This window comes from Streptomyces sp. B93 (genome assembly GCF_018070565.1).
Classification (GTDB): Bacteria; Actinomycetota; Actinomycetes; order Streptomycetales; family Streptomycetaceae; genus Streptomyces.
Genome location: NZ_JAGPXL010000005.1, coordinates 1 through 115,343 on the forward strand (window position 1 = coordinate 1; position 115,343 = coordinate 115,343).

The window sequence follows — 115,343 nt, forward strand, 5'->3', positions numbered from 1 at the left end:
ACGGGCTGCGCCCCCGAGGGGCCGGGGAAGGTCTTGGAGACGTGGGTGATGCGCGCGGCGTGTTCCACGGACGTGTCCGTGTCGGCGGCCTTGGCGAGGGCGGTTGCCATGGTCGTCACCTCCTGGGATCTGAGTGGCGGTAAGGGCTACTTGGCGCCGAGCCCGGCGTCGTCGGCCTCGCCCTTGCCCTCGGCCTTGAGGACCTTGTTGAGCGGGGCGAGGTCGTAGATGCCGGTCAGGTCGGGCTGCTCCAGCAGTCCGGCCTTGACGGCGTGGTCGGCCTGGGCGTCGAGGGTGGCGGCCAGCGGGTCGTCGAGGAAGGTGATCGACTCCCACGCCGGATCGATGACCTCGGCGGGCAACGCCTTGCCCGACAGCTTCTCCAGCGCCGCGTTGGCGGAGGCCTTCGCCTCCTCGGGGTTGGCGTTGATCCACTCGTTGGTCTCAACGGAGCCGCGCAGCACGGCCTCGACGACGTCCGGGTGTTCCTTCAGGAAGCTCTGCGACACGATGATGTTGGTGATCACGAACTTCTTGTCGGGCCACAGGTCGGCCTCGTCGAGGAGTACCTTCGCACCTTCGGAGACCAGCTTGGAGGCCGTCGGCTCGGGCACCCAGGCGCCGTCCAGCGATCCCGCCCTGTAGGCGTCGGGGGTGACCTTGTTGTCGGAGCGGACCACCGACACATCGCCCTTGCCGCTCTCCGCGTCGACCTTCCAGCCCTGCTCGGCGATCCAGTTGAGGAACGCCACGTCCTGCGTGTTGCCGTGCTGCGGGGTGGCGATCTTCTTGCCCTTGAGGTCGTCCACGGTCTTGATCCTGTCCGGGTTCACGACGAGCTTGACCCCGCCCGAGGCCGAGCCGGAGACGATGCGCAGGTTCGTGCCGCCGGACTTGGTGTAGCCGTTGATCGCGGGGGAGGGGCCGATCCAGCCGATGTCGATGGACCCGGCGTTGAGCGCCTCGATCTCGGAGGGACCGGCGTTGAACGTCGAGGTCTTGATCTCGGTGCCGCCGAGTTCCTTCTGGAGCAGGCCCTCCTGGACGCCGACCAGCGCGGTGGCGTGGGTGAGGTTGGGGAAGTAGCCGATCTTCACCTCGTCGGCGGAGAGCTTCTCGGCGTTCACCGCGACCTCGGCCCGCTGGTCGTCGTCGGTGGACTCGGCACCGTAGCCGCAGGCGGTCAGCAGGAGGGGGAGGGCGGCTATGGCGGCGAGGGTGCGCAGGGTGGCGCGCGGTCGTGCGGCAGACACGTGGGTGTCCTCTCAGGGAACTTCAGGGAAGGAGTGGTCAGGGAGGCGCCGGAGCGGCGCGGTGGGCGCGAGAGGCTCAGGCCGCGCGACAGAGGGCGGTGGCGGTACGGCCGTAGTCGATGTGGCGACGCGAGGTCAGCAGGGGCAGCGACCGGTCGACGCGGTTGAACGTGCCCATGGCCACCCCCCCCGTATCCCTAGTTTTCCTACCTGGTTGCTAGGGATCGTGGCAGAAGGTGGCCCGCACCCCAAGAGGGTGTTCACATGGTGGACGTGAGTGTTCCGGTCAGTGGGACGAGGTGGGTGCCGAGGTGGGTACGTACTTGTAGCCCACGCGCCGCACCGTGATGATCCGGTGCCGGTGCTCCCTGCCCAGCTTCTGGCGGAGCCGGGCGATGTGCACATCCACGGTGCGGCCGTCGCCGATGTGGTCGTAGCCCCAGACGGCGGCCATCAGCCGGTCGCGCGAGTGCACCTGGTGGGGGTGGCGTACGAGGTGCGTCAGAAGCTCGAACTCCAGGTAGGTCAGGCCGAGTTGGTGACCGTTCACTTCGGCGACATGGCATGCGGGGTCGACGCGTACGGCGTCGTCCCCCAGGGGGCCTGGGGAGTCCGCGAAGAGTGGGTGCGGTGGTGTGTGGTGCGGATGTGCGGTGGTCATGGCGGTTGTCGTCCCTCGGAGGTGGTGTCGGGCCTTCGGGTGTGGCGCGTCAGGCGCGACAGCAGGCGGCGCTGACGACGTGACAGAAGTCGACATGCCGACGACGAACGAGTCGCTGCTGGTTGGGGGACATGTCCATCATCGTGCGCGGCGCCATGAGGCACCGTCAAGGGCTTTCCTAGTAACTCGGTAGGAAAAATGGGAAAAGGGGCGTGTGAGGAGTCGGCCGCCGTGTCAGAGCCGGTCGTCGCCGTCCACGTACGTGCGCAGCACCTCGATGTCGCCGATCTTCGACGGGTCCACCCGGCGCGGATCGTCGGCCAGGACCACCAGGTCGGCCCGCTTGCCGGGGGTCAGGCTGCCGGTCTCCGTCTCCCAGTGGCAGGCGCGGGCGGCGTCGAGGGTGTAGGCGCGCAGGGCCTGTTCGACGGTGAGGGCCTCGGCGGGGCCGATGGACCGGCCCGACAGGGACGTGCGCTCCACCATGAACTGGACGGCGCGCAGCGGGGCGCCGTCGGCGACCGGGCGGTCGGAGCTGCCGGCCAGGGGGATGCCGTGGTCGAGGAAGGACCGGCCGCCGTAGAGCCAGTCGGCGCGGTCGGCGCCCAGTACCGTGGCGTAGTCGTCGCCGTAGTGGCGCAGGAAGCTCGGCTGGACGACGACGGTGACACCGAGGGCGGCCAGCCGGGGGAGCTGGTCGGGGCGGACCAGGCCCGCGTGTTCGACGCGGTGCCGGGCGGTGGGGCGGGGTGCCAGCCGCTGGGCCGCCTCCAGGGCGTCGAGGGCGACGTCCACGGCCCGGTCGCCGATGGCGTGCACCGCCAGCTGCCAGCCCGCGAGGTGCCCGGCGACGATGGTCTCCGCCAACGCCTCGGGGCTGTCCTGGAGCTCGCCGGAGGTGCCCGAGCCGTCCCGGTAGGGGGCCGTCAGGGCCGCCGTACGCGCCATCATCCCGCCGTCGGTGAAGACCTTCAGGGCGCCGAGGGAGAGCCTGCCGCCGCCGAAGCCCGTACGCAGGCCCAGGTCGAGGGCGCGGCCGGTGGTGTCCTCGGGGGCGGCGGTCACGGGGTGCAGGGCGTCGGCGGCCACCATCAGGCGGACGCGGAGCGGGAGCCGTCCGCTCTCGTGGGCGAGCTGGTAGGCGGCGGCCTCCACCGGGGTGCGCCCGAACAGCCTGCCGCCGACACCCGCCTCCGCGCAGGCCGTGACGCCCTCCGCCCGGCAGGTCAGGGCGGCCCGCCCGATCGCGCCGGCGAGTTCGGCGAGGGAGTGCGGCGGCCGGGTGCGCAGCGCCGCGCCCATGGCGCCCTCGGCGAGGAAGCCGTCGGGGCGGATGCCCTCCTGGGGCGGAAGGCCGCGCAGGACGGCCGAGTTGACCAGGCAGGCGTGGCCGGAGAGGTGGCCCAGGTACACCCTGCGCCCGGCGCTCACCGTGTCGAGGTCGGCCGCCGTCAGGGGGCGGTCGAGGGTGCGCTGGTCGTAGCCGCCGAAGTCGAGCCAGGCGCCCTCGGGGCTGTCGGCGACCGCCTGTGCCACCACGCGCAGGACGTCGTCGGCCCGGCGGCAGGGTGCCACGCTCGGCGCGGCGGCCTTGAGTCCCGTCCAGGTCAGGTGCACATGGGGGTCGACGAAGCCGGGCAGCACCACGGCGCCGTCGAGGTCGACGGTGTGCCGGGCGGACAGTCCCGCGATCTCCTCGTCCAGGCCGACGATCCGGCCCTGCCAGATGCCCAGTTCCCGGGCGGTCGGGCGGGCCGGGTCCATGGTGAGGATCCGGGCGTTGGTGATCCTGGTACCGAGCACGGCCAGATCCTTCCGGTCCTGCGGGCGGGTGGCGGCCCCCGTCCTGAGCTGACGAGGATTCAGAAGCCTTGTGCCGTACGGGGTCTGGCCCGCGTCGGCGAATGTAGTTAGCCTAACCTAAGTCTGTGGGTGCGGTGTTGGTGCGCTGTGACTCCCCGTCCGGAGGGATGCGTGAGAAGAGCGGACCCGTCGGGACGGCACGTCCTGCGGCGGACGATCGGCGGACAACGCCGTGACATCACGGTCGGCGCCGTCACCGGCATGGCCCACCAGACGGGCGAGGCCCTCGTGCCCGTGGTCATCGGCGTCGCCGTCGACCGCGGTGTGGCGGGCGGCGACCTCCCCGCCCTGCTGTTCTGGCTCGGCGCCCTCGCCGTTGTCTACGTCGGCCTCTCCTACGGCTTCCGCATCGGCGCCCGCGCCGGTGAACGCGCCTCCCTCAGCGCCGCCCACCAGCTGCGCACGCGGCTCACCGGCCGCGTCCTCGCCCCCGAGGGCGGCGCGCGGGACGGCCACCTGCCCGGCGAACTCGCCACCATCGCCACCGAGGACGCCCGCCGCGTCGGCGCCGTCGCCATGGCCGTCGTCGTCGCCGTCTCCGCCACCGCGGGCCTGCTCGTCGGCGCCGTCGTCCTGTTACGCGTCTCCCTGCCGCTCGGCCTGCTCGTCCTGCTCGGCACCCCGCTGCTGCTGTGGCTCGGCCACCTCCTCGGCAAACCCCTGGAACGGCGCAGCGCCACCGAACAGGAACGCGCCGGACACGCCTCCGGCATCGCCGCCGACCTCGTCTCCGGACTGCGCGTCCTCAAAGGCATCGGCGCCGAGACCGCCGCCGTCGCCCGCTACCGGCACATCAGCCAGGACTCCCTCACCGCCACCCTGCGCGCCGCCCGCGCCGAAGCCTGGCAGAAGGGCGTCGTCACCCTCCTCACCGGTGCCTTCCTCGCCCTGGTCGCCCTCGTCGGCGGACGGCTCGCCACCCGCGGCGACATCAGCCTCGGCGAACTCGTCTCCTCCGTCGGCCTCGCCCTCTTCCTCATCGGCCCGCTCTCCGAGTTCTCCTGGGTCAACGCCGAACTCGCCCAGGGCCGCGCCTCCGCCGCCCGGATCGCCGCCGTCCTCGACGCCGAGGTCGCCGTACCTGCCGGACCGCCCCAAGGCCCTCGCTCGCGCGGCGAGTTCACGGGGCGGCTGCGACTGCGCGCCCTGTCCTACGGCACCCTGAGCGGCGTCGACCTCGACATCGCGCCCGGCGAACTGCTCGGCGTCGTCACCACCGACCCCGCCGACGCCACCGCCCTGCTGCACTGCCTCGCCCGCCGCGCCGACCCCGACCACGGCGCCGTGGAACTCGACGGGACCGCCCTGCCCGCGCTGCCCCTGACGGACGTACGCGCCACGATCCTCGTCGCCGACCACGACGCCGAGCTGTTCGAGGGCACCCTGCTGGAGAACGTCACCGCCGCGGCCCCCGCCACCGCGGACGTGCCCGCCGCCCTCGCCGCCGCCCACGCCGACGAGGTCGCCCGCACCCTGCCCGACGGCACCGCCACCCCCGTCGGCTCCGCGGGCCGCGCCCTCTCCGGCGGGCAGCGGCAACGCGTCGCCCTCGCCCGCGCCCTGGCCGCCGACCCGCCCGTCCTCGTCGTCCACGAACCGGCCACCGCCGTGGACGCCGTGACCGAGGCCCGTATCGCCGCCGGGATCAGGACCGTCCGCGCCGGACGCACCACCGTCCTGGTCACCAACAGCCCCGCCCTGCTCGCCCACACCGACCGCGTCGTCCTCCTCACCGGCGGCACCGTCGCCGCCACCGGCGACCACCACCGCCTGGTCCACGACCACGCCGGCTACCGGACGGCGGTGCTCACATGACCACCTCCTCGGCCACCCCTACGGCCACCGGGCCCACCCTGCTGCCCGTCGCCACCCCCGCCCGCACCCGCGCCGCCGTCGCCGAACTCCTGCGCCCGCAGCGGCGCCTCGGGCTCAGCGCCGTCACCGTCATGGTCGCCGCCACCGCCGTGGGCCTGCTGACCCAGCCACTGCTCGGCCGGATCGTCGACGAGGTCGCGGACGGCGGCACCGCCGACGTCGTCACCACGGTCGCGGCCCTGCTGCTCGCCGTCGCCGTGGCCCAGGGCCTCACCACCGGATGGGGACTGTCCCTCGTCTCCCAGCTCGGCGAGACCACCCTGGCCCGGTTGCGGGAGCGGTTCGTCGACCGGGCCCTGCGCCTGCCCCTCGACCAGGTCGAGAAGGCGGGAGCAGGGGACCTGACCGCCCGCGTCACCGCCGACGTCTCCCTGATCGCCGAGGCCGTCCGCAACGCCCTGCCCGAGCTGGTCCGTTCGGTCCTCACCATCGTCCTCACCCTCGGCGCGATGGCCCTGCTCGACTGGCGGTTCCTGCTCGCCGCGCTGCTCGCGGTGCCCGTCCAGGCCGCCACCGCCCGCTGGTACACCGCACGCGCCGTGCCCCTCTACGCCGCCCAGCGCGTCGCGGGCAGCGCGCAGCAGCAGCAACTCCTCGACACCGTAGCGGGCGGCGCCACCGTACGGGCGTTCCGCCTGGAGGAGGAGCACACCGAGCGGGTCACCGAACGGTCCCGGTCGCTGGTGGAGCTGACCATGCGCGGCGTCCGGCTCGTCCTCGGCTTCTACGCCCGGCTGCACATCGCCGAGTACCTCGGCCTCGCCGCCGTCCTCGTCACCGGATACTGGCTGGTCCGCCAGGGCGCCGCGTCCATCGGCACGGCCACCGCCGCCGCCCTGTACTTCCACAGTCTGTTCACCCCGGTCAACGCCGCCCTCGCGCTCCTCGACGACGCCCAGTCCGCGACCGCGAGCCTGGCCCGCCTCGTCGGCGTCGCCGACACACCCCCGTCCCCGGCAGGCCGGGCCGCCCCCGACGGCACCGGCGTCACCGTCCGCGGCGTCGGCCACGCCTACCGGCCCGGCCACCCGGTGCTGCACGACATCGACCTGACCGTCCGCCCCGGCGAACGCGTCGCCCTCGTCGGCGCCAGCGGCGCGGGCAAGACCACCCTCGCCCGCCTCGTCGCGGGCATCCACGCCCCGGCCACCGGCACCGTCCTGATCGGCGGCTCCGCCCCGGCGGAACTCGCCCCCCGCACCGTCGCCCTCCTCACCCAGGAGACCCATGTCTTCGCGGGCCCCCTCGCCGACGACCTCCGCCTCGCGCGACCCGACGCCACCGACGACGAACTGCGCGCCGCCCTCGACCGCGTCGACGCCCTCGCCTGGGCCGAGGCGCTGCCCGACGGCCTCGCCACGGTCGTCGGCGACGGCGGCCACCGCGTCGACGGGCAACGCACCCAGGCCCTCGCCCTCGCCCGGCTGATCCTCGCCGACCCGCCCGTGGTGATCCTGGACGAGGCCACCGCCGAGGCGGGCAGCGCCGGAGCCCGTGCCCTGGAGAAGGCCGTCGCCCGCGCCGTCGACGGCCGTACCGCCCTGATCGTCGCCCACCGGCTCAGCCAGGCCGCCACGGCCGACCGCGTCGTCGTCATGGACGCGGGCCGTGTCGTCGAGACCGGCACCCACGACGAACTGCGCGCCGCCGACGGGCCCTACGCCGCCCTGTGGCGCGCCTGGTCGGACACCCGCACCCCCTGACCCCCCACGGCCACCCCCCGCACCACCCGGCACCACAGGAACCCGAAACGAAGGACCACCGATGTTCCGCTCCCGCAGCGCACCACGGCTCGCCGCCGCGCTCTCCTCCGCACTCCTGCTCCTCGCCGCGGCCACGGCCTGCGGTGGCGAAGACGACTCCGACTCCGCCACCACGGGCGCCGGTTCCCGGGCGAGCGCCTCCGGTGAGTCGGCGTTCCCCGTGACGATCGACCACAAGTACGGCAGTACGACGGTCGAGTCCGAGCCCGAGCGGATCGTCACCGTCGGCCTCACCGACCAGGACGCCGTCCTCGCCCTCGGCAAGGTCCCGGTCGGCACCACCGAGTGGCTCGGCGGCTACCCGGGCGCCATCGGCCCCTGGGCGGAGGACAAGCTGGGCGGCGCGGACGTCCCGACCGTCCTCAAGGACACCGGCACCGGCCCGCAGGTGGAGAAGATCGCCGCACTCAAGCCGGACCTGATCCTGGCGCTGTACGGCGGGCTCACCAAGGAGCAGTACGACTCCCTGTCGAAGTTCGCGCCCGTCGTCGCCCAGCCCGAGGAGTACAACGACTACGGCATCCCCTGGCAGGAGCTGACCGAGAAGGTCGGCCAGGCCCTCGGCAAGCCGGACGAGGCGGCCCGGGCGGTCAAGGAGACCGAGGACAAGATCGCCGCCGCGGCGGCCGAGCACCCCGAGTTCGAGGGCGCCACCGCCCTGATGGCCACGCCGTACGAGGGCATGTTCGTCTTCGGCAGCCAGGACCCGCGCTCGCGGCTGCTCGCCGACCTCGGGTTCGCGCTGCCGGAGGACCTCGACAAGGCGATCGGCGACCAGTGGGGCGCCAACATCAGCAAGGAACGCACCGACCTGCTCGACCAGGACGCCCTGGTGTGGTTCGTCGGCGATGTCACCAAGGACGCCGACAAGCTGCACAAGGACGCCTCCTACCAGGACCTGGGCGTGGTGAGGGAGGGCCGTGAGGTGTTCGTCGCCGAGAGCACCGACTACGGCCACGCCAGCTCCTTCATCACCGTGCTCAGCCTGCCATACGTGGTCGACCGGCTGGCCCCGCAGCTGAGCGCTGCCGTCGACGGAAAGACGGACACGAAGGTGGAACAGCCCGCGTCCTGAGCACGGCCCGCGTCCTGAGCACGGCCCGCGCCCTGAGCACGGACAGGGGGCCCGGCGGCTACTGCCGCCGGGCCCCCTTCCCCTGTGCTCAGCCGTCCATCGCCTCCGCGAGGCTGCGCGGCCGCATATCGGTCCAGTGGGTCTCGACGTACTCCAGACAGGACTGCCGGGACGCGGGCCCGTGGACGGTGCGCCAGCCCGCGGGCACCTCCACGAAGTCCGGCCACAGGCTGTGCTGGTCCTCGTCGTTCACCAGCACCAGGAACACGCCGTCGGGGTCCTCGAACGGATTGGTCATGGCCTTCCTCTCCTCGCTCTCGCTCCGGCTCTCGCTTTGGTCGTCACTTCTCTCGCGCCCGTACGATCAGCGCCTGAAGCGCCCGGAACCAGGTCCCGGCGAGATCCTGGACGGCCTCGCCCGGCAGCAGCTCCGCCAGATGGGCCCAGTGGGCGGCGAGCACCGGCCCGTCGGCCCGGTCCTCGGTCACCACGTTGATCTCCAGCGCGTGCCCCTGCCGCATCGCGGGCTCGGGACCCACGTCGGCCACGTCGTCCTCCGGCGCGTACGACCAGTCCGTCTCCTCCGGCACCCCGAACCGGCCCAGGTAGTTGAACTCGACCCGGGCGGGCTCCAGGGCGGACAGGACCTCACGGGTGCGGGGGTTGAGGTAGCGGAGCATGCCGTGGCCGACGCCGTTCGCGGGCAGCGCCCGCCGCAGCTCCCGCACCCGCCGCACGGCCTCGTCCGCCTCCGCACCGCCCGCGAGCGCGGCGTCCACGTCGATCCCACCGGCGTCCAGCCGCACCGGATGGATGCCGGTGAACCAGCCCACCGTCCGCGACAGGTCGACGTCGTCGCCCGCCAGCTCCTCCACGCGGCCATGACCTTCGAGGTCGACCAGCAGCGAGGTCTCCGTACCGCCGTGTCGGCGCCGCCAGTCGGCGAAGGCGAGCGCGAGCGCCGCCAGCAGCACGTCGTCGACCCCTGCGCCGAAGGCGGCGGGCACCGTGGACAGCAGCGGGCCGGTGCGGTCGGCGGGCAGCCGCAGGACGACCTCCCGGCGGGTCGCGGCGGTGTCCCGGTCGGGCTCCGGCCGCCTCGGCAGCGGGAACGGCTCCCCGCCCAGGACGGCCGTCCAGGTCTCCAGCTCGGCCTCCCTGGCGGGCTCCCGCGCCAGCTCCGTCAGCAGCCGTGACCAGCGGGCGAACGACGTCTCGACCGGGTCGAGCCGCACCGCACGCCCGGCGCGCACGTCCCGCCACGCCGCCGCCAGATCGGGCAGCAGCACCCGCCAGGACACCCCGTCCACCACCAGGTGATGGGCCATCAGCAGCAGCCGCCCGGGGGCACCGCCCGCGTCGAACCACACCGCCCGCACCACGACGCCCGCATCCGGGTCGAGCCGTGCCCGCGCCGCGAGGGCGTGCTCCCGCACGGTCGCGGCGAGCGCCCCGGCGCCGAGCCCGGCGACGTCCACCCGCTCCACCCAACCGGCGGCGTCCACCGCGCCGACCGGCGGCACGACCAGCGACCAGTCCTCCTCGGACGCCCGCACCAGCCGTGCCCGCAGCATGTCGTGCCGGTCGGCCAGCGCCTGGAGGACGGCGGTCAGACCCGGCCCGTCCAGTTCGGCGGGCGTGCGCACGACCGCCGCCTGGTGGTACGACGCGAAGGGGCCGCCCAGTTCCCGCAGCCAGTGCATGACCGGCGTCAGCGACACCGTGCCCGTGCCGTCGTCCCCGTGGCGCGGCCCGGCTGCCGCGAGTGACCCGGCGACGGCGCCCAGCGCGGCGGCCGTACGGTGCCGGAAGACCAGCCGGGGAGTGATCCGCACCCCGCGCGCACGGGCCCGCCCGACGAGTTGCATCGCGACGATGCTGTCCCCGCCGAGGACGAAGAAGTCGTCGTCGGCGCCGACCCGTTCGAGTCCCAGCACCTCCGCGAAGACCGCGCACAGCGCCTCCTCCACGGGCGTGGCGGGCGCCCGCCCTCCGGACAGCGCGGAGAAGTCCGGCGCGGGCAGCGCGGCCCGGTCCAGCTTGCCGTTGGCCAGCTCCGGGAAGCGGTCCAGGACGACGACGGCCGCCGGGACCATGTGGTCGGGCAGCCGGGCCGCGACCCACCCGCGCAGCTCGCCCGCGCCGGGTGCCTCCGGGGCGTCGGGGGCGGGGACGACGTACGCGACGAGCTGCCTGCGCGGCCCGTCCTGACGTACCGTCACCAGCGCCTGTGCGATGCCCTGATGGCCGGTAAGCACCGACTCGGTCTCCGCCGGTTCGATGCGGAAGCCGCGGATCTTGACCTGGTCGTCGGCCCGCCCGAGGTAGTCCAGGCGGCCGTCGGCCGTCCAGCGGGCCAGGTCGCCGGTGCGGTACAGCCGACCACCCGGCGCCCCGAACGGATCGGCCACGAAACGCTCCGCCGTGAGCCCCGGCGCCCCCAGATAGCCGCGGGCGAGCCCGCCGCCCGCCAGATACAGCTCCCCGGTCACCCCGGGCGGCACCGGCCGCAACCCGCCGTCCAGCACAAAGGCGCGGGAGCCCGCCACCGGCCGCCCCACCAGCGGGCGTTCACTGTCGCCGACCCGGGCCACGAGCGCGTCCACGGTCGACTCCGTCGGCCCGTACAGATTGAACGCCGCCGTGCCGCGCAGCCCCGCGAGCCGCCGCCACAGGGCGACCGGCACCGCCTCGCCGCCCACCCCGACCACCGTCAGCGGACAGTCGTCGCCGTCGAGCAGCCCGGCCTCCGCCATCTGCGCGAAGAACGACGGCGTGACCTCCAGGAAGTCGAAGCCGTGTGCCCGCACGGCCGCCGCCAGCAGCTCGGGGTCGCGCCGCACCTCCTCCGACACGATGTGCACACAGTGCCCGTCCAGCAGCCACAGCTGCGGCTGCCAGGACGCGTCGAAGAAGAACGACCAGGCGTGCCCGACCCGCAGATGCTCCCGCCCGGCCGCCTCGACCGCGGGCCGGTGCAGTGTCTCCCGGTGGCTGTGGAAGAGGTTCCCCAGCGACTCATGGGTGACCACCACACCCTTCGGGCGGCCGGTGGAGCCGGAGGTGTAGATGACATACGCCGGATGGCGGGGCGTCAGCGGTGCGATCCGGTCCGCGTCCGTGAGGCCGGAGGCGTCCCGCGCCGCGATCAGCTCCACCGTGCCCGGCACGTCGAGCAACAGCGCCTCGGCCGCGTTGGGAAGCCCCCGCCGTAGCTCGCGCGTGGTCAGCGTGAGCACCGGGCGGGCGTCCGCCAGGACCGACGCCGTACGCTCCACCGGCGCCTCCGGATCGAGCGGCAGATACGCCGCACCCGCCTTGAGCACCGCGAGTACGGCGACCAGGAACCCGGCGGTGCGCGGCAGCGCAAGCGCCACGTACCGCTCGGGCCCCGCGCCCCGCTCGATCAGCAGCCGGGCCAAGCGGTTGGACTCCTCGTCCAGCCGCGCGAAGCTCAGCCGCATGCCCTCCGAGGCCACCGCGGGCCGCCCCGGGCAGCGCCGCACCTGCGCCTCGAACAGCGCGGGCACGGTGGTGGGCGCGCCGAGCGGCGGCCGGGCGTGCCAGCCGCCGGTCAGCCGCCGCCGTTCCTCCGGGTCCAGGATGTCGATGGCGCCGAGCCTCACCCCCGGGTCGGCGGTCACCGCGCGCAGTACACGGCGCAGCCGGTCCGCGAAGGACCGCGCGGTCGCGTGGTCGAACAGCTCGGCGCTGTACTCCAGCACCCCGTCGACGCCGTCACCGTCCCCGCGCTCCACGAAGTCGAACGACAGGTCGAACTTGGCGGTCGTCACCGCCACCTCGTCCCTGCGCGCCCGCAGCCCCGGCAGCAGCTCCGGCTCGTCCGGGCCGGACGCCAGGTACACCACCATCACCTGGAACAGCGGGTGCCGGGCCAGCGACCGGGCCGGGTTGAGCGCCTCCACCAGCCGCTCGAAGGGCACGTCCTGGTGGTCGAAGGCGGCGAGATCGGCCTCCCGCACCCGCGCCAGCAGTTCCCGGAACGTCGGATCGCCCGAGGTGTCGGTGCGCAGCACCAGCGTGTTGAGGAAGAACCCGGTCAGCTCCTCCAGGGCGGCGTCCGTCCGCCCGGAGATCGGGCTGCCGAGGGGGATGTCGTCGCCCGCGCCCAGCCGTGACAGCAGCGTCGCCACGGCGGCCTGCACCACCATGAACACGCTCACCCCGTGCTCCCGCGCCAGCGCCCGCAGCCCCGTGGCCAGTCCGGCGTCGAGGGAGAGATCGGCGGCACCGCCCCGGTAGCCGGACTCCAGCGGCCGGGGACGGTCCACCGGAAGCGGCAACTCCTCCGGCAGCCCCGCCAACGCCCGCCTCCAGTAGGCCAGCTGACGCGCCGCCAGACTGCTCGCGTCCTTCTCGTCACCGAGTACGTCCCGCTGCCACAGCGTGTAGTCGGCGTACTGGACGGGCAACGGCTCCCACTGCGGAGCCCTGTCGGCGGCCCGCGCCGCGTACGCCACCGCCAGATCGCCGGTCAGCGGGCGCTCCGACCACTCGTCACCGGCGATGTGGTGCAGCAGGAGCAACAGCGTCCACTCCTCGGCGCCCGAGCGCAGCACATGCACCCGCAGCGGCGGCTCACGGTCCAGGGCGAAGCCGTACGCCCCCGCCTCCCGCAGCCGCTCCGCGAGCAGCGCCGGTTCGATGTCCTCCACGACGACCGGGATCCGCACCTCGTCCGGCGCGAGAACCCGCTGGCGGGCCCGGCCGTCCTCGTCCGGGAACACCGTGCGCAGCGTCTCGTGCCGCACGGCGACGTCGTGCACCGCCGCCCGCAGCGCCTCGACGTCCAGGGAACCGGTCAGCCGCCACGCCCAGGGGATGTTGTACGTCGCACTGGGACCCTCCACCTGGTACAGCACCCACAGCCGCCGCTGGGCGGAGGACAGCGGCAGCCGGTCGGGACGCGGCCGCACGGTCAGCGCGGGACGGGCCGGGGCGCCGCCGGTGGCGAGGCGCTCGGCGAGCCGGGAGACCGTCGGCGCGTCGAACACCGTACGCAGCGACACCTCGGCGCCCAGCGCCGCCCGGATCCGCGCCGCCAGCCGCATCGCCAGCAGCGAGTGCCCGCCCAGCGCGAAGAAGTCGTCGTCGACCCCGACCCGGGGCACGCCCAGCACATCCGCGACCAGACCGCACAGGATCTCCTCGCGCGGGCCGCGCGGACGGGCGCCCGTGACGGCGGCGCCCGCCGCGAAGTCCGGCGCGGGCAGCGCCCCCCGGTCGAGCTTGCCGTTGCGGGTGAGCGGCAGTGCCTGAAGCGTCACGAAGGCGGCCGGGACCATGTGCTCCGGCAGCGCGGCGGCGGTGTGCGCGCGCAAGCCCGCCGGGTCGGGCCGCCCCGCACCGGCCACCGGGACGACGTACGCCACCAGCCGCTGCTCGTGCGCGACGACCACGGCGTGTGCCACCGAGGCGTGCCGGGCGAGCACGGCCTCGATCTCGCCGGGCTCGATCCGCACCCCCCGGATCTTGACCTGGTCGTCGGTGCGGCCGAGGAAGTCGAGCGTGCCGTCCGCCGTCCAGCGGGCCAGGTCCCCCGTGCGGTACATGCGGGCGCCGGGCGGGCCGTACGGGTCGGCGACGAACCGTTCCGCGGTCAGCGCCGCCCGGCCCACATAGCCGCGGGCCAGCTGCACGCCCGCCAGGTACAGCTCACCGGCGACACCCGGCGGCACCGGCCGCAGCGCGGTGTCCAGCACATAGGCGCGGGTGTTCCACACCGGACGGCCGATCACCACGCGCTCGGCACCGGGCGGCACCTCGGTCGCCGTGACGTCGACCGACGCCTCCGTGGGCCCGTACAGGTTGTGCAGCGCGGCCGACGGCAGGACCTCGTGGCAGGCCCGTGCCACCGGCAGGGGCAGCGCCTCACCGCTGCACAGCACCCGGCGCAGGCCCACGCACCGCGCGGCGGCGGGTTCCTCGAGGAACATCTGGAGCATCGACGGCACGAAGTGGACGGTCGTCACGCCCGACTCGCGGACCAGCTCCGCCAGCCGCGGTGGATCGCGGTGCGCCCCCGGCTCCGCCACCACCAGCGCCGCGCCCGTGACCAGCGGCCAGAAGAACTCCCACACCGACACGTCGAAACCGGCCGGGGTCTTCTGGAGGACGCGGTCGTCCGCCGTCAGCCCGTAGGTGTCCTGCATCCACAGCAGCCGGTTGACGATGCCCTCGTGCGGGACGGCCACGCCCTTGGGACGGCCGGTCGACCCCGAGGTGTAGATCACGTACGCGGGGGTCGAGGGCCGGTACCGGGACGGCGGTTCACCCTCCGGACCGTCCGGGAGCCCGTCCTCGATCACGCACACCGGCCGCGCCTCCGCCAGCATCAGCGCCCGCCGCTCCGGAGGCTGGTCCGGATCGAGCGGCAGATAGGCGCCGCCCGCGCGGTGCACCGCCAGCAGGGCGACGACGAGGTCCACCGAACGCGGCAGCGCCACCGCCACCGTGTGCTCCGGACCCACCCCGGCACCGGCCAGCACCCGTGCCGTCCGCTCGACCCGGGCGTCCAACTCCGCGTACGTCAGCCGCTGGTCGCCGTGGACGAGGGCGAGTGCGTCCGGCGTCCGGGCGGCCTGGGCACGGAACAGCTCCGGCAGGGTCGTGGCCGGGGTGTCCCGGCGGGTGTCGTTCCAGCCGGTGAGCACCGACCGCCGCTCGTCCTCCGCCAGCACCTCGAACTCGGCCAGCGGTCGGTCGGGTTCGGCGGCCACCCGCTCCAGCAGCCGCAGCAGCCGCCGGGCCAGCAGCTCGGCCGTCGCCGGGTCGCACAGGTCGAGCGCGTGCTCCAGCAGCAGCACCAGCCGGTCGCGGCCCACCTCGTCCACGAAGGTGAAGTGCAGGTCGAACTTGGCCGTACCGGTGTCCATGTCGAACCACTCGGTGGGCAGCCCCAGCACGTCCGGGTCGCCGTCGGGCCGGTAGTGGTAGCCCAGCATCACCTGGAACAGCGGGTTGCGGCCCGCCACGCGCGGCGGGTTGACGGCCTCCACCACCTGGTCGAAGGGCACGTCCTGGTGCTCGAACGCGGCCAGCGCCGACTCCCGCACCCGCGCCAGGAGTTCACGGAACGTCGGCGTCCCGGACAGGTCGGTGCGCAGGACCAGCGTGTTGACGAAGAAGCCGACCAGATCGCTCAGCGCGTCATCGGTACGGCCCGCGATGGGCGCGCCCAGCGGAATGTCGTCCCCGGCGCCCAGCCGGTGCAGCAGCGCCGCCGTGGCCGCCTGGAACAGCATGAACATGCTGGTGCCGGTGGCGGCGGACAGGTCCCGCAGGGCACGGGCGGTGCCGGCGCCGACCTCCGTACGGACCCTGCCGCCGCGCCCGGTGGGCTCCGCCGGGCGCGGCCGGTCCAGCGGCAGCGCCAGCTCCTCCGGCAGGTCGCGCAACACCTCGGCCCAGTGGGCGAGCTGGGCCTCCCCGACCTGGCCGAGCAGGGTGTCCTGCCACAGCGTGTAGTCCGCGTACTGCACCGGCAGCGGCGCCCAGCCGGGGGCCCGGCCCGCACGGCGGGCGTGGTAGGCGGTGGCCAGATCGGTGAGGAAGGGCCGGTCCGACCACTCGTCGGTGGTGATGTGGTGCAGCACCAGCGCCACCACATGGTCGTCCGGCGCCCGGCGGAACACCTCGGCCCGCACCGGGAGTCCGGCGCCCAGGTCGAACGGGCGCCGCTGGGCCGCCGCGATCAGCGCGGGCAGCTCCTCCTCCGCGCAGTCCACCACCGACCACTCCGGCACGGCCGCCACGACCTCCTGGTACGGCTCCCCGTCCGCCACCACGACCCGCGTCCGCAACGCCTCATGACGTTCCGTCACATCACCCAGGGCGGCCCGCAGCGCGGCCACGTCCAGCGCCCCGCGCAGCCGGAACACCAGCGGGAAGTTGTAGGCTACGCCACCGCCGGTGATCCGTTCCACCAGCCACAGCCGCCGCTGTGCCGCCGACAGCGGCACCCGCTCGGGCCGCCGCGCCACCGGGGCGAGCACCGGACGCACCGGGCGGCCGACCACCGCGCGCGCCGCCAGCGCCTCCGGTGTGGGTGCCTCGAACAGGTCCCGGATCGCCAGCTCCGCGCCCAGCTCGGTGCGGGCCCGGCTGATCAGCCGGGTGGCGAGCAGCGAGTGCCCGCCCAGGTCGAAGAAGTCGTCCTCCGCGCCGGTCGAGGGGAGCCCCAGCACCTCGGCGAAGAGACGGCACAGCGTCTCCTCCACCGGAGTGCGCGGCCCCCGCCCCGCCGACAGCGCCACCGCGGGTTCGGCGTCGGGCAGGGCCCGCACGTCGAGCTTGCCGTTGTCGTTCATCGGGAGCCGCGGCAGCACCACGAACGCGGCCGGGACCATGTAGCCGGGCAGCCGCTGCCCGAGGTCGTCGCGCAGCCGCCGGACCAGGGCGCCGTGCCCGCGCGTCGCCGTCGGGGTGTTGGCGTAGGGGGCGCCGCCCCGGTCGGGGCGGGGACGATGGAGGCCGAGGGTGCGCGCGGGCGCCCCGGCGGGGACGAACACGGCGTCGAAGAAGCCGGGCTCGTCGGACCAGGTGGTCAGCGTCCGGTACCCGTGGGCGGCGCCCAGCTCCCGCAGCGCCTCGGGCTCCTCGCCGGGAAGCGGGGCCGTCGCCGTCGGTGTCCCGGGCTCCGCACCCGCACGCGGGTCCGTCGCCCGCATCGCCGCGAGGTCGTCCGCCGTACGCGCGTCCGGGACGCGCCGCACCCGCAGCGGCTCGGGGCCCGTTCCTAGACGGGCGCTCACCTCGTCCGGCCCGGACCACTCCAGGACCGGCGCGCCGTCCAGCCGCAGGGCGCCCGCCGTGTCCTCGTACAGGACGACGTCGTACCGGTACCGGGTCAGCTCGTTGTGGTGCCGTCCGGCCTTGGTGCGCACCTCGGCGCCGACGCCCAGGGTGGCGAACCAGTCGGGGTCGACGAGGAGTTCCTTCTCCAGTGCCAGACCCCGGTCCACGGCCCGGCGCAGGGTCTCCGGGTCGGCGTCCGCGCCCGCGCGGGCCCGCTGCACGCCGGTCTGGAAGACCCTGGCCTGCCGCAGATCGCGTACGTCACCGAGGAACAGGGCGCCGCCGGGCGCGAGCAGGCCCAGCGCGCCCCGGATCACCTCGCGCAGGTGGTCGAGGCTGGGGAAGTACTGGACGACGGAGTTGATGACGACCGTGTCGAAGAAGCCGGCCGGCAGCCCGTCGGTCACCTCGGCCGCCTGGCAGCGCAGTTCGACCTTGCGGGCCAGCTCCGGGTCGGCCTCCAGCTCCTCGCCCAGCTTGCGGATCACCGGCGCGGCGAAGTCGGTCGCCCAGTACGCCTCCGCGTCCGGGGCCAGCCGGGACAGCAGCAGACCGGAGCCGACGCCGATCTCCAGCACCCGCCGCGGGTTCAGCTCCCTGATCCGCTCGACGGTGGCCGCACGCCACTCGCGCATGTGGTCCAGGGGGATGGGGGAGCCGTCGTAGGAGCTGTCCCAGCCCGCGAAGTCCTCGGTGAACAGGGCGGTGCCGATCTCGGTGTACTCGGCCGAGTAGATGTCCCGCCACTCGCCGATCTGCTCCCGCTCCGCCGACCGACGGGCCACGGCGTCCGGTTCGGCCGGGACGACATAGCCCACCAGCCGCTGGGTGCCCGGCGCGGCGGTGTCGTCGCGGGCCAGCACGGCGGCCTGGGAGACCTCCGGGTGCTGTGCGAGCACGGTCTCGATCTCGCCCAGTTCCACCCGGTGGCCGCGGACCTTGACCTGGTCGTCGGTGCGGCCGAGGAAGTCCAGGTTGCCGTCCGGGCGCCGCCGCACCAGGTCACCGGTGCGGTACATCCGCTCACCCGGCCGTCCGAACGGGTCGGCCACGAAACGCTCGGCGGTCAGCCCCGCCCGGTCCAGATAGCCACGGGCCAGACCCACCCCGGCGATGTACAGCTCACCGGCCACCCCGTCCGGCACCGGCCGCAGCCAGCCGTCGAGGACGCGCGCCCGGGTGGCGCGGATCGGCCGTCCCACGGTCGGGGTCGCGCTGTCGCCGGTGCCGCCGCCGAGGGTGTTGATGGTGTACTCGGTCGGCCCGTACAGGTTGTAGCCGTAGGTGCCCTCGGTGTCCCGCAGGGTGTTCCACACCGTCTCCGTGACCGCCTCGCCGCCGAGCAGCACCAACGGCGGCCGGTGCCCCTCCAGCAGGCCCTCCTCGATGAGGAGATGGGCGTACGTCGGGGTCACGTTGACCACGTCGACACGGTGCCGCTCGCAGTAGGCGACCAGCGCGGTGGCGTCCCGGCGCAGCTCCTCGTCGCAGATGTGCACCTCGTGGCCCTCCACCAGCCACAGCAGCTCCTCCCACGACATGTCGAACGCGAACGACACGGTGTGCGCGATCCGCAGCCGCCGCCCGCCCGCCGCCGCGATCGCCGGGGCGAAGATCTCCTTCTGGTGGTTGAGCTGCATGTTCGTCAGACCCACGTACGGCGTGACCACACCCTTGGGGCGGCCCGTCGAGCCGGAGGTGTAGATGACGTACGCGGGGTGGTCCAGGCTGAAGGAGCGCCGTACGGGATCGTCGGGCAGGCCGGTGAGAGCCTCCGGGTCGTCGAGCAGCACGCGCGGGGTGGGGCCCGCCAGGGTCCGGGACACCGCCCGCGTCGTCAGCAGCAGCAGCGGACGCGCGTCGGCCAGCGTCGCCGACAGCCGCTCCGCCGGGTGGTCCAGCTCCAGCGGCAGATAGGCGGCACCCGTGCGCAGCACCGCGAACAGCGCCACCACCATGTCGATCGACCGCGGCAGCCCCAGCGCGACCACCCGCTCCGGCCCGGCACCGTGCGCCAGCAGCAGTTGGGCCACCTTGTCGCAGCGGGCGTCGAGTTCGGCGTACGTCACCCTACGGTCGCCGAAGACCAGCGCCGTGGCCTCGGGGGTGCGGGCGGCCTGCGCGGCGAGCATGTCCGCGACCGTCTCGTGCGGCACCGGCTGCCGCTGGGCGGCCTCCTCCCGGGCCAGCGCGGCGCGCTCGGCGGGCAGCAGCGCGGTCAACGAGCCGACGGCGGCGGACGGGTCGGCGGCCAGCCGGTCCACCAGCAGGACGAACCGGTCGAGGAGCACGCGCGCGTGGCGCTCGTCCAGCAGGTCCGGCCGGTGGGCGAGGGTGACCCGCACCCGCTCGCCCGGCGTGACGACCAGGTTGGCCGGATAGTGGGTGGCGTCCACATTGGCCACGGCACTCGCCCCGTGCCGCTCCCGCAGCCGGGCCAGCCGCTCGTCGGTGTCGGCGTTGCGCAGCACGAACAGCGTGTCGAACAACCGCCGGTGCCCGGTCTCCGCCTGGAGCACACCGAGCCCCAGGTACTCGTACGGCATCAGCGCCAGCCGCTCGCCCTGGACGCGGCGCAGCAGGTCGAGCACCGGCTCGCGCGGGTCGAAGGCGATCCGCGCGGGCACCGTGTTGAGGAACATGCCGATGACGTTCTCCACGTCCGGCACCTCGCTCGGGCGGCCCGCGACGGTCGTGCCGAACACGATGTCGGCGCGCCCGGTCGCGCTCGCCAGGGTCAGTCCCCAGGCCGCGTTGAGCACGGTGTTGAGGGTGAGGCCGTGGGAGCGCGCGGTCTCCCGCAGCCGGGCCGCCGACTCCGGGGCGAGCACCGCGTCCAGCTGGCGGGGGATCACCGGCTCAGCGCCCCGGTCCGGCACCCCGGGCACCAGCAGCGTCGGCTCGTCGAGACCGGCGAGCGCGGACCGCCAGGCCCGGGTCGCCTCCGCCTCGTCCTGCCGCTCCAGCCAGCCCAGGTAGTCCCGGTAGGAGCCGGGGCGGCCGAGGCCCGCCGGGTCGCCGCCGCTGTCGTAGAGCGCGAAGAGCTGGTCCAGGAACAGCCAGGCCGACCAGCCGTCCCACAGGATCAGATGCCGCCCGACGACCAGCCGGTCGCCGCGTGCGGCGCCGAGCCGCACCAGCAGCATCCGGAACAGCGGCGGCCGGGCGAGGTCGAAGCGGCGGGAGCGCTCCTTGTCCAGCAACTCCGCCATCCGCCGGTCCTGTCCGGCCGCGTCCAGACCCGACAGGTCCACCTCGCGCAGCGGCACCTCGGCGTCCCGCACGATGAACTGCACCGGCCTGCGCTGCCCCTCGCTGGTGAACCCGGCCCGCAGGCCCGGGTTGCGGACCAGCAGCGTCCGGGTCGCGGCGCGCAGCCGCCCGGCGTCCACCCGCTCGGCGAGGTCGAACGACTCGTGGACGGTGTAGACGTCCAGCGCGCTGTCGTCGTACGCCGCGTGGAAGAACAGGCCCTCCTGGAGCGGGGCCAGCGGCCAGACGTCCTCGACCCCGCCCGGCGCCAGCCGCTCCACCCGGGCGCGCTCCTCGCCGGTGAGCGTGAACTCGGCGGGGGCCGCCGTCCCGGCCGTGTCCGCGTCCCCCGCGGCGGCGGCCAGCGCGGCCGGGGTGCGGTACTCGAAGACGTCCTTGGGGCCGAGGGCGAGCCCGGCGCGGCGGGCCCGGCTGGCGACCGCGATGGAGCTGATGCTGTCGCCGCCGAGCAGGAAGAAGTCGTCGTCGACGCCGATGTCCGGGAGTTTCAGTACGGCGGCGAAGACCTCGGTGAGCAGCCGCTCGCGCGGGTTGCCCGGAGCGCGGGAGACGGCGGCCCGGACCGCCCTCGGCGCGGGCAGCGCGGCCCGGTCCAGCTTGCCGCTGGGCGTGAGCGGCAGCGCGTCCAGCACCACCCAGGCGCCCGGCACCATGGCCGAGGGCAGCCGCTCCGCCACGGCCGCGCGCAGCACGCCGACGTCCGGGTCACCGGGCGCCACGACATACGCCACCAGCGTGTCGTCCCGTACCGTCACCGCGGCCCGCGCCACCTCGGGCAGCGCCACCAGCGCCGCCTCCACCTCGCCCGGCTCGATCCGGTTGCCGCGCAGTTTGACCTGCCGGTCGGTGCGGCCCAGGTACTCCACCACCCCGTCCGCGCGGCGCCGCACCAGGTCGCCGGTGCGGTACATCCGGCTGCCGGGCGGCCCGTAGGGGTCGGCGGGGAAGCGCTCGGCGGTCAGCGCGGGGCGGGCGTGATACCCGCGAGCCAGCTGGACACCCGTCAGATACAGCTCGCCCGGCACCCCGTCCGGCACCGGGCGCAGACAGGCGTCCAGCACCCGCAGACCGGTGTTCCACACCGGACGGCCGATCGGCACGGTGGTGCCCCGCTCGGCCGTCCCGTACGGGTGGTGGGTGACGTCGACCGCGGCCTCCGTCGGCCCGTACAGGTTGTGCAGCTCCACGCCCGTCAGCTCCCGCCAGCGGCGCGCGGCGGCCACCGGCAGCGCCTCTCCGCTGCTGAACACCCGGCGCAGCGAGGCCGCCCAGCCGGGGTCGGCGGTGACCTCCTCCGCCGAGAGGAACGCCTCCAGCATCGACGGTACGAAGTGCAGGGTCGTGATCCGGCGCTTCCGCACCAGCCCCGCCAGATACGCCGGGTCGCGGTGCCCGTCCGGCCGGGCGAGCACCACCGCGGCCCCTTCGAGCAGCGGCCAGAGGAACTCCCACACCGAGACGTCGAAACTGGACGGCGTCTTCTGGAGCACCCGGTCGTCCGCGCCCAGCCCGTACGCGCCCTGCATCCACGCCAGCCGGTTGCCGATCGCCCGGTGGGTGACGACGACGCCCTTGGGCAGGCCGGTGGAGCCGGAGGTGTAGATGAGGTAGGCGGGGTCGTCGGGGCGGGCCGGGGGGCCGTCGGGGAGGAGGGGCGCCGACTCCTCGACGTCCAGCAGCAGTACGGACGCGTCCGTGCCCTCCGGCAGCCGGCCGGCCGTCACCGACAGGGTCACCACCGTCGTCGCTCCGGAGTCGGTGAGCATGTGGGCTACCCGGTCCGCCGGGTAGTCCAGGTCGACCGGCAGATAGGCGGCGCCCGACTTCAGCACCCCGAGCAGTGCCACCATCAGCTCCGCCGACCTCGGTACGGCGACGGCGACGAACGTGCCCGGACCGGCGCCCCGGCCGCGCAGCCGGGCGGCCAGCGCCTCGGCGCGGGCGTCGAGTTCGGTGTAACCGAGCCGCTCCTCCTCGTGGAGGACGGCGGTCGCTTCCGGGGTGCGGGCGACCTGCGCGGCGAACGCCTCGGCCAGGGTGGTCACCGGCACCGGGCGGTCCTCGCCGGACGGGTGGGCGGTGAGCGCCTCGTCCGGGGAGAGCAGTTCCACGGAGGCCGCCGGGCGGGCCGGGTCGTCGGCGATCGCCTCCAGGACCCGGGCGAGCCGGTCCCCGAGCGCCCGTACCGCCTCGCCGTCCAGCCGGTCCGCGTGGTGCTTGAGCCGCAGGTCCAGGCGCCTGCCCGGCTTGACGATCAGGGCGAGCGGATAGTGCACGGCATCGTGGAAGGCGGTACCGGTGATCCGCACCCGGCCGGAGGCGTCCCGGAGGTCCGTTTCGGCGGGGTAGTTCTCGAACACCACCAGTGTGTCGAAGAGTTCCCCGCCGCCCGCGTGCCCGGACCCGGCCAGCCGCTGGATCTCCGCCAGGCCCAGGTGCTGGTGGTCGAGCAGCGCCGCCTGCTCCTCCTGGAGCCGGACCAGCAGCTCCGTGAGGGGCGCGCCGGGCCGCCAACGGAAGCGGGTGGGGAGGGTGTTGATGAACAGGCCCACCATCGCGGCGATGCCGTCGACCGCGCCGTCCCGGCCCGAGACGGTGGTGCCGAACACCACGTCGTCCCGGCCCGTCAGCCTGCCCAGCAGCAGGCCCCACGCCGTCTGCACGACCGTGCCCAGGGTGACGCCCAGCTCCCGGGCACGCTCGCCGAGCCGCGCGGTGACCGACTCGGGCAGCTCCACGCGGACGTGCGCGGGCCGCAGGGGGCCGGTACCGGCCTCGGAGTCCACCAGCCGGGTCGGCTCGTCCAGCCCGGCCAGCGCGGCACGCCACGCCTCCCGGGCCGCGTCCCGGTCCTGCGCGGCGAGGCGGCGCAGGAAGGCGCGGTAGGGCGTGACGGGGGGCAGGTCCGGGGCGTCGGTGCCGTAGCAGGCGAGGAGTTCGCGGTGCAGGACGGGCAGCGACCAGCCGTCCGCGACGATGTGATGGAACGTCAGCAGCAGTTGACTGCGTTCCTCGGACAGTCGTACCAGGGCGCAGCGCAGCAAGGGTGGCGCCGCCAGGTCGAAGCCCGCCGCGCGTTCCTCCGCGGCCACCTCCTCCAGCGCCGGCGCCTCCCGCCACGGCAGCTCCACACCCTCCGCGATGATCTGTACGGGTGTGCCGTCGGGGCGCTGCCGGAAGGCCGCCCGCAGTGGCGCGTGCCGGTCCAGGAGCCGCTGCGCCGCCCGGCGCAGTTCGGTGCCGTCGACCGGTCCGGACAGGTCCAGGACCTGCTGGACGACATAGGCGTCACCGCCGCTGCCGCCGGTCGGGGCGCTGGTCAGGGCGTGGAAGAAGAAGCCCTGCTGGAGCGGGGAGAGCGGCAGCAGCTCGGCGACGGTCAGCGGCCTCTCGCCCTGGATCTCCGCGAGTTCCGCCGCGTCGACCTGGAGCAGCGGCGTGCTCTCGGCCGTCTCCTCGACGCGCTCGACGGCGGCCCGTGCCAGCGCCTCGACCGTGCGGTGCCGGAACACGTCCCGGGTGGTGAGCGCGAGTCCCGCCTGCCTGGCGCGGATCAGCAGCCGGATCGCGCTGATGCTGTCGCCGCCGAGGGCGAGGAAGTCGTCCTGCGCGGTCACCGGGCCCAGGCCCAGCACATCGGCGTACAGGGCGCACAGCAGCCGCTCGCGGGCGGTGCGCGGGGGACGTCCGGAGCTGAGGGCGGCGTAGTCCGGCGCGGGCAGCGCACGGGCGTCGATCTTGCCGCTCGGGGTGACCGGCAGGGTGTGCAGGGGCACGAACGCCGAGGGGACCATGTAGTCCGGCAGCCACTCGGCGGCGTACACGCGCAGGGCACGCATCAGCGCGGCCACGTCACGGAAGGGGGCGGGGCGGTTGGCGAGCGGGCGGGTGCCGGAGGGGCGGTAGAGCGCGGCGGGGGAGTCGCCTCCGGGGGCGGGGTGCGGCGCGTCGAGGGACCTGTCGTCGGACCTGCCGCCGTACTCGTCGGCGGTCGTTTCGCCGGATCTGTCGTCGGCCGCGTCGGCGTACTTGTCGGCGGTCGTTTCGCCGGACCTGCCGCCGGTGACGAGCACCGCGTCGAACGCGCCGTCGTCCGCGTCGCCGTGCCAGGTCAGCGCCGCCCGGTAGCCGTGTTGCTCGGCCAGGGCGTGCAGGTCCTCCGGGTCGGCGCCGGGTGCCGCCTGGTGGCCGCTGCCCTCCAGCCGCCACAGGTCGGCCAGATCGTCGGCGAGGCGTGCGTTGGGCACCCCGGTGATCCGCAGCCGCTGCGGGCGGTCCGCCAGCAGCCGGGCCAGCCCGGCGAGGCCGCCGACGGCCGTCCAGCGCAGTTCCCGTTCCGGCGGCGCCGGGCGCCGGGGGCCGGGGCGCAGGACGACGTCGTACCGGTACCGGCTCAGCTCGTTGTGGTGGGCCGCGCGCTTGAGCCGGATGTCGGCGTCGAAGCCGTCGAGGGTGGCGAAGAAGTCGGGGTCGAGGAGGAGTTCGCCCTCCCAGCGCACCGACTGCTCGACCGCCCCCCGCAGCGCGGCCTTGTCGTCGGTGCCCGCGCGGCGGGTCTCGACGGCGGCCCGCAGGGTGCGCAGCAGCCGCAGGTTGCGCACGTCACCGACGAAGATCCGCCCGCCCGGCGCGAGCAGCCCGGCCGCCCGGCGCAGGACGTCGCGCAGGTAGTCGGCGTTGGGGAAGTACTGGGCGACGGAGTTGATGACGACGGTGTCGAAGTGCCCGGCGGGCAGCCCGTCGGTGTCGTGCGCGGGCCGGGCGCTCAGCCGCACCCTGGCCGCCAGGTCCGGGTCGGCCTCGACCTGGCGGCGCAGCGCGGCGACGGCCTGTTCGGAGAGGTCGGTGCCCCAGTACTCGTCGCAGTGGGGCGCGATCCGCGACAGGATCAGACCGCTGCCGACGCCGATCTCCAGTACCCGGCGCGCCGGGCCGAGGGCGCGGAGGCGGTCCACGGTCGCCGCCCGCCACTCGCGCATCTCGGCGAGGGGGAGGGGGCGGCCGTCGTAGGTGCTGTTCCAGCCCGCGAAGTTCTCCCGGAGCCCCTCGCCCTCCGTGTCGGCGGCGCCGTAGAGGAGTTCGTGGAGGTCCTTCCACTCCTCGACCCGGGCGGCCGGGCCGTCCAGCGCGGGGACGACGTACGCGGCCAGCCGCCGGTCGCCGGGGCGGTCCTCGCGCGCCACGACGGTGACCTGGTCGACGGCCGGGTGGCCGCGCAGCACGGACTCGATCTCGCCCGGCTCGATCCGGAAGCCGCGGATCTTCAGCTGGGCGTCCGCCCGCCCGAGGAACTCAAGGCGCCCGTCGGACCGTCGGCGCACCAGGTCGCCGGTGCGGTAGAGCCGTTCGCCGGGCGCGCCGAACGGGTCGGCGACGAACCGCTCGGCGGTCAGGTCGGGGCGCCCCAGATAGCCGCGCGCCAGCCCCGCGCCGCCGAGGTACAGCTCGCCCGTCACCCCGGCGGGCACCGGCCGCAGCCAGGCGTCGAGGACGTACGCGCGCGTGCCGGGGTCCGGGACGCCGATGGGCACGATCGCTCCGGCCGGGATGTCCGGGTCGCACAGGCCGAGCGTGGAGTTGGTGGTGGCCTCGGTGGGGCCGTAGGCGTTGAACATCATCCGCCCGCGCGCGAAGCGGCCCACCAGTTCCGGCGAGACGCGTTCGGTGCCCGCGAGCAGCGTCGCGGCCGGTGGCAGCGTCAGGTCGTCGGGCAGCGCGGACAGCAGCGCGGGCGGCAGGATCATGAAGGTGACGCCGTGCGCGTTCGCGTAGTCGGCGAGCGGAGCGCCGGGCACCCGGCGCTCGGCCGGTACGACCACGAGCCGTCCGCCGGACAGCAGCCCGAGGCACAGGTCCCAGAAGGCCACGTCGAAGCTGGGCGAGGCGAACTGGAGCACCCGGCTGTGCGGGCCGACGCCGAACCGTTCGCTCTGGGTGGCGACCAGCTTCGCCACTCCGCTGTGTGCGAGGACGACGCCCTTGGGGCGGCCGGTGGAGCCGGAGGTGTAGATGACGTAGGCGGCGTTCAGGGCGGTGAGCGGGGCGCCGCGGTCGGTGTCGGTGGGGTCGTGGGCGGGCCGGGACGCCAACTCCTCGGCGACGGCGGGGGAGTCGAGCGGGAGCAGCGGGGTGGTGCCGTACTCGGGGAGGTCCCGCGCGCACTCCTCGGTGGTGACCAGGCAGACGGGCGAGGCGTCGCCGAGCATGTAGGCGATGCGGTCGGCCGGGTAGTCGTGGTCGATGGGCAGGTAGGCGGCGCCCGACTTGAGCACGGCGACCTCGGCGACGATCAGCTCGGCCGAGCGCGGCAGCGACAGCGCGACGATCCGCTCGGGACCGGCGCCGCGCGCGATCAGGGCGTGGGCCAGCCGGTTGGCCCGCTCGTCCAGTTCGGCGTAGCTGAGACGCTCGTCCTCGAAGACCAGCGCCACGGCGTCGGGGCGCTCGCGGACCCGCGCGGCGAACATCGCGGGCCAGGTGTCCAGGGGGACGGTGTGCCCGGTGGCGTTCCCGTCGTGGACGACCTGCCGGTACTCCTCGGGGCCCATCAGGGTGAGCCGGGCGACCGGTGTGCCGGGCCGGGCGAGCCCGTCGGTGAGCAGGGTCCGGTAGTGGCCGAGCAGCCTGTCCACGGTCGTGGCGTCGAACAGGCGCGGGTCGTAGGCGGCGCGGGCGGTGCCGTCCGCCACCTCCAGGAGGAGGTCGACGGGGCCGGGCAGCTCCCCGGGGGGACGGGCGGCGGTGGCGAACGCCGTATTGAAGAACAGTCCGCCGCCGCGCGTCGGCGCCGGGGACAGTTCCTCGGTGAGCATGGACACGGGGAGCCGGTGGAGCTGGGCGTCCTGCCAGGCCTCCGTCACCCGCCGGGTCAGTTCCCGGAAGTCGGGTTCGTGGTCGACGGACGCCCGGACCGGCAGCTCGTCATGACCGACCGTCAGATCGGTGGCACCGCTGTAGTGGTGCAGCAGGGCCACGAACGCCGCGAGCAGCACGGGGTCGGGGGCGTCGGGCAGGCCGGTGAGGGCGCGGGTCGCCCGTTCGGCGGAGGGTTCCGGTGGGTGGGGTCGGTCGGTCGGGAGCGATGTCTCCGGCGGAAGCGGAGTGAGCAACCGCCGCCAGTAGGCCAGGACTTCCTCGGAACCGCACACGGCAGCGCGCCTCCCCAGGGGGTCGGTCCCGGCGCTGGGCCGGGGATCGGCGTCATACTAAGGTAAGGGTTACCTAAATCACAGGGTGCTCATGGAGTTCCCCGCAAGGGGTGGGACGGGAACGTGACGCGCCCTACAGTTAAGGCAAGCCTCATCTAAGAAGCGCCACATCAAAGGAAGTTGGACGTGGGGACCTCGGCGGTCCGGGCGGCGAAAGGCCCCCGCGCAGCACTTTTGGCCGTGCTCAGCGGCGCGGCCCTGCTCGCCCTGAGCGCGCTGTCCATGGCGTACGGCGCCCTCGGCGTCCCCCTCGACCAGGTCTGGCACACCCTCCTCGGCGACGCCCCCAACCCCCGCGTCCACGACGTGATCTGGTCGGTACGGCTGCCCCGCACCGCCCTCGGCCTCGCCACCGGCGCCGCCCTCGGCCTCTCCGGCGCGCTGATGCAGGCCCTCACCCGCAACCCGCTCGCCGACCCGGGCATCCTCGGCGTCAGCGCGGGCGCCGCCTTCGCCGTCGTCCTGTCGGTCGGCGTGCTCGGCATCGGCTCCGTGCACGGCTACATCTGGTTCGCCTTCGCCGGGGCCCTCGCCGCCAGCGTCCTCGTCTACCTCCTCGGCGGCCTCGGCCGGTCCGGCTCCACCCCGGTCAAACTCGCCCTCGCCGGGGTCGCGGTGACCTCCCTGCTGTTCTCCCTGACCAGCGCCGTCGCGCTGACCGACCCGGACGCCCTGAACCGCTACCGGTTCTGGTCGGCGGGCTCCCTCGCCCACCAGGACGACCGCGTCCTGCTGCGCGTCCTGCCGTTCCTCGCCGTCGGCGCGGCCCTCGCGCTCGCCCTCGCGCCCGCCCTGAACAGCCTCGCCCTCGGCGACGACGTCGCCAAGTCGCTCGGCCTGAAACTGGGGCTGATCCGCGTCCAGGGCGTCATCGCCGTCACCCTGCTCACCGGCGGGGCCGTCGCCGTCATTGGGCCCGTCGTCTTCGTCGGCCTGGTCGTGCCGCACATCGTCCGCGTCCTCGCCCAGTACGCCGGGCTCGGCCCCGACCACCGCTGGCTGCTGCCCCTGTCGGCCGTCCTCGCGCCCTGTCTGCTGCTCGCCGCCGACATCGCCGGACGGCTGATCGCCAGGCCCGTGGAGATCCAGGCCGGGATCCTCGTCGCCTTCGTCGGCGGCCCGTTCTTCATCGCGCTGGTCCGCCGCCGCCGACTCGCGGAGCTGTGAGCCCATGACCACCGACCTCACGGGACCCCCGCCCCCGGCGCCGCCCCGCACCGCCCGCCGCCTCACCTTCCGGCTGTCCGCGCCGCCCGTCTCCGGCGTGCTGCGCCCCCGGATGCTGACCGTCACCCTCGCCCTCACGGCCGTCGCCTTCCTGGCGTTCTGCGTGGAGACCGCGACCGGCGACATCTCTCTGCCCCTCACCGACGTGCTGCGCGCCCTCGTCGGCGCCGCCGACCCCGGCACCGAACTCATCGTCCACGAACTGCGCCTCCCGCGCGCCCTCGCGGGCCTCCTCGTCGGCATCGCCTTCGGCATCGCGGGCGCCCTGCTGCAGACGATGACCCTCAACCCGCTCGTCAGCCCCGACATGATGGGCCTCACCCAGGGCGCCGGGACGGCCGTCGTCGCCGGGATCGTCCTCGGCTGGGACAGCGGCCCGTCCACCCAGACCCTCGGCCTGCTCGGCGCGCTCACCGCCGCCCTCGTCGTCTACCTCCTCGCCTGGAAACGCGGCGCCACCGGCTACCGCATCGTCCTCGTCGGCGTCGGCGTCGCCTGGATCTGCACCAGCGCCACCGACTTCCTCATCGCCCACGGACGGCAGTTCCAGGCGCAGGCCGCGCTCGGCTGGCTGGTCGGCAACCTCAACGGCCGCACCTGGGACCAGATCCGCCCGCTGCTGTGGGCCCTGGTGGTGCTGGTGCCGGTCGCGGTGGTGCTGGGGCGGCAGCTGCGCACCCTCCAGCTCGGCGACGACGTCGCCCGGGGCCTGGGCACCCGCGTCCAGCTGGTGCGGGTGTCGGTGCTGCTCGTCGCCGTCGGCCTGGTCGCCTTCGGCACCGCGGCGGCCGGACCGGTCGCGTTCGTCGCGCTCGCCGCCCCCCAGGTCGCCCAGCGGCTCGCCGGTACGGCCGTACCACCGCCGCTGGCCTCCGGACTGACCGGCGCCGCGCTGGTCCTGACCGCCGACCTCATCGCCCGCCGGCTCGTCCCGGACACCGAACTCCCCGTCGGCATCGTCACCGGTGTGCTCGGCGCCCCGGTACTGCTGTGGCTGCTCGTCCGCGCCAACCGCGCGGGTTCAGGAGGCTGATGACGTGAAGGACCACCACGAGATCCCCTCGGACCGCCCCGAGCTGCGCGCGACGGCCCTGCGCCTGGCCTACGACGACCGGATCGTCGTCGACGGCCTTGACCTGGCGATACCCACCGGCAAGGTCACCGCGATCGTCGGCGCCAACGCCTGCGGCAAGTCCACCCTGCTGCGCGCCCTCGCCCGGCTGCTCACCCCGAAGGGCGGCGCCGTCCAACTCGACGGCCGCGACGTGCACGCCATCCCCACCCGGGTGCTCGCCCAGCGGCTCGGCATTCTCCCGCAGTCACCCGTCGCGCCCGAGGGGCTCACCGTCATCGACCTGGTGGGACGCGGCCGTTCCCCGCACCAGACCTGGTGGCGGCAGTGGTCGGCCGCCGACGAGGAGGCCGTGCACGAGGCGCTGCGGGCCACCGCGCTGACCGGTCTCGCGCACCGCGCCGTTGACGAACTCTCCGGCGGGCAGCGGCAGCGCGCGTGGATCGCCATGGCGGTGGCGCAGGGCACGCCCGTGATGCTGCTCGACGAGCCGACGACGTATCTCGACCTCGCCCACCAGATCGACGTCCTCGACCTGGTCGCTGACCTCAACCGGCAGCAGGGCCGCACCGTCGTCATGGTGCTGCACGACCTCAACCAGGCCGCCCGCTACGCCGATCACCTCGTCGCCATGAAGGCGGGCCGGATCGCCGCCGAGGGCGACCCGGCCGACGTCGTCACCGCCGAACTGGTCGAGGACGTCTTCGGGCTGCGCTGTGTGATCGGGCAGTGCCCGGTCAGCGGCATGCCCCTGGTGGTGCCGATCAGCCGCCACCATGCCGAGGCGGACGCGGTCCCGGTCTCCGGCACCACCACCGGCTGACGTTACGGACGGTCCGTCAGATAGCCGCCCATCGTGCGGAAGTAGTCCGTCGCCGCGTACTCCGTGCCGTCCTGAGTCCGCACCCGCCGCACCACCAGACCCGGCAGCCGCCCGGACCGCGCCCCGGCCCCGGCGACGATGACGACACCGTCGCCCTCGCGGATGAAGATGCGCCCCGGGGTGCCGCCGTAACGGCCCTCGGACACGGCGGCCGACAGGATCCGCAGCCGCTCACCGCGGTGGTACGTGAAGGCGTTCGGATACGGGTCCGACTGGGCCCGCACGAACCGCTCCAGATCCTCGGCGGGCCAGGTCCAGTCGATTCGGCTGTCCGTCAGGGACCGTTTGTGGAAGAAACTGGCCCGGGAGCGGTCCTGCGGTGTCCACACCGCCCGGCCGGAGGCGATCAGGTCGAGGGAGTCGGTGACGAGCGGGCCGATCAGGTCGACCGTGCGGTGGAAGAGGTCGGTCGCGGTGTCCGCCGGGCCCACCGGCACGGCCCGCTGCAACAGGATGTCGCCGGTGTCCAGGCCGGTGTCCATGCGGTGCGCGGTGACCCCGACCTGCTTCTCGCCGTTGATGAGCGCCCAGATCAGCGGGGAGAAACCGGCGTAGGACGGCAGCAGCGAGTCATGGATGTTCAGCGTGCCGTGCGGCGGCAGGCCGAAGATCTCCGGGGGCAGCCAGGTGCGCCAGTTGTTGGCCACGATGATGTCCGGCGCGGCCTCCTTGAGCACCCGCAGCAGTTCGTCGTCGTCGGGCCGGCTGCGCAGCAGCACCGGCACACCGTGCTTCTCGGCGAGATCGGAGACCGAGTCGCTCCAGATCCTCTCGTACGCGTGGTCGCTCTTCGGGTGGGTGACGGTCAGGACCACTTCGTGCTCGGAGTCCAGCAGTGCTTGAAGCGTTCGGTGTCCCCACGTCTGGTAGCCGAACATGACGACCCGCATATGAGCCCTCCTCAGCCATTGCTAGGTAAGGCTTACCTTATCTAACATGTGCCTGCTTGGGGGAGGCCGTGTTCCCGCTTGGGGGGGCGCTGTGCTCCCCTTCATCACGGGAGGCGATGACGCGGTGACTTCGCTGCACAGCGGGCCGGACTCCATCTACGACCTCTTGGGCATCGGTTTCGGCCCATCGAACCTCGCACTCGCGATCGCGCTGAGGGAACACGGCGCGACGCCGCACGAAGGGACCGGCCCGCGCGTCGGATTCCTGGAGAAACAGCCTGCCTTCGGCTGGCACCGGGGCATGCTCATCGACGACGCCACCATGCAGGTGTCCTTCCTGAAGGACCTGGTGACGATGCGTGACCCGACCAGTGACTTCAGCTTCCTCTGCTATCTGCGCGACCGCGGCCGACTGGTCGACTTCCTCAACCTCAAGACGCTCTTCCCCCTGCGCGTGGAGTTCCACGACTACTTCGAGTGGGCCGCCGCCCGCGTCGGCGAACTCGTCGAGTACGGCGCCGAAGTGGTCTCCGTGAAGCCCGTCACGGAGGACGGCGAGATCCGCTACTACGACGTCACCAGCCGCGACGCCACCGACCCAGGACGGCTCACCGTCCGCCGCGCCCGCGCCCTCTGCGTGGCCACCGGCCTGGAACCCCACCTGCCACCCGACGCCGTCAGGTCCGAACGCGTCTGGCACACCAGCGAGTTACTCCCACGCGTCGCCGAACTCACCCGCTCCGGCGCCTCGGTGCGCCGCGCCGTCGTCCTCGGCGCCGGACAGAGCGCCGCCGAGGCCGTCGACTACCTGCACCGCCGCTTCCCCGACGCCGAGATCTGCTCGGTCTTCGCCAAGTACGGCTACACACCCGCCGACGACAGCCCCTTCGCCAACAAGATCTTCGACCCCGAGGCCGTCGACCTCTACTACGGCGCCCCCGCCGAGGTGAAGCAGTCCCTGCTCGACTACCACCGCGGCACCAACTACTCCGTCGTCGACATGGACCTGATCGAGTCGCTGTCCCGCACCATGTACCAGGAGCGGATCCAGGGGCGGCGACGGCTGCGGATGATGAACGTCTCCCGCATCCGCGAGGTGGAACCCCGCGACGACGGCGTCCGGGTCACCGTCGAGTTCCTGCCGACGGCCGAACGCGAGGACCTCTCCGCCGACCTCCTCGTCTACGCCACCGGGTACCGGCCGCAGGGCATCGGCGACAACCTCGGTGAGGTCGGCAAGCTCTGTCTGCGCGACGAGGAGGACGCGGTGCGGGTGGGGCGCGATCACCGGGTGGTGACCGCGCCGAACGTCACCGCGGACATCTATCTCCAGGGAGGTACCGAGCACACGCACGGGCTGACGTCGACGTTGCTGTCGACGACTGCCGTGCGGGCCGGGGAGATCTGTGCGTCATTCCTGGCTGGACGGGGGCTTGGCGCCCGGTAGTCGCTGCGGGTCCGTCGTGGCCGGTCGCGCGGTTCCCCGCGCCCCTTTCAGGGCGTTGCCCCGCCGTCTCCTGAGCGGCGCAGCGGCGACTGCCGTCAGCAGCAGTACGGCGCACAGCACCGCCAGCGTGCCCGGGCCCGCGGCGTCCACCGCGTCGGCCAGGGTCCGCTGGACCGTGCCCGCCCCGTCGACCACCGGGTCCGTCGTCAGGGGATCGCGCTGGACCCGGATCTCGTACCAGCCGTAGTACGCGACGTACGCGCCCACCAGCACCAGCAGGCCGCCGCCCAGGCGGGGCGCCACCGCACCCGCGCGGCGCAGCCGGGTCACGGCGGTGGTGCGGGTGAGGGCCACCGTCAGTGAGGCCGCACCGACGATCAGGCCCATCCCGGCGGCGTAGGCCACGAACAGGGCCACGCCCTCGCCGGTGGACCCGCCGCGGAAGGCCGAGACGACGATCGCGAGGAACGGCGCGATCGTGCAGCCCAGCGACGCGGCGGCGTACGCCATGCCGAACAGTGCCATCGCCGGGACCGAGCGGCTCAGCTTCGGCGCCCGGCGCATCTTCGGGGCCAGCGCGGGCAGCTGCCGCCCGGCGAGCAGCCATGCCCCGGCCACCGCCATCAGCAGCCCGAACCCGACCGTGAACCACGGCAGCCGCTCCTGCACCTGCCCGGCGACCGGCTGGACGGCCAGCCCGAAGATCCCGAAGAGCGCGGCGAACCCGAGCGTCATCGACGCCGTCGCCAGCAGCGCCCGTCCGACCGCGACCGTCCGGCCGGGACCGTCGTCGCCGAGGACGAGCAGCGACAGATAGGCGGGCAGCAGCGCGAACCCGCACGGGTTGACGGCGGCCAGCATGCCCGCGCCGAGGGCCAGCGCCAGCGGCAGATCACTCACCGCCGGTCAGCCGGTGAGCCCGGCGACCTTGCCGGACAGGCCCTCGCCGCCCGGCAGCACCCCCTCGTAGACGGTTTCGCCGTCCTTGTCGAGGATCACGTACCGGCTCTGCTCGGTCACCTCGAACCGCTTCCACACCTCACCGGCCTCGTCGGACAGGTGCGGGAAGGAGCCGGTGCCGGTCTGGTCGACGAAGTCGCGCATGGCGTCATTGGAGTCGAGGCCCGCCACGCCGACGACGTTCGCCTTGCCCTCGTACTCCTCGGCGACCTTGGCGGTCTCGGCGGCCTGGGCGCGGCACTTGGGGCACCAGGGTGCCCAGAACCACAGCACGGTCGGGCGCCCCGCGAGCGTGGCGGCGTCGAACGGCTCGCCGTCCACGGTCGTCCCGGTGAACCTCAGCACCTCCGGCACCTCGGACGACCCCGCCACCCCCGTACCGGCGTCGCTCGCCGTCGTCTCCGGCGCGGCGGGCGAGGAGGCCCGCCCCGCCACGTCCCCGGAGTCCGGCCCGTCCTCGCTCCCGCACCCCACGACCGTGAGCGACACGACGGTCAGGACGGCTGGCAGCAGGGTGCGGGTACGCATCGACGGCTCCTCGGGCTCGCTCGGTGAACGAGGCGACTGTAGGTCGCACGGCCCCGCCACGCCCCCGGTCGCCTCCTTACGGTTCGATGACGTCGGACGCGGCATCCGGCATGCATGGGCCGCCGCACCGTCGGGTACCCGGTGGCGCATGCAGTTCCGTGACCGCAGGCAGGCCGGGCAGGAACTGGCCGGACGGCTGCGCATCCTCCAGGAGAAGGGCGCGCTCGCGCACCCCGTCGTCCTCGCGCTGCCCAGGGGCGGCGTCCCGGTGGCCCGCGAGGTCGCCGAGGCCCTGGAGGCGCCGCTGGACGTGGTGGTGGCCCGCAAGATCGGCGCACCCTTCCAGGAGGAGCTGGGCGTCGGCGCGATCGTCGGCGACGAACCACCGGTCTTCGACGCCCGCACCCTGGACCAGCTGGGCCTCAGCGAGAGCGAACTGGCCGGGACCGTGACCCGGGAACGCGAGGAGCTGCACCGCAGGGAGCGGCTCTACCGGCACGGACGCCCCGGGCCCGAGCTGCGCGGACACACCGCCATCGTGGTCGACGACGGGCTGGCCACCGGAGCCACCGCCCGCGCCGCCGTGCGCTGGGTGCGCACCCAGGAACCCGAACAGATCGTGCTGGCCGTGCCCGTCGCCTCCCCGGAGGCGGCCGAGTCGCTGCGCGCGGAGGCCGACGACGTGGTCTGCGTCCAGCGCCCGCACGGCTTCATGGCCGTCGGCGCCTGGTACGAGAACTTCGACCAGCTCACCGACGACGACGTGCTGGCCGCCCTGGAGGACGGCTGAGGGGAAACACCGATGACCTCGCCCACCCGGGTCGGCACCGTGATCGTCGGCGTCGACGACACCGCGTACTCCTGGCTCGCGGCGGACTGGGCGGCCGCCGAGGCCGAGCTGCGCGGCGACGTGCTGCGCGTCGTGCACGCCGTGGGCGGCGACGGGGACGCCGCGTCCGAGGCGCGCGTCCTCGACGCGGCGGCGAGCGTGCTGGACGACGCCGAGGTCAGGATCGTCACCGACCGCCCCGCCCTGCGCATCGACACCGTCCTCGCCCGCGACGACCCCGCGGACGCCCTCCTCACCGCCGCGCGGGACGCCGACCTCGTGGTCGTCGGCACCCGGGGGCGCGGCGGCTTCGCCGGGCTGCTGCTGGGCTCGGTGAGCCTGAAGGTCGCCGCCCACGCCGACCGTCCCGTGGTGGTCGCCCGAGGAGCGCCCAGGAAGGCCACGGGCAGCATCGTCGTCGGGGTACGGGACGCGGGCGACGAGGACGCCGTACGGTTCGCGCTCGCCGAGGCGCAGACACGCGGCGCCGGGGTGCGGCTGGTGCACGCCTGGACGCCGTTCGTCCGCTCCGGGCTGACCGTGCCGCAGCCGAGCCAGCTCGACGACGAACAGCGCCTGCACGCCCGTCTCCTCAACGGCGCCGCCCGCCCGGTCGCCGACCACCCAGGGGTGCACGTCGACACCGAACTGATCATCGGCTCGCCCGCCGCCGCCCTCGTCGACGCCTCCGCGCGGGCGGCCCTGCTGGTGCTGCCCCGGCACCCGCCCCGAGGGCTCGGGCTGCGGCTGGGCTCCGTGGTGCACGCCATACTGCACCACGCGGACTGCCCCGTCGCCGTCGTGCCCACCGCCCCCGACTGACCGCCGAACACGGCGAGGCCCCGATGAACGCCACCCGCACCGCACCCCCGCACCTCGTCGAGGTGCGGCCCTACCGCTACCGCATCGAACCGCGCGGCGCCATGCGGGTGCCCGGCGTCGTCTTCGCCTCCCGCGAACTGCTCGCCGACGCCGAGCAGTCCCTCGCCCAGGTCGCCAACGTCGCCACCCTCCCCGGCATCGTCACCGCCTCGTACGCCATGCCCGACATCCACTGGGGCTACGGCTTCCCCATCGGCGGCGTCGCCGCGACCGACGTCGAGGACGGCGGCGTGGTCTCGCCCGGCGGCGTCGGCTTCGACATCTCCTGCGGGGTACGGCTGCTCGCCGCCGACTGCGACCGGCGCACCCTCGGCCCCGCCCTGCGGCAGGTGATGGACGGCCTGGACCGCGCCATCCCGCGCGGCGCGGGCCCCGGCGGCGTCTGGCGGCCCAGCGGCACCGGCGAACTGGAGCGGATCCTGCGCGGCGGCTCCCGGTACGCCGTCCAGCAGGGCTTCGGCGAGGAACGCGACCTGGTCCGCTGCGAGGACGGCGGCGCGGTCGCCGACGCCGAGGTGACCGAGGTCGGCGAACGCGCCCGCGAACGCGGCCTCGGCCAGGTCGGCAGCCTCGGCTCCGCCAACCACTTCCTGGAGGTCCAGCAGGTCGACGAGGTCCACGACACCGCCGCCGCGACCGCCTTCGGGATCGCCCCCGGCCAGATCTGCGTGATGATCCACTGCGGCTCCCGAGGACTCGGCCACCAGATCTGCACCGACCACGTCCGCCTGATGGACCGGGCCATGAACCGCTACGGCATCACCGTCCCCGACCGGCAGCTCGCCTGCACCCCTGTGGAGTCGCCCGAGGGGGAGGCCTACCTGGGCGCGATGGCGGCCGCCGCCAACTACGGCCGCGCCAACCGCCAGCTGCTGTCGGACGCCACCCGACGTGTCTTCCGGCAGGCGGCCGGGGTGCGGCTGTCCCTCGTCTACGACGTCTCGCACAACCTGGCCAAGCTGGAGACCCACGAGGTGGACGGCGCCCGGCGCCGCCTATGCGTGCACCGCAAGGGCGCCACCCGCGCCTTCCCGCCCGGCCACCCCGACCTTCCCGACGACCTGCGGTCCACCGGGCAGCCGGTGCTGATCCCCGGCACCATGGGCACCGCCTCCTACGTGCTCGCCGGAGTGCCGGGCGGGGACGCCTTCCACTCCACCTGCCACGGCGCGGGCCGCCGGATGAGCCGCCACGAGGCCGCCCGCACCGTCACCGGCCGCGAACTGCGTGCCCGGCTGGAACAGCACGGCATCGCGGTCCGCCCGCGCTCCTGGCGCGGCCTCTCCGAGGAGACCCCCGAGGCCTACAAGGACGTCGCCGCCGTCGTCGCGGCGAGCGAGGGCGCGGGCCTGTGCCGCACCGTGGCCCGCCTCGTGCCGCTCGGGGTGGTGAAGGGCTGAACGGGTGGCTCGGCGGTGCCCATGGCCGCAGGGGGCGCTCAAGGGCCTGGCCGTTGCCGTCAGCGGGGTGCGGGCCCGTGGGTGGTGCCGGTTGGGGTGTGAGGGGCTGAGCGCAGGCGTGCCCGCCGGCGGCCGGGCGCGTCACGCGTCGATCGTCACCGCGCACGACCAGCCGTAGGGGTCCGGGCCCATCCGCAGCTCGTGCCAGGAGACCGCCTTCGGCACCGCCCCGGTGATCTCGACGTCGGAGAGCCCCGCGACGGCCAGCCGCACCTCGAGGCCGCCGCCGGGGCCACGGACATGCCCGGCCGCCACGTCGACGGGGACCTGGCCGTAGACCTCCATGCGGTAGATGACCTCGTCCAGCAGTCCGGCCAGCAGCTCCGCGTCGCCCGGCCCGGTCGGCCGCAGCCGCTCCACCGAGGAGGGACGGACGTCCGCCACGTCGGCGAAGCACTCCACCATCCCGACCACCGCCTCCGCCAGACAGCGCTCCCGGCTCGCGCCCCACGCCTCGATGCGCACGTCCGCTGTGTGCGGCAGCGCCCGGTGCCCGCTCGCACCCCGCCGCCGGGCCTCCACCACGTCGTCCGGGTCCCCGACCATGCCCCCCGACTTCCCACCCGCGCCCGTTCCACACGCGGCGGATGTCAGCCCAGCGCCCGGTCCAGGTTGAAGGCCGCGCTGATCAGCGACAGATGGGTGAAGGCCTGCGGGAAGTTGCCCTGCTGCTGCCCCGTGTGGCTGATCTCCTCGGCGTACAGGCCCAGATGGTTGGCGTAGGTCAGCATCTTCTCGAACGCCAGCTGCGCCTCCTCCACCCGACCGGCGCGGACCATGGCCTCCACGTACCAGAACGAGCAGATCGAGAACGTGCCCTCGTCGCCGCGCAGCCCGTCCGGGCTGGCCTGCGGGTCGTAGCGGTAGACCAGCGAGTCGGAGACCAGTTCCCGGGTGAGTGCGTCCAGCGTCGACAGCCACTTGGGATCGGTGGGCGCGATGAACTTGGCCAGCGGCATCATCAGCACGGCCGCGTCCAGCACCTCGCTGTCCTCGTGCTGCACGAAGGCACCCCGGCTCTCGCACCAGCCCCGGCTCATGATCCGCCGGTAGATGGTGTCCCGGCAGGTCTGCCAGCGCGGCAGGTCGGCGGGGAGCCCGCGCCGGTGCGCCATCCGCACGGCCCGCTCGATCGCCACCCAGCACATCAGCCGTGAGTACAGGAACTTCCGGCGCCCGCCACGGGTCTCCCAGATGCCCTCGTCGGGCTGGTCCCAGTGGTCGCACACCCAGTCCACCAGCGCGCACACGTTGTCCCACTGGTCGCTGGAGATGGGCTCCGCCCACTTGTCGTAGAGGTAGATCGAGTCGATGAGGGCGCCGTAGATGTCGAGCTGGAGCTGCTGGGCGGCGCCGTTGCCGACGCGTACCGGCGCGGAGCCCTCATGGCCCTCCAGATGGGCGAGTTCGCGTTCGGTCAGGTCGGTGCGGCCGTCGATGCCGTACATGATCTGGAGCGGGCCCGACGGGGCGCCGTCGCCGGAACTGATGTGCCGGGTCACGAACTGCATGAACTGAGCGGCCTCGCCGGTGAAGCCGAGCCTGAGCATGGCGTACACACAGAAGGCGGCGTCGCGCACCCACACGTACCGGTAGTCCCAGTTGCGCTCGCCGCCCAGCCGCTCGGGCAGGCTGGTCGTCGGCGCGGCCACGATGGCGCCGGTCGGCGCGTAGGTGAGCAGCTTCAGGGTGAGCGCGGAGCGGTGCACCATCTCCCGCCAGCGGCCCCGGTACTTCGACGCGGACAGCCAGCGCCGCCAGTACGCCACCGTCTGCCCGAACTGGTGGTCGGCCTCCGCGATCGGGCACCCGCGCGGCTCGGTCGCGCCGCCGACCTGGTCGAGGGCGAACACCGCCGTCTCACCCTCGGCGAGCTTGAACTCGGCCGTCACGTCGGAGCCGTCGGTCTCCAGCGGCACCGTCGCGGTGAGCGCGAGACCGAGGCCGGTGGACTCGAACACCGCCACGTCGTCCTCGAGGCGCAGGGTGTGCGGCCGTGCGCCGTAGTCGAAGCGGGGCGCCACCCGGGCCCGGAACGGCAGCGCGCCGCGCACGCACACCACCCGCCTGATCAGCCGGTGCCGTTCCGCCTCCGCGGGGTCCTCGGTGACGGGCATGAAGTCCTGCACCTCACCGACGCCGTCCTCGGTGTAGAACCGGGTGATCAGGACGTTGGTGTCGGGGAAGTAGAACTGCTTGGTCCGGGCCGGGACACCGGCCGCCAGCTCGAAGCAGCCGCCCTTCTCCGCGTCCAGGACCGCGGCGAAGACGCTGGGCGCGTCGAAGCACGGACAGCAGTACCAGTCGATCGTCCCGTCGGTGCCGACCAGCGCCACGCTGCGCAGGTCCCCGATCAGCCCGTGCTCGGCGATCGGCAGATACCGCCGCCGGTCCGCGCCGACCCCGCCGTCCCTCGCTGTTGTGACCATCGCCGCCTCCCGGCCCCGAGCGACCGCACCGTTCCAGCTTAGGCCCGCTCACGCCGGTGCGGTCAGACGGCGACGACCCGCAGCCCCGCCTCCTCGAACCGGCGGACCGTGACGTCGTCCGCTGCCACGTCCGTGACCAGTGTGTCCACCGCCTCGGTGGCGCAGATCCGGGCGAAGGCGCGGCGGCCGAGTTTGCTGGAGTCGGCGGCGACCACCACCCGCCCGGCACGCTCGCACAGCAGCCGGTTGACCGCGGCCTCCGCCTCGTCGTGCGCGGCGGCGCCCTGGTCGGCGTCGAAGGCGACCACGCCGAGCACCGCCACATCGAGGGTGATCTGCCCCAGTACCCCGTCCGCGAGCGGCCCGACCAGCTCGTACGACTGCGCCCGCGCCACCCCGCCGGTCACCACGATCTTGAACTGGGGGCGCACGGCCAGCTCGCCCGCGATGTTGAGGGCGTTGGTGACCACGGTCAGCGCGGGCGAGCCGGACGTGAGGTCCGCGCGCTCGGCGAGGGCGCGCGCCACCTCGGTCGTGGTCGTGCCGCCGGTCAGCCCGACCGCCTCACCGGGCGCGACCATCCCGGCCACCGCCCGGGCGATGCGCTGCTTCTCGGAGGCGCGCCGCGCGCTCTTGTACCGCAGCGGCAGCTCGTACGACACCCCGTGCACGACCGCGCCGCCCCGGGTGCGGACCAGCATCTGCTGCTCGGCGAGCTGGTCGAAGTCGCGGCGGATCGTCGCGGCCGACACCGACAGCTCGGCGGCCGCCTCCTCGACGTCCAGCCGCCCCCGCTCGACGAGCAGCTCCAGCAGTGTCTTCCAGCGGGCGTCCCGCGACATGGGCAGTGTCCTCCCGGTTCCGGTCCCCGGTGACCCTAGCGCACCCGAAGTGCCCGCAAGATGCTTGATTATGCTCGAAAGTCGGCGCTATCTTGCAGAAAAGAGCATCCAGGGACTTCAGGCTCCAGGATTCAGGGGAGGGCACGGCATGCCCCATGCCGAGGAAGAGCTGAACAGCCAGCCCGACTGCTGGAGGCGCGCCGCCGACACGGCCGAGGCGCGGCGCGCCGTGCTCCCGGATGCGGGGGAGCGGGTGGCGATCGTCGGCTGCGGCACCTCGTACTTCATGGCACAGTCGGCCGCCGCCCTGCGCGAGGCGGCGGGGCAGGGCGAGACGGACGCGTTCGCCGCCTCCGAGTTCCCCCGCCGCCGCTCCTACGACCGGGTCGTCGCCCTCACCCGCTCCGGCACCACCACCGAAGTGCTCGACCTGCTCGCAGGCCTGCGCGGCACGACCCGCACCACCGCCATCACCGCCGACCCGCGCACCCCCGTCACAGCCGTCGCCGACGACCTCGTGGTCCTCGACTTCGCGGACGAACGCTCCGTCGTGCAGACCCGGTTCGCCACCAGCGCCCTCACCGTGCTCCGCGCCCACCTGGGCCTGCACACCGACGCGGCCGTCGCCGACGCCCGCACCGCGCTCACCGCCGAACCGCCCGCCGTGGACCGGACGCAGTACGCCTTCCTCGGCCGGGGCTGGACCGTGGGCCTGGCCAGCGAGGCCGCCCTGAAGATGCGGGAGGCCGCCCTCGCCTGGGCCGAGGCCTACCCGGCGATGGAGTACCGGCACGGCCCCATCAGCATCGCCGCGGACACCACCGCCACCTGGATGCTCGGGCCCGCCCCCGAAGGCCTCGCCGCCCAGGTACGGGCCACCGGCGCCCACTGGATCCACGACGGCCTCGACCCGCTCGCCGGCCTGGTCCGCGCCCAGCGCCTCGCGCTCGCCGTCGCCGCCGCCCGCGGCCTCGACCCGGACCGGCCCCGCCACCTCACCCGCTCGGTGGTGCTGCGCGACCCGGACGGGGGCCGACCGTGCCCCTCGTGACCACCGGCTCCCTCGTCACCGCCGCCGCGGCGGACCACCGCGCGGTCGCCGCCTTCAACATCATCACCCTGGAGCACGTCGAAGCCGTCATCGCCGGTGCCGAGACCGCCGCCGCACCCGTCGTCCTCCAAGTGAGCGAGAACGCCGTGAAGTTCCGCTACGGACGCCTCCTGCCACTGGCCCGCGCCGCCGTCGCCGCCGCCGAACGGGCCGCCGTACCCGTCGCCCTGCACCTCGACCACGTGCACAGCGACGCCCTGCTGCGGCAGGCCGCGGACGCCGGGTTCAGCTCCGTGATGTACGACGCGGCCCGGCTGCCGTACGCCGAGAACCTCGCCGCGACCCGGGCCGCCGCCGACTGGGCGCACGCCCAGGGGCTGTGGATCGAGGCCGAGTTGGGGGAGGTGCGGGGCAAGCACGGCCAGCCCCCGCCGGACCCGCACGCCTCCGGGACCCGCACCGACCCGGCCCAGGCCCGCGCCTTCGTCGCCGACGCGGGAGTGGACGCCCTCGCCGTCGCCGTCGGCAGCACCCACGCCATGACCACCCGCACCGCCACCCTCGACCACGGCCTGCTCAAGAGGCTCTCCGCCACCCTCGACGTCCCCCTCGTCCTGCACGGCTCCTCCGGCCTCCCCGACGGCGAACTGCGGGCGGCCGTTGCGGGCGGCATCACCAAGGTGAACATCGGCACCGCCCTCAACCTCGCCATGACCGGCGCGATCCGGCGCTTCCTCGACGAGCACCCCGAGGCCGCCGACTCCCGGGCCTACCTCGGCGTCGGCCGGGAGGCGATGGCCCGCACGGTGACGGACGTCGTCCGCACGCTCGCTACCTCTTCACCGCCCTGAGCACCACGAACTTCGGGTCGCTCGCCACCAGTTCACTGTCGCCGAACAGCCGCCGCAGCTTCACGTGGTACCCCAGGTGCCGGTTGCCGATCACCCACAGCTCACCGCCCGGCCGCAGCGCCCGCCGCGCGCCGGTGAACATCCGCCACGCGGTCGCGTCGGTCGTCGCCTGGTGCGAGTGGAACGGCGGATTGTTCAGCACGACGTCCACACTGCCCGACGCCACCCCGGCCAGCCCGTCCCCGACCCGGAACTCGGCGTGCCCCGGCACCCCGTTCGCCTTGTACGTCGCCTCCGCCGACGCCACCGCCTGGAACGACTCGTCCACGAACAGCACCTCGGCCGCCGGGTCGGCCAGCGCCACCGCCATCCCCACGACCCCGTTGCCGCAGCCCAGGTCCACCACCCGGCGGGCACCACGGGTGTCCGGCAGGTGCTGGAGGAAGAACCGGGTGCCGACGTCCAGCCGGTCGGCGCAGAACACCCCCGCGTGGTTGACGACCGTGCTCCCCGACACCGCCCCGAGCCCTTCCGGGACCGGATAGCTGTACGGCCACGGGTTGCCGGGGCGCGCGAGCGCGGGGTCGGGCGCGCAGAAGATCAGCCGCGCCTTCCGCTCCGCCAGGGAGGTCCGGGTCGGCCCGAGGACCCGCTCGAACAGCCGCAGCGTGGAGGTGTGGATCTCCTTCACCATGCCGGTGCCCACCACGACCGTGCCCGCGTGCACGGCGGGAGCCAGCCGCAGCAGCTGGTCCTCCAGCAGCGCCAGGCTCTTCGGCACCCGCACCAGCAGCACGTCGATCCGCTCCGGCGGCTGATCCTGCGTCGTCAGCAGCCGCACCGCACCCGGCTCGGCACCGGCCCGGGCGAGGTTCGCACGGGTCGCCTCCTGCGTCAGGAAGGAGTCGGTGATCTGCGTCGGCGCGTGCTCCGCGAGCGCCGTGACCAGCGCGCCCCAGCGGTCGCCGACGACCACGACCGTGCCGGACAGCGGCACGCCCTCGGCCGCGAGGTGTCTCAGCAGATACTCGTCGGAGGCGTCCCAGGCACGCAGGCGGTCCCGCGGGTCCTCGGGGAAACGGGTCAGCGCGAGGTCGCCGCCCCAGGGCGTCGTCATACGGTCGTTCATCGTGCGTCCAGGCTAGCCGAGCGCCGGCTCAGCACCGGTGGTGTGCGGGTGGGACCTAAGAGGATTGCGGATCATGGGAGACTCGCCCTCATGAGCGGCAAGGCGGACCCCCGGCAGGCGGGGGAAGGGACCACCTCGAGAACGCGGCTTGACCGGGGGCGCGGAGCGCTCGGCCCCGCGCTGGAGCTGGTGCACACCGGACGGGCACCCACACGGGCCGTCCTCACCGCCGAACTGGGCGTCACCCGCGCCACGGCGGGCGCCGTCGCCGCCGAACTGGAAGCCCTCGGCCTCATCCGCGTCGACGCCCGGCCCGGCGCCGCCGCCGGTTCCCAGGGCCGCCCCTCGCACCGCCTCGAGGTCGCCGAGGACGGCCCCGTCGCCCTCGCCGCCCAGGTGCACGCCGACGGCTTCCGCGCCGCCCTGGTCGGCCTCGGCGGCCGGATCGTCGCGACCGCGCCCGGCTGCGAGACCGTCGACGCCGACCCGGCGAAGGTCCTCGGCTCGGTCGTCGAGGCGGGCGCCGACCTCCTGCGCCGGACCGGCCGCCGCTGTGTCGGCGCCGGACTCGCCGTGCCCTCCGCGGTCGCCGAACCCGAGGGCCTCGCCCTCAACCCCCTGCACCTCGCCTGGCCCGCGGGCGCCCCGGTACGGGAGATCTTCGCCGACTGCGTCCGTACGGCGGGCATCACCGGCCCCGCCTTCGCCGCCAACGACGTCAACCTCGCCGCCCTCGCCGAACACCGGCACGGCGCCGGACGCGGCGCCCGCGACCTGCTGTGCGTGGCCACCGGGCACCGCGGCGTCGGCGGCGCGCTGGTGCTCGACGGCCGCCTGCACACCGGCAGTTCGGGCCTCGCCCTCGAAGTCGGCCACCTCACCGTCAACCCCGAGGGCCGCCCCTGCCACTGCGGCAGCCGCGGCTGCCTGGACGTCGAGGCCGACCCGCTCGCCCTGCTCACCACGGCGGGCCGCGACCCCGGGCCCGAGGTCTCCCTCCTCCAGCAGGCCATCGACCTGCTCCGCCACGAGTACGCCGACCCCGCCGTCCGCACCGCCGCCGAGGCCCTCATCGACCGCCTCGGCCTGGGCCTCGCCGGGCTGGTCAACATCCTCAACCCGGACCGCATCATCCTCGGCGGCCTGCACCGCACCCTCCTCGACACCGACCCCGACCGACTGCGCGCCGTCGTCGCCGACCGCAGCCTGTGGGGCCGCAGCGGCGGCGTCCCCATCCTGGCCTGCACGCTCGACCACAACAGCCTGGTCGGCGCCGCGGAACTGGCCTGGCAGCCGGTCCTCGACGACCCGCTGACCGCCCTCACCTGACCGTTTAGTCGACCAGCGCCTGGGTGCCGAGGACACCGAGCAGCGCGAGCCGTTCGGCGTCCCCGGTGCCCGGCTCGGCGGTGTAGACCATGATCCGCAGATCGCTGCCGGACACCGTCAGCACATCGCAGTCCAGCGTGAGCGGGCCCACCTGCGGATGGTCGACCGTTTTCCGGGAGGCGTCGTGCCGCCCCACGGCACCGGCGTCCCACAGCTCGGCGAACCGGGCGCTGCGGTCCCGCAACTCGGTGATCAGCCGCCGTAGACCGGGATCGTCCGGATACCGTCCGGCGGTCTGCCGCAGATCGGCCACCAGCGCCGTGTGGAAGGCGTCCCGCTGCTCGGCGGTCTGCCGCACCCGGCCGCCCGCGCCGACGAAGTTGCGCCACACACCGTTGCGCTCGTGGCCGCGCCAACCGGACGGGTCACCCATCAGCGCCGCGTACAGCGGATTGGCGAGCAGCAGGGTCCACGCCGCGTCGAAGACGGCGACCGGCGTCCCGGTCAGCCGGTCCAACAGGCGCCGCACGCTCGGCGTGAGGTACGCGGGCACCCGCTCCGGCCCCGGCGGCACCAGCCCGGCCGCCCGGAACAGGAACGCCCGCTCGTCCACGGCCAGTCTGAGCGCCCGCGCCAGCGCCTCCACGACCTGCGCCGACGGACTGACCGCCCGCCCCTGTTCGAGCCGGGTCACATAGTCGGCGGAGATCCCGGCCAGCAGCGCCAGTTCCTCGCGCCGCAGCCCGGCCGCCCGCCGCTGCCCGCCCGCGGGAAGCCCGGCCGCCTCCGGCGCCACCCGGTCCCGCCAGCGCCGTACGGCCCGCCCGAACTCCGAACCAGTCATGCCCCCAGTCAACACCGGCGCCCGCGAACGTTCCTGGTACCGCGAGTCCCAGGAAGACCGGACTCCTGGCCGACCGCCCGGAGCCGCCGCACCGTGGACACATGACGACCACACTGATCACCGGAGCCAACAAGGGCCTCGGCCACGAGACCGCCCGCCGACTGATCGCCGAGGGACACACCGTCTACATCGGCAGCCGCGACGCGGAACGGGGCCGCAGGGCCTCCGAACGGCTGGGCGCCCGGCCCCTCCTCCTGGACGTCACCGACGACGCCTCCGTGGCCGCCGCCGTCAAGACCGTGGAGGCCGAGGCCGGAGCCCTGGACGTCCTGGTCAACAACGCGGGCACCGAGGGCCGAGGCCCGGGCAACACCGTCATCGGCGCCGCCGACGTCACCGCCGACATGATGCGCACCGTCTTCGACACCAACGTCCTCGGCGTCGTCCGCGTCACCCACGCCTTCCTGCCCCTGCTGCGGCGCTCCACCGCCCCCGTGGTGGTCAACGTCAGCAGCGGCCTGGCCTCGCTGACCGGCGCCACCACACCGGACACACCCGGGTACGGCTACCCCGGAGTCGCCTACCCGGCGTCCAAGGCCGCCGTCAACATGATCACCGTGCAGTACGCGAAGGCCTTCCCGACGATGCGGATCAACGCCGTGGAACCCGGCTACACCGCCACCGACCTCAACGGCCGCACCGGCACCCAGACCGTCGAGGAGGGCGCCGGGATCATCGTCCGCATGGCGCTCACCGCCCCCGACGGCCCCACCGGCGGCTACTTCTCCGCCGACGGCCCCCTGCCCTGGTAGCCGCCCTCCAGACCGGCCGGGGAGTACCGGGACGCGCCCCGCGTACTCCCCGGGAGGTACCCGCACTGCCGCTGGCCGTACGACGACCCGGCCCCGTCCCGCGAGCCACTGTCGAGACATCACCGAAACACCGTCCGAACCCCCTCGGGAGATGAGTCGACATGCAGACCCTGGCACACCTCGGCGACGGCGGGCCGGGCCCGTGGATCCTGCTCTTCCCGCTCCTCTGGGCGGCCGTCATCGTCGGCGGCATCACCCTGCTGCGCCGCACCGTGTGGCGCGGCCGGAGCGGCCCGTGGCGCCCCGCCGCCGACGACAACTCCCCGCTCACCGTCCTCGGCAACCGCTTCGCCTCCGGCGAGATCGACGAGGACGAGTACTGGCGGCGACTGTCCGTCCTCGACGAGCAGTTCGGCCGCAAGGGCAAGGGCGGTGCGGCATGACCGCCACCGCCCCCGCACAGATCGCCGCCCGGGTCGTCGACGCCGTCAAGGTCTACGGCACCGGCGACACCGCCGTACGGGCCCTGGACGGGGTGAGCGTCGACTTCCCGGCCGGACGCTTCACCGCCATCATGGGCCCGTCGGGCTCCGGCAAGTCCACCCTGCTGCACTGCGCCGCCGGTCTCGACACCCTCACCTCCGGCACCGCCCACATCGGCGGCACCGAACTGGGCGCCCTCGACGACCGCCGGCTGACCCTGCTGCGCCGTGACCGCGTCGGCTTCGTCTTCCAGGCCTTCAACCTGGTGCCCACCCTGACCGTCGCCGAGAACATCCGCCTCCCCCTCGACCTCGCGGGCCGAGGCGGCGACACCGAGTGGATCGACGGGCTGATCGACGTGGTCGGCCTGCGCGACCGCCTCCACCACCGCCCCGCCGAACTCTCCGGCGGCCAGCAGCAACGCGTCGCCGTGGCCCGCGCCTTCGCGGGCCGCCCGGACGTCGTCTTCGCCGACGAACCCACCGGCAACCTCGACTCCCGCTCCGGCGAGGAGGTCCTCGGCCTGCTCGGCCGCGCGGTGCGCCGGACCGCCCGCACGGTCGTCATGGTCACCCACGACCCGGTGGCCGCCGCCCACGCCGACGAGGTCGTCTTCCTCGCCGACGGGCGCCTGGTGGACCGTATGGCGGCCCCGACCGCCGACAAGGTCCTGGACCGCATGAAGGCCTTCGACGCCCGGGAGGTGCGCTCATGAACGCCTCCCTGCGCCTGAGCGTCTCCGCCCTGCGCGCCCACCGCCGCCGCTTCGCCGGAACCTTCCTCGCCGTGTTCCTCGGTGTCTCCTTCCTTGCCGGAACCCTGGTGATGGGAGACACCCTGCGCTCCGGCTTCGACAGCATGTTCGGCAACGCCACCAGCGGCACCGACGCCGTCGTCCGCAGCGCCGACGCCATCACCACACCGGGGGAGAGCCAGGGGGTCCGCGCCCCCGTCGACACCACCCTCGTACGCACGATCGAAGACGTCCCCGGAGTGGCGTCCGCCGTCCCCAGCATCGAGGGCGCGGGCCAGCTCGTCGGCGCCGACGGCGAACCGATAGGCGGCCAGGGCCCACCCACCCTCGCGGGCAACTGGATCACCGACCCCGAGCTGAACCCGTACGAACTCGCCGAAGGACGCGCACCCGAACGGTCCGGCGAGGTCGTCGTCAACCGCGGCGCCGCCGAGCGCGGCGACCTCCACCTCGGCGACACCACCACCCTCCGCACCCCCGACCCCGTCCAGGTCACCGTCGTCGGACTGGCGACCTTCGGCGGCGAGGACGGCATGGCGCAGGTCACCTACACCGGCATGACCCGCGCGGACGCCGAGAAGTACCTCACCGCCCGCCCCGGCCAGGCCGCGAGCATCCAGGTGCGTGCCGCCCCCGGCACCGACGGGCGAGAACTGGCCGACGCCCTGACGGCCGTACTGCCCCCGGACGTCGAGGCCATCACCGGTGAGGAAGCCGCACAGGAGAACACCGACATGATCTCCAGTCAGTTCCTCGGCGTCTTCACCACCTTCCTCCTGGTCTTCTCCGGTGTGGCCCTCCTGGTGGCCACCTTCTCCATCCACAACACCTTCGCCATCGTCGTCGCCCAGCGCACCCGCGAGAACGCCCTGCTGCGCGCCCTCGGCGCCTCCCGCCGCCAGATCACCGCGGCCACCCTCACCGAGGCCGGCACGGTCGCCCTCCTCGCCTCGACCGCCGGCCTCGCGGGCGGCATCGGCATCGCGGCCGGCCTGCAAGCCCTCTTCCCGGCCATCGGCTTCCCGTTCCCCGAGAGCGAGCTGGTGATCAGTACCCTCTCCCTGTTCCTCCCGCTGGCCGTGGGAGTGCTGGTCTGCCTGGGCTCCGCCCTCCTCCCCGCCCTGCGCGCCGGACGCACCGCCCCCTTGGCGGCACTGCGCGAGACCGCGGTCGACACCTCCGCCGCCTCCCGCATCCGCGCCGCCACCGGCACCACCCTGCTCGCGCTCGCACTGACCCTGTCCCTCACGGGCACCCTCCTCTCCCCGTCGGTGTGGCTCGCGGGCACCGGCGCGGCCCTGGCCCTGGCCGCCTTCGTGGTCCTGGGCCCCGTGGCGGCAACGACAGCCGTACGCCTGCTCGGCGCCCCCCTGGCCCGACTGCGCGGCGTCACGGGCGGCCTGGCCCGCCGCAACGCCCTGCGCAGCCCCAAACGCACCGCGGCCACGGCCGGGGCGCTCATGATCGGCGTGGCGGTGGTCTCCCTCTTCACCGTCTTCGGCGCCTCCCTCAAGGCGACCATGGACCAGACGGTGTCCCGCTCCTTCGCGGGCGACGTGGCCGTCAGCACCCCCTCCTTCGGAGCGGGCGGCAGCGGCCTGAGCCCCCGCCTCGCCGGTGCCATCGCCGAACTGCCCGAGGTGGACACGGCCGTAGGGCTCGGCCGGGGCGTCGCCGAGGTGAACGGCGCGGGCCGCGCCCTGACCGTCACCGACCCGACCGCTCTGCAACGCACCTTCGACCTGGGCGAGGTCGACGGCTCCCTGCGCACCCTGGGCCCCGATGGCATCGCCATCACCGCCAAGGAGGCCGCCCGCCAAGGTCTGACCCTCGGCGACACCACCCGCCTCACCTTCACCGACGGTGACACCCGCACCTTCACCGTCCGCGCGGTCTACGGCCAGTCCGAACTGGCGGGCGACTACGTCATCACCCGCGAGGCCTGGGCCCCGCACCGCACCCAGGACGCCGACACCCTCGTCGCCGTCACCTTCGCCGACGGCGTCACCGCTGCCGACGGCAGGACGGCCGTGGAACAGGTGACCGCCCACTACGGCAACCCCGACGTCCAGACCCGCGACGAGTACGCCCAGTCCTCGGCGGGCGGCATCGACATGATGCTCACCCTCGTCTACGCCCTGCTCGCCCTCGCGGTCCTCATCGCCCTCCTGGGCATCGCCAACACCCTGACCCTGGCGGTCCACGAGCGCACCCGAGAACTGGGCCTGCTGCGGGCCGTCGGCCAGACCCGCGCCCAACTGCGCGCCATGGTCCGCTGGGAGTCCGTCCTGGTGGCCGCCTTCGGCACCACCGGAGGCCTCGCCCTGGGCGCCTTCCTCGGCTGGGTCCTGGTGAGGGCGTCGGACGGCACCAGCGACACCGACTTCGCGTTCGCCCTCCCACCCCTCCAACTCACCATCGTCATCCTGGTAGGCCTCACGGCCGGGGCCCTGGCGGGCCTACGCCCAGCGAGCCGGGCAGCCCGCCTGGACGTATTGAGGGCAATAGCAACCGAGTAACCCCACCAGACAGCGCGGGCGAGCAGCCCTCAACCCCCGGCGCGAGCCCACCAACCCCCACTCTCCCCACGCGCCGGCCGCGAGGGAGCCGAAGGGGCGCGCCGGTGTCGAGAGCGATGGGGGTACCTCCCTGCTCGAGCGAAGCCGAGAGCTTGGGAGAGCGCGGAGGCCCGAAGGGCTGAGCACGATCACGCTCTCGACACCGGCGCGGGCGCCCCGCAGGCGACCGAGCCAGACATTCGGCACGGCACTGGTCGTGGCGCCTGACGCGGCCCCGGCACAGCAGCCGTCGCCTCACCCGGCCACCCCCGCGGCCTCCACCTCCCCCACCTCAGCGAGCCCCAGCTCAACCCCCGGCGCCCCCGAAACCCCGGTCGGCAACGTGAACCACACCACCTTCCCCGAGGCGTCCCGCCGAGCCCCCCAGCTCTCGCTCATCGCCGCCACCATCGCCAGCCCCCGCCCGCAGGTGGACAGGTCCGGGGCGTCCTCCACCACGGGAAGGCGGGGGTCGTGGTCGCGTACCGAGACGGTGAGGCGGTCGAGCAGCAGCTCGATCTCCACGGTGCATATTTTGTCGGGCTGGGCATGCCGGTGGACGTTGGTCAACAGCTCTGTCACACCGAGCGCCGCCCGGTCTATCAGTTGGTCCAGGTGCCAGTAGCGCAACTGCGCAGAAAGGATTCTGCGGACCTGGCCGATCCGCGACGGCAGAGCCTGGAGCTCCACCGTGCACTGCCTGCTCGGGTGACTGATCACGGCTGCGACTCCCCGACGTGAGGCCCGGAAGAACACTGAGGACGGATCCAGCAGGGTGCTTGATGCCAAACGGCCGCCTGCTGTCGTGGCCGGCGGGCTGGTTCGCAGCGTTATCGCCGGTAAACCCAGAGTGACGTGGAACCAGCGTGACGCAAGGGGTCCGGCACCGCAACTCGCGCATGACCGCAGGCGTCCCGCGTGCGCGGCTATCCGCGTCCCGCCGCCCGCCGTACGGCTTCGATGAACCGGCGCGCCGCGGGTGGCCCCGGCTCGCCCGGCGCGGGGTCGCGGTCGCCCAGGGTGAGCAGGTACCGCGTGCCGTTGAGGTCGGCGAGTGCCCGGTCGTCCGAGGCGAACCACGGCTTCGACGCGCGCACCGCCTGCACCGGCGCGCTGTCGATCTCACTGCCGTAGCTGGTCAGCAACTCCACCCTGCCGTCGCTGATCCGCACCTGTCCGGCCCGGGTGAGCGAGCGCAGGCCCTTGCCGATCCGCACGCCCATGGCCGTGAACTCCGGCTCCGCCATGCTCTCCCGCCCCCTCGTCACGCCTTCCGCTCAGCCGCTCCCGCACGGGTAGCGCTCCGCGCCGTCCTGACTCGGTGCAGTCTGCACGCCACCGAAGGTGAATGCCAGTGCGCAGGACGGCCGACTCCCGTACCACCCGAAGCACTCACGCGAATGCGCCCCCCGTCCGCCCCCTTGAGCTGTCTTGAGTCTTCTGGAGTCTTCTGGAGTCGTCGCGATTCCGCTTGAGTCGGCGCTGAGTCATCGTCCACGGGGGTGACCCAGGGTGTCCTTTGAGGCGCCCAAAGATGCGTTTATGCAGGTGAGAAGCGTGCGCCGGATGCATATCATCGGGGTACCGGCCGCGCGACGCGCCGTCGGCGCGCAGCCCCGAGGAGCCTTGCCGTGACCAGTCCCCAGCACGCCCGAACCCTCGACGTCGACCGCAGCGACGCCGCGTACCGCAGCTGGCTGAAAGAGGCCGTCCGCAAGGTGCAGGCCGACGCCAACCGGTCCGCCGACACGCATCTGCTGCACTTCCCGCTCCCCGAGCACTGGGGCATCGATCTGTACCTCAAGGACGAGTCCACCCACCCCACCGGCAGCCTCAAGCACCGCCTCGCCCGCTCCCTGTTCCTCTACGGCCTGTGCAACGGCTGGATCCGCCCCGACCGCCCGGTGATCGAGGCGTCCAGCGGTTCGACGGCCGTCTCGGAGGCGTACTTCGCCAAGCTGACCGGTGTTCCCTTCATCGCGGTGATGCCGCGCACGACCAGCGCCGAGAAGATCCGTCTGATCGAGTTCCACGGCGGCCGCTGCCATTTCGTCGACGACCCGCGGACGATGTACGAGGAGTCCGCCCGTCTCGCGGCGGAGACCGGCGGCCACTACATGGACCAGTTCACCTACGCGGAGCGTGCCACGGACTGGCGCGGCAACAACAACATCGCCGAGTCGGTCTTCCGCCAACTGCGCCTGGAGCGCTACCCCGAACCCGCCTGGATCGTCGCCACGGCGGGCACCGGCGGCACCTCCGCGACCATCGCCCGCTACGTCCACTACATGCAGTACGACACCCGGATCTGTGTCGCCGACCCGGAGAACTCCTGCTTCTTCGAGGGCTGGACCAGCGGCAGCACGACCGTCACCTGTGACAGCGGCTCCAGGATCGAGGGCATCGGCCGCCCCCGGATGGAGCCCAGCTTCGTGCCGGGCGCCGTGGACCGGATGATGAAGGTGCCGGACGCGGCGAGCGTGGCCGCCGTGCGGGCGCTGGAGCGGGCCATCGGCCGCAAGGCGGGCGGCTCCACGGGCACGGGCCTGTGGAGCGCCCTGAAGCTCGTCGCCGAGATGGTCGCCGAGGGCCGCACGGGCAGTGTGGTGACCCTGCTGTGCGATCCGGGCGACCGCTACCTCGACAAGTACTACTCGGACGCCTGGCTGGCCGCACAGGGCCTGGACATCGCCCCGTACACGGCGGCCGTCGACTCCCTGCTGGCGACGGGAGTGTGGCCGGACTGAGGCGCCGGACGGCTCCCGGCCGGGCCCGCGCCCCTCAACGCCCCGCCAACCGCCGGTCCAGCGCGGTGACCGCCTCCCGGAAGGCCTGCCCCAGGCCCGCGCGGGCGAGCCGCAGCACGACGCGGAAGGGTGCGGGACCGTCCGCGGCGAACGTCCACTGCACGCGCGTGCCGGTGCCCACGGGCGTCAGCCGCCACTCCTCGACCAGCGCGCGCACGCCGGGCGCGTTGGTGACGTCCACGCGGTAGGCGTACACCTGGGGTGCCTCGGCGGCGACGACCGTCTCCCGGAACCGGGTCCCGCCCCGCAGCCGTACCTCCCGGCCGCCGCCGCCCTCGTCGGCCCGCGCGGACGTCACCGCCGTGAACCACTCGGGCCAGCCGGCCGTGTCCTCGGCGAGCGCGCGGTACACCGCCTCCGGGGCGGCCGCGATCTCCCGGGCGAAGACCAGCCGTACGGGGGCCTCCCGGACGAAGTCGAGCCCCACCGGACGCAGACGGCGAGCCATGGGCGTAACCCCCTTGTACGGTGCCGGAGTTCCGGCGGCAACGGGCGGCGGACCGGGTGCGCCACCCTAGCTGGCGCACCGTCAGCTGTCAGCGCCCTACCGCCGCGCGGCGGATCACTCGTCGGTGTCCGCGGCGGACTCGCCCGCCACCACCAGTTGCCGCACCCGCTCGGAGATCTCCGACCGCGCGTCGTCCGGGAGCCCGGCGTCGGTGACCCAGGTGTCGACCTGTTCGAGCGTCGCGAAGGAGCTGAGGCCCACCGTGCCCCACTTGGTGTGGTCGGCGACCACCACCACCCGGCGCGCGGAGTGCACGAGGCGCCGGTTGGTCTCCGCCTCCGCGAGGTTCGGCGTGGACAGTCCGGCCTCCACCGATATCCCGTGCACGCCGAGGAGGAGCACGTCGAAGTGGAGGGTCGCGATGGCCTGGTCGGCGACCGGGCCCACCAGCGAGTCGGAGGGGGTGCGTACCCCGCCGGTGAGCACCACCGTGGCCGCGCCCTGCCGGGGGCCGGAGGTGCGCTGCGCCGCGTGGAAGACGTCGGCGACCCGCACCGAGTTGGTGACGACGGTGAGGTCGGGTACGTCGACCAGCCGGTGGGCCAGCGCGTACGTCGTCGTACCGCCCGACAGGGCGATCGCGGCGCCCGGCGCGACCAGCTCCGCCGCGGCCCGCGCGATGTCCTCCTTGGCGGTCAGCTCAAGGCCGGACTTGGCCTCGAAGCCCGGTTCGTGGGTGCTGGCCTCCGCGACCGGCACCGCGCCGCCGTGCACCTTCTCCAGGACGCCCTGCCGGGCGAGCGCGTCGAGGTCGCGGCGGACGGTCATGTCCGACACCCCGAGCTTGCGGGTCAGCTCGTTGACCCGGACGCCGCCCCGGCGTCGTACCTCGTCCAGGATCAGGGCGCGCCGCTGCTCCGCGAGGAGGTTCTGATTCTCGCTCACGTACGCTCCGGTCCTCTCGACTCAAGCCGTCCCAGCTGTTCGACATGGCGTGCGCACCCGCTCCGACTAGGGCGGATCGCATGTTCCGGGCGGGCGGCGGTCCCATCCTCGCACGGCCCGCGACGGGCCGCGCCACCGGCCGTACCGTCGCGCACATGTCATTTACGTCTCATCCTCGGCACGGCTGTCACACGGATCGGGGAGATTCGGTGACGACGGGTGTGCGCGGGACCGCGCAGCGTGGATGCTGAACCCCGCACCTGCTCAAGCCGACGGCACGTCACGGGGGAAGCGGAACAGTGGAACGTGCGCAGGAACGCGCCTTCGCCGACGGGGCGACCCGTCCGGCCGGGCGGCCCGAGGAAGCCCTGGAACTGCTGGTCCACGGGGTGGGCGGCACCACCCCGGAAGAGATGCTGGACGACCCGCGCACGGTACGGGTCGCCGGGGACGACACCGCGGCACTCTTCCGCCGCGCGGCCGACACCGCCGACCCGGGGGCCGCCGCCGACCCGACGGCCACCGAGGGACGGCCCGTCCCGGAGGCGTACGTCTGGTGCAACCTCACCTCGGGCAACGGCACCCGCGCCTTATGGCTGTTGCTGCTCCCGTTCATGGTGGTCAACCTCGCCCACTGGATGCGGCCCAGCGTCCGCGACCGCCGCACCCGCACGGTGCGGCTGTACGGCGCGCTGGTACGGCTCGTCGGGCTGACGCTGACCGTCCTGCTGGTCGCGGCGGCCTGCGAGGTCGCCCTCGATCTGGCGGCCTGGCAGTGCGCGGGCACGCGCGCGTGCGCCGAGAACCACTCCTGGCTGGGCTTCCTGTCACCGGCCGGGTCGGGCGGCGGCTGGTGGAGCGCCCCGGGCCGCCGGCTGGCGCTGGCCTCCCTGGTGCCGCTCGCCCTGACCGGCCTGCTCTGGTACCTGTCCCGGCGCACCTGGAACGCGTACGAGTCCCAGCCGCCGCTGGCCCGCACGGCCGAGGAGGAGACGGGCGGCAGCGCGCTGGCGCAGCCGGGGTTCTGGTACGGGCGGCGCCTGGTGGCCCGGCTGCGGGCCGCGCACACCGCGGCGGGCCTGCTGACGGTGGCCGCCGGGGTCGGTCTCGCCGCCGCCCGCCACGACCGCGAGCCCGGCGGCCCGGCCGCCCTCGCCGCGCTCGGCCGCCTGCTGGAGGCGGCCCTGCTGACCGGCGCGGTCCTCGTGGTGTGGGTGGTCTGCCGCCGCGGCGGCACCGACCGGCGCGTCGACCGGGACCGCGACGGCCGTCTCGTACGGTGGCTGCCGCCCGGCTCCCTCGCCCTGCTCCTGCTCACCTTCCTGTACGCCGGCTGGGAGCGGCCGGGATGGCGGTCGCACGGGCCGCTGCACGACGACGCGCCCTTCGGGGGCCTGGTGCTCCTCCAGGGGCTGCTGGTGGTCGTGCTGGCCGTGGTCGCCCGCCTCCTGCACCGCGACCTGCCCGACGCGCGTGCCGCGATGCGCGGTCTCGGCGGACCGGCCGTCGCGCTGCTCGCCTGCGCGCTGGGCGGGGTGATGGCCGGCGGTGTCGCCCAGCGGGTCGCGGACTGGCTGGACGGCACGGGCACCTCCATCGACGGCCCGCCGGTCCTGCTGACCTGGCAGGCGTCCGTGATCCCCCCGCTGCTGCTGGTGCTGTTCGCGCTCTGCGGCTGGCTCGCCCGGCGCACCCTGCGCCGGTCCCGCGCGCAGCGCGCCGAGGTGGACGGCGACTACCCGGACGAGACTCGCGACCCCGAGCGCACCCACGCCATCGCCCGCAGCCGGGCCATGGCCGCGCTCACCGACTCCGGTCCGCTGCTCATCGCCGTCATCACCGCCGTGACCCTGCTGCTCGGCACCGGGGCCCTGGTCGGCGCCTTCGCCACCGGCGAGGCACCGGGCCCGGCCGCGCGGGGCACCCATCCCTTCGTCGAGGGCGCCGCCGAGACCGCGCAGGTGCTGGGCTCCTGGCTGATAGGGCTCGGGTTCATACTGTTCGTCACCTGGGGCAGGCGCGCCTACCAGGACGCCTCCGCGCGGCGCACCATCGGCATCCTGTGGGACGTCGGCACCTTCTGGCCGCGCGCCGCCCACCCGTTCGCGCCGCCCTGCTACGCCGAGCGGGCCGTGCCCGACCTGACCTGGCGGATCGACACCTGGACCCGTTCCACGGGCGGCCGTCTGGTGATCTCCGGGCACTCCCAGGGCAGCGTCCTGGCCGCCGCGGCGGCCTGGCAACTGCCCCCGCGGGTGCGCGGCCGGGTCGCCCTGCTGACGTACGGCTCCCCGCTGGAGCGGCTGTACGGCCGCTGGTTCCCGGCCCACTTCGGGCCCGACGCGCTCGCCGCGCTGCACCGGGACGTCGACTGCTGGCGGAACCTGTACCGGCTCACCGACCCCATCGGCGGACCGGTGCGGGTGTCGGGGGGCGACGGCACACCCGCGGTGGACAGCCCGCCGTTGAAGGACCCGCTGGCGCACGGCCGCACCGACCGGCATCCGCTGCCGATGCCCGTCCTCGGCCACTCCGGGTACCAGGCGGACCCGGCCTTCGCCGAGGAACGCGAGATGCTGCTCGCCCGCCTCCGCCCGGAACTGCCCGCGCCGCGCCCGGAGAGCGCGCCCTGACCCCGCCCGGGTGGCGGGTCAGGGCAGCTCCGGCAGATCCTCCGCGTAGAGCAGCGTCAGGTCGTCGGTGCTGGGCTCGGCCACCTGGGCGACCCGGCTCGCGTGCCGTTCCACCATCGCCTCGAAGGTCTGCCGCGCGGTACGGCCGTTGCCGAACGCGGCCCCCTTGGGGATCTCGGTGAAGTACTTCAGCAGTGCCTGGTCGGCGCCCGGCGCCAGCCGGTACTCGTGCTCCTCGGCCTGCTGCTCGACGATCCGCAGCAACTCCCCGGGACCGTAGTCGGTGAAGGTGATGGTGCGGGAGAAACGGGACGCCACACCGGGGTTGACGGAGAGGAACCGCTCCATCTCGGCGGTGTAGCCCGCGACGATCACCACGACCGCGTCCCGGTGGTCCTCCATCAGCTTCACCAGGGTGTCGATGGCCTCCTTGCCGAAGTCGCGGCCCGCGTCCTGCGGGGACAGCGCGTACGCCTCGTCGATGAACAGCACCCCGCCGCGGGCCCGTTCGAACGCCTCCTGGGTGCGGATCGCGGTGGAGCCGATGTGCTCGCCGACCAGGTCGACGCGGGACACCTCGACGAGGTGGCCCTTCTCCAGCACCCCGAGGGAGGCGAGGATCTCGCCGTAGAGCCGGGCGACCGTGGTCTTGCCGGTGCCGGGGGAGCCGGTGAAGACCAGGTGGCGCTTGACGGACGCGGCCTTGAGCCCGGCCTGCTGACGGCGGCGGCCCACCTCGATCATGTCGGTGAGGGCGCGCACCTCCCGCTTGACGCTGTCCAGGCCGACCAGCGCGTCCAGCTCCCCGAGCACCGCCGTGGACGTCCGCACCGGCTGCGCGGGCTCCTCCGGGGCGGCGGGCGGCGCCGGTTCGGCGGCCCGCTGCCCGGGGATCGCGCCGAGCAGCCCGGGGGACTGGGTGGTCGTCTGTACGGCGGTCCGGGGCGCCGCCGTGGGGCGTACTCCCGCGCTCTCGTCGCTGGTGCAGTCCTCGACGACCGGGCCGGACGCGGGGTCGGCGTCGGGCCCCGCGTCCCCGAACTCGTACCCGCCGCGGGCACAGCGCTCCGTGCGGCACTTGCGCAGGGTGGTGCGGGAGCCGTCGATGACGTGGAAGCCGTAGCCGCCGCTGCCGGTCACCCGGCAGTGCTGGAAGGTGCCCCGGCCGCCCGCCGACACATAGAAGCCCGCCTCGGCGGGGGAGTCGACCGTGCACCGCTCGATGACCGGGTCGGCGCCCTTGGTGACGATCACTCCGGTCTGCACGCCGTCCAGGGAGCAGTTGTTGAGGGTGCCGCCGCTGCCGTGGTCGCGGAACCAGGCGCCGGTCGCGGCCTCCCGGATGCGGCAGTCGTCGAGCTGCGCGGTCGCCCCGTCGCTGACGGACACGGCGGTGTTGCGGACCTGGGTCAGATCGCTGTCGACGACGTCCGCGCGGGAGCCGCGGTCGAGGACGAACAGCGCGTCCGGCACGTCGTGCACCCGGCAGGAGTCGAGGACGGCGGTGGCGCCGTCGCTGACCCAGACGGCCGGGTAGTCGCCGGTGCTGTCGGAGATCTCGCACTGGTTGGCGTCCACCCGGGTGCCCGGGTCCCACACCGACAGGCCGTTGCGCCCGAACCGGGAGACGGTGGTGCGGGTCAGGGTGAGCACCGCGCGGGAGCGCAGGTCGACCGCGTTCTCCGGGATGTCGTGGAGGCGGCAGTCGGCGAGGGTGAGCACCGCGTCGGTGTCGAGGGTGACACCGTCGGCGGTGGTGCGGTGCACCTCGCAGTCGGTGAGGTGGGCGGTGGCGCGGCCGGTGATCTGCACGCCGCTGCCGCGGACCTCGTACACCTCGCAGCCGACCGCCTCCAGCATGGAGTTGTCCCCGGTCGCGGTGAGTCCCGCGCCGGAGGTGTGGTGCACCCGGCAGCGCTCCAGCCGGGGGTGGGCGCCGCCGCGCACCGCGACACCGGACTGACCGGCCGAGACGACCTCGCACTCCTCGAAGACACCGCCCCCGCCGTCGACCACGGCGATGCCGATGCCCGCCGGGTTGTCGACGGTGCAGCGCCGCACGGTGGGCCGGGCGCCGTCGCGGACCTCTATCCCGGCCGCGGACCGGGTGACGACCCGGATGTCCGTCAGCTCCGGAGCGCCCTCCTCCACCAGCAGCGCGGGCGCCGTCGCGTCCTGGCCCTCGACGTGCAGGTCCTGGACGACCGCCGAGGCGCGCACCGTCAGCGGCACCCCGTCGACGGGCGCGATGCGCACCGAGCCGGGGGCGCCCTCGGGGCCGCGCAGGGTCACCGCCCGCTGGACCACGAGGTTCTCCCGGTAGGTGCCGGGGGCGACGGTGAGGACGTCACCGTCGGCCGCTGCCTCCAGGGCGGCGGCCAGTGACGCGTACTCACCTGTGCGGCGCCGCCACCGCGATGTGCCGGTGTGCGTCACCTGGACCGTGCCCTGTGCCATGGCGTTGCTGTGCCCCCACCTCGTCGTACGCGGGTCGATGCCGATGAAGTCCGGCCGGTCCACCGTAGCGTGCGCGGCGACGGTGGGTTGACCAGAGACGGAAGGCCGTCAGCTGCCGGTGCCGGTCCTGCCCCAGTCCGGCCCGGCCTGTTCCCAGGCCCGGTCCCAGCGGGCGTATCTGCGGCGGACCATCCGCCACACGACCAGTCTTCTGACGCCCTCGACCAGACAGGCCGTCAGCACGGCCGCGCCGAACCCGGCGAGGACCGCGTGCGTCGTCGCGGTCCCGGGGTCCAGCGGGCGGGTGACGACGCGCCCCCGGTCGTCGGTCCATATCCGCACCCGGTCGCCGGGCCGCGGGTCCTGGACGCGCACCATCACCGGGCCGTGCCGCTCGGTGCCGTCCGGGGCGGTCCACTCGGCGAGGACGCGGCTGCGCACGTCCCTGGCGGTGGTCTCGGGGTCGACGGTCAGGGTGCCGCCGGTCAGTTCACGGACGACCGTGGCCGTCACCTCGTGCCGCGACCGGTGCTGTTCCTGGAGCGACCGCTGCAACGCCCTCTCCGTCGCGGCGCCCGCGAGGCCGCCGAGCAGCGGCGCGGCGAGCAGGATCAGCAGCAGGGCGACCAGGGCCACCCAGGACTCGACCAGATCGGTCCCGCGGCGCAGCGGGTTGTGCCGCCACCGCCAGAGCCCGCCGATCGCACGCACCGTCCGGCACCCCCGTCCCCTGAACTCGTCCCGTGCTTCCCGGTTCTCTCACGGACCGCACACGAGATCCCAACGAGCGGGCGCCGCGCGGGGGTTCCCGCGGCCCCCGTGCCGGCCCGGATCTGGCCGAGAGCCACGCCGCGGGGTGCGGCCACCCCGTGAGGTGCGGCCACCCCGTGGGGCGTGGCCGCAGGTGGACCGCGGCCGAGGGGTCAGGCGAGGGCGCGGACCGGGTCGCCGACGCGGATGGTGCCGCCGGACTGGGGGACGAGGTTCTGCCCGAAGACCAGTTCGTTGCCGAAGCGGCGGTGCCGTCCCAGGGTGCGCAGCGGCTCCCGTCCGCGCTCGCCGCTGGCCTGGTCGGTGGTGGTGACGACGCACCGCCCGCAGGTCCGCGCGACGCGGAAGGTGACGTCCCCGATGGCGACGCGCGACCAGTCGTCCTCGGCCCACGGCTCGGTGCCGGCCACGACCACGTTGGGCCGGAAGCGGTTCATCGGCAGCGGGCCCTCGGAGGCGTGCTCACCCTCGGAGATCAAGGAGTTGAGGGCGTCCAGGGACGAGGTGGAGGCGAGGAGCAGCGGATAGCCGTCGGCGAAGCTGACGGTCTCGCCGGGCAGCGCGTACCGCGGGTCGACGGGGCGGCGGGTGGCGGGGTCGTCCATGTGCACCAGGCGCACCTCCGCGCCCAGGTAGGCGCTGCACCAGGCGTGCGCGGCGGCGTCGGCCGCGACGCCCTCCACCTTGGTGCCGAAGACGTCCACCGGGACGGTCACTCCCGGCGCCGGGACGGCCACGTCGAGCGGGTCCCGGCCGGACGCCGACAGACGAACGCCGCCGCCGGGCAGAAGTCCGGCGGCGGCGAGCGCCAGGCGCGGTTGCTGGCGTTGCGTGACGACCTTTCCCCCGTCGTCGATCAGCACCCAGCGTCGGTCTCCGGCCAGCCCCCAGGGCTCCACCACGGCCTCCTGACGCGGCAGCGCCCGGAACGCCTTGACCGGATGAACGTGGATCGAATGCAGTGTCGGGTTCCCCATGGCGCCATCGTGCCAGCCGACGGCGCCGACAGCCCGGGGTTGTCCCTCAGTAGCCGCGGTACTGCTGGTTGTTGTACGGGTCCTGGTACGGCGCCGGGGCGGGCCGGGGAGCCGCGGGGCGCATCGCCTCGTACCCCATGTGGCCGGGCGCCGCCGGACGCGGCTGCTGCGGCTGCGGGCCGGGGTAGCCGCGTGGCGCGGTGGCCTGCTGCGGGATGTACGCCGCGGGCGCCTGCTGCAACGGGGCGGGCTGCGGGGCCTGTGGGTAGCCGTAGGACGGCTGGGGGGACGGGGCCGCCGGGAGGGCGGGCAGCGCCGAGGGCAGCGCGGGCAGGTGGGCGCCCGGGGTGTCGTACGGCGCGGGGACCCGGATCGGGGCGATCTGCGGGGTGCCCCGCTCGGCCACGAGCGAGTCGTAGATCGGGGTGTCCGGGAAGGAGGCGGAGTAGTAGCCGCCGCCATAAGTGGAGCGGGGGGAGGTCATGGCACATAAGTTAAGCCCACGATGTGCTGGTTGGGGAGACCGATAAGAGGGTTGTTTTACGTGTCCGCGGTGACCTCGTGTCCCCAATGCGAGCGAACTTGGGAAAAAGGGGCATCAAGCGGCGTCCAAATCGTGTAAAGCCTCAGTTCCTGGCGGGTTACCGGCGGTTGACCACCCCTGTTTCCGGCACGGTCGATGGGACTTCGGCGCCCCGGGCAATAGGTTGGGCGTCATCAAGCCGACGGACGGCCGGGCGCTGCCTGGCACGGGACACGTGATGGGGGCGGACATGTCAATGCCAAAGGGATCGAACGCGCCGGTGCCGACGGCGGCACTGCGGGTCGAGGTGGGCTGGCGCTCCGGACCGGGGGTGCCCGACGCGGACGCCTCGGCCCTGCTGCTGGTGGACGGGAAGGTCCGCTCCGACGCCGACTTCGTCTTCTACAACCAGCCCGCGCACGCCTCCGGCGCGATCCGGCACGAGGGCAAGCGGAACGCGGGCGGGCGGGTCACCGACACGCTCATCGTCGACCTCGCGCGCGTGGAACCCGCCATTGACCGGGTGGTACTGGCCGCCTCCGCCGACGGGGGCAGTTTCGGCCAGGTGCCGGACCTCTCCATCGACGTCCGCCAGGACGGCCAGGGCACGTCGGTCGCGCGCTTCGACAGCACGGGCGCCACCGTCGAGACGGCCTTCGTCCTCGGCGAGTTCTACCGCCGCCAGGGCGCCTGGAAGTTCCGCGCCGTCGGCCAGGGCTACAGCAGCGGCCTCGAGGGTCTGGCGACGGACTTCGGGATCACCGTGGACGAGCCCCAGCAGGCCGCGGCCCCCGCACCGCCGACGGCGCCGCCGCCCACCAGGCCCCCGCCCCAGGCACCGCCCGCCGCACCCGTGCGGCTGACGAAGGTCACGCTCACCAAGGCGGCCCCGTCGGTGTCCCTGAGCAAGCAGGGCGGCACCTCCGGCGCGATGCGGGTCAACCTCAACTGGGAGGTCCGCAAGCAGTTCTCCGGCTGGGGCCGCAAACTGGGCCGGTCCGTCGCCATGCACTCCGACCTCGACCTCGACCTGTGCGCCCTGTTCGAACTGAGCGACGGCAGCAAGGGCGTCGTCCAGGCCCTCGGCAACGCCTTCGGGTCCCTGCACCAGCCGCCCTTCATCCACCTCGACGGCGACGACCGCACCGGAGCCGTGGCGACCGGTGAGAACCTCACCGTCAACCTCGACCACAAGCAGTACTTCCGGCGCATCCTCATCTTCGTCACCATCTACGAGGGCGCCCGCTCCTTCGCCGACCTGCACGCCACCGTCACCCTCACCCCGCAGCACGGCGCCCCCATCGACTTCTCCCTCGACGAGTGCACCGTCCCCTCCCCGGTGTGCGCGCTCGCCCTGATCACCAACAACGGCGGCGACCTCGTCGTCCAGCGCGAGGCCCGCTACCTCGTCCCCGAGCGCGGGGTGAGCCCCCAGCGGACCGTCGACTACGCCTACGGCTGGGGCATGAACTGGACCCCCGGCAGGAAGTGAGTCACCCCTCGTCGGCGACCGTGTCCGGGCGCGCGTAGGTGCGGCCCTTCCAGGCCGCACCGCGCCCCTGGTGGTGCCGCACCGCGGAGTCGACCGTCATCAGCAGGTACAGCGCCGCCGTGAACGGCAGCAGCGGCGCGAGCCACGGCGGCTGCCGGTAGTAGCGGAGCATCGGCAGATACGTCCCCGCCATCACCAGCCACGCCGCCGCGCCCAGCACCGCCACCACACCGTCGCCCCCGGCCGCCCCCACCACCAGCGCCACCGGCGGCACCAGATAGACCAGCACCAGACCGGCGACCGTCCCCGCCAGCAGCAGCGGACTGTGCCGCAGTTGCGCGTACGCGCTGCGCGCCACCATCCCCCACAGGTCGTGCAGCCGGGGGTACGGGCGCACGCTGTCCACCCGGTCGGCAAGCCCCAGCCAGATGTGCCCGCCGCCGCCCTTCACGGCCCGCGCGAGCGCCACGTCGTCGATGACCGCGTGCCGGATCGCGTCCGGGATCCGCGCCCGCTCGGCCGCCTCCGCCCGCAGCAGCACGCACCCGCCCGCCGCGGCCGCCGTCCGGGCACCCCTGCGGCCCACCCGGCGGAACGGGTACAGCTGGGCGAAGAAGTAGACGAAGGCCGGGACCACCAGCCGCTCCCACCCGCTCGTCACCCGCAGCCGGGCCATCTGCGAGACCAGGTCGAACCCGCCGGTCCGGGCCGCCGCCACCAGCCGCCGCAGACTGTCCGGCGCGTGCGCGATGTCGGCGTCCGTCAGCAGCAGGTACTCGGGCCCACGCGCGCGTGCCAGCCCGATGCCGTGCCGGACGGCCCACAGCTTGCCCGTCCAGCCCGCGGGCGGCTCACCCGGAGAGGCCACCGTCAGCGGCAGCCCGCCGTGCCGCTGCGACAGCTCACGCGCGAGGCCCCCGGTGCCGTCCGTGCTGCCGTCGTCGACCAGGAAGACCTCCGCCCGCCCCGGATAGTCCTGTGCCAGCAGCGACGGCAGGCTCGCCGCCAGCACCGCCGCCTCGTCCCGCGCGGGCACCACCACACAGACCGGCGGCCACACCTCCGGGTCCCGCGGCGACGGCAGCCTGACGTCCGTACGCCAGAAGAACCCCTGACCGAGCAGCAGCCACAGCCAGGCGGCCAGTGATCCGGCGGCGGTCCACATCAAGGTGCCCATGCGCGCAGTGTGCCCCAGCCGACGGGCCCGGCAGGGCACATCGTCTATCGTGGCCGGGTGAAGATCGCGCTCATGGACTCCGGAATCGGACTGCTGGCGGCCACCGCCGCGGTACGGCGCCTCCGCCCCGACGCGGATCTCGTGCTCTCCCTCGACCCCGACGGCATGCCCTGGGGCCCGCGTACCCCCCAGGACCTCACCGACCGGGCGCTCGCCGTCGCCGAGGCCGCCGCCGCCCACGGCCCGGACGCCCTCATCGTCGGCTGCAACACCGCGACCGTGCACGCCCTGCCCGCCCTGCGCGCCCGCTTCGAACCCGGCCTGCCCGTCGTCGGCACCGTCCCGGCGATCAAACCGGCCGCGGCCGGCGGCGGCCCCGTGGCGATCTGGGCCACCCCCGCCACCACCGGCAGCCCCTACCAGCGCGGCCTCATCCAGGACTTCGCCGGCGGCGTCACCGTCACCGAGGTGCCCTGCTGGGGGCTGGCCGAGGCCGTGGAGCACGCCGACCAGGCGGCCGTCGACGCCGCCGTCGCCGCGGCCGCCGCGCTCACCCCCGACGACGTGACCACCGTCGTGCTGGGCTGCACCCACTACGAACTGGTCGCCGAGCGCATCCGGGCCGCGGTACAGCGCCCCGGCCGCCCGCCGCTCGTCCTGCACGGCTCCGCCGGGGCGGTGGCGGCCCAGGCACTGCGCAGGCTCGGTGAGGGCGCCGCGCCCGAGGCGGCGCCCCTGGGTTCGGTGACGGTGCTGCTGAGCGGACGCGCGGGCACCCTGCCCGCCCCCGCGCTCGCCTACGACGAGGGCCGCCTCCTCCCGGCCGTCAGCCCCGTGCGCCGCTGAGCGCCCGCGGCGGCCCCCGGCGTCTTGATCACTCTCCGCGACGGGGTACGCGCGCACCGAAACATGAGTAGTCTCAAAGGCATGAGGGACCACCTTCGCGGCGGCCACACCTCGCACCCAGACGTGTGGACCGGACGCGCCACCAACCGGATCCAGTGGCTGCTGGCCGTGCTCGGCGCCGCCTGCATGGCGCTCGGCATCGGACTCGCCGTGGACTCCGCCTGGACGTCCGGCGTCGTCCCCCTGGTGATGGCCGTCGTCGGCTGCATCGCGGCCGGAGTGCTGGTCCTCTTCGGCACCCTCGCCTTCGTGCACGTCGCCCTGCGCGTCGACAAGGAGTCGTTGGAGGTGCGCTGCGGCCACATCGGCGTACCGCGCCGCCGCATCCCCCTCTCCCGCGTCGCCGACGCCGAGTTCGCCCCGCACGTCACCCCCCGCCACTGGGGCGGCTGGGGCTACCGCTGGCGGCCCGAGAAGGGCACCGCCGTCGTCGTACGCCGGGGCGAGGGCGTGGTGCTGCGGCTGTGGGACGGCCATACGTTCACCATCACCGTGGACGACGCGGAGGCCGCCGTACGCGTCATCCGCGACCGGCTGCGGCCCGGCGCACCGGGACCCGCCGCCCGCTGAACCGGACCGCTCAGAGGGCGGGACGGTCGTTCCCGGCCGGGGCCGGGGACTCCCGGGTGAGCGGGCGGGCCGTGGCCAGCCCGAGCAGCAGGCCCGCACCGGCCGAGACGGTGGTGAAGCTGAGCGCGTTGCCCACCGCGGCGATGCCCGCCAGCGCCGTCAGGGCCGCCCCCGCGGTGAGCGCGACCGGCGTCGGGCGCGCGGTGCGCCACAGCGCGACGAGCATCCAGCAGAACGCCGCCCCGAGCAGCAGCACCCCGACGACGCCCTGCTCGGCCAGCTGCTGCAGCGGCGCCGAGTGCGGCTTGCCGTCGGACAGCGTCAGCCGCGCCACCGCCGGGCTCAGCTCCCCGAACCGGCCGGGCCCCGCGCCGAGACCGGCGTCGCGTCCCGCGATGTCCAGCGCGTCGTGCCACAGCTCGACGCGGTGCGCGGTCAGCTGACCCTCCAGTGCCACCGCGAGCCCGTCCGGCAGCCTCCTGGCCGCCACCGCCCAGACGGCACCGGTCACCGCGGCGGCGGCCAGCGCCAGCCCGGCGAGCCCGGCTCCACGGCGGCGCATCCGGCCCGCGGCCAGCGAGCAGAGCAGCACACCCGCGCAGGCGATCACCCCGATGGCGGAACCGAGCACACCCGCGGTGACCACCGCTCCGGTGCCGAGCAGGCCCAGGGCCCACCGCGCGCCCGCAGCGGTCGTGGACCAGGCCGCGCAGCAGGCGGCGCCGGTGGCCAGGGTGAGCAGCGCGGCGACGGCGCCGCTGTGACCGAGCGGGGCGCCGGGGTGCGCGCCCGGGGTGAGGTGCGGCACGGCCACCGCGAGACCGATCCCGGCCATCGCCCCGGCCGAGGGCGCGGCCACCGGCAGCACCGCCCCCGCCATCCGCCCCGCCGCATGCCCCGCGGTCACGGCCAGCACGGCCAGCAGGACACCCTCCGGGCGGCCGTCGTGCGCGGCGGCCGTGATCACGGCCCACCCGGCGCAGGCCGCGAGGACGACGACGCCCGCCGCGTCCGAGGAGCTGCGTCTCGCTCCCTCGGCATCCGCGCCGGACACCGATGTCATCCCTGTGGACCCCACCCCGCGTCCCCCCGCGCCCCGGTCGCCCCCGACCCGTGATCGTGCCGTCGTCGTGTGCGTGACGTCCGGCTCCGGGTCACCGTAACGGCTGGCGGGCGTTTTGGGGATGAGGGGAGCGTGGATGCGCGGAAACGGTGCGGCGGTGGTGCGGGGGCACGGGACCGCGCTGTCGGCGGCCAGGTCAGCCGCCGTACACTCCCGGAGTGACCGTCACCGCAACCTCCGTCGGCCAGCCGGACCAGGCAGAGCCCGTGACCGCGCGCCGATCGTGGTCCGCGCGGCTGCTGCGTCTGGTCCCGGCCGCCGTCGCCGCGCTCTCCGGGGTGCTGCTCTACGTCAGCTTCCCGCCGCGCACCCTGTGGTGGCTGGCCCCGCTCGCCTTCGCCGGGTTCGGCTGGGTACTGCGCGGCCGCGGCTGGAAGGCGGGCCTGGGCCTCGGCTACCTCTTCGGCCTGGGGTTCCTGCTGCCGCTTCTGGTGTGGACCGGTGTGGAGGTCGGGCCGGGGCCGTGGCTGGCCCTGGTCGTCATCGAGGCGGTCTTCGTGGCGCTGGTCGGCGCCGGTGTCGCCGCGGTGTCGGGACTGCCCGGCTGGCCGGTGTGGGCGGCGGCGGTGTGGATCGCCGGGGAGGATGCACGCGCGCGTGCTCCCTTCAACGGCTTCCCCTGGGGCAAGGTCGCCTTCGGCCAGGCGGACGGTGTCTTCCTGCCGCTGGCCGCGGTGGGCGGCACCCCGGTACTGGGCTTCGCGGTGGTGCTGTGCGGCTTCGGTCTCTACGAGGCGGTGCGTGTGTTCCTCGAACGCCGCGGCGGCGCGGTCGTACGACGGCCGGTCGCGGTCGTGGCGCTGCTGAGCCTGGCCCTGCCGGTGCTGGCGGCCCTGGCGGCGCGGTCGCTGGTCAGCGACAAGGCCGAGGACGGCACCGCGACGGTCGCGGTCATCCAGGGCAACGTGCCCCGTGCGGGACTGGGCTTCAACGACCAGCGGCGAGCCGTCCTCGACTACCACGCGCGGGAGACGGAGCGGCTGGCCGCCGAGGTCCGCGCGGGCCGGGTCGAGCAGCCCGACTTCGTGCTCTGGCCGGAGAACTCCTCCGACATCGACCCCTTCCGCAACGCCGACGCGCGTGCCGTCATCGACGGCGCGGCCAAGGCGATCGGGGTGCCCGTCTCGGTGGGCGGGGTGGTCGCGCGGGACGGGAAGCTGCTCAACGAGCAGATCCTGTGGGACCCCGACAAGGGACCCGTGGACACCTACGACAAGCGGCAGATCCAGCCGTTCGGCGAGTACCTGCCGCTGCGCTCGCTGCTCGACGCCGTCAACGAGAGCTGGACCAGCATGGTCCGCCAGGACTTCAGCCGGGGGAGCGAGCCCGGCGTGTTCACCATGGACGGCGCCCGCGTGGGCCTCGCCACCTGCTACGAGGCCGCCTTCGACTGGGCCGTGCGGGACACCGTCACGAACGGCGCCCAGCTGATCTCCGTGCCCAGCAACAACGCCACCTTCGACCGCAGCGAGATGACCTACCAGCAGCTCGCCATGTCCCGGATCCGCGCCGTCGAGCACAGCCGGACCGTCACCGTCCCGGTGACCAGCGGGGTCAGCGCGGTCATCATGCCGGACGGGCGGATCGCCCAGCGCACCGGCATGTTCGTCGCGGACTCGCTGGTCCAGGAGGTGCCGCTGCGCTCCTCGAAGACGCCCGCCACCCAGCTGGGCGTGGGGCCGGAGATCGCGCTGCTGCTGGTGGCCGCGGGCGGTGCCGGCTGGGCGGTCGCCGCCGGTGTGCGCGGGCGGCGCGCGGGTGAGGTGTAGCCCTGCGACCGCCGTACGCCCCCGGAACCGGTCCGGGGCCCGGGGACGGCCCGTTAGGGTCGGCGCCATGGCTACTCCTGACTTCATCACCACCCTGCGTGCCTCCGCCGGTCATCAGCTCCTGTGGCTCCCCGGAGTCACCGCCGTCGTCTTCGACGACGACGGCAGAGTGCTGCTGAACCGTCGATCGGACACCCGCGAGTGGGCGGTGATCGGCGGCATCCCCGAGCCGGGCGAGCAGCCCGCCGCGTGCGCCGTACGGGAGGTCGCGGAGGAGACCGCGGTGCGCTGCGTCGCCGAGCGGGTCGTCCTCGTCCAGGCGCTCACCCCCGTCACCTACGACAACGGCGACGTCTGTCAGTACATGGACATCACGTTCCGCTGCCGGGCCGTCGAGGGGGCGGCACGTGTCAACGACGACGAGTCGCTGGAGGTCGGCTGGTTCGCGGTGGACGCGCTGCCGGAGCTGAACGAGTTCGGTCTGCTGCGGATCAAGCAGGCGATGTTCGAGGCCCCCACATGGTTCGAGCCCACAAGCCTCAGCTGAAGTGTGGGTGGCCGCCACATGGGGTGGGAGAGGGGCGCTCGAGACGACGCCGGGCTGACGGTGCTCACCGGGGCGGCCACGGGCCCGCCACGGCGTCACCTCCAACTGCGTGAACCCCGGCTATGTGCTTCACCCCCCTGGTCCGGCGGCGGCTCGCCGACCAGGCGAGGGCGCACGGCATCCCCGAGCAGCGCGTGCCGCGCGACGTGCTCCTCCAGGACACCGCCGCCAAACGCCTGATCGAACCGGACGAGGTCGCCGGGGCCGTCGCCCATCTGTGCAGCCCACAGGCGTTATTCCGCACCGGAGCCTCCCTCGTCCTCGACGGGGACTGGACCGCACACTGACCGCCGCGACCGGGTGGTGCCGAAGTTTTCCACAGGGCTGCCGGGGCGCCCGGGTGATGAGGAATCCTGTGAGCATGTCCCGTGATCACGTGCGGTCCGCCGAACGCCCGGCGGACGAGGCCGCGGCCGTCGACGCCGAGGCGCCGTTCCTGGAACTGCTCGCCCGGGGCGCCTCGGCGGACGCCTACGAGCAGCCGCTGCTGCTGGCCCGCGCCGCGGGCCACCCGGCCGAGCGGATCGGCGCGCTCGAACACGCCAAGCTGCTCGCCCTGCGCGTCCGCTCCGAGCTGGAGGGACGCCGCCGCCGCGAGGCCGAGCTGTCCGCGCTCTTCGAGACCGCGCACGACCTCGCCGGACTGCGCGACCTCGACGCCGTGCTCCGGGCCATCGTGCAGCGGGCCCGCTCCCTGCTCGGCACCGACGTCGCCTACCTCAGCCTGAACGACCCGGAGCGCGGCGACACCTACATGCGGGTCACCGAGGGCTCCGTGGCCGCCCGCTTCCAGCAGCTGCGGCTCGGCATGGGGGAGGGGCTCGGCGGCCTCGTCGCCCAGACCGCCCGGCCCTACGTCACCGACGACTACTTCGAGGACGACCGCTTCCAGCACACCTCCACGATCGACGCCGGGGTCCGTGACGAGGGGCTGGTCGCCATCCTCGGCGTCCCGCTGACGCTCGGCCACCACGTCATCGGGGTGCTCTTCGCCGCCGACCGGCGCGCCAGGGTCTTCGAGCGGGCGCAGATCGCCCTGCTCGGCTCGTTCGCCGCGCTGGCCGCCGCCGCCATCGACACCGCCAACCTGCTCACCGAGACCCGCTCGGCCCTCGCCGGTCTGGAGCGCGCCAACGAGATCATCCAGGACCGCAGCGGAGTCATCGAACGCGCCTCGGAGGTGCACGACCGGCTCGCCGAGCTGGTGCTGCGCGGCGGCGGCGTCCATGACGTGGCCGCCGCGGTCGCCGAGGTCCTCGACGGCACCGTCGAGTTCACCGAGGCCGCCGCCGCGCCCGCCGAAGCCCTGGAGGCCTCCCGCGCCGAGGGACACGCCGTGCCGCACGCCGACGACTGGATCGCCGCCGTCGCCGCCGGTGGCGAACTGCTCGGCGCGCTGGTGCTGCGCGGCCACCCCGGACTCGACCCCGTCGACCAGCGCACCCTCGAACGGGCCGCCATGGTCACCTCCCTGCTGCTGCTCGCCCGGCGCTCCGCCGCCGAGGCCGAGCAGCGGGTCCGCGGCGAACTCCTCGACGACCTGCTGGACGCCCGCGACCGCGACCCCCGTCTGCTGCGCGAACGCGCGGCCCGGCTGCGCGCCGACCTCGACGCCACCCACGTCGTCCTCGCCGCCCGCCTCGACGGCACGGCCGCCGACGCCGAACAGAAGGCGGACGCCCGCCGCCGACTGTGGTCCGCCGCCTCGCACCTCGCCGCCACCCGGCACGGGCTGGCCGCCGCCCGTGACGGCGGCACCGTCCTGCTGCTGCCCCTCACCCCTGGCGACACCGCCACCGGCCTGGCCCGCCAGACCGCCCGCCAACTCGGCACCGCCGTCCACGAAGCGGTCACCGTCGGCGCCTCCGCACCGGTACGGGACCTCGCCGAGCGCCCCGACACGGTGACGGCCGCCTACGCCGAGGGCCGCCGCTGCCTGGACGCGCTGCGCCTGCTCGGCCGCACCGGGGACGGCGCCGCCGCCGAGGACTTCGGCTTCCTCGGGCTGCTTCTGGCCACCGACCGGGACATCGCCGGGTTCGTCGACCGCACCATCGGCCAGGTGGTGGCGTACGACGACCGCCGCGGCACGGATCTGCTGCGCACCCTCGACGCCTACTTCGGCTGCGGCATGAGCCCTGCCCGCACCAAGGACGCACTGCACGTCCACGTCAACACCGTCGCCCAGCGCCTGGAGCGCGTCGGCCGACTTCTCGGCGACGACTGGCAGAGCCCGGCCCGTGCCCTGGAGATCCAGCTGGCCCTGCGCCTGCACCACCTGTCCGCCCCGGACCGCCACTGACCCCGCACACGGGCCGGTGGCGATCAGCGGGGCGGGCGCACCGGCCGCGACCGACGAGAACCGCGCGCCGACGGAGGCGCCGAGTAACGCATCCGGGTCGCGAACATCTCGGAGAGGAAGGCCGCCCGCGGCGCGTAGGAAGGCGCAGGTCAGAGGCGTATATGGTGAGCACCATAGTTCTGGGCGCGGGAGTGAGTGTCCGCACTGTCTCGTGCGGGGGGCAAGCGGTTGTCAGTGGCTCCTTGATACGGCGTTAGTCTTCTCCACGCGTCGCGGCCCGCGTCGTGTGGAGATGTTCGAGAAGGAACAGGACAGGACCATGTCGGGAGAGACCTCGCCCTCCGGGAAGCGCTCCGGCCACGGCTCGTCGCCCGAGTTGCGGGCCTCCCACGCGGACCGGGACCGGGTCGTGGACGTGCTGCGGATCGCCGCGGGGGACGGCCTGTTGACGGCGGAGGAACTGGACGAGCGGCTGGAGGCCGCCCTGTCCGCGCGCACCCTTGGCGAACTGGCCCCGCTCACCGCCGATCTGCCGGCGGCGGAGGTCAAGGACGTCGTCCGGATCGAGCAGGTGCACAGTGGCGCCATCCGGCGCACGGGGCGCTGGGTGGTACCGCGCCGGCTCGAACTCGCCGTGACCTTCTGCGAGGTGGAGCTGGACTTCACCGAGGCGGTGACCACGCACGACACCCTGCGGATCGATCTGGCCATGACGGGCAAGACCCTGACGCTGGTCACCAGGCCGGGCGTCGTCGTCGACACCGACGGCCTCCAGCTGGTGCACAGCAGGGTCAAGTACCGCCAGGGTTCCGCGGATCCTCGTACGCCGGTCGTGCTGCGGGTGGAGCTGGTGGGGCAGAAGGCCTTCGGGCGGGTTGTGGTGCGGCCGCCGCGCCGGACGTTCGGGCAGTGGCTGCTGCGCAGACCCGCGTCCGGTGCCCTCGACGTCTGATCCGGTGGACCGGTGTCACGTGTTCCCGGCGCCCTCCCTGATCGCCTCGCGGATGCGGAGGTACGTGCCGCAGCGGCAGATGCTGCCGATGCCGTCGAGGTCAGCGTCGGTCAGGGCGCGGCCCTCCTCCGCGACCCGGCGGACGAGCGCGACGGCGGCCATGATCTGGCCGGGCCGGCAGTAACCGCAGTGGGCCACGTCCCGGTCCAGCCACGCCTGCCGCATGGGGCGCAGGTCGCCCACGGGGACCGCGCAGGGGTTGACGGCCCGGCTGTCGAGGTGGCTGGTGCACGCCTTGCAGACGTTGATGCCGCGGCCGTACTTGGGGCCGGTGACACCGAGGAGGTCGCGCAGGACCGTCACCCGCATGCTGCCGGTGTTGAAGCTCCTGTCGGTCTCGCTGAGCAGGCGGCTGTTGGCGCCGAAGTCGTAGGGCATCGACTGGGAGAGGTGGAAGAACGTCCGCGAGGACCCGATGTCGCCGACCGGCAGCCGCGCGGCCAGGGCGGTGAAGATCTCGCCGAGGCCGTGCCCGAGGCCGGTCGCCACACTAGTGCCCCTCTGTATCTCCAGGGGAGCGCAACCGCGGCGTGAACGCCAGGGGCGGCGCGGAATCAGGGGAGAGGCGCCAGGTGCGCGCTCGCTCTCCACCCGGGCCGTGGCGTTAGTCTGATCCTCATGCCGGACCACTCGTCACCCGTCATGAGCAAGCCGCCGGTGCGGATCCGGCTCGCCGACGCCGCCTTCGCGCTCTTCGACGAACGCGGATACGAGCAGACCACCGTCGACGAGATCGCCGAGCGGGCGGGCGTCGGGCGGACGACGTTCTTCCGGCACTACCGGTCCAAGGAAGCCGTGATCTTCCCCGACCACGACCGGCTGCTCGACCTGATCCGGGACCGGCTGTCGACGTCCAGCCACAGCACCGCCCTGGTCGCCGTCTCGGACGCGGTCCGCCTGGTGCTGCTGCACTACGTCGAGGAGGGCGATCTCGCCCGCCGCCGGTACGCGCTGACCAGCAAGGTGGCCGTGCTGCGGGACCGGGAGATCGCCAGCGTGGCCCGCTACCAGCGGCTGTTCCGGGAGTTCATCGCCGAATGGATGGGCGACCCGACGGCATCGGCCTCGCTGCGGGCCGAGCTGATGGCGGCGTCCGTGGTCGCGGCCCACAACCACGTGCTGCGGCGGTGGCTGCGCGGGGAGTCCTCCGACCCGGTGGCGGAAGTCGACGAGGCGATGCGCGAGGTGCTCGCGCTGTTCCCGGCGCCCTCGGCGCGGGACGGCGACGGCGCCGGCACGACCGTCGTCGCCTTCCGCAGCGGCCAGGACCTCGACGCCCTGCTCCCCGCGCTGCGACGGCTGATCGAGGGGACGCCCGGGCGCTGACGCCGACGCGCGCACCCACCCCCGCCTCACTAGAGTGGGTCACAGGGGACCACCCGCTCTGGGGGTCAGCACATGTCTTCGCAGCCACAAGCGGTCCTGGACGCGGCCGAGATCACCCAGGCCGTGCAGGACCTCAACCATTCGGTGACCCTGATCGCGGGGAAGACCACCGTCGTCCGGCTGTACCTGAGGAGTACCTCCGGACCCGCGGTCTCCGTGCGGGGCGCCATCGCCGTCCGCCGCTCCCCGGCGGAACCGTCCACCACGATCGCCTCGGTCAACACCGTCACCCTCGATCCGGCCCAGCCCCACGACCTCGCCACCCGTCGTGGGGACGCCGGACTCAGCCTGAACTTCGTGCTCCCGTCCTGGCTGACGACCGAGGGAGCGCTCGGTGTCGGCGCGGTCAACGTCGTCGACGCGACCGGCGGGCAGCCGCTGCCGCTGACCGGGCCCGCCGGTCCGACGGTCTGGTTCCGCGCCGGGGCGCCGCTGCGGGTGCGCGTCCTCGGCATGCGCTACCGGTACGGCAGCCCGCCCACCGTCCGCGCGCCGCGGGAACTGGACTACCGGGCACTGCTGTCCTGGCTGGGACGCGCCTATCCCGTGGCCGAGGTCATCAGCAGCCGCGGAGTCGTCGACGCGATGGCCGTGCCCGACTTCACCTCGGACGACATCAACGCCCAACTGGCCGCCCTGCGCGCCCTGGACATGAGCGCGGGCGCCGACCAGCGCACCCACTACTACGGGGTGGTCGCCGACAGCGGGTTCTACATGCGCGGCTCGGCCGCCGGGATCCCGGCGTTCCCCGACCCCGGCACGGTGGCCTCGGGACCGACCGGGCCCGGCAGCTTCGGCTGGGACTTCGACGGCGTGTACGGCGACTGGTACGGCGGCCACGAACTGGGCCACACCTTCGGCCGCCGCCACCCCGGCTTCTGCGGGGAGAGCCACGACGACCTGCTGAACTACCCCTTCGACAACGGCCAGTTGGGCGACGCCACGCACGGCTACGTCGGCTTCGACGTGGGCGACCCGGCCCTCGGCGTACCCATGCGGGCGCTGCCCGGCGAACAGTGGCACGACGTGATGACGTACTGCGCGCGCCAGTGGCTCAGCTCGTACACCTACGACGGCATCAGGCGCCGTCTGCTCGCCGAGGACGCCCTGGTGTCGGGCGGCGCCCCCGAGGCGGAACCCGTCCCGATGCCCTCCTCGGCGCACTGGGCGACGACGGTGGCCGCGGGGACGGGCACCGGCAGCGGACGCCCCGACGACCGCGACCCGGCGCGGCCCGTCACCACGGTCCGCAGGGCGGCGCACGCCGGGGAGACGGCGGGACCGTCACCCGACGGCGGGGGCCCGGGGCAACTCGTCAGCATCGTGGGGACGGTGAACCTGACCCGGCACGAGGGCGGCATCCGGTTCGTGCACCCGGTGGAGCCCTCGGCGGTGGTGCCGGGCCCGGCGGGCGCACCGGCCCCCGGCGGCGACCAGGGCGGCCCGACCGCAGTGCTGAGGGTGCTCCAGTCCGGCGGGGCCGCGCCCCGGGAGGTCCGGGTCCCGGTCAAGCTGGGCTCGGAACCGGAGCCCGGCGCCGACCGCACCGGCCTGATCGACGCCGTGACCTCCGTCGGCCCGGCTCCCGAGGCCGTCGAACTCCTCCTCGACGGCGACGTGGTGGACACCTTCCACCCGGCGGGCAGCCCACCGGAGCTGCGGGCGGCGCGGGACGCGGGCGGCATCGACGGCATGCTCCGCATGACGCTGGAGTTCGACCAGGACACCGAGCCCGACTACTCCTACTCCGCACAGATCAGCGCGGACGGCGGACGCACCTGGCGCACCGTCGGCGTCGGCCTCAAGGAGCCCACGGTCGACGTCGACCGCGGCCAGTTCCAGCCGGGCGACGACGTACGGCTGCGCATCACCACGACCAACGGCTTCACCAGCACGACGGCCGAGACGCGGCTGTCCTGACAGGGCTATTCCAGGGCGGCCCGGGTTCAGGCCCCGCGCAGCCAGTCGTCCGTCACCCCGTGCAGGGCCGCCTCCTCGGCGGGGCGCGGGCGGGAGTCGTCGACGCGGTACGACAGCTGGTCGAGCACGGTGACGACCCCGTCGAGGCGGGTCGTCATGCCGATGGCGACCTTGACGTCGCTGCGCCGCTCCAGCCGTCCGGTGAGCGTGACGACACCGTCCCGGACGGTGATGTCGACGGCTTCCGGGTCGACGGCGAGGGTGTCGGTGAAGACCCGGCGCCGGATCTGGTGCCGGATGTGCTCGTCGGTGCGCAGGAATACCTGGAGGAGTTCGCGCCGGGTGACGATGCCGACGAGCCGGTCCTCGTCGTCCACCACGGGCAGCCGTTTGATCTCGTGCTCGGCGAGCAGCCGGGCGGCCTCGGGGACCGGGGCGTCGGCCCGCACGGTGACGGCGGGCACCGACATGACCTCGCCCACCGTCCCGGTGCGCGAGCGGCGGAGCACCAGGTCGCGCTCGGAGATCACCCCGATGACCCGGTCGTCCCCGTCGACCACCGGAAGCCCGCTGACACGGTGCTCCCGGAACAGGCCGACGGCGTCCTCCAGCGGCGTGCCGGGGTCGGCCGTGATGACGTCGCGGACCATGAGCGCGCCGATGCTGGTGGCCTTCATCGCTGTTCCTCCTCGACCGGTCGCGGACTCGCCGGTGCGGACCCGTGCGGGCCCGTGCGGACCCGGTGTGGGCCCGTGCGGACCCGGTACGTACTCGGTACGGCCCCGGTGCGGCCCTGGATGTCGCTCCTCGTGGAGCCCACGCCTTCAGAATCCGTCGCGCGGGCTCCTGCCGCACAGGGCTGAGCGGACCCCGGGTCGGGCCGACCGGCCCTGGGCAAGGTGTCCCGTCCGGCCCGGCGCCCGCCCCTGATCAGCGAGCCTGACGCACCGCGCGCGGCCCGCGTCCGCGCGGCCGGGCCACCGGCAGCTCGCCCTCGCCGGTGACCGCGCCGGGGTGGCCGACCGTGCCGAGGCTGAGCAGGACGTGCCGTTCGGCGACCTCCTCGGCGGTGAGGGGGCCGTCGGCGCGGTACCAGTTGGCGACGCCCTGGCACATGACGAGGACCGCGCGGACCGCGTCGGAGGGGATCGGGGTGGTGAAGACACCGCGGGCGATGCCCGCCTCGACGGTGTCGAGCAGCATGTGCTGGAGGTAGTCGCGCAGGGCGACGTAGCGGGCCCGGTTCTGCGGCTCCAGGCTGCGGATCTCGGTGTCCAGGAAGGCCAGGCCCTTGCGGTGGGCCATGTAGAGGACGATCGACTCGACCATGCCGCAGAAGCGGCGCAGCGGATCGTCGCCCGCCTCCGCCGCGGCGGCCCGGCAGCGGTCCAGGACGTCCTTCATGGACGTCTCGAGCAGGGTGGCGAGCAGGGCCTGCTTGTTCTCGTAGTGGTAGTAGAGGGCGGGCACGGTCACGCCGACCCGGGAGGCGATGTCGCGCACCGAGGTGCCGTGGTACCCGTGCTCGTTGAACGCCCGCATGGCGTGCAGCAGGATCGGGTGCAGTTCGAGCGGCCCGTAGGAGCGCCAGTGCTGGGTGAGGGGTGCGGTGTCCTGGCTCGGCTCGATGCTCAACGCCTCTCCTCGCTCGTGATGCTTGTCGATCGCTCAGGCGACGCGGTGCTCTCCCGGTGATCGGCACCTTGAAAACCGAGTGTGACACAGGAGTTGACCATCCGCCCCCTCGCTCCTACGTTCTTAGCGAACGCTCAGTACGTTCCAGGTGTGCGGAGAACCGAGAGCACTCGAACTCGTGAAGGGCCCCGTGAATGGAACTGTCCACCCCCCTGACGTACGCGGGAGACCCGCGCATCGCCGCGGACCAGGCCGCCGCCCTGGAGCCCGCGGGGCTCGACGCCGTCTGGGTGGCCGAGGCGTACGGCTTCGACTCCCCGACGATCATGGGCTATCTGGCCGCCCGCACCGAGCGGCTGCGGGTCGGCTCGGCGATCCTCAACGTCTACTCCCGCACCCCCGCGCTGATCGCCCAGACCGCCGCCGGACTCGACGCCCTCACCGGAGGCCGCGCCCTGCTCGGCATCGGCGCGTCCGGGCCGCAGGTGGTCGAGGGCTGGCACGGCCGCCGCTACGACCGCCCGCTGGGCCGCACCCGCGAGGTGATCGAGCTGTCCCGGCGGATCTGGCGCCGCGAGGTGATCGAGCACCAGGGCATCACCGACCTGCCGCTCCCGCCCGACCAGGGCACCGGCCTCGGCAAGCCGCTGAAGCTGCTCACCCACCCGGTCCGCGACACCATCCCGGTGTACGTCGCCGCGCTCGGCCCCGCCAACGTCCGTATGACCGCCGAACTCGCCGACGGCTGGCTGCCCTTCCTCTACGCCCCCGAACACGCGGCCAAGGTGTGGGGCGACTCGCTCGCGGAGGGCGCCGCACGGCGCGACCCGGCGCTCGGACCGCTGTCCGTGGTGGCGGGCGGACTTCTCGCCATCGGCGAACACGCCGCGGACGTCCGTGACCTGATGCGCCCCACCGTCGCCCTCTACGTCGGCGGCATGGGCGCGAAGGGCCGCAACTTCTACCACGACCTGGTGTGCGCCTACGGCTACGAGGCCGAGGCCGCCGCGATCCAGGAGCACTACCTGGCGGGCCGCAAGAAGGACGCGGAGGCCGCCGTACCCGGCGAACTGCTGGAACTGATCAGTCTGGCGGGCCCGGAGGGTCATGTGCGCGACCGCGTCGAGGCCTTCCGCGAGTCGGGCGTGACGATGCTCAACATCACCCCCGTCGGACCCGAGCCCGCCCGGCTCGTCGAGCGCGTGAGGAGCTGGTTGTGACATGGAGAGGGAACTCTACGGCCCGGAGCACGAGGCCTTCCGTGAGACCGTCCGCACCTTCCTGACCAAGGAGGTGCTGCCGCACCACGAACGGTGGGAGCGGGAGGGCGTGGTCGACCGCGAGGTGTGGCGGTCGGCGGGACGCCAGGGCCTGCTGGGGCTCGCCGTCGACGAGGAGTACGGCGGCGGGGGCACCGCCGACTTCCGGCACAGCGCCGTCCTCATCGAGGAGTTCGTCCGCGCGGGCGCCTCGGGTCTCGCGCTGAGTCTGCACAACGACATCGTCGGGCCGTACCTCACCCGTCTCGCCACCGACGAACAGAAGCGGCGCTGGCTGCCCGGCTTCACCTCCGGCGAGATCGTCACCGCCATCGCCATGACCGAGCCCGGTACCGGCTCCGACCTCCAGGGCATCCGGACCACCGCCACCGACCAGGGCGACCACTACCTGCTCAACGGCGCCAAGACCTTCATCTCCAACGGCATTCTCGCCGACCTCGTCGTGGTCGTCGCCCGCACCACCCCCGAGGGCGGCAGTGGCGGACAGAGCCTGCTGGTCGTCGAGCGCGGCACGCCCGGCTTCGAACGCGGCCGCAACCTAGACAAGATCGGACAGAAGGCCCAGGACACCGCCGAACTCTTCTTCGACGACGTGCGGGTGCCCAAGGAGAACCTGCTGGGCGAGGAGAACCAGGCCTTCACCTACCTGATGGCCAACCTCGCCCAGGAGCGGCTGGCCATCGCCGTCGGCGCGGCCGCCGCCGCGGAGGAGATCCTCGACGTCACCACGCGGTACGTGAAGGAGCGGGAGGCCTTCGGCAGGCCGCTCGCCCGGCTCCAGCACATCCGCTTCGAGATCGCCGAGATGGCCACCGAGGCGGCCGTCACCCGCGCCTTCGTCGACCGCTGTATCACCGAGCACGACCGGGGACGGCTCACCCCCGTGGACGCGTCGATGGCCAAGTGGTGGGCGACCGAACTCCAGAAGCGGGTCGCCGACCGCTGTCTGCAACTGCACGGCGGCTACGGCTACATGACCGAGTACCGGGTCGCGAAGGCGTTCGTCGACGGCCGGGTCCAGACCATCTACGGCGGCACCACGGAGATCATGAAGGAGATCATCGGCCGGTCCCTGCTCGGCTGAGCGCTTCCGTCGCCCGGCGTTCCACCCCGACCCGCAAGGAGGCTCCGATGACGTCAGCCCCCCGCACGAGCGGGGACCAGCAGCCAGCGACACCGGCGGACGCGACCCTGCCGCTGCTGCTGACCCGCAACGCACGTGACTACCCCGGCCTGCCCGCCGTGTCCTGGCGGCAGCCGGACGGCGAGTGGACGACCCGCACCTGGGCGCAGGTCCACGAGGACACCGCCCGCCTCGCCGCCGGGTACGCCGCACTGGGCGTCGGCGGCGGTGACCACGTCCTGCTGATGATGGCCAACCGCCCCGAGCACTGGCTCTCCGACCTGGCACTGGTCCGCATCGGCGCGGTCCCGGTCAGCGTCTACGGCACCGCGGCGCCCGAGCAGATCACCCACATCGCCCGCAACTGCCGGGCCAGGGTCGCCGTGGTGGAGGGCGCGGCGCAGGTGGCGGTGTGGGCGCCGCTCCTCGACGACCCCGGCACCCCGCTGGAACGGCTGGTCGTGGTCGAGCCGGACCAGGAGGGAGCGCACCTCGCGTACGCGGCCCTCCAGGACGAACCGGTCCCGGCGGAGTTCGGCAAGGCGCTGGACGCCGCCCGCCCAGACGACCCGCTGACCGTCGTCTACACCTCCGGCACCACCGGCGAGCCCAAGGGCGTCGTGCTGACCCACCGTCATGTGCTCGCCAACGCGCTGGCGCTGGACGCCGTGGTGGAGCTGCCGCCGCACGTGGACCACATCTGCTACCTGCCGTTCGCCCATATCGCCGAGCGGATGCTGGGCATCTACCTGCCCTGCCACCGGGCCTCCCATGTGCACCTGTGCGCCGACCCGGCGGGCGTCGGCGACATCGTGCGCAGGGTGCGTCCGGCGCAGTTCTTCGGGGTGCCGCGGGTGTGGGAGAAGCTGGCCGCGACCGTGCGGGCCGTGCTGTCGCTGATGCCGCCCGAGCAGCGCCAGGTCATCGACGACGCCGCGGAGGTGGCCCGCGAGTACGTCGGGTACCGCGAACGGGGCGAGACCCCGCCGCCGGAACTCCAGGAGCGCTACGACCGCTGCCGGACGGAGGTGCTGCTGCCGCTGCTGGCCGCGGGCGGCCTCGACCGGGTGACCTGGGCGGCGAGCGCGTCGGCGCCGATGCCGCTGGACGTGGTGAGGTTCTGGGCGGGTTTCGGCATCGTCATCATGGACGCCTGGGGGCTGACCGAGACCACCGGCGTCGCCACCACCAACAGCCCCCGCACCGGCTTCAGGCTGGGCTCGGTGGGCAGGCCCGTCGGGGAGGTGGAGGTCCGCGTCGCCGCGGACGGCGAGATAGAGGTGCGCGGTCCGTCCGTCTTCTCCGGCTATCTGCGCGAGGACGGGTCCGTGCGGCCCGCGGTCGACGCCGACGGCTGGCTGGCCACCGGCGACATCGGCCGTCTCGACGAGGACGGGTACCTCTGGCTCACCGACCGCAAGAAGGAGATGATCATCACCTCCACGGGGAAGAACGTCTCCCCGGCGCTGGTGGAGAACGCCCTCAAGGAACACCCGCTGATCGGGCAGGCCCTGGTGCACGGCGACAACCGCTCCTATCTCGTCGCCCTGCTGGTGCTCGACCCGGAGGCCGCACCGGCGTGGGCCACGGCCCACGGTGTCGAGGCCGGGACCGGCCTCACCGGCCTCGCCGCGCACCCGGTGGTGCGGGCCGAGGTGGACCGGGCGGTGGCCGCGGCCAACTCCCGGCTGAACCGCACCGAACAGGTCAAGCGCTACCGGCTGCTGACCGAGGAGTGGGGACCGGCGACCGGCGAGCTGACGCCGTCGCTGAAGATGCGGCGCCGGATCATCCGGGACAAGTACGGCGCCGACCTGGCCGCGCTCTACGGCGACTGAGTCCCCTTCACGTACCGGTGGTCGCCACACCCGGGCGGGGGTGGCGACCACTGTCATCGCGGTGCGGGGCCCGTCACAGGCCGTAGGTCTTGCCGATCAGGTCCCGCTGGATCTCGCTGGTGCCGCCGTAGACCGTGGAGACCACCGCGGCCCGCAGATGGCGCTCCATGTCGTACTCGGTGGCGTAGCCGTAGCCGCCCATCATCTGCATGCCCTCCAGGGCCGTCCGCTTGGCGGTCTCGGTGGCCTTGAGCTTGGCCATGGACGCCTCGCGCGGGAAGAGCCGCTCGGGCCGCGCGTCGCAGTCCGCCGCGACGTCGCGGATCAGCAGCCGGGTGCACTCGATCTCCGTGGCGAGGTCGGCGATCCGGTGCCGCAGGGCCTGGAAGGAGCCGACGGGCCGCCCGAACTGCTCGCGCTCGCTGATGTGGGCGAGGGCGTCGTCGAAGGCGCGGCGGGCCAGGCCCAGCATGTTGGCCGCCAGGAACAGCCGCTCGTAGTTCAGCCCCGCCATCAACTGCTTCCAGCCGTCGCCGACCTGACCGACGGTGGCGTCGGCGGGCAGTCGTACGCCGGTGAGGAAGACGTCGTTGACCTCGTCGCCGCCCATGGTCTCGATGCCCCGGATCGCCACGCCGGGGGTCCCGGCGGGCAGGTGGAACATCGTCAGACCGCCGTGCTTGTCCGGGCCGGTGCGGGCCACCAGCAGGATGCTACGGGCGTGGTGGGCGCTGGAGATCCAGGTCTTCTGGCCCTCGACCAGCCAGTCGCCGTCCGGCAGGCGTTCGGCCTTGCAGCGCAGCGCGCCCACGTCGGACCCGGCGCCGGGCTCCGACATGGCGATGGAGAGGACGTCGCCGCGCACGGCACCACCGAGCACCTCACGCCGCTGGACCTCGGTGCCGAACCGCTCGTAGGCCTTGGCGGCGATGACGGTGGTGATGAAGCCGCCCGCCGGGACCATGCCGTAGGCGGTCTCCTCCAGGAACAGACAGGCGTCGGCGAGTCCGCCGCCCGCGCCGCCGTACTCCTCGGGCAGGCACACCCCCAGCCAGCCCAGCTCGGCGAGCCTGCCGTACAGCCCGGGGTCGTGGGCCGTGCGGCCCCCCTTGGTCAGCGCGTCCCGTTGTTCGCGGGTGCCGCACTCGCGTCTGGCGAAGTCGCGGATGGCCGCGACGAAGTCGGACTGTTCTTCGGTGAGACGACTGCCCATGGGTTCCTCCCGAGTCCGGGTGTTACAAAGATATGCTTTCCGTCTCACAGTATCTCGACCGACGGTGTGGCGGTATCGTGAGAAGCACCATGAAGACGACTTCCGCGAACGACTCCCTGCTCGCCCGGGCCCTCGCCCAGCCCGAGACGGAGGAAAAAGTGGCGCGGCGCATCCTCGACGCCGCGCTGGAGCAGTTCACGATCTTCGGCCTGCGCCGCTCGTCGATGGACGACGTCGCCAAACGGGCCGGGGTCTCCCGCGTCACCGTCTACCGCCGCTTCCAGAGCAAGGACAACCTCGTCGAGGCCTGTCTGCTGCGCGAGGGCAGCCGGTTCTTCCAGCAGCTGGACGCCGCGGTGGCGGCCCTGCCGACCATGGAGGAACGGGTCGTGGAGGGCTTCGTGGTGGCCCTGCGGCACACCCGGGCCCATCCGCTCTTCGGCGGGCTGCTGCGCCTGGAGCCCGAGGTGGTGCTGCCGTACCTGACCGTGCAGGGCGGCCCCTCCCTCACCGCCACCGTCGACTATCTGACGGCCCATCTGCGCCGCGCCCAGCAGGCCGAGGGCAGGCCCGGCTCCGACCCCCGGCCCGTCGCCGAACTCATGGTCCGGGTCGCCGTCTCCTTCCTGCTGAACCCCACCAGCTGCATCGAGATGGAGGACGACGACCAGGCCCGCGCCTTCGCCCGCCGCTATCTGGCGCCCCTGCTGAACGCCTGACCGCCGCCGGCGGGCGCCCGGCGGTTCACCGCCGCCGGTGCAGCCCCCGGGCCAGCCGCACCGCACGCTCCCGCACGGCAGCCGGGGCACCGAACGAGGTCAGGTTCATCGGCGGGGCGAACCGCTGGACCGTCACCGACTGCACGGCCGTGAACGCACGCAACCCCTCCGCCCCGTGGATCCGCCCGAACCCGGAGTCCCTCGAACCGCCGAACGGCAGTGCCGGGATCGCCGCGAACCCGAGCACCGAGTTCACCGACACCGCCCCCGAGTCCAGCCGGGCCGCGATCGCCGCGCCCCGGCGCCGGTTCCCGCAGAACACCGCGGCCCCGAGGGCGTACCGCGAGGCGTTGGCGCGGGCCACCGCCTCGTCCACGTCCGCCACCTCGTTGATCGCCACGGTCGGCCCGAAGGTCTCCTCCGTCATCGCCGCCGAGTCCTCCGGCGCCCCGGCCAGCACCACCGGGGTGACCACCGGCCCCGACACCGACTCCGCGCCGCCCAGCAGCGCCCGCGCCCCGGCCGCCAGCGCCCCGCTGACGTGCCGCTCCACGACGGCGGTCTGCCCCGGCATGGTCATCGGCCCGTAGTGCGCGTCCGGCGCCGCGCCGGGCCTGAGCGCGCGGGCCCGCTCCACGACCCGCTCGCACAGCGCGCCGTGGACATCCCGTACCGCGTAGACGCGTTCGACGCCCGCGCAGGTCTGGCCCGCGTTGCTCAGCGCGCCCCACACGATCGCGTCGGCCGCGGCGTCCAGGTCGGCGTCCGCGGTCACGATCACCGCGTCCTTGCCGCCGCACTCCGCGAGGAACGGCGTCAGCGACTCGGCGCACACCGCCATCACCTTGCGCGCGGTGCCGGGGGAGCCGGTGAACGCCACCTTGTCCACCCCGGAGCGGGCCAGCGCCCCGCCCGTCGCCGCCGCGCCGGTGACGACGCAGAGCACTCCCGCGTGCGCGGGCAGGGTCTCGTCGAAGAGCCGGGCGAGCAGCACGCCCGTGCCCGGGGTCAGTTCGGAGGGCTTGAACACCACGGCGTTCCCGGCCGCCAGCGCGTAGCCGATGGAGCCCATCGGGGTGTACAAGGGGTAGTTCCACGGGCCGATCACCCCGATGGTGCCGAGCGGCCGGTGCACCAGCGTGGCCCGTTGGTGGGCGGCGAACAGCCCGCTGCCCACCCGGCGCCGCCGCAGTACCCGCCCGGCGTTGCGGGCCGCCCACGCCAGGTGCTCGAGGGTGAGCACCACCTCCAGTTCGGCGTCACCGTGCGGCTTGCCGGTCTCCGCCGCGATGGTCCCGGCCACGGTGTCCAGCGAGTCGGCGATCGCCCGCTTCCAGCGCAGCAGCCGGGCGCGGCGCTCGGCGTGCGACAGGGCGGCCCAGGTCGCCCCGGCGGCCCGGGCCCGGGCCACGGCCCGGCCGACCGCCTCCGGCCCGGCCACCGGGTGCTCGCCGACGGGCTCACCGGTCGCGGGCGCGTACGAGACGAAGGTCTCGGTGCGGGGTGTGGTCTGCGGGGTCGTGCCGGTCATCGGGCCTCCTGTGGCGGAACGGGTTGTCCGGGGGTCCGCGCCGGGGCCGGGACGGCGGGCGCGGACCGTGGGTCCGCCCCCTCCGCCGGGTTCTCGTCCGGGAGCGGGGTGAGCGGCCGGGACTGGGCCCAGTGCGGGCCGAGGTCGTCCAGCGTCCAGCCGAAGGGGTAGCTGCGCGGCTTGGGCCGCCGCGGCAGGAACTCGGGGCGGGGCGGCAGCAGTCGTATCAGCGCGGCGCGGGCCCGCAGGGCGCGGTGGGTGGCGGTCCGCACCCAGCGCGGCTGCGGGCGGAAGCCGAGCGCGGTGAGCAGCGGCTCGTCGAGGACGGCGAGCGAGGCGCGTGCGGCCAGCGGGCGCAGCGGGGCCGGGTACCAGTCGGTGAGGACCCGCAAGGTGGCCGCCGCGACCCTCCGGTTGGCGGGGTCGTAGGCGAACATCTCGCGTTCGTAGGCGTCGTGGAACCGCTCGAACTCCGTGTAGTCGCGCGGTAATCGGCTGATCCCCATCATCTCGCCCATGCGCCGTCCCACCAGCGCGAGACTCTCCGTCTCCGGCTCCGACAGGGGCCGCCAGCCGTACCGGTCGATCCACCGCTTGGGGCCGACCACCGTGGTCGCGAGCACGTACAGGTAGTCCTCGTTGGGGATGCGGTAGCGGCCGTGGATGCGGTTGAGGTGCCGCACGGTGGCCCGGCCGTGCTCGGAGCCGATCCCGTCGCGGACCAGCTCGTACGCCATCAGCACGGTGTCGTCGTAGCGCTTCTGTCCGGCCCGCTCGAACTCCTGGGTGCGGTCCAGGAGCCGGGAGACGCGGGGGACGCCGTAGTCGCGCAGGAAGGCGACCGAGACCCCGTTGAGGTAGTCGCGCGGGAACTCGTACTGGGTGATCCAGCGGAAGATCTGCTCGTGGTCGTGGAGCGGGTCCATCTGCTGGATGCGGCGGAGCCTGCCGTAGCGACCCATGGGCGATCTCCTGTCGGTGCGCGGGGGCGGGCGATCTCGTCGGTGAGCCGAAGATACAAAAACTATTGACTTGTTTCACGGAGGCGTCAATACTCCCGGCGCGACGAAGGCCGGAGGCGGCAGATGCCCCCGCCTCCGGCCTTCGGCCGAGCGATCCGTACGGGCGTCAGCGACCGGTCCACGAGTGCGCCACGTCCACCACCACACGGTCGGTGAGCGTCAGCACCCTGAACGGCAGCCGGGCGCGGACGCCGAGCCCGAACTGGGTGTCACCCTCGAAGCTCCCGGCGAAGCGGGCGTCCCGGAAGGTGCGGTAGCCGGTGAGGTCGACGCCCGGCAGGGGGCGTCCCGGCCGCGCCGGATAGGTGGGGGCGCCGGTCTCCGGATCGTAGGAGGGTGCCATGACCCGCACCTCCAGGACGGCTCCTCCGGCGACGGGGACGACACGCCCCGACCCGTCCTGGCGGAGCTGGGTGACGTACCGGACCCAGGAGCCGGTGCCGGTGCCCGCGCCGGGGACGTCGATCACCATCCGGTCGAAGCAGGCGTGGCGGCCGGTCCTGACGTTCCTCACCGGTGCCGTCGTGCTTGCGGGGCGGGCCTTGTCGAGGCTGCCCCAGCCGGTCGGGCACGACGTCTGTGCGACGGCCGCCGGAGCGGCGGCCTGGGCGGGAGCGGTGGCCAGCCCCAGTGTGGCGCCCATGAGCGCCAGCGTGACCCATGTTGTTCTGTTTCGTCTCATTTCGGCCCCCGACGGAGCGAAGGGTTCTGTTATCAGGTGAGACAACCCTCTTGCCTGAATGGTTGCACTACGCCCGAAGGGAGGGGTCCCTCCCTGGGGATGTCAAGGGAAGTTCCGTGCGACATGCCATTGACTGATGTTCGCGCCTGCTTCCTCGTGCACCCGTGCGCCCCCGCGCAAAGAGGATTCATGGAGCCGTACCCGGGATGGACTGGGCAGAACAAGAATTCAAGCGTCACGCCGGTGGGGGCGCCGAATTTCCGTGTGTCGACTGAGACAGGGGGTATCCGGTGACCGATGCCATGACCGGGCCGCAGCGAGTATGGACAGTGGGTACTGCGCCAGGCATATTCCCGGTCGCGGGCCACGCTATTGCCTTGTTCCGGCGCCCGCTGGACTTCCTGAATTCCCTTCCGGCGCACGGGGATCTGGTCGAAATCCGGCTCGGCCCCGTGCGCGCCTGGATGGCCTGCCACCCGCAGGTGACCCACCAGGTCCTCATGGACCCGCACACCTTCGACAAGGGCGGCCCGCTCTACGACCGGCTCCGCGCCCTGATGGGCGACGGCCTCGTCACCTGCCGCCAGGACACCCACCGCCGTCAGCGCAGGCTCCTGCAACCCGCCTTCCGCGCCGCCCGCGTCGCCGAGTACGCGCGCCTGACCGGGGTGGAGGCGCGGGCACTGTGCCGCACCTGGCGGCCGGGGCAGCGGATCGACGTCACCGCGGCCATGATGGCGCTCACCACCCGGGTGACCAGCCAGGTCCTCTTCTCCGGCTCCCTGGACGCCGAACGGTCCGCCACCGTACGCGACAGCCTGGAGGCCGTCGTCCGGGGCCTGTTCGTCCGCACCGTCGTACCCTTCGACGCCCCGTTCCGGCTGCCCACCCCCGCCAACCGCCGCTACCGCGAGGCCCTCGCCCGACTGCACGCGCTCGTCGCCGGGATCGTCGCCGAACGCGGACGGGACGGCGGCCCGCGCGACGACCTCCTGGCCACCCTGCTCCAGGCGGCCGACGGCACCGACGACGACCCCGCGCCGCTCGACGAGCGGGAGATCCAGGACCAGTTGGTCACCCTCCTGCTCACCGGCGTCGAGACCACGGCGATGTGCCTGGCCTCCGCCTTCGCCCTGCTCGCCGACCACCCCGAGGCGGAGCGCGCGCTGCACCGGGAGGCCGACGCGGTCCTCACCGGCCGGCGCGCCCCGGGCCACGCCGACCTGGCCCGGCTCGGCCACACCCGCCGCGTCGTCACCGAGACCCTGCGCGTGAGCCCGCCCGGCTGGCTCTTCACACGTGTCACGACCCGGGAGACCGAACTGGCCGGACAGCGGCTGCCCCGCGGCACGACCGTCCTGTACAGCCCCTACCTGCTCCACCACGACCCGGCCTCCTTCCCCGACCCGCACGCCTTCCGCCCCGAGCGCTGGCTGCCGGAGCGGGCCGCCGGGGTGCCGGGCGGCGCGATGCTGCCGTTCTCCGCGGGCAACCGCAAATGCGTCGGCGACACCCTCGCCATGGCCGAGGCCACCGTCGCCCTCGCGGCCGTCGCCGCGCACTGGCGCCTGCGCCACCCACCCCACCGCCGCCCCGCGCCCCCACGGCCCGCGGTGACCCTCGGCCCCCGCTCCCTGGAGATGATCTGCGAACCGCGGCGGCCCGTACCGGAGTCCTGACCCACGGAGAGGAAGGTGACCACGGTGCCAACGGTCCATGAGGGAATTCCGACCGAAGCACACGGAAATGCACGCACCGGCAGCCTCAGGGAACTCGTAGACCGAACGCTGTACATGCCTTTTCCCTTCCAGCGCCATCCCCAGGAATCCCAGGCGGAATCCGCCGTCGAAACCTGGCTGCGCACCTGGGGACTGACCGACGACCCTGCCGTGTCGGACATGATCGAGCGCACGCGCCCCGCACAACTGGCGTCCTACAACAGCCCCACCGTGGACGCGGAAATACTCCAGCTCGTCGCCCTTCAGATCGCCTACCAATTCGTCTTCGACGACGCGGCGGAAGAAGTGGGCCGCCGCCACCCCGGCCGTCTGCTGCCCATGCTCTGCGAGAGCGTGGCGATCCTCCGCGACGACCAGCCACCCACCACCGGCCTCGGCGCCGCCCTGTCCGACCTGCACCGACAGGTCCGCGAGCGGTGCACGCCGGGACAGGCGGCGCGGTGGGCCTGGAAGAGCCGGGAGTACGTGCACGGTCTGCTGTACGAGTCGGTGGCCCAGACACAGTCCGCCCCCGTGGGCGTCGGCCTGAGCTGTTCGGTGCGCTCGCTCATCGCGGGAGTCGAGCCCTTCTACCCGCTCTACGAGGCCGCTCAGCCCCGCGAACTGACCCCCGCCGAACTCCACGACCCCGCGATGCGGCGCCTGGAACGGCTGTGCGCCGACGCCGCCGTCTGGATCCCCGACCTCTTCTCCGCCGTGAAGGAGCACCGCGCGGGCGGCCTGATCAACCTGGCCCTCGCCTATCAGCGCGCGGGCCGCTACCCCCTCCCGCAGGCGGTGACCCTCGCCGTTCGCAGGATCAACCGCACGATCGCCGAGATCCAGAGACTGTACGAGGAGATCGGACCCCGGCTGACTCCCGCCGGGATCGGGTACGTGGAGGGCATGACCGGCTGGATCCGCGGCTGCTACTACTGGTCCCGCACCGTGCCGCGGTACGCGGACGCCACCGAACCGCTCGCGCTGTCCTCCAAGGGCGCTTAGCCGTCTTGCAAGGGCGCCCAAACAAGCAACGCTACCCGAAGGGCGGGCCGGGAACCCGGGACCGCTGAAATTTCACCCGTACCTGTCATCCTCACTTGGCAATGCGCTGAGGGCGCCCGCGACCCCGGCGTACGCTCGGCGCTCACCCCCGAGGACCAACGACAGGAAGCGGTACCGCACATGGTGCATGGGTCGCGGCAACCGATCGGCGCGCCTCGCTCACTGATCGAACGTCAGCTGGAACTCGAGGCGCTCGACTCCGCGCTGTCGCGACTCTGCGACTCCGGTGACGCGGTGGCACGCGCACGGCACGGCGGGCTGCTCGCGTTCACCGGCCCGGCAGGGCTGGGGAAGACGGCGCTGATGACGGAGGCCCGGGTCCGCGCCACGGCCCGCGGCTGCACGGTGCTCTCCGGCCGGGGCGGTGAGACGGCCCAGGAACTGGCGTTCCATGTGGTCCGCCAGCTCGTCCAGCCGGTCCTGGCGGCGATGGAGGAGACGGAACGCCACGCCTTCCTGGGCAGTTGGTACGACATCGTCGCCACCGCGCTCGGCCTCGAGGCCACGAACACCGACCACACCCCGGACCCGACCGGGGTCCGCGACGGTCTGGACTGGGTCATGACCCGGCTCGCGGTCAAGAACGCGCCCGTCGTCCTGCTCCTGGACGACGTGCACTGGTCGGACAGTGAGTCCCTCGACTGGCTGACCTCCTTCGCCGCGAGGGCCGCGGACCTGCCGATGCTGATCGTCGCCGCCTACCGGCCCGACGACCTGCCCGCCGAAGCGGGCGCCTTCCGCGCCCTGTTCACCGGGCACGGCGGCCGTCCCTACCCCCTGGTGCCGCTCTCCACCGCCGGTGTCGCGAGGATCGTGCGCGCTGAGGTGGGGGAGGCGGCCGGGGACGACTTCTGCCACGAGTGCTGGGAGGTCACCAGCGGAAGCCCGTTCGAGACGGTCGAACTCGCCATCCGGCTCGCCGAACGGAACCTGAAGGGCACCAAGGACGACCTGCCCGTGATGCGGGACCTGGCGTCGGCGGTCAAGGGCCCCGGACTCATCGAGCGCCTCCAGCAACTCGGAACGGCCACCTTCCGCTTCGCCCAGGCCGTGGCCGTACTCGGGACACCCGCCGACCCCGACCTCGCCGCGGGCGTCGCCGTGATCGGCGGCGCCGAGGCGGCCAGGGAGGCGACCCGCACGCTGCGCGCCGCACGGATCCTGGCCGCCGAGGCACCCGGGGGTGGCCTGGAGTTCGTGCACCCGCTGATCGCCACGGCCATCTACCGGTCCATCACCCCCAGCATCCGGGTGGGCATGCACAACGCGGCCGCGGTGTCCGTCCGCGCCGCCGGGTACGGCCCCACCGCCGCCGCGCGGCACCTGCTGGAGGTCCCCTGCGAGGGAAAGCCCGAGGCGGTCGAGTGCCTCCGGGACGCGGCACGCGAATACCTGCGCGCCGGTGCCCCGGAGGCCGCCCGGCGCCTGCTGACCCGCGCGCTCCAGGAACCGCCGCTCGCGGAGGACCGCGCCGCGCTGCTGCACGAACTCGCCGGAGCCACCTTCCTGATCGAGCCCACGGCCACGGTGGCCCACCTGAGGGAGGTGCTCGCCGAACCCGGCGTCTCGCCCGACCTGCGCGCCTCGATCGTCTACCGGCTCACCCAGGCACTCGCCCACACCGACCGGATGGCGGAGGCGGCGACCGTGGCGGCCGAGGAGATGCACAACGCCCCCAACGCCCGCATCCGGCTGCGGATGCAGGCAGACCACCTGGTCTGGAGCGCGTTCCGCACCGACGAACCCGACTCCGCCGCCCGTTCGCGCAGGCTGACCCAGCTGGCCGACCGGCTCGCCACCCGCCGGGGACTGGAGGAGCGGTACGTCCTGGGGCTGCGGGCGTGGGACGCCCTGGTGCGCGGCGAGTCCCGGCACACCGTCCTCACCTGCGCCGGCAAGGCCCTGCGCGGCGGCATGAGCTGGACCGACGAGAACCGGGGCTTCGAGGTGCCGGTGTCGGTCGCGCTGGCGTACATGTACTGCGACCAGCCGCGCCGCGCCGAGGAACTGTTCACCAAGGGCATATCCGAATGCGCGGGCAGGGGCTGGCGAGGCAGCCATCTGGCGCTGGGCCAGACCCTCTTCGGGTACATCCGCTACCGGCGCGGCCTGCTCGCGGAGGCCGAGCAGTACGCCCGCGAGGGCCTGCGCACCGCAGAACGGGTGGAAGGCGCCGTCCCCGCCCAGTGGTTCGCCGTCGGAGTACTGGTGCAGACCCTGCTGGCCCGCGGCCGGACCGCGGACGCGCGGCAACTGGCCGACAGCTACCGCTACGGCGAGGTCGTCCCGAACGCCGTCATCTACCCCGACCCCCGCACCGTCCACGCCCAGTTGCTGATAGCCGAGGGACACAACACCACGGCCGAACGGCTGCTGACCGAGGTGGGGGAGCGGCTGGACGCGCGAGGCTGGCGCAATCCGGGGTGGTGCTCCTGGCAGCTGGACCTGGCGGACTCGCTCGCCCCGACGGCCCCGGCACGGGCGGCAGAGCTGGCCCGGGACGCGGTGAAGCGGGCCCGGGACTTCGGGGCGGCGTCGGTGATCGGCCAGGCACTGCACACCGAGGCCCGGGTGACCGGGGGCCCGGCGGCGCTGGACCTCTACGAGGAGGCGGTGGAGCAGTTGCTGACGTCACCGGCCGCCTATGAGCTGGCCCGGGCCCTGGTCGGGCACGGTGCCGCGCTCTCGCGCAACGGCCGGGTCCAGGAGGCCGCCGACCGGCTGTACCAGGGACTGGAGACGGCGGTCCACTGCGGCGCCGAGGAACTGGCCGTGCGGGCGCGCAACGAACTGGCCGCCGCGGGGCTGCGCCCGCTGCCGCTGCGCTACCCGCAGACCGACACCCTCACCGCGCACGAGCGCAAGGCCGCCGAGATGACGGCGCTGGGCCACCCGGTGGCGGTGGTCGCCAAGGACCTGCGCCTCACCGAGCAGGGGGTACGACAGCTGCTGTCCGCCGTGTACCGCAAGATCGGCACGGATGCGGCCGGCCTGGCTGCCGCGCTGGAGACGTTCCCCCGGCCAAGGGCGTGACGTACCCTCGAACATAGGTGATTTCCCGTTCAATTTATGGCGAGTCAATCCACGTCCGGAGGTCGCCATGGACGTCCTGGTGCTCATCGGCCGCATCCTCTTCGTGGTCCTCTTCCTCTCCTCCGCCGTCGCCCACCTCACCCAGTCCCGCTCGATGGCCGCCTACGCCACCTCCCGGGGCCTGCCCGCGGCGCTGCCCGCCACCGTCGGCAGCGGGGTGCTGATGCTGGCCGGGGCGCTGAGCGTGGTGCTCGGTGTCTGGGCCGACCTGGGGGCGCTGCTGCTGGTGGTCTTCCTGGTCCCCACCGCGCTGCTGATGCATGCGTTCTGGAAGGAGACCGAGCCGCAGAACCGCCAGCTGGAGATGATCCAGTTCTTCAAGGACCTGTCGCTCGCGGGGGCGTCGCTGATGCTGCTCGCGTTCTTCGCGTACGCGGGTGACGACCTCGGTCTGACGATCACCGGCCCGCTCTTCGACCTCGGCTGACGCGGACCGGGCGTCGGGGGCGCGGCCCCGACGGGACGGTGCCGTTCGGGGCGGGCGGGAGCACACTGGAAGGGTGCCGTCGGTGCTCACAAGGGGGTGTCGGCCGATGCCCGGGTCACGGCGTACCAGGGTGCGGATGTGGCGGTGGCGGAGCAGTCCGCTGAAGCGGCGCTGCGATGTCATCGAGGCCTGGGTGGTGCTGCTCGGGTGGGTGTGCGCGCTGCTGGGCGGCGTACTGGCGGGGCTGGGTGCGGCGTACGCGGTGCAGGGCGCGGCCGACGGGCAGCGGGCCGAGCGCCGTCAGGTGACGGCGGAACTCGTCGAGGACGCCGGGGACCAGGTGCCGTCCCGGGTGCCGTCCGACTACCGGGTGTGGGCCGAGGTCCGCTGGACCGAACCCGACGGCGCCACCCGCACCGACGAGGCCCGGGTACCGGCGAACACCCCGGCGGGCGGTGAGGTCACCGTGTGGACCGACGGCGACGGCAGGATCACCGCGCCGCCGCTGAGCGCGGGCGAGGCCCGGCTGCACATGGCCGCGGGCGGTGTGCTGACGGCGCTGGGGGCCGGGGGGACGGTCCTGGTCACCGTATGGCTGGTGCGGCTCGGTCTGGAGCGGCAGCGGATGGCGCAGTGGGAGGCGGACTGGGAGCGGTTCGACACCCCGCGCGGCTGGAAGACCGGCTGACGGCGTCCCGCTCCGGGCGCCGGGTCCCCGGGGCAGGACGGGGGAGCCGTCAGGCCAGGGCGAAGTACCGCAGCCACACGTACGCGGCCGCGAGACCCACCGTGGCCGTCGTGACGACCAGGCCGTACTTGGTGAACTGCCAGAAGGAGATCGGCTGGCGGCTGCGCTCGGCGATGCCGAGGACGACCACGTTGGCGCTGGCGCCGATCGCGGTGGCGTTGCCGCCGAGGTCGGCGCCGAGCGCGAGGGCCCACCACATGACGTGGTCGCCGTCGCCGCCCATGGAGGTCACCAGGTCGGAGGTGATGGGGGCCATGGTGGCGACGTAGGGGATGTTGTCGACGATGCCGGACAGTACGGCCGAGGCGCTCAGCAGGATCATGGACCCGCCGAGTTCGTTGTCGCCGATGGCGTCGGCGAGGGTCTTGGAGATCTCGCTGATCACTCCGGTCTCGATGAGGCCGCCGATCATGATGAAGAGTCCGGCGAAGAAGGCCAGGGTGGGCCACTCGACCTCGCGCAGGACGTCTCCGGTCTGCACGCTGGAGACGGCGACGAGGAGTCCCGCGCCGAGGAGGGCGACGACGCTGGGCTCGTAGTGCAGGACGGGGTGCAGCACGAACCCGGCGACCACTAGGGCCAGCACGACCAGGCCCTGGACGAGCAGCCGGGGGTCGTGGATGGCCTCGCGCTCCTCCAGCGCCATGACCTCGGCGGCGCGCTTCTCGTCGTAGCGGAAGGACTTGCGGAACAGGAAGCGGCACAGGGCGATCAGCACCAGGATCAGCACCGCTGACAGCGGGGCCATGTGCACCAGGAAGTCGTTGAAGGTCAGCCCGGCTCGGCTGGCGATGATGATGTTGGGCGGGTCACCGACCAGGGTCGCGGCGCCACCGATGTTCGAGGCGAGGACCTCGGCGATCAGGAAGGGCGCCGCGGGCAGCGCCAGCCGTTCGCACACCAGCAGGGTCACCGGGGCGATCAGCAGCACGGTGGTGACGTTGTCGAGCAGCGCCGAGGCCATGGCCGTGATCACGATGAGCATGACCATGACCCGGAAGGGCCTGGCCTTGGCCCGTTTCACCGACCAGATCGCCAGATACTCGAACATGCCGGTCTTCTTCAGCACTCCGACGATCATCATCATGCCCAGCAGCAGGAAGATGACGTTCCAGTCGACGCCCGAGTGCTCGGAGTAGAAGGCCGACTTGTCGTCCGTCGCACCGATGGCCAGCATCAGCGCCGCGCCGCCGAGGGCCGCGGCCACGCGGTGGATCTTCTCGCTGATGATCAGGGCGTACGCGCCGACGAAGACGACGATCGCCGCCCAGCTGTGCCAGTCGTTCACGATTCTCCGACGTGTCGTGTTGTCGGGCGGCGGCCGGATCGGCCACCGCCCGTCCGTACGGGGGGCTGGTGCGGACGCCTCAGGCGTCGACCCGCGCGGCCTTGTCCCCCGGTGAGCGGGGTGCCGGTGTGCCGCCGTCCACTCCGGCCAGGTCCTCGACGTCGAAGAGACGGGCGATCGGTACGTCGGTCGAGCTGTGCGCCACGATCGAGAACGCGATGCACACGGCGATGAGGGTGAACGCCTCCTCGCCCTGCGGGATACCGGCCTGGAGGACCAGCAGCCCGTACACCACCGACGCGAAGCCCTTCGGCCCGAACCAGGCGGCGACCAGCTTCTCCTGGCGGGTGAAACGGGTGCCGAGCAGCGACAGCAGCAGCGACGCCGGGCGGATCAGCACGATGGCCAGGACCACGGCCACATAGCCGCCGACGGACAGGTCACCGAAGAGCGACGGCGTCAGCAGCGCGCCGAACACCAGCAGGGCCGCGAACTTGGCCAGCTCCGCCAGCGCCTCGCCCAGCGGCTCGAACGCCTCCTTGGCCTCCGGCGAGTAGGCGGTGAGCACGGCACCCGCGGAGAACGCCGCCAGGTAGGGGTTGGCGTGCGTCAGATGGCAGGCGGCGTACAGGATCACACCGATCGCCAACGGCAGCAGCGGCTGGAGCTTGGGCTCCGCGCCCAGCAGCCGGAACCGGACCAGCGCGATCACCGCCAGCGGCAGCACGACACCGAAGACCAGGCCGAGTACCAGCTCCAGCAGGATCATCGGCAGGTCGGACTCCACGTGCCCCCGGGTCGGCCCGGCCGCGGCGATGAAGATGAGGACCACCGGCAGGGCGAGCCCGTCGTTGATGCCGCTCTCCACGTTCAGCAACTGCCGCAGCTTCGCCGGGACTTCCTTGCGGCCGACGATCGCCGAGGCGAACACCGGGTCGGTGGGCGCCAGTACGGCACCGACCAGGAACGACGTCGTCCAGTCCAGGCCCACCAGGAAGTGCGTGATCAGCGCCATGCCGATGAACGCGAGCGGCATGCCGAGGCCCAGCGCGCGGGCCGGGTTCCGCCAGTTCTCGCGCAGCTTGGGGAAGGAGACGTGCATACCGTCGGTGAACAGCACCGCGAACAGCGCCAGGTCGGCCGTGACCGACACCATCTCGCTCTCGGGGGTGATGTGGATCAGCCCGAGGAAACCGTCGCTGACGAGAGCGCCGCCCACGAGGAAGAGGAACGACGTCGACAGCACGGTCCGGGCGGCCAGACCTGACAGCAGCACCGCTATGAGCAGCGCCACCCCGAAGACCACGACGAGCACCATGACCCGGACCCCCGCATCGACAAAGAGACTTCCGTCAAGACCGCCGACCAGGCTTCCCGGCACACCGCTGGGAACCCTACACCGCCTTTACGCGGCATTGACAGGGGGTCTTCATGCACTGAGAGGCCGTCTTCGTTGCCGGATTCCGGCATGCTGGGCGTCCCGGGTGCTGCCGCGCGGGGGCCTCAACGGCGGGGCGCCCGGGGCGGCATGCTGCCGTCATGGTCAGCGTGACGCACACGGTCCTCCTCGAAGCCGTGCCCCGTATCTGGTTCCTGAAGGCCCTCGCCGAACTGCGCGAACTCGCGGAGACCAGCCGGGTCGAGCACGGGCGGCTGGTCCTCGCGGACGGCGCCGTCGTCCCGGACGTACGACTGGTGACGGGACGGCACCTGCGCCCCGGGGCCGTCTACCGCGACGACGAGGAGACGGCCCGGGTCACGGTCCGCGCGTGGGACCGGCGCGGTGTGCGGCTCGGCATCGACGGCACCGGTCCCGACGGCAGCGTCCGGCTCGACTGCGCGCTGCGCGGCCTGGACCGCCCGCGCCTGCTGGAGGTGACCGGCGAGGCCGCGGGCACGGGCGCCTGGCCGAGCCTCCAGAGGGCCCGGGGCCGGGCCCGGTTGCGCCCCGAGGACTGGTGGGCGGCGCTCGAGGGCGGGCGCCCGTCGAACGGGGTGCCCGCGCGGGTCTGCGTCGACCACCGGCTGGCCCGTGCCGAGGTGCGGGCCGTGCCCGTGCGCACCGACTTCGACGGCCGCTGGGAGGTCCGTGTCACCGTTACGCTGCGCGGCCGCGGCCTCCTGCGCCCGCTGACCGCGATCGTCCTCGGGCTGGCCGGGGGACGGATGCGGCAGGCAGTCGTCCAGGGCCTGGACGAGACGGCCGCGCAGTGGAACGAGCAGGTGCCCCAACTCGTCGCCCAGGACCCGGCGGAACTGCGGAAACAGCTCCCCGACGACCTCGCTCCGAGTGGCTGACCGGCATACAGAACCCGAGGAACACTGCCGGGAACCGGCAATGCGCACCGGCCCCTTGACCGGACAGCATGGGGCGACGGCAGGCACGACGGACCGTGCCGATGCCGTATACCGGCAGTGCGGGGGAAAGGGGGGCGGGGACCATGCGGACGTTCGTGGAAGCCGCGACGGGCCTGCCCACCCTCCTGTTCACCACCGCCCTGGTCGTCGTCGCGTGCTTCTGGCTGCTGGTCGGCCTGCGGCTGACCACCGTCGACACCTTCGACGCGGACGCGGACCTGCGCGCATGGGGACTTGGCGGCGTCCCGGTCGCCGTCGCGTTCTCGCTGCTGACGGCCATCGCCTGGGGCCTCGCAGTCGGCACCACGCTGCTGCTGGCCGACTTCGTCCCCGCGGGCGCCGCGGCCGGGCTGCTGCGGCTGGCCACTCCGGCCGGTGCGCTGCTCGTCGCCTGGCGGACGACCCGCCTGCTCGTCCGCCTGTCCCGCCGTCACTTCCCGGAGGAACGGGACCCTGAGCTTCCGGCACGGCCCGTCTCCGACGGCGGGGTGACGGGCGGACCAGGGGCGGACGGCGCGCGTCGCACGGGCGGCGAGATCGCTCGACGTACGGGGGATGCGGCCGCGTATCGCCCGGTCGACGGGACGGATCGACGTACGGATGATGCGTCCGCCCCTCGCCCAGGGGGCGGGACGGCGCGACGTAGGGGCGAGGGGACCGGCAATCGCTTGGGCGACGGGACCGCTCGAGGCACGGGCGGTGTGTCCGCGCCACGCACGGGCGACGTGCCTGCGCCAGGCAGGGGCGACGTGCCTGCGCCAGGCAGGGGCGATGTGCCCGCGCCACGCACGGGCGGTGGGACCGCGCCACGCACGGGCGGCGGAACAGGTCAACGCTCCGGCGATACGGCCGCATACCGCACTGCCCCTGCCCCCGCCCCCGCCCCACCGGCCCCCCGGCCCGCCGCGCACGGCCACCGCCGCGCCGCCTGACCGACCACGCGCGCCGCGAATCGGCGCACTACCGCTCCCACCCGGCCGTTCCGGCACCGCATCGCATCGCACCGCACCGCCGACCGGCCGTCGAAGGCCCTGCGCCCGCCCGGCCTTCCTGACTTCCTGAGAGGGACCCGCATGACCACCGGCCTCCTGGACACCGGTTCCTACGAGGTGCTGCGCGACCGGCTCACCGCCGAGGCCCGCGAACTCGCCCGGCGCGCCGAGCAGCTCAACACCCGCCGTGTGGAGGAGTTCGGCGCCACCCGGCTCGAACTCACCGGAACCGGACGGCTGCACACCGCGCAGCCGTGCCTGCCCCGGGACGTCGTCGCCATCGGCGACCGACTCCTCCTCGGCCGCAACGCCACCCCCGCCCACGAGGCGGAGCCCGCCGTCGCCGACGTCCTCGGCCTCTACGACCGCGACCTCGAACCACTGCCCGAGGACGCCGTCCCCGGACTGCTCGACGACCCCGCCCTCGTCCGCGAGTTCCAGGCCCTGCACCGGTACTACCGGCAGGCCAGGCTCCTCCAGCTGCGCCGCGTCGACGGCAGGCTGCTGGCCGTCTTCCAGACCGGCGAGAAGGCCGCCGACATCCGCGTCCTGCGCTGGGCCGTCGCCGACGACGAGTCGGTGACCTTCCTGGACGCCCGCGGCGAACGCGACCACGTCCTCCCGCCCGCCCACGACGTCGAGTGGACCGCGACGACCCGCGAGGACCACGTCCTCGGCCGCCACCCCCATGTCGCCGTCCAGGGCGAGATCTACGTCGACACGCTCGGCGGCACCCTGACCGTCAAGGCCGTCGACGACACCGAGACCGGCGAGGGCATCCACGCCGAACCCGTCGACGAACCCCTCCAGTCCCTCGCCGACGCGGACATCGCCCACGCGCGCGTGGGCGCCCTGATCCTGCTGCGGGTCCGCCCCTACAAGGAGACCGCCGACCGCTACCTGGTCTTCAACACCCTCACCAGGACCGTCGTCCGCCTCGACGGCATCGGACAGGCCTGCCGCCGCCTCCCCGAGGACCAGGGCATCGTCTTCCCCGGCGGCTACTGCCTCGCCAGCGGCACCCACAAGACCTACGACCTCGACACGACCGACCTGGAGTTCGAGCGGGAGGTGCGCTCACCCAACGGCGAGGACGTGCTGTTCGCGTTCCACGCGCGCGTGAGCGGACGCAGCCTCCTCCTTCCGTACAACATGATCCGCAAGGAGGTCGCCACCCCGCTGTCCTGCCACGGCTGGGCCCTCTTCGACGACGGCACCCTGATGGTGCTGCGCACCGAGGGCGACGAACCCGCGCGCGTGCACCCCCTCCAGCTGTGGAACTCCCCGTACGTCTCCGACACCCACGCCGCCGCCACCCCCACCGGCGACGGACCGCTCGCCCGGATCGGCAACGCCGACCTCGTCCGCGGCATCTCCGACTGCCTGTCCCTCGCCCGCACCGCCGCGGACACCACCCCCACCACCGAGATGTACCAGGCGCTGATCGCCGCCTGCGCCCGCACCACCGACGCCCACCACTGGCTCGGTGACCCGGAACTCGGCGACCCCCGCACCCCGTTGACACGGCTGCGGGACACCGCCGAGCAGGTGCTGGCCGAGTTCGAGACCGTTCGCGCCCTCACCCGGCAGGCGGCCGACGCCCTCGACGAGGCCGACGGCCGGATCGCCGCCGTGGTGCGCCGCCTCCGTGGCGAGGCGCCCCGCGAGGCCACCGCCTGGGTGACCGGGCTGACCGAACTGCGGCACGCGCTGGGCCACCTGACGACCTGCAAGGAGATGCGGTACGCCGACACCGGCCGCATCGAGGAGCTGACCGCCGCCGCCGAGGCCGACCTCGCCGCCTTCGGCCGCCGCGCCGTGGCCTTCCTCGCCCGCGAGGACGCCTTCACCGCCCACCACCGGGATGTCGAACAGCTCGTCGCGGACGCCGAGGCCGTCACCACCGTCGCCGAGGCCGCGCCCGTCGCCGCCCGGCTCGACGAACTCGCCGACTCCCTGCACACGGTGACCGAGGTCGCCGGTGGCCTCGACATCGGCGACACCACCGTCCGCACCGCCGTCCTGGAGCGCGTCGCCGAGGTCCTCGGCGGCGTCAACCGCGCCCGCGCCACCCTCGACGCACGCCGCCGCAGCCTCCTCGACCAGGAGGGCCGCGCCGCCTTCGGCGCCGAGTTCGCGCTGCTCGGACAGGCGGTCGCCGGTGCCCTCCAGGCCGCGGGCAGCCCCGAGGAGTGCGACGAGCAGCTGGCCCGGCTGCTGGTCCGGGTGGAGGACCTGGAGTCCCGGTTCGCCGAGTTCGACGACTTCCTCACCGAACTCGCCGACCAGCGCGCCGAGGTGTACGAGGCGTTCTCGGCCCGCAAGCAGTCCCTCGCCGACGCCCGCGTCCGCCGCGCCGACCAGCTCACCGCCTCCGCCGACCGCATCCTCGCCACCGTCACCCGGCGCGCCGCCACCCTCCCCGACGCGGACGCCGTCGCCGCCTACTTCACCTCCGACCCGATGCCCGCCAAGGTCCGCCGCATCGCCGGAGAACTGCGCGAGGCCGGGGACCAGGTCAGGGCCGAGGAACTCGACGGCCGCCTCAAGGCCGCCCGGCAGGAGGCCGTCCGTGCCCTGCGCGACCGCACCGACCTCTACGGCGACGACGGCCGCACCATCCGCCTGGGCCGCCACCGCTTCGCCGTCAACACCCAGCCCCTCGACCTCACCCTGGTCCCGGACGGCGACGGCCTCGCCTTCGCCCTCACCGGCACCGACCACCGCACCCCCGTCACCGAAGCGGCCTTCCCCGGCCTCGCCGCCACCCGCCCCTACTGGGACCGCCACCTGCCGTCGGAGTCCCCGGAGGTGTACCGCGCCGAGCACCTCGCCGCCCGGCTGCTCGCCGAGCACGGCCCCCAGGCCCTGACCGACCACGACGACCTGCCCGCCCTGGTCCGCGACGCCGCGCGGGAGGCGTACGACGAGGGCTACGAGCGGGGCGTCCACGACCAGGACGCCACCGCGATCCTGACCGCCGTGCTGCGGCTGTACGACGGTGCCGGGCCCCTGCGCCACGAGCCCGCCGCCCGCGCCGCCGCACAGCTGTTCTGGGCGCACGGCACCACCACCGAGGCCCGCGCCGACTGGCGGCGCCGCGCCGTCTCCCTCGCCCGCGCCCGCGACACCTTCGGCCCGACCCCCGCGCTCGACGCGCTCCGCGCCGAACTGGCCACCGCGATCGACGACTGGGGCCCAGGACCCGCACCAGCGGCCGCCGCCTACCTGTTCGACGAGCTGACCTGCGGCCCCGACGGCTTCGCCGTCAGCGCCGCCACCCGCACCCTCCTCGACAAGTTCCGCCGCACGGTCGGCACCCCGGCCTACGACGACGACCTCGCCGCCCTCGACGACCTCACCGCCCGCCGCCAGCTGGTCGAGGCGTGGCTCACCGCGTACGCCACGGCCACCGGCACCGAACTCACCCCCGGCGACCTCGCCGAGGCCGTCGCCGCCGAACTCTGCCCCGACCTGCCCCGTTACACCCACGAGGCACCCCTGACGGCCACCGTCGAGCACCTGCTCGGCAGCCACCCACGGCTCACCGGCCGCACCCTGACGGTGCGGATCGACGAGTTCCTCGCCCGCACCCGTGCCTTCCGCGAGCGGGACACCCCGGCCTTCCGCGCCTACCAGCGCCGCCGCACCGAACTCGTCGCCGCCGAACGCGCCCGGCTGCGGCTGGACGAGCTGCGCCCGCGCGTGATGTCGTCGTTCGTCCGCGGCCGACTCGTCGACGAGGTCTACCTCCCGCTCATCGGCGACAACCTCGCCAAGCAGCTCGGCACCACCGGCACGGACAAGCGCACCGACACCGGCGGCCTGCTCCTGTTGCTCTCCCCGCCCGGATACGGCAAGACGACCCTCATGGAGTACGTCGCCGACCGCCTCGGCCTGATCCTGGTCAAGGTCAGCGGCCCGGCCCTCGGCCACACCGTCACCTCCCTCGACCCCGCCGACGCCCCGAACGCCACCGCCCGCCAGGAGATCGAGAAGATCAACTTCGCGCTCGCGGCGGGCAACAACACCCTGCTGTACCTCGACGACATCCAGCACACCTCGCCCGAACTGCTCCAGCGGTTCATCCCGCTGTGCGACGCCACCCGCCGGGTCGAGGGCGTGTGGGAGGGCGCCCCGCGCACCTTCGACCTGCGCGGCAAGCGGTTCGCCATCTGCATGGCGGGCAACCCCTACACCGAGTCCGGCGGCCGTTTCCAGGTACCGGACATGCTCGCCAACCGGGCCGACGTGTGGAACCTCGGCGATGTGCTGACCGGCAAGGAGGACGCCTTCCACGTCAGCTTCGTCGAGAACGCCCTCACCTCCAACCCGGTCCTCGCGCCGCTCGCCGGGCGCGACCGCGCCGACCTCGACCTGCTGATCCGGCTCGCCGAGGGCGACCCGGCGGCCCGCGCCGACCGGCTCACCCACCCCTGCACCCCCGCGGAGCTGGAGCGCGTCCTCGCCGTGCTGCGTCATCTGCTCACCGCCCGCGAGACGGTGCTCGCGGTCAACGCGGCGTACATCGCCTCCGCCGCCCAGTCGGACGGCACCCGCACCGAACCGCCGTTCCGGCTCCAGGGCTCGTACCGCACCATGAACAAGATCGCCCAGCGCCTCCAGCCGGTGATGAACGGCGCCGAACTGGCCGCCGTGCTCGACGACCACTACACCGCCGAGGCCCAGACCCTCACCTCCGGCGCCGAGGCCAACCTGCTCAAACTGGCGGAGCTGCGCGGCACCCTGGCCCCCGCCGAGGCCGAGCGGTGGGCGGAACTGAAGGCCGCCCACGTCCGCACCCGTCTCCTCGGCGGCCCCGACGACGAGCCCCTCACCAAGGCGATCGCCGCTCTCGGCCTTCTCGCCGACCGGGTGGCGGCGGTCGAGTCCGCCATCACCCGAGCCACCGACCCCCGCAACGCCCTGCGGCGCCAGGCCCGGTGACGGAGATGTCCGAGCAGACCGCCCCTCCACGGCGCCGGGCGGTACAGCGCACCCGGGGGCGCGGGGAACTGCGCGACCAGCCCCCCACGAGCCGCACCCGGCGACGAACCGCACAGCCCCCCACTCCGGACCGCCACCCAGCCCCCCACTCCGGCACGGTAGAAAGGACCCATGCCGGAGCACGAGCCCCCCACAGCGAACCCGGACGACGTGGACGCGGTGACCCGTGCGGTCCTCACCGCGTCCCGCCTCCTCGTCGCGGTCTCGGCGCAGTCCCTCGCCGCGGTGGAGGAGCGGGTCACCCTGCCCCAGTTCCGGATGCTGGTGGTCCTGTCCACCCGCGGCACCACCAAGCTGGTCACCCTCGCCGAGCTGCTGAACGTGGCGCCGTCCACGGCGATGCGTATGGTGGACCGGCTGATCGCGGCCGGACTCGCGGACCGTCAGGTCAACCCGCACAACCGCCGGGAGACACTGCTGCGTCTCACGCGGGAGGGGCACCGGACCGTCGAGGACGTCACCGCGCGCCGTCGTGCCCAGATCACGGGGATCGTGCAGCGGCTCGCCCCCGAACAGCGGGCCGCCCTGGTCGAGGCGCTGACCGCCTTCAACACGGCCGGTGGGGAGCCGCCCGCCCCCGCCGCCGACGCCCCGGGGCCGCACCCCCTGGGGTGGACGGACACCGTGCCGGGGCCCGGCGTCTGAACCGGTGCCGCGTCCGTCCCGTCGTACGTGTTTTGCATAATGCAAGGAAGCACAGTGGGCAGGGCGGCGATGACGCGGGCCGGTGACACGACGACCGAGGAACGCCGGAGGTGACACATGCGCATACCGCGTCCGCGCCGCCAGTCCCCGCTCCCGGTGGAGCCGCATCTGCTGACCCATGTCACCGCCACGGTGTGGGGCCCGGCCGAGTTCATCGGCCTGCCGCCCTGGAGGCTGGCCGCGAAAGGCCTGGTCACCGGCGTGCTGGGGGCCGGACTGATCGTGGGCTGCGGGATGGCGGGGGCCTGGACGGGGTGGCCCGCGCTGGGCAGCGGGGAGGCGGGGCTGCTGGCCGTCGCCGTGCTGTCGGTGCGGCTGCTGGCGCTCCGGGCCGGGCGGGCGCTGATCGGGATCGTGGTGGTGCTCGGCGTCTGCCTGGTCACCCAGACCCCTCAGGTCGCCGCGGGCATGGTGCTGGCGGAACGCGGCCACACCCGCTCCGCGGTGGTGGTGTCGGTCGAGCACGGCGACCAGACGGGCGCCGGGGAGGACCGCTACCTCTGCTCGGTCACCGACCGCGACGGCGAACCGCTCGGCGTCCGCATCTGGCGCGGCTGCGGCCCGTCCGTCCGGCCGGGCGACGCGCTGACCGTGGTGTACGACCCGGAGGGCCGGGTGCCGCCCCGGGGTGTGACCGGTGAGGTCACTGACTGGGGGGCGGTGCGGGGCCTCACCGTGACGTCCGGGGGACTGGTCGTGGTGAGCGCGCTCGCGGTCGTACGGTCCTTCCGGCTCAGGTCGGCCGCACACCGCTGACCGGCGTCAGGCCAGGGCGAAGTACCGCAGCCACACATAGGCGAGCGCCAGCAGCACGGTCACGGCGGTGACGACCAGGCCGTACTTGGTGAACTGCCAGAAGGAGATCGGCTGGCGGCTGCGCTCGGCGATGCCGAGGACGACCACGTTGGCGCTGGCGCCGATCGCGGTGGCGTTGCCGCCGAGGTCGGCGCCGAGCGCGAGGGCCCACCACATGACGTGGTCGCCGTCGCCGCCCATGGAGGTCACCAGGTCGGAGGTGATGGGGGCCATGGTGGCGACGTAGGGGATGTTGTCGACGATGCCGGACAGTACGGCCGAGGCGCTCAGCAGGATCATGGACCCGCCGAGTTCGTTGTCGCCGATGGCGTCGGCGAGGGTCTTGGAGATCTCGCTGATCACTCCGGTCTCGATGAGGCCGCCGATCATGATGAAGAGTCCGGCGAAGAAGGCCAGGGTGGGCCACTCGACCTCGCGCAGGACGTCTCCGGTCTGCACGCTGGAGACGGCGACGAGGAGTCCCGCGCCGAGGAGGGCGACGACGCTGGGCTCGTAGTGCAGGACGGGGTGCAGCACGAACCCGGCGACCACGAGGGCGAGCACGGTCAGGCCCTGGACGAGCAGCCGGGGGTCGTGGATGGCCTCGCGCTCCTCCAGCGCCATGACCTCGGCGGCGCGTTCCTCGTCGAAGCGGAAGGACTTGCGGAACATCACCCGGCACAGGACGAGCAGGACGACCACCAGCACGGCCACCAGGGGCGCCAGATGGACGAGGAAGTCGTTGAAGGTCAGCCCGGCTCGGCTGGCGATGATGATGTTGGGCGGGTCACCGACGAGGGTGGCGGTGCCGCCGATGTTCGAGGCGAGGACCTCGGCGATCAGGAAGGGCGCCGCGGGCAGCGCCAGCCGTTCGCACACCAGCAGGGTCACCGGGGCGATCAGCAGCACGGTGGTGACGTTGTCGAGCAGCGCCGAGGCCATGGCCGTGATCACGACGAGCATGACCATGACCCGGAAGGGCTTGGCCTTGGCCCGTTTCACCGACCAGATCGCCAGATACTCGAACATGCCGGTCTTCTTCAGCACTCCGACGATCATCATCATGCCCAGCAGCAGGAAGATGACGTTCCAGTCGACGCCCGAGTGCTCGGAGTAGAAGGCCGACTGGTCGTCGGTGGCGCGGATCGCAAGCATCAGGCCCGCGCCCCCGAGGGCCACGGCGACGCGGTGGATCTTCTCGCTGATGATCAGGGCGTACGCACCGACGAAGACGACGATCGCCGCCCAGCTGTGCCAGTCGTTCACGGTCCTCCGATGAATGGTCCCCTCGGCCGGCCGATCATGCTCCCCGGCACAACCGGAGGGAACCCTACCTCTTGCTCAGCTCGCGCCCGCCGCGCCGAGCAGCCGCTCCAGCAGGTTCGAGGCGGTGATCACACCGAGCAGATGCGGGCCGTCCTTGGCCTTCTCCACCACCGCCACCAGCGGACTGCGGACCTGGGCCATCAGCGCGGCGACCTCCAGCGCGGTGTCGTCCGGGGCCGCGACCGGCGGCGCCGGGATGGTCTTCGACAGGCAGTCGCGCACCTTGAGCCCCTCCAGGGCCTGGCACAGCCGGTCGGCGTGGCGCTCGTCGACCACGGAGGCCAGCGTCGGGTCGTCGATGACGTATCCCGGCACCAGCACCTTGATCATCTGGGAGGCGGGGAGGACGGCCTTCGGCATGCCGTCGTCGCCCACCACCAGCAGCCCCGGCAGCCGGTGCTCGGCCAGCAGCCGCGCGGCGTCGATCGCGTCGCTGTCGACGCTCACCGTCTCGTACTCAACCGCCATGTCACGTGCGCGCACGGTTCGGCCCCACTCTCGTCCTCGGTGTCTCGACCGGAAGCGTCGTGCGGACACCGTATGCCGACCAGTCGCCGCAGGGCGATCGCCGGTGCGTGCTCCGCCGCGCGACCCTCCACGCCCTACACGATCACCGGTCCGGTCCCGCCCCTTGTACGCGTTGACGCATTCCGTACGGCGCCGGCGCCGACGCGGGGCGCCCGGCTCAGCTCAGTTCGGCGAACGCCTCGACGGCGTGCGTCCGGCCCGTGACGATGATCACGTCCCCGCGCTGCACGACGGTCTCGGCGGTGGCGTAGGTGAAGTCCTCGCCGGAGCGCTTGATGCCCACGACGGTGACGCCGAACTTGCTGCGGACCTGGCTCTGGCCGAGCGGGACGCCGGTGGCCAGAGCCGGGGCGACCGTCTTGACCAGGGCGTAGTCGTCGTCGAACTGGATGAAGTCCAGCATCCGGCCGGTGACCAGGTGGGCGACGCGTTCGCCCATCTCGTGCTCGGGCAGCACCACGTGGTGGACACCGAGGCGTTCGAGGATCTGGCCGTGCTGGCGGCTGATGGCCTTGGCCCAGATGTTGGGCACATCGGCCTCCAGCAGATTGGTGCTGACCAGGATGCTCGCCTCGATGTCGGTGCCGATCGCGACGACCGCGCTGGTGAACTCGTTGACGCCGAGCTGCCGCAGGGCCTCGCCGTCGGTGCAGTCGGCGACGGCAGCGTGGGTGAGGGTGTCGCTGTACTTCTGCACCAGCCGGGCGTCGGTGTCGAGGCCGAGGACGTCCCAGCCGCGGCGCATCAGCTCACTGGCGAGGGACGATCCGAACCGGCCGAGCCCGATCACGGCGACGCGCTGGTCGCCGCCGCGGCCGGCGGATTCGGAACGGCGTTTGCGGCGCCGGTGGCGCAGGGAGTGCAGATAGCTAGCCAATGACGGGTCGCTCCTCGGGCAGTTCGTAGCGGCGGGTCCGCTCGCGCAGCGCGAGCGCCGAGACCAGGGTGATCGGGCCGAGACGGCCGACGAACATCAGACCGACCAGCAGCAGTTCCCCGGCGGGCGGCAGATCGGCGGTGATGCCGGTGGACAGGCCCACCGTGCCGAACGCCGAGACGACCTCGAACAGCACCGGCTCCAGCTCCTGCTTGGTCATCGCCAGCAGGGCCAGCGTCGCCCCCATCACCAGGCCGATGCCGAGCAGGGCCACCGTGAGCGACTGCCGCAGCACGTGCGGGGCGAGGCGGCGGCCCAGCACCGCGGAGGTCGGCTCGCCGCGGACCTCGGCGAACATCGCGGCCGCCAGCACCGCGAACGTCGTCACCTTGATGCCGCCCGCGGTTCCGGCGCTGCCGCCGCCGATGAACATCAGCACACAGGTCATCAGCAGCGTCGAGGCGTGCATCGAGCCGATGTCCACGGCGTTGAAACCGGCGGTGCGGGACATCGCCGAGTGGAAGAAGCCGTCGAGGATCTTCCCGCCGATCGAGTGCGTGCCGAGCGTGCCGGGGTTGGACCACTCCAGCAGACAGGTCAGCACGGTCCCGGTCACCAGCAGGAAAGCGGTGGTGATCAGCGTCAGCTTGGTGTGCAGGGACCAGTTGCGGCGCCCGGTGCGGTGCTTGCGCCGACGGTGCCGCAGCAGTTCCAGCAGGACCGGGAAGCCGATGCCGCCGAGGATCACGGCGGCGGCGACCGGCAGGGTGACCCAGGCGTCCTGCGAGTAGCGGGTCAGACTGTCGGGGTGCAGTCCGAACCCGGCGTTGTTGAAGGCGGACACGGCGTGGAAGTAGCCGAGGTACGCGGCCTCGCCGATGGTCTCGCCGTACCCGTAGCGGAACCGCAGCGCGAGGACCGCGCCGACCGTCAGCTCCACCGCGAGCGTCGTGCCCGCGACGCCGAGCAGCACCCGGCGTACGTCGCCGATGTCGAGGCTCTTGGTCTCCGCCTGGGCGGTGAGCTGCATCCGCAGCCGCAGCCGCCCCGAGATGAGCAGCGCCAGCAGGGACGCCATCGTCATGATGCCGAAGCCGCCGACCTGGATCAGGGCGAGGATCACGCCCTCGCCGAAGCCGCTCCAGAAGGTGCCGGTGTCCACGGTCACCAGACCGGTGACGCACACCGCGGAGGTCGCGGTGAACAGCGCGGTGACATATCCGGCGGCGGCCCGCTGCTCGGTGGCGAACGGCAGGGACAGCAGCGCCGAACCGATCAGGACGACCAGGGCGAAGCCCACCACGACGGCACGGGCGGGATGCGTGGCGAACAACGCCGAGCGCGCCTTCGCCCGCGTCATGAGTCCCGCCATCGCTGCCTTCCCGAGCCTTCCGGTCCGCCGTGCTCCCGGCCCGGCGCAAAGGGTCCATCAAGATCCCGGCCGCACACCTTACCTGCAAGTACGGCTGTTGGACGGTGTCCCTGACGCCGTCCGCGTCAAGGAGCCGTCAAGACGCGCCGGGGCAACCGCATGGAAGTCGTCAAGGACGGGCGGCGGACGGGCGGCTCGGCTACGGCTACAGCGCCTTGGCGGGCCAGTCGAGCAGCCGGGCGCCGATCACGGCGGTCTGGAGCATGTAGCGGTGCGCGGGGTCGGCCGGGTTGGCGCCGGTGAGCTTGTGGATGCGTTCCAGGCGGTACGTCAGCGCGCGCACGCTCAGCGAGAGCCGACGGGCCGCCTCGGCGGCGACGCAGCCGGAGTCGAAGTAGGCGGTGAGGGTGTCGATCAGCGGGGCGGCACCGCCGCGTGCCGCGCCGAGCGGGCCCAGCGCCTCGCGCACCAGGTCGGCCATCGCCTGCCGGTCCCGGGTGAGCACCGGGTAGACGAGCAGGTCGGCGGCGCGCAGCACCGGGTCGTCGAGCCCGAGACGGCTCGCGAGATCGAGGGTGTTGAGCGCCTCCTCGTACGACTGCACGACGCCGCCCGGTCCGGGCTGGGCCCTGCCGATCGCGACCCGGCCGCCGTCGGTGGCGGCGTACGCCTGCTTGGCGAAGGCGGTCAGGACCTGGTCCTGGTCGCCGGGGGCGATGCACAGCATCCGGCCGTCCTTGGTGGTCAGCAGGATGCTGCGGTCGCCGAAGCGGCTGATCAGCGACTGTTCGACATGGCGGGGGACCGGGTCGCCCTCGTCGTAGGCGGCGGGTCCCTCGGCGACGGCCACGGCGTGCGCGTGCGACAGCCGCAGCCCGAAGCGTTCGGCGCGCTCGGCGAGGCGTCCGAGGTCGCTGCGGCCGTAGAGGAGGTCGTCGATGAACTCGCGGCGGGCCGCCTCCTCCTGACGTACGGCGAGCCGCTGGGCGCGTTCGTAGCCCTCGGCGAAGGCGTCGACGACCTGTTGCATGGCCGCGAGAACGCTGTCGGCGGAGCCGGGGGCGCCCGGCCAGGCGGCGCGGGTGGCGGCGAGGTGGGCGCCGACCAGGGCGCGCAGTCCGAATCCGGCGTCGGCGGCCCGCTCGCCCAGGGTCCGCCGGGACTCGATCTCGCCGCGGGTCAGCCGGCGGCCGGTGGCGGACACCTCGGTCAGGATCTCCGCGTAGCCGTCGAGGTACTCCCCGGGTACGTCCTGCTCCGCCACGCCTGCCCCCGTCGGTGAATGTGCCGGTGGCGCTCCCGCATCGGCGACCGGCATCCAGACCCTATTGAACACTGCCGGGAACCGGCAATGCGGGGGTGGCCTCCAGGGGAGCACCATGACGGCAGGGGAGCCGAGAGGATGGTCCCGGTGCCGGGGCCCGGCAGAGGCCGCGCACCGCACCGGGACCCTGACGGATCACTCCCCGGTCGCTCCACGGGTCACTCGCCGGTCACTCCCGGGGCTTCTCCCACACCGACACATGCGTGCGGCTGTCGCTGGTGAACGGCGCGCGCGTCCAGTCCTCCCAGCGTGCGCGCGGCCGCAGTCCGGCCAGTTCGGCCATGAGGTCCAGTTCGGCGGGCCACACGTACCGGAAGGGGACCGACAGGGACGAGCCGCGCTCGCCCTCGACCCTGATGTGGTGCGAGGTCATCGACTGGGTGGCGATGTCGTACTCGTCGAACCCGCAGCGGTTCTCGCTGACCTGGAACGGCACGACGCTCTGGCCGGGCGGCAGTCGCCGCAGATCGGGGACCATGACCTCGATCACGAAGGTCCCGCCGGGCGCGAGATGGTCGGCGACGTTGCGGAAGCAGGCCACCTGCGCGGACTGCGTCGTCAGGTTCATGATCGTGTTGAAGACGAGGTAGGCGACCGAGAAGGTGCCCGCCCCCTCGGCCTTCGCCGTGGCGAAGTCGCCGATGGTCACCCCGACGGCGGCGCCGCCCGGCTTGGCACGCAGCCGGGCCACCATCGCCCGGGACATGTCGATGCCGTGCACCGGGACCCCGCGCCGGGCCAGGGGCAGCGCGATCCGGCCGGTGCCGATGCCCAGTTCCAGGGCCGGGCCGTCACCGGCCAGCCCGGCCAGCACGTCCAGCACCGGGTCGACGGCGTCCGCGGTGAACATGTCGGCGGTCGACGCGTCGTAGGAGTCCGCGACGCTCTCGCCGAAGTGCCCGTCCCTGTCCGCCCCTTGCTCTGTCCCGTCGGTTGTCACGGGCCGACGGTACTGCGGCGGCCGGGTGCCGCGCGCGTGTTTTCGGGGTCGAGCCCGGTCGCCGCTCAGCCGGCGCGCGGTGCGTAGTGCCCGAGGAACATGTCGACGCCGCCGGTGAGGAGGCGTTCGGTGAGGTCGTCGTCGACCTGGGCGCCGTAGGAGCGGAAGACCATGTGCGGGAAGACCAGCAGCGAGTAGAGCTGGACGATCGCCGCCTCCAGGTCGGGGATCTCCAGCCGTCCCCGGTCGGCGAGGGTGCGCAGGGCGTTCGCGACGAGGGGGTGGTGGCCCTCGGGGCCGTGGTGCCGCCAGGCGCGGGCGATCTCGGGGAAGCGGTGGCCCTCGGCGGCGACCAGGGTGTGCAGCGCGGCCACGTCCTCGTCGGTGCGCACGGCGTGCACCCAGGCGCGGGCGGCGTCGACGAAGGCGGCGCGCAGGTCCTCGGCGTCGGCGAGCCCGGCCAGGGCGGCCGAGGACTCCCCGGCGAGGGGCTCGTCCAGGGCGCCCGCGATGACCGCCGAGAACAGCGCCTCCTTGCTGCCGAAGTGGTTGTAGACGGTCACCTTGGAGACACCCGCCGCAGCGGCGATGGCGTCCATGCCCACCCCGAAACCCGCGCGCACGAACTGCTCCCGGGCGGCCCGGACGATGGCCTGCCGCTTGCGTTCGGCGCGGGGTCCGCTGGGCGGGGGCTTGGGACTCTCCACGTGCATGGGTCCGAGGCTAGCAGCCGACTGAACTGTACCGTTGAGTTCAATTGAACTGTGCCGTACAGTTCAGTTCAGAAGTCCTGTCTGCCGCGAGGAACCGTCATGACGCACGCCGCTTCCCCCGCCCACCACCCACCCGCACACCACGCACCATCGCCCCCCGACCCGCGCCGCTGGGCCGCCCTCGCGCTGATCTGCGTGGCGCAGTTCATGCTGATCCTCGACGTCACCGTCATCAATGTGGCGCTGCCCGACATGACTGCCGACCTGGACCTCGGCCGCACCACGCTGACCTGGGCGGTCACCGCCTACACGCTCTGCTTCGGCGGGCTGATGCTGCTCGGCGGACGCCTCGCCGACGCCCTTGGCGCCCGCCGCACCCTGCTCACCGGACTCGCCGTCTTCACCGCGGCCTCCCTCGTCACCGGACTGGCGCAGGGCGCGCCCGTGCTGCTCGGCGGGCGCATCGCCCAGGGCGTCGGCGCGGCCCTCCTCTCACCGGCCGCGCTGTCCCTGGTCACCACCACCTTCCACGGCGCCGAACGCACCAAGGCGCTCGGCGTCTGGGCCACCCTCGGCGGCAGCGGCGCGGCGGCCGGCGTACTGCTCGGCGGCGCCCTGACCGAGGGCCCCGGCTGGCGGTGGGTCTTCTACGTCAACGTCCCGGTCGGCCTCGCCGTCCTCGCCGCGCTGCCCGCACTGCTCCCGGCCCGCGCCCCGCGCCCCGCCCGGCTGGACCTGCCCGGCGCCCTGCTGGTCACGGCGGGCACCGCCGCGCTGATCTACGGTCTGGTCGAGGCCGGTGACTCCGGCTGGAGCGGCCCCGGCGCCCTGCTGCCGCTGCTCGCGGCCGTCGTGCTGTACGCGCTCTTCGGCGTCGTGGAACGCGCGAGCCGGGCCCCGCTGATGGACCTGAGGATGTTCACCCGGCGGCCCGTGCAGGCGGGCGCGTTCCTGATGCTGGTGGCCACCGCGCTGCTCATCGCCTTCTTCTTCCTCGGCTCGATGTACCTCCAGCACGCCCGCGGCCTGGGCCCGCTGGAGACCGGCCTGGTCTTCCTGCCGGTGGCCGTCGCCACCGGCCTCGGCGCCCACCTCGGCTCCCGGCTCGTCGGCACGCTCGGCAGCCGGCCCACCGCGGTGGCGGGCCTGCTCCTCGCGGCCGCCGGGTGCGCCCCGCTCACCCGCCTCTCCGGCACCGGCAACGTCTACGCCGTGCTGCTGCCCGGCTTCGCCGTCGCCTCCCTCGGCATCGGCGCCGTCTTCGTCACCGCCACCACCACCGCGCTGGCCATGGTCGACCACCACGAGGCGGGCCTCGCCTCCGGAGTCGTCAACACCTTCCACGAGGTGGGCGGTTCCATCGGGGTGGCCGTCGTCTCCACGGTCGCCGCGACCGGCATCGAGGGCGGCGCGGTCGGCGGCTTCACCGACGCCTTCACCCTCTGCGCGGTGACCGCGGCCGTCGGCGCGGCCCTCTCCCTCGCCGTCGTCCCCAAGGGCAAGCCCCGGCCGACCGGTGGACCGCACGTGCACTGACGCCGCCACGGGTCATTCGAGCAGCGCCAGCACCGGCCCCCCGGACACACCCAGGACGACGGACAGGGCCGCCGCGCCGTACGCGGTGACGGCCGCCGTCCGCGGGACGTCGTACGGCTGGCCGGGGCGGGACGGGAAGACCGCCGGGGCGAGCCAGCGCAGGTAGTAGAAGAGCGAGGCCACGGTGTTGACGGCGGCCACCACCGCGAGCCAGGCCAGGCCGCCGTCGACCGCGGCGCCGAGCACCTCCAGCTTGCCGAGGAACACCGCCGTCGGCGGGGTCCCGACCAGACCGAGCAGGCAGACGGCCAGGGCGGCGGCCAGCCCCGGCCGGTCCCGGGCCAGCCCCCGGAAGCCGGCGATCTCCCGGCGCCCCGGCAGCGCGCAGACCACGGCGAAGGCGCCGAGGTTCGTCACCGCGTAGGCGGCCAGGTAGAACAGCAGCGCCGGCTGGGCGAGGTCCGTGCGGTCCGCGACGGCGACCGGCATCAGCAGATAGCCGACCTGACTGACCGTCGAGTAGGCGAGCAGCCGTCTGACGTCCGTCTGGAAGAACGCCGCGAGATTGCCGAGCGTCATCGACGCGGCGGCGAGCACGGCCACCAGCCCCGCCCA

The 115,343-nt window shown here is 73.7% G+C and carries 83 protein-coding genes and 2 pseudogenes (1 of these 85 running past the window's edge); 44 read left to right on the top strand and 41 right to left on the bottom strand.

The window, feature by feature from the left end:
* The 4 genes and pseudogenes from KBY47_RS36335 to KBY47_RS06450 all read right to left on the bottom strand — a co-directional run.
* A pseudogene (locus tag KBY47_RS36335) lies at nucleotides 1–110 on the bottom strand (ABC transporter ATP-binding protein); the annotation flags it as partial.
* Between the two features lie 36 nt (nucleotides 111–146).
* Nucleotides 147–1,253 (bottom strand): aliphatic sulfonate ABC transporter substrate-binding protein, encoded by a 1,107-nt coding sequence (locus KBY47_RS06440; RefSeq protein WP_210919968.1) that lies wholly within the window; start codon nucleotides 1,251–1,253, stop codon nucleotides 147–149.
* A 286-nt stretch (nucleotides 1,254–1,539) separates the two neighbouring features.
* Nucleotides 1,540–2,010 carry a winged helix-turn-helix domain-containing protein gene (locus tag KBY47_RS37330; RefSeq protein ID WP_374103057.1) on the bottom strand — a complete coding sequence of 157 codons (471 nt, stop codon included), beginning with the start codon at nucleotides 2,008–2,010 and terminating at the stop codon, nucleotides 1,540–1,542.
* A gap of 138 nt (nucleotides 2,011–2,148) precedes the next feature.
* Entirely contained in the window at nucleotides 2,149–3,717 is a 1,569-nt protein-coding gene (locus tag KBY47_RS06450; protein ID WP_210919969.1) for an amidohydrolase, read from the bottom strand.
* A gap of 171 nt (nucleotides 3,718–3,888) precedes the next feature.
* Between KBY47_RS06450 and KBY47_RS06455 the strand changes: the two genes are divergently transcribed.
* The 3 genes from KBY47_RS06455 (at nucleotide 3,889) to KBY47_RS06465 (ending at nucleotide 8,490) form a co-directional block, all read left to right on the top strand.
* Nucleotides 3,889–5,592, top strand: coding sequence for an ABC transporter ATP-binding protein (locus KBY47_RS06455; protein WP_210919970.1), 1,704 nt, complete (start codon nucleotides 3,889–3,891; stop codon nucleotides 5,590–5,592).
* Nucleotides 5,589–7,355, top strand: coding sequence for an ABC transporter ATP-binding protein (locus tag KBY47_RS06460; RefSeq protein ID WP_210919971.1), 1,767 nt, complete (start codon nucleotides 5,589–5,591; stop codon nucleotides 7,353–7,355). The genes KBY47_RS06455 and KBY47_RS06460 overlap by 4 nt, the downstream gene beginning before the upstream one ends.
* Before the next feature lie 61 nt (nucleotides 7,356–7,416).
* Entirely contained in the window at nucleotides 7,417–8,490 is a 1,074-nt protein-coding gene (locus KBY47_RS06465; RefSeq protein ID WP_210919972.1) for an iron-siderophore ABC transporter substrate-binding protein, read from the top strand.
* 88 nt (nucleotides 8,491–8,578) lie between these two features.
* Here the strand turns inward: KBY47_RS06465 and KBY47_RS06470 are convergent, their stop codons facing one another.
* Nucleotides 8,579–8,788 carry an MbtH family protein gene (locus tag KBY47_RS06470; protein WP_210919973.1) on the bottom strand — a complete coding sequence of 70 codons (210 nt, stop codon included), beginning with the start codon at nucleotides 8,786–8,788 and terminating at the stop codon, nucleotides 8,579–8,581.
* Between the two features lie 43 nt (nucleotides 8,789–8,831).
* A complete protein-coding gene (locus KBY47_RS06475; RefSeq protein ID WP_210919974.1) occupies nucleotides 8,832–27,728 on the bottom strand; it encodes a non-ribosomal peptide synthetase in 18,897 nt (6,298 codons plus the stop codon).
* A 186-nt stretch (nucleotides 27,729–27,914) separates the two neighbouring features.
* On the opposite strand from KBY47_RS06475, the gene KBY47_RS06480 reads away from it, so the two are divergent.
* The 3 genes from KBY47_RS06480 to KBY47_RS06490 are packed head-to-tail and all read left to right on the top strand — an operon-like array spanning nucleotide 27,915 to nucleotide 30,910.
* Nucleotides 27,915–28,955: an iron ABC transporter permease gene (locus tag KBY47_RS06480; protein ID WP_210919975.1), complete on the top strand. Its 1,041-nt coding sequence runs from the start codon at nucleotides 27,915–27,917 to the stop codon at nucleotides 28,953–28,955.
* A gap of 4 nt (nucleotides 28,956–28,959) precedes the next feature.
* A complete protein-coding gene (locus tag KBY47_RS06485; RefSeq protein WP_210919976.1) occupies nucleotides 28,960–30,048 on the top strand; it encodes an iron chelate uptake ABC transporter family permease subunit in 1,089 nt (362 codons plus the stop codon).
* Between the two features lie 4 nt (nucleotides 30,049–30,052).
* Complete coding sequence (locus tag KBY47_RS06490) at nucleotides 30,053–30,910, top strand: ABC transporter ATP-binding protein (protein WP_308405065.1); 858 nt, start codon at nucleotides 30,053–30,055, stop codon at nucleotides 30,908–30,910.
* A gap of 2 nt (nucleotides 30,911–30,912) precedes the next feature.
* Here the strand turns inward: KBY47_RS06490 and KBY47_RS06495 are convergent, their stop codons facing one another.
* Nucleotides 30,913–31,860: a methionyl-tRNA formyltransferase gene (locus tag KBY47_RS06495; protein ID WP_210919977.1), complete on the bottom strand. Its 948-nt coding sequence runs from the start codon at nucleotides 31,858–31,860 to the stop codon at nucleotides 30,913–30,915.
* 124 nt (nucleotides 31,861–31,984) lie between these two features.
* Between KBY47_RS06495 and KBY47_RS06500 the strand changes: the two genes are divergently transcribed.
* Nucleotides 31,985–33,307: a lysine N(6)-hydroxylase/L-ornithine N(5)-oxygenase family protein gene (locus KBY47_RS06500; protein ID WP_210919978.1), complete on the top strand. Its 1,323-nt coding sequence runs from the start codon at nucleotides 31,985–31,987 to the stop codon at nucleotides 33,305–33,307.
* On the opposite strand, the gene KBY47_RS06505 is transcribed toward KBY47_RS06500, so the two are convergent.
* Nucleotides 33,272–34,207 (bottom strand): cytochrome c biogenesis CcdA family protein, encoded by a 936-nt coding sequence (locus KBY47_RS06505; protein WP_210919979.1) that lies wholly within the window; start codon nucleotides 34,205–34,207, stop codon nucleotides 33,272–33,274. The two genes, KBY47_RS06500 and KBY47_RS06505, sit on opposite strands and share 36 nt — an antisense overlap.
* Nucleotides 34,208–34,213: 6 nt before the next feature.
* A complete protein-coding gene (locus KBY47_RS06510; RefSeq protein WP_210919980.1) occupies nucleotides 34,214–34,795 on the bottom strand; it encodes a redoxin family protein in 582 nt (193 codons plus the stop codon).
* A gap of 148 nt (nucleotides 34,796–34,943) precedes the next feature.
* Between KBY47_RS06510 and KBY47_RS06515 the strand changes: the two genes are divergently transcribed.
* Genes KBY47_RS06515 through KBY47_RS06525 form a run of 3 tightly spaced genes read left to right on the top strand, consistent with a single transcriptional unit; the run spans nucleotide 34,944 to nucleotide 37,906 of the window.
* Nucleotides 34,944–35,585 carry a phosphoribosyltransferase gene (locus KBY47_RS06515; RefSeq protein WP_210919981.1) on the top strand — a complete coding sequence of 214 codons (642 nt, stop codon included), beginning with the start codon at nucleotides 34,944–34,946 and terminating at the stop codon, nucleotides 35,583–35,585.
* Nucleotides 35,586–35,597: 12 nt separating this feature from the next.
* Nucleotides 35,598–36,446 (top strand): universal stress protein, encoded by an 849-nt coding sequence (locus KBY47_RS06520; RefSeq protein WP_210919982.1) that lies wholly within the window; start codon nucleotides 35,598–35,600, stop codon nucleotides 36,444–36,446.
* 23 nt (nucleotides 36,447–36,469) lie between these two features.
* Complete coding sequence (locus tag KBY47_RS06525) at nucleotides 36,470–37,906, top strand: RtcB family protein (protein ID WP_210919983.1); 1,437 nt, start codon at nucleotides 36,470–36,472, stop codon at nucleotides 37,904–37,906.
* A 141-nt stretch (nucleotides 37,907–38,047) separates the two neighbouring features.
* Here the strand turns inward: KBY47_RS06525 and KBY47_RS06530 are convergent, their stop codons facing one another.
* The 3 genes from KBY47_RS06530 to KBY47_RS06540 form a co-directional block, all read right to left on the bottom strand.
* Nucleotides 38,048–38,512 (bottom strand): archease, encoded by a 465-nt coding sequence (locus KBY47_RS06530; protein ID WP_210919984.1) that lies wholly within the window; start codon nucleotides 38,510–38,512, stop codon nucleotides 38,048–38,050.
* A 44-nt stretch (nucleotides 38,513–38,556) separates the two neighbouring features.
* The gene (locus KBY47_RS06535; RefSeq protein ID WP_210919985.1) at nucleotides 38,557–40,395 is read right to left on the bottom strand and encodes a glycoside hydrolase family 15 protein; all 1,839 of its coding nucleotides are present in this window, start codon (nucleotides 40,393–40,395) and stop codon (nucleotides 38,557–38,559) included.
* 62 nt (nucleotides 40,396–40,457) lie between these two features.
* A complete protein-coding gene (locus KBY47_RS06540; protein ID WP_210919986.1) occupies nucleotides 40,458–41,237 on the bottom strand; it encodes a DeoR/GlpR family DNA-binding transcription regulator in 780 nt (259 codons plus the stop codon).
* A 148-nt stretch (nucleotides 41,238–41,385) separates the two neighbouring features.
* Between KBY47_RS06540 and KBY47_RS06545 the strand changes: the two genes are divergently transcribed.
* Nucleotides 41,386–42,288: an SIS domain-containing protein gene (locus tag KBY47_RS06545; protein WP_210919987.1), complete on the top strand. Its 903-nt coding sequence runs from the start codon at nucleotides 41,386–41,388 to the stop codon at nucleotides 42,286–42,288.
* Nucleotides 42,276–43,139 carry a ketose-bisphosphate aldolase gene (locus tag KBY47_RS06550; RefSeq protein ID WP_210919988.1) on the top strand — a complete coding sequence of 288 codons (864 nt, stop codon included), beginning with the start codon at nucleotides 42,276–42,278 and terminating at the stop codon, nucleotides 43,137–43,139. The genes KBY47_RS06545 and KBY47_RS06550 overlap by 13 nt, the downstream gene beginning before the upstream one ends.
* Here KBY47_RS06550 and KBY47_RS06555 read toward each other — a convergent pair.
* Nucleotides 43,120–44,256 (bottom strand): methyltransferase, encoded by a 1,137-nt coding sequence (locus KBY47_RS06555; protein WP_210920179.1) that lies wholly within the window; start codon nucleotides 44,254–44,256, stop codon nucleotides 43,120–43,122. The two genes, KBY47_RS06550 and KBY47_RS06555, sit on opposite strands and share 20 nt — an antisense overlap.
* A 102-nt stretch (nucleotides 44,257–44,358) precedes the next feature.
* Here KBY47_RS06555 and KBY47_RS06560 point away from each other — a divergent pair, with 102 nt between their 5' ends.
* Nucleotides 44,359–45,597 carry an ROK family protein gene (locus KBY47_RS06560; RefSeq protein ID WP_210919989.1) on the top strand — a complete coding sequence of 413 codons (1,239 nt, stop codon included), beginning with the start codon at nucleotides 44,359–44,361 and terminating at the stop codon, nucleotides 45,595–45,597.
* Nucleotides 45,598–45,601: 4 nt separating this feature from the next.
* Here the strand turns inward: KBY47_RS06560 and KBY47_RS06565 are convergent, their stop codons facing one another.
* Nucleotides 45,602–46,441: a helix-turn-helix domain-containing protein gene (locus tag KBY47_RS06565; RefSeq protein WP_210919990.1), complete on the bottom strand. Its 840-nt coding sequence runs from the start codon at nucleotides 46,439–46,441 to the stop codon at nucleotides 45,602–45,604.
* A gap of 101 nt (nucleotides 46,442–46,542) precedes the next feature.
* Between KBY47_RS06565 and KBY47_RS06570 the strand changes: the two genes are divergently transcribed.
* The 4 genes from KBY47_RS06570 to KBY47_RS06585 all read left to right on the top strand — a co-directional run bounded on the left by KBY47_RS06570 (nucleotide 46,543) and on the right by KBY47_RS06585 (nucleotide 51,009).
* Entirely contained in the window at nucleotides 46,543–47,253 is a 711-nt protein-coding gene (locus KBY47_RS06570; protein ID WP_210919991.1) for an SDR family NAD(P)-dependent oxidoreductase, read from the top strand.
* A gap of 161 nt (nucleotides 47,254–47,414) precedes the next feature.
* On the top strand, nucleotides 47,415–47,696 hold the full coding sequence (locus tag KBY47_RS06575; protein ID WP_210919992.1) for an SHOCT domain-containing protein: 282 nt from the start codon (nucleotides 47,415–47,417) through the stop codon (nucleotides 47,694–47,696).
* Nucleotides 47,693–48,451: an ABC transporter ATP-binding protein gene (locus tag KBY47_RS06580; RefSeq protein ID WP_210919993.1), complete on the top strand. Its 759-nt coding sequence runs from the start codon at nucleotides 47,693–47,695 to the stop codon at nucleotides 48,449–48,451. The genes KBY47_RS06575 and KBY47_RS06580 overlap by 4 nt, the downstream gene beginning before the upstream one ends.
* Entirely contained in the window at nucleotides 48,448–51,009 is a 2,562-nt protein-coding gene (locus KBY47_RS06585) for an ABC transporter permease (protein ID WP_210919994.1), read from the top strand. The genes KBY47_RS06580 and KBY47_RS06585 overlap by 4 nt, the downstream gene beginning before the upstream one ends.
* Before the next feature lie 294 nt (nucleotides 51,010–51,303).
* Here KBY47_RS06585 and KBY47_RS06590 read toward each other — a convergent pair whose 3' ends face one another.
* Complete coding sequence (locus KBY47_RS06590; protein ID WP_210919995.1) at nucleotides 51,304–51,768, bottom strand: ATP-binding protein; 465 nt, start codon at nucleotides 51,766–51,768, stop codon at nucleotides 51,304–51,306.
* 206 nt (nucleotides 51,769–51,974) lie between these two features.
* Nucleotides 51,975–52,295, bottom strand: a complete 321-nt coding sequence (locus tag KBY47_RS06595; protein ID WP_210919996.1) for a hypothetical protein — start codon at nucleotides 52,293–52,295, stop codon at nucleotides 51,975–51,977.
* 384 nt (nucleotides 52,296–52,679) lie between these two features.
* On the opposite strand from KBY47_RS06595, the gene KBY47_RS06600 reads away from it, so the two are divergent.
* Complete coding sequence (locus KBY47_RS06600; RefSeq protein ID WP_210919997.1) at nucleotides 52,680–53,795, top strand: PLP-dependent cysteine synthase family protein; 1,116 nt, start codon at nucleotides 52,680–52,682, stop codon at nucleotides 53,793–53,795.
* Between the two features lie 34 nt (nucleotides 53,796–53,829).
* Here KBY47_RS06600 and KBY47_RS06605 read toward each other — a convergent pair whose 3' ends face one another.
* Both KBY47_RS06605 and KBY47_RS06610 read right to left on the bottom strand, forming a co-directional pair.
* Nucleotides 53,830–54,303, bottom strand: a complete 474-nt coding sequence (locus KBY47_RS06605) for an SRPBCC family protein (RefSeq protein ID WP_210919998.1) — start codon at nucleotides 54,301–54,303, stop codon at nucleotides 53,830–53,832.
* A 114-nt stretch (nucleotides 54,304–54,417) separates the two neighbouring features.
* Complete coding sequence (locus KBY47_RS06610; RefSeq protein ID WP_210919999.1) at nucleotides 54,418–55,248, bottom strand: DeoR/GlpR family DNA-binding transcription regulator; 831 nt, start codon at nucleotides 55,246–55,248, stop codon at nucleotides 54,418–54,420.
* 299 nt (nucleotides 55,249–55,547) lie between these two features.
* Here KBY47_RS06610 and KBY47_RS06615 point away from each other — a divergent pair, with 299 nt between their 5' ends.
* The gene (locus KBY47_RS06615; RefSeq protein WP_210920000.1) at nucleotides 55,548–57,881 is read left to right on the top strand and encodes a hypothetical protein; all 2,334 of its coding nucleotides are present in this window, start codon (nucleotides 55,548–55,550) and stop codon (nucleotides 57,879–57,881) included.
* An 18-nt stretch (nucleotides 57,882–57,899) separates the two neighbouring features.
* Here KBY47_RS06615 and KBY47_RS06620 read toward each other — a convergent pair whose 3' ends face one another.
* The 4 genes from KBY47_RS06620 to KBY47_RS06635 form a co-directional block, all read right to left on the bottom strand.
* The gene (locus tag KBY47_RS06620; protein ID WP_210920001.1) at nucleotides 57,900–60,338 is read right to left on the bottom strand and encodes a right-handed parallel beta-helix repeat-containing protein; all 2,439 of its coding nucleotides are present in this window, start codon (nucleotides 60,336–60,338) and stop codon (nucleotides 57,900–57,902) included.
* Between the two features lie 108 nt (nucleotides 60,339–60,446).
* On the bottom strand, nucleotides 60,447–61,049 hold the full coding sequence (locus KBY47_RS06625) for a hypothetical protein (protein ID WP_210920002.1): 603 nt from the start codon (nucleotides 61,047–61,049) through the stop codon (nucleotides 60,447–60,449).
* A 212-nt stretch (nucleotides 61,050–61,261) separates the two neighbouring features.
* Complete coding sequence (locus KBY47_RS06630; RefSeq protein ID WP_210920003.1) at nucleotides 61,262–62,086, bottom strand: MOSC domain-containing protein; 825 nt, start codon at nucleotides 62,084–62,086, stop codon at nucleotides 61,262–61,264.
* Between the two features lie 46 nt (nucleotides 62,087–62,132).
* The gene (locus tag KBY47_RS06635; protein ID WP_210920004.1) at nucleotides 62,133–62,570 is read right to left on the bottom strand and encodes a DUF6643 family protein; all 438 of its coding nucleotides are present in this window, start codon (nucleotides 62,568–62,570) and stop codon (nucleotides 62,133–62,135) included.
* A gap of 295 nt (nucleotides 62,571–62,865) precedes the next feature.
* Here KBY47_RS06635 and KBY47_RS06640 point away from each other — a divergent pair, with 295 nt between their 5' ends.
* Nucleotides 62,866–64,101: a TerD family protein gene (locus KBY47_RS06640; RefSeq protein WP_247694341.1), complete on the top strand. Its 1,236-nt coding sequence runs from the start codon at nucleotides 62,866–62,868 to the stop codon at nucleotides 64,099–64,101.
* A gap of 1 nt (nucleotide 64,102) precedes the next feature.
* Here KBY47_RS06640 and KBY47_RS06645 read toward each other — a convergent pair whose 3' ends face one another.
* Nucleotides 64,103–65,278, bottom strand: coding sequence for a glycosyltransferase (locus KBY47_RS06645; RefSeq protein ID WP_210920006.1), 1,176 nt, complete (start codon nucleotides 65,276–65,278; stop codon nucleotides 64,103–64,105).
* Between the two features lie 57 nt (nucleotides 65,279–65,335).
* Here KBY47_RS06645 and KBY47_RS06650 point away from each other — a divergent pair, with 57 nt between their 5' ends.
* Nucleotides 65,336–66,124: a glutamate racemase gene (locus KBY47_RS06650; RefSeq protein WP_210920007.1), complete on the top strand. Its 789-nt coding sequence runs from the start codon at nucleotides 65,336–65,338 to the stop codon at nucleotides 66,122–66,124.
* A gap of 81 nt (nucleotides 66,125–66,205) precedes the next feature.
* A complete protein-coding gene (locus KBY47_RS06655; protein ID WP_210920008.1) occupies nucleotides 66,206–66,754 on the top strand; it encodes a hypothetical protein in 549 nt (182 codons plus the stop codon).
* A 10-nt stretch (nucleotides 66,755–66,764) separates the two neighbouring features.
* Here the strand turns inward: KBY47_RS06655 and KBY47_RS06660 are convergent, their stop codons facing one another.
* The gene (locus tag KBY47_RS06660; protein ID WP_210920009.1) at nucleotides 66,765–67,817 is read right to left on the bottom strand and encodes an O-antigen ligase; all 1,053 of its coding nucleotides are present in this window, start codon (nucleotides 67,815–67,817) and stop codon (nucleotides 66,765–66,767) included.
* Nucleotides 67,818–68,035: 218 nt separating this feature from the next.
* On the opposite strand from KBY47_RS06660, the gene lnt reads away from it, so the two are divergent.
* From lnt to KBY47_RS06685, 5 genes and pseudogenes are all read left to right on the top strand, one after another.
* On the top strand, nucleotides 68,036–69,646 hold the full coding sequence (gene lnt / locus KBY47_RS06665; protein ID WP_210920010.1) for an apolipoprotein N-acyltransferase: 1,611 nt from the start codon (nucleotides 68,036–68,038) through the stop codon (nucleotides 69,644–69,646).
* 67 nt (nucleotides 69,647–69,713) lie between these two features.
* Nucleotides 69,714–70,193, top strand: a complete 480-nt coding sequence (locus KBY47_RS06670; protein WP_210920011.1) for an NUDIX domain-containing protein — start codon at nucleotides 69,714–69,716, stop codon at nucleotides 70,191–70,193.
* 82 nt (nucleotides 70,194–70,275) lie between these two features.
* A pseudogene (locus KBY47_RS06675) lies at nucleotides 70,276–70,540 on the top strand (SDR family oxidoreductase); the annotation flags it as partial.
* Between the two features lie 74 nt (nucleotides 70,541–70,614).
* Nucleotides 70,615–72,555 (top strand): GAF domain-containing protein, encoded by a 1,941-nt coding sequence (locus tag KBY47_RS06680; protein WP_210920012.1) that lies wholly within the window; start codon nucleotides 70,615–70,617, stop codon nucleotides 72,553–72,555.
* A 319-nt stretch (nucleotides 72,556–72,874) separates the two neighbouring features.
* Nucleotides 72,875–73,507 (top strand): DUF1707 domain-containing protein, encoded by a 633-nt coding sequence (locus KBY47_RS06685; RefSeq protein WP_210920013.1) that lies wholly within the window; start codon nucleotides 72,875–72,877, stop codon nucleotides 73,505–73,507.
* Nucleotides 73,508–73,522: 15 nt separating this feature from the next.
* Here KBY47_RS06685 and KBY47_RS06690 read toward each other — a convergent pair whose 3' ends face one another.
* On the bottom strand, nucleotides 73,523–74,056 hold the full coding sequence (locus KBY47_RS06690; protein WP_308405067.1) for a 2Fe-2S iron-sulfur cluster-binding protein: 534 nt from the start codon (nucleotides 74,054–74,056) through the stop codon (nucleotides 73,523–73,525).
* 153 nt (nucleotides 74,057–74,209) lie between these two features.
* Here KBY47_RS06690 and KBY47_RS06695 point away from each other — a divergent pair, with 153 nt between their 5' ends.
* A complete protein-coding gene (locus KBY47_RS06695; protein ID WP_210920181.1) occupies nucleotides 74,210–74,893 on the top strand; it encodes a TetR/AcrR family transcriptional regulator in 684 nt (227 codons plus the stop codon).
* Nucleotides 74,894–74,965: 72 nt separating this feature from the next.
* A complete protein-coding gene (locus KBY47_RS06700) occupies nucleotides 74,966–76,873 on the top strand; it encodes a hypothetical protein (RefSeq protein ID WP_210920014.1) in 1,908 nt (635 codons plus the stop codon).
* A gap of 26 nt (nucleotides 76,874–76,899) precedes the next feature.
* Here the strand turns inward: KBY47_RS06700 and KBY47_RS06705 are convergent, their stop codons facing one another.
* Entirely contained in the window at nucleotides 76,900–77,550 is a 651-nt protein-coding gene (locus tag KBY47_RS06705; RefSeq protein ID WP_210920015.1) for a CBS domain-containing protein, read from the bottom strand.
* Nucleotides 77,551–77,803: 253 nt separating this feature from the next.
* Nucleotides 77,804–78,508 (bottom strand): TetR/AcrR family transcriptional regulator, encoded by a 705-nt coding sequence (locus KBY47_RS06710; RefSeq protein ID WP_210920016.1) that lies wholly within the window; start codon nucleotides 78,506–78,508, stop codon nucleotides 77,804–77,806.
* 194 nt (nucleotides 78,509–78,702) lie between these two features.
* On the opposite strand from KBY47_RS06710, the gene KBY47_RS06715 reads away from it, so the two are divergent.
* From KBY47_RS06715 to KBY47_RS06725, 3 genes are read left to right on the top strand one after another with little or no spacing between them, the layout of a single operon-like run.
* Nucleotides 78,703–79,728 (top strand): LLM class F420-dependent oxidoreductase, encoded by a 1,026-nt coding sequence (locus KBY47_RS06715; protein ID WP_210920017.1) that lies wholly within the window; start codon nucleotides 78,703–78,705, stop codon nucleotides 79,726–79,728.
* Between the two features lies 1 nt (nucleotide 79,729).
* Entirely contained in the window at nucleotides 79,730–80,872 is a 1,143-nt protein-coding gene (locus KBY47_RS06720) for an acyl-CoA dehydrogenase family protein (protein WP_210920018.1), read from the top strand.
* Nucleotides 80,873–80,919: 47 nt separating this feature from the next.
* The gene (locus KBY47_RS06725) at nucleotides 80,920–82,749 is read left to right on the top strand and encodes a long-chain fatty acid--CoA ligase (RefSeq protein WP_210920019.1); all 1,830 of its coding nucleotides are present in this window, start codon (nucleotides 80,920–80,922) and stop codon (nucleotides 82,747–82,749) included.
* 73 nt (nucleotides 82,750–82,822) lie between these two features.
* Here the strand turns inward: KBY47_RS06725 and KBY47_RS06730 are convergent, their stop codons facing one another.
* Nucleotides 82,823–83,962 (bottom strand): acyl-CoA dehydrogenase family protein, encoded by a 1,140-nt coding sequence (locus KBY47_RS06730; protein WP_210920020.1) that lies wholly within the window; start codon nucleotides 83,960–83,962, stop codon nucleotides 82,823–82,825.
* An 89-nt stretch (nucleotides 83,963–84,051) separates the two neighbouring features.
* Here KBY47_RS06730 and KBY47_RS06735 point away from each other — a divergent pair, with 89 nt between their 5' ends.
* On the top strand, nucleotides 84,052–84,681 hold the full coding sequence (locus KBY47_RS06735; RefSeq protein ID WP_210920021.1) for a TetR/AcrR family transcriptional regulator: 630 nt from the start codon (nucleotides 84,052–84,054) through the stop codon (nucleotides 84,679–84,681).
* Between the two features lie 25 nt (nucleotides 84,682–84,706).
* Here KBY47_RS06735 and KBY47_RS06740 read toward each other — a convergent pair whose 3' ends face one another.
* The 3 genes from KBY47_RS06740 to KBY47_RS06750 all read right to left on the bottom strand — a co-directional run bounded on the left by KBY47_RS06740 (nucleotide 84,707) and on the right by KBY47_RS06750 (nucleotide 87,877).
* Complete coding sequence (locus KBY47_RS06740) at nucleotides 84,707–86,212, bottom strand: aldehyde dehydrogenase family protein (RefSeq protein WP_210920022.1); 1,506 nt, start codon at nucleotides 86,210–86,212, stop codon at nucleotides 84,707–84,709.
* Entirely contained in the window at nucleotides 86,209–87,174 is a 966-nt protein-coding gene (locus KBY47_RS06745) for an oxygenase MpaB family protein (protein WP_210920023.1), read from the bottom strand. Before KBY47_RS06745 ends, KBY47_RS06740 begins: the two co-directional genes overlap by 4 nt.
* Nucleotides 87,175–87,340: 166 nt before the next feature.
* On the bottom strand, nucleotides 87,341–87,877 hold the full coding sequence (locus KBY47_RS06750) for a hypothetical protein (protein WP_247694320.1): 537 nt from the start codon (nucleotides 87,875–87,877) through the stop codon (nucleotides 87,341–87,343).
* A 416-nt stretch (nucleotides 87,878–88,293) separates the two neighbouring features.
* Between KBY47_RS06750 and KBY47_RS06755 the strand changes: the two genes are divergently transcribed.
* The 5 genes from KBY47_RS06755 to KBY47_RS06775 all read left to right on the top strand — a co-directional run bounded on the left by KBY47_RS06755 (nucleotide 88,294) and on the right by KBY47_RS06775 (nucleotide 94,907).
* Nucleotides 88,294–89,595 carry a cytochrome P450 gene (locus KBY47_RS06755; RefSeq protein WP_247694321.1) on the top strand — a complete coding sequence of 434 codons (1,302 nt, stop codon included), beginning with the start codon at nucleotides 88,294–88,296 and terminating at the stop codon, nucleotides 89,593–89,595.
* A gap of 114 nt (nucleotides 89,596–89,709) precedes the next feature.
* Entirely contained in the window at nucleotides 89,710–90,639 is a 930-nt protein-coding gene (locus KBY47_RS06760) for a (-)-alpha-amorphene synthase (protein ID WP_210920025.1), read from the top strand.
* A gap of 180 nt (nucleotides 90,640–90,819) precedes the next feature.
* Nucleotides 90,820–93,732, top strand: coding sequence for an AAA family ATPase (locus tag KBY47_RS06765; protein ID WP_210920026.1), 2,913 nt, complete (start codon nucleotides 90,820–90,822; stop codon nucleotides 93,730–93,732).
* 67 nt (nucleotides 93,733–93,799) lie between these two features.
* Nucleotides 93,800–94,219, top strand: a complete 420-nt coding sequence (locus tag KBY47_RS06770) for a DoxX family protein (RefSeq protein ID WP_210920027.1) — start codon at nucleotides 93,800–93,802, stop codon at nucleotides 94,217–94,219.
* Nucleotides 94,220–94,325: 106 nt separating this feature from the next.
* Nucleotides 94,326–94,907 (top strand): hypothetical protein, encoded by a 582-nt coding sequence (locus tag KBY47_RS06775; protein ID WP_210920028.1) that lies wholly within the window; start codon nucleotides 94,326–94,328, stop codon nucleotides 94,905–94,907.
* 49 nt (nucleotides 94,908–94,956) lie between these two features.
* Here the strand turns inward: KBY47_RS06775 and KBY47_RS06780 are convergent, their stop codons facing one another.
* Nucleotides 94,957–96,255, bottom strand: coding sequence for an ArsB/NhaD family transporter (locus KBY47_RS06780; RefSeq protein ID WP_210920029.1), 1,299 nt, complete (start codon nucleotides 96,253–96,255; stop codon nucleotides 94,957–94,959).
* Nucleotides 96,256–96,334: 79 nt separating this feature from the next.
* Nucleotides 96,335–97,573 carry a sodium:proton antiporter gene (locus KBY47_RS06785; RefSeq protein ID WP_210920030.1) on the bottom strand — a complete coding sequence of 413 codons (1,239 nt, stop codon included), beginning with the start codon at nucleotides 97,571–97,573 and terminating at the stop codon, nucleotides 96,335–96,337.
* Nucleotides 97,574–97,794: 221 nt separating this feature from the next.
* Between KBY47_RS06785 and KBY47_RS06790 the strand changes: the two genes are divergently transcribed.
* From KBY47_RS06790 to KBY47_RS06810, 5 genes are all read left to right on the top strand, one after another.
* The gene (locus tag KBY47_RS06790; protein ID WP_210920031.1) at nucleotides 97,795–98,553 is read left to right on the top strand and encodes a hypothetical protein; all 759 of its coding nucleotides are present in this window, start codon (nucleotides 97,795–97,797) and stop codon (nucleotides 98,551–98,553) included.
* Between the two features lie 143 nt (nucleotides 98,554–98,696).
* Nucleotides 98,697–99,545: a hypothetical protein gene (locus KBY47_RS06795; RefSeq protein WP_210920032.1), complete on the top strand. Its 849-nt coding sequence runs from the start codon at nucleotides 98,697–98,699 to the stop codon at nucleotides 99,543–99,545.
* 141 nt (nucleotides 99,546–99,686) lie between these two features.
* Nucleotides 99,687–104,552: a DNA repair ATPase gene (locus KBY47_RS06800; protein ID WP_210920033.1), complete on the top strand. Its 4,866-nt coding sequence runs from the start codon at nucleotides 99,687–99,689 to the stop codon at nucleotides 104,550–104,552.
* 171 nt (nucleotides 104,553–104,723) lie between these two features.
* Nucleotides 104,724–105,257, top strand: coding sequence for a MarR family winged helix-turn-helix transcriptional regulator (locus KBY47_RS06805; RefSeq protein ID WP_210920034.1), 534 nt, complete (start codon nucleotides 104,724–104,726; stop codon nucleotides 105,255–105,257).
* A gap of 117 nt (nucleotides 105,258–105,374) precedes the next feature.
* Nucleotides 105,375–106,073 carry a hypothetical protein gene (locus tag KBY47_RS06810; protein ID WP_247694323.1) on the top strand — a complete coding sequence of 233 codons (699 nt, stop codon included), beginning with the start codon at nucleotides 105,375–105,377 and terminating at the stop codon, nucleotides 106,071–106,073.
* 6 nt (nucleotides 106,074–106,079) lie between these two features.
* Here KBY47_RS06810 and KBY47_RS06815 read toward each other — a convergent pair whose 3' ends face one another.
* The 7 genes from KBY47_RS06815 to KBY47_RS06845 form a co-directional block, all read right to left on the bottom strand.
* Nucleotides 106,080–107,378 (bottom strand): SLC13 family permease, encoded by a 1,299-nt coding sequence (locus KBY47_RS06815; protein ID WP_210920035.1) that lies wholly within the window; start codon nucleotides 107,376–107,378, stop codon nucleotides 106,080–106,082.
* 75 nt (nucleotides 107,379–107,453) lie between these two features.
* A complete protein-coding gene (locus KBY47_RS06820) occupies nucleotides 107,454–107,921 on the bottom strand; it encodes a CBS domain-containing protein (RefSeq protein WP_210920036.1) in 468 nt (155 codons plus the stop codon).
* Between the two features lie 202 nt (nucleotides 107,922–108,123).
* The gene (locus tag KBY47_RS06825) at nucleotides 108,124–108,843 is read right to left on the bottom strand and encodes a TrkA family potassium uptake protein (protein WP_210920037.1); all 720 of its coding nucleotides are present in this window, start codon (nucleotides 108,841–108,843) and stop codon (nucleotides 108,124–108,126) included.
* A complete protein-coding gene (locus tag KBY47_RS06830; protein WP_210920038.1) occupies nucleotides 108,836–110,215 on the bottom strand; it encodes a TrkH family potassium uptake protein in 1,380 nt (459 codons plus the stop codon). Before KBY47_RS06830 ends, KBY47_RS06825 begins: the two co-directional genes overlap by 8 nt.
* A gap of 205 nt (nucleotides 110,216–110,420) precedes the next feature.
* Nucleotides 110,421–111,479 carry a helix-turn-helix domain-containing protein gene (locus KBY47_RS06835; RefSeq protein WP_210920039.1) on the bottom strand — a complete coding sequence of 353 codons (1,059 nt, stop codon included), beginning with the start codon at nucleotides 111,477–111,479 and terminating at the stop codon, nucleotides 110,421–110,423.
* A 229-nt stretch (nucleotides 111,480–111,708) separates the two neighbouring features.
* On the bottom strand, nucleotides 111,709–112,479 hold the full coding sequence (locus tag KBY47_RS06840; RefSeq protein WP_308405068.1) for a class I SAM-dependent methyltransferase: 771 nt from the start codon (nucleotides 112,477–112,479) through the stop codon (nucleotides 111,709–111,711).
* Nucleotides 112,480–112,544: 65 nt separating this feature from the next.
* Entirely contained in the window at nucleotides 112,545–113,192 is a 648-nt protein-coding gene (locus tag KBY47_RS06845) for a TetR/AcrR family transcriptional regulator (protein ID WP_210920040.1), read from the bottom strand.
* 99 nt (nucleotides 113,193–113,291) lie between these two features.
* On the opposite strand from KBY47_RS06845, the gene KBY47_RS06850 reads away from it, so the two are divergent.
* The gene (locus KBY47_RS06850; protein ID WP_210920041.1) at nucleotides 113,292–114,728 is read left to right on the top strand and encodes an MFS transporter; all 1,437 of its coding nucleotides are present in this window, start codon (nucleotides 113,292–113,294) and stop codon (nucleotides 114,726–114,728) included.
* Nucleotides 114,729–114,740: 12 nt separating this feature from the next.
* Here KBY47_RS06850 and KBY47_RS06855 read toward each other — a convergent pair whose 3' ends face one another.
* Nucleotides 114,741–115,343: the 3' portion of an NADH-quinone oxidoreductase subunit N gene (locus KBY47_RS06855; protein WP_247694324.1), read on the bottom strand. It continues 816 nt past the right edge of the window; 603 of the gene's 1,419 nt are visible here — the last part of the coding sequence; its start codon lies off the right edge, out of view; the stop codon is at nucleotides 114,741–114,743.

Coding starts and splice junctions, on each gene's coding strand:
- KBY47_RS06805 (WP_210920034.1), top strand. CDS start 104,724: ATGCCGGAGCACGAGCCCCCCACAGCGAACCCGGACGACGTGGACGCG.
- KBY47_RS06515 (WP_210919981.1), top strand. CDS start 34,944: ATGCAGTTCCGTGACCGCAGGCAGGCCGGGCAGGAACTGGCCGGACGG.
- KBY47_RS06570 (WP_210919991.1), top strand. CDS start 46,543: ATGACGACCACACTGATCACCGGAGCCAACAAGGGCCTCGGCCACGAG.
- KBY47_RS06725 (WP_210920019.1), top strand. CDS start 80,920: ATGACGTCAGCCCCCCGCACGAGCGGGGACCAGCAGCCAGCGACACCG.
- KBY47_RS06540 (WP_210919986.1), bottom strand. CDS start 41,237: ATGTCGCGGGACGCCCGCTGGAAGACACTGCTGGAGCTGCTCGTCGAG.
- KBY47_RS06790 (WP_210920031.1), top strand. CDS start 97,795: ATGGTCAGCGTGACGCACACGGTCCTCCTCGAAGCCGTGCCCCGTATC.
- KBY47_RS06460 (WP_210919971.1), top strand. CDS start 5,589: ATGACCACCTCCTCGGCCACCCCTACGGCCACCGGGCCCACCCTGCTG.
- KBY47_RS06580 (WP_210919993.1), top strand. CDS start 47,693: ATGACCGCCACCGCCCCCGCACAGATCGCCGCCCGGGTCGTCGACGCC.
- KBY47_RS06555 (WP_210920179.1), bottom strand. CDS start 44,256: ATGACGACGCCCTGGGGCGGCGACCTCGCGCTGACCCGTTTCCCCGAG.
- KBY47_RS06620 (WP_210920001.1), bottom strand. CDS start 60,338: ATGGCACAGGGCACGGTCCAGGTGACGCACACCGGCACATCGCGGTGG.
- KBY47_RS06770 (WP_210920027.1), top strand. CDS start 93,800: ATGGACGTCCTGGTGCTCATCGGCCGCATCCTCTTCGTGGTCCTCTTC.
- KBY47_RS06745 (WP_210920023.1), bottom strand. CDS start 87,174: ATGGGTCGCTACGGCAGGCTCCGCCGCATCCAGCAGATGGACCCGCTC.
- KBY47_RS06775 (WP_210920028.1), top strand. CDS start 94,326: ATGCCCGGGTCACGGCGTACCAGGGTGCGGATGTGGCGGTGGCGGAGC.
- KBY47_RS06785 (WP_210920030.1), bottom strand. CDS start 97,573: ATGGTGCTCGTCGTGGTCTTCGGGGTGGCGCTGCTCATAGCGGTGCTG.
- KBY47_RS06470 (WP_210919973.1), bottom strand. CDS start 8,788: ATGACCAATCCGTTCGAGGACCCCGACGGCGTGTTCCTGGTGCTGGTG.
- KBY47_RS06685 (WP_210920013.1), top strand. CDS start 72,875: ATGTCGGGAGAGACCTCGCCCTCCGGGAAGCGCTCCGGCCACGGCTCG.
- KBY47_RS37330 (WP_374103057.1), bottom strand. CDS start 2,010: ATGTCGACTTCTGTCACGTCGTCAGCGCCGCCTGCTGTCGCGCCTGAC.
- KBY47_RS06510 (WP_210919980.1), bottom strand. CDS start 34,795: ATGCGTACCCGCACCCTGCTGCCAGCCGTCCTGACCGTCGTGTCGCTC.
- KBY47_RS06530 (WP_210919984.1), bottom strand. CDS start 38,512: ATGGTCGGGGACCCGGACGACGTGGTGGAGGCCCGGCGGCGGGGTGCG.
- KBY47_RS06630 (WP_210920003.1), bottom strand. CDS start 62,086: ATGGGGAACCCGACACTGCATTCGATCCACGTTCATCCGGTCAAGGCG.
- KBY47_RS06795 (WP_210920032.1), top strand. CDS start 98,697: ATGCGGACGTTCGTGGAAGCCGCGACGGGCCTGCCCACCCTCCTGTTC.
- KBY47_RS06560 (WP_210919989.1), top strand. CDS start 44,359: ATGAGCGGCAAGGCGGACCCCCGGCAGGCGGGGGAAGGGACCACCTCG.
- KBY47_RS06605 (WP_210919998.1), bottom strand. CDS start 54,303: ATGGCTCGCCGTCTGCGTCCGGTGGGGCTCGACTTCGTCCGGGAGGCC.
- KBY47_RS06810 (WP_247694323.1), top strand. CDS start 105,375: ATGCGCATACCGCGTCCGCGCCGCCAGTCCCCGCTCCCGGTGGAGCCG.
- KBY47_RS06765 (WP_210920026.1), top strand. CDS start 90,820: ATGGTGCATGGGTCGCGGCAACCGATCGGCGCGCCTCGCTCACTGATC.
- KBY47_RS06640 (WP_247694341.1), top strand. CDS start 62,866: ATGCCAAAGGGATCGAACGCGCCGGTGCCGACGGCGGCACTGCGGGTC.
- KBY47_RS06585 (WP_210919994.1), top strand. CDS start 48,448: ATGAACGCCTCCCTGCGCCTGAGCGTCTCCGCCCTGCGCGCCCACCGC.
- KBY47_RS06760 (WP_210920025.1), top strand. CDS start 89,710: ATGCCTTTTCCCTTCCAGCGCCATCCCCAGGAATCCCAGGCGGAATCC.
- KBY47_RS06575 (WP_210919992.1), top strand. CDS start 47,415: ATGCAGACCCTGGCACACCTCGGCGACGGCGGGCCGGGCCCGTGGATC.
- KBY47_RS06635 (WP_210920004.1), bottom strand. CDS start 62,570: ATGACCTCCCCCCGCTCCACTTATGGCGGCGGCTACTACTCCGCCTCC.
- KBY47_RS06485 (WP_210919976.1), top strand. CDS start 28,960: ATGACCACCGACCTCACGGGACCCCCGCCCCCGGCGCCGCCCCGCACC.
- KBY47_RS06715 (WP_210920017.1), top strand. CDS start 78,703: ATGGAACTGTCCACCCCCCTGACGTACGCGGGAGACCCGCGCATCGCC.
- KBY47_RS06800 (WP_210920033.1), top strand. CDS start 99,687: ATGACCACCGGCCTCCTGGACACCGGTTCCTACGAGGTGCTGCGCGAC.
- KBY47_RS06700 (WP_210920014.1), top strand. CDS start 74,966: ATGTCTTCGCAGCCACAAGCGGTCCTGGACGCGGCCGAGATCACCCAG.
- KBY47_RS06565 (WP_210919990.1), bottom strand. CDS start 46,441: ATGACTGGTTCGGAGTTCGGGCGGGCCGTACGGCGCTGGCGGGACCGG.
- KBY47_RS06670 (WP_210920011.1), top strand. CDS start 69,714: ATGGCTACTCCTGACTTCATCACCACCCTGCGTGCCTCCGCCGGTCAT.
- KBY47_RS06845 (WP_210920040.1), bottom strand. CDS start 113,192: ATGCACGTGGAGAGTCCCAAGCCCCCGCCCAGCGGACCCCGCGCCGAA.
- KBY47_RS06545 (WP_210919987.1), top strand. CDS start 41,386: ATGCCCCATGCCGAGGAAGAGCTGAACAGCCAGCCCGACTGCTGGAGG.
- KBY47_RS06645 (WP_210920006.1), bottom strand. CDS start 65,278: ATGGGCACCTTGATGTGGACCGCCGCCGGATCACTGGCCGCCTGGCTG.
- KBY47_RS06465 (WP_210919972.1), top strand. CDS start 7,417: ATGTTCCGCTCCCGCAGCGCACCACGGCTCGCCGCCGCGCTCTCCTCC.
- KBY47_RS06525 (WP_210919983.1), top strand. CDS start 36,470: ATGAACGCCACCCGCACCGCACCCCCGCACCTCGTCGAGGTGCGGCCC.
- KBY47_RS06730 (WP_210920020.1), bottom strand. CDS start 83,962: ATGGGCAGTCGTCTCACCGAAGAACAGTCCGACTTCGTCGCGGCCATC.
- KBY47_RS06680 (WP_210920012.1), top strand. CDS start 70,615: ATGTCCCGTGATCACGTGCGGTCCGCCGAACGCCCGGCGGACGAGGCC.
- KBY47_RS06655 (WP_210920008.1), top strand. CDS start 66,206: ATGAGGGACCACCTTCGCGGCGGCCACACCTCGCACCCAGACGTGTGG.
- KBY47_RS06735 (WP_210920021.1), top strand. CDS start 84,052: ATGAAGACGACTTCCGCGAACGACTCCCTGCTCGCCCGGGCCCTCGCC.
- KBY47_RS06750 (WP_247694320.1), bottom strand. CDS start 87,877: ATGGGCGCCACACTGGGGCTGGCCACCGCTCCCGCCCAGGCCGCCGCT.
- KBY47_RS06535 (WP_210919985.1), bottom strand. CDS start 40,395: ATGGTCACAACAGCGAGGGACGGCGGGGTCGGCGCGGACCGGCGGCGG.
- KBY47_RS06705 (WP_210920015.1), bottom strand. CDS start 77,550: ATGAAGGCCACCAGCATCGGCGCGCTCATGGTCCGCGACGTCATCACG.
- KBY47_RS06850 (WP_210920041.1), top strand. CDS start 113,292: ATGACGCACGCCGCTTCCCCCGCCCACCACCCACCCGCACACCACGCA.
- KBY47_RS06720 (WP_210920018.1), top strand. CDS start 79,730: ATGGAGAGGGAACTCTACGGCCCGGAGCACGAGGCCTTCCGTGAGACC.
- KBY47_RS06660 (WP_210920009.1), bottom strand. CDS start 67,817: ATGACATCGGTGTCCGGCGCGGATGCCGAGGGAGCGAGACGCAGCTCC.
- KBY47_RS06740 (WP_210920022.1), bottom strand. CDS start 86,212: ATGACCGGCACGACCCCGCAGACCACACCCCGCACCGAGACCTTCGTC.
- KBY47_RS06595 (WP_210919996.1), bottom strand. CDS start 52,295: ATGGCGGAGCCGGAGTTCACGGCCATGGGCGTGCGGATCGGCAAGGGC.
- KBY47_RS06695 (WP_210920181.1), top strand. CDS start 74,210: ATGAGCAAGCCGCCGGTGCGGATCCGGCTCGCCGACGCCGCCTTCGCG.
- KBY47_RS06495 (WP_210919977.1), bottom strand. CDS start 31,860: ATGCGGGTCGTCATGTTCGGCTACCAGACGTGGGGACACCGAACGCTT.
- KBY47_RS06830 (WP_210920038.1), bottom strand. CDS start 110,215: ATGGCGGGACTCATGACGCGGGCGAAGGCGCGCTCGGCGTTGTTCGCC.
- KBY47_RS06520 (WP_210919982.1), top strand. CDS start 35,598: ATGACCTCGCCCACCCGGGTCGGCACCGTGATCGTCGGCGTCGACGAC.